Origin of the sequence: Solimonas aquatica (assembly GCF_900111015.1) — a bacterium.
Classification (GTDB): Bacteria; Pseudomonadota; Gammaproteobacteria; order Nevskiales; family Nevskiaceae; genus Solimonas; species Solimonas aquatica.
Window position 1 is genome coordinate 40,475 of the sequence record NZ_FOFS01000008.1, and the last position, 112,989, is coordinate 153,463.

Annotated in this window: 106 protein-coding genes, 3 tRNA genes and 2 pseudogenes (1 of these 111 running past the window's edge); 75 read left to right on the forward strand and 36 right to left on the reverse strand. The window is 66.5% G+C overall.

The genetic code is table 11. The features are described 5' to 3' along the window. Both BMY12_RS10755 and BMY12_RS10760 read right to left on the reverse strand, forming a co-directional pair. Positions 1-560, reverse strand: a 560-nt coding sequence (locus BMY12_RS10755; RefSeq protein WP_245732451.1) for a WD40/YVTN/BNR-like repeat-containing protein, incomplete at its 3' end; no start/stop codon positions are given. Positions 561-813: 253 nt separating this feature from the next. Then, a tRNA-Leu gene (locus BMY12_RS10760) sits at positions 814-901 on the reverse strand. Positions 902-973: 72 nt separating this feature from the next. Between BMY12_RS10760 and queA the strand changes: the two genes are divergently transcribed. Together queA and tgt are read left to right on the forward strand one after the other, a co-directional pair. Next, positions 974-2,002, forward strand: a complete 1,029-nt coding sequence (queA, locus tag BMY12_RS10765) for a tRNA preQ1(34) S-adenosylmethionine ribosyltransferase-isomerase QueA (RefSeq protein WP_093285779.1) — start codon at positions 974-976, stop codon at positions 2,000-2,002. A 17-nt stretch (positions 2,003-2,019) separates the two neighbouring features. Next, the gene (gene tgt, locus BMY12_RS10770; protein ID WP_093286228.1) at positions 2,020-3,150 is read left to right on the forward strand and encodes a tRNA guanosine(34) transglycosylase Tgt; all 1,131 of its coding nucleotides are present in this window, start codon (positions 2,020-2,022) and stop codon (positions 3,148-3,150) included. Positions 3,151-3,211: 61 nt separating this feature from the next. Here tgt and BMY12_RS10775 read toward each other — a convergent pair whose 3' ends face one another. Beyond that, positions 3,212-3,691 (reverse strand): glutathione peroxidase, encoded by a 480-nt coding sequence (locus BMY12_RS10775; RefSeq protein ID WP_093285781.1) that lies wholly within the window; start codon positions 3,689-3,691, stop codon positions 3,212-3,214. Positions 3,692-3,852: 161 nt separating this feature from the next. Continuing rightward, positions 3,853-5,592, reverse strand: coding sequence for an acyl-CoA dehydrogenase family protein (locus tag BMY12_RS10780; protein ID WP_093285784.1), 1,740 nt, complete (start codon positions 5,590-5,592; stop codon positions 3,853-3,855). A 186-nt stretch (positions 5,593-5,778) separates the two neighbouring features. Here BMY12_RS10780 and BMY12_RS10785 point away from each other — a divergent pair, with 186 nt between their 5' ends. From BMY12_RS10785 to BMY12_RS10805, 5 genes are all read left to right on the forward strand, one after another. After that, a complete protein-coding gene (locus BMY12_RS10785) occupies positions 5,779-7,107 on the forward strand; it encodes a UDP-glucose dehydrogenase family protein (RefSeq protein ID WP_093285787.1) in 1,329 nt (442 codons plus the stop codon). Positions 7,108-7,364: 257 nt separating this feature from the next. Next, positions 7,365-7,706 carry a preprotein translocase subunit YajC gene (yajC, locus tag BMY12_RS10790; protein ID WP_245732455.1) on the forward strand — a complete coding sequence of 114 codons (342 nt, stop codon included), beginning with the start codon at positions 7,365-7,367 and terminating at the stop codon, positions 7,704-7,706. A 68-nt stretch (positions 7,707-7,774) separates the two neighbouring features. After that, positions 7,775-9,628, forward strand: a complete 1,854-nt coding sequence (secD, locus tag BMY12_RS10795; protein WP_093285789.1) for a protein translocase subunit SecD — start codon at positions 7,775-7,777, stop codon at positions 9,626-9,628. 12 nt (positions 9,629-9,640) lie between these two features. Continuing rightward, positions 9,641-10,570, forward strand: coding sequence for a protein translocase subunit SecF (secF, locus tag BMY12_RS10800; RefSeq protein WP_093285792.1), 930 nt, complete (start codon positions 9,641-9,643; stop codon positions 10,568-10,570). A gap of 361 nt (positions 10,571-10,931) precedes the next feature. After that, a complete protein-coding gene (locus BMY12_RS10805) occupies positions 10,932-11,567 on the forward strand; it encodes a sugar transferase (RefSeq protein ID WP_177188948.1) in 636 nt (211 codons plus the stop codon). 49 nt (positions 11,568-11,616) lie between these two features. Here BMY12_RS10805 and BMY12_RS10810 read toward each other — a convergent pair whose 3' ends face one another. After that, the gene (locus BMY12_RS10810) at positions 11,617-12,384 is read right to left on the reverse strand and encodes an inositol monophosphatase family protein (RefSeq protein ID WP_093285797.1); all 768 of its coding nucleotides are present in this window, start codon (positions 12,382-12,384) and stop codon (positions 11,617-11,619) included. A gap of 82 nt (positions 12,385-12,466) precedes the next feature. On the opposite strand from BMY12_RS10810, the gene BMY12_RS10815 reads away from it, so the two are divergent. The 14 genes and pseudogenes from BMY12_RS10815 (at position 12,467) to der (ending at position 26,003) form a co-directional block, all read left to right on the forward strand. Then, the gene (locus tag BMY12_RS10815) at positions 12,467-13,246 is read left to right on the forward strand and encodes an RNA methyltransferase (RefSeq protein ID WP_093285800.1); all 780 of its coding nucleotides are present in this window, start codon (positions 12,467-12,469) and stop codon (positions 13,244-13,246) included. A gap of 97 nt (positions 13,247-13,343) precedes the next feature. Continuing rightward, on the forward strand, positions 13,344-14,138 hold the full coding sequence (gene cysE / locus BMY12_RS10820; protein ID WP_093285803.1) for a serine O-acetyltransferase: 795 nt from the start codon (positions 13,344-13,346) through the stop codon (positions 14,136-14,138). After that, positions 14,139-15,275, forward strand: a complete 1,137-nt coding sequence (locus BMY12_RS10825; protein WP_093285805.1) for a cysteine desulfurase family protein — start codon at positions 14,139-14,141, stop codon at positions 15,273-15,275. Then, positions 15,272-16,423, forward strand: a pseudogene (locus BMY12_RS10830) (cysteine desulfurase family protein); the annotation flags it as partial. The gene BMY12_RS10825 and the pseudogene BMY12_RS10830, both read left to right, overlap by 4 nt. A 123-nt stretch (positions 16,424-16,546) precedes the next feature. Then, complete coding sequence (locus BMY12_RS20845) at positions 16,547-16,843, forward strand: iron-sulfur cluster assembly scaffold protein (RefSeq protein WP_436278862.1); 297 nt, start codon at positions 16,547-16,549, stop codon at positions 16,841-16,843. Next, positions 16,840-17,163: a HesB/IscA family protein gene (locus BMY12_RS10835; protein ID WP_093285808.1), complete on the forward strand. Its 324-nt coding sequence runs from the start codon at positions 16,840-16,842 to the stop codon at positions 17,161-17,163. Before BMY12_RS20845 ends, BMY12_RS10835 begins: the two co-directional genes overlap by 4 nt. A 209-nt stretch (positions 17,164-17,372) precedes the next feature. Further along, a complete protein-coding gene (gene ndk / locus BMY12_RS10840) occupies positions 17,373-17,804 on the forward strand; it encodes a nucleoside-diphosphate kinase (protein WP_093285811.1) in 432 nt (143 codons plus the stop codon). Between the two features lie 48 nt (positions 17,805-17,852). Continuing rightward, entirely contained in the window at positions 17,853-18,983 is a 1,131-nt protein-coding gene (gene rlmN / locus BMY12_RS10845; RefSeq protein WP_218140168.1) for a dual-specificity RNA methyltransferase RlmN, read from the forward strand. Between the two features lie 37 nt (positions 18,984-19,020). Beyond that, positions 19,021-19,998 carry a RodZ domain-containing protein gene (locus BMY12_RS10850; protein ID WP_093285813.1) on the forward strand — a complete coding sequence of 326 codons (978 nt, stop codon included), beginning with the start codon at positions 19,021-19,023 and terminating at the stop codon, positions 19,996-19,998. Between the two features lie 28 nt (positions 19,999-20,026). After that, positions 20,027-21,157: a flavodoxin-dependent (E)-4-hydroxy-3-methylbut-2-enyl-diphosphate synthase gene (ispG, locus tag BMY12_RS10855; RefSeq protein ID WP_093286237.1), complete on the forward strand. Its 1,131-nt coding sequence runs from the start codon at positions 20,027-20,029 to the stop codon at positions 21,155-21,157. 3 nt (positions 21,158-21,160) lie between these two features. Beyond that, positions 21,161-22,429 carry a histidine--tRNA ligase gene (gene hisS / locus BMY12_RS10860; RefSeq protein ID WP_093285816.1) on the forward strand — a complete coding sequence of 423 codons (1,269 nt, stop codon included), beginning with the start codon at positions 21,161-21,163 and terminating at the stop codon, positions 22,427-22,429. 38 nt (positions 22,430-22,467) lie between these two features. Next, a complete protein-coding gene (locus tag BMY12_RS10865; protein WP_093285819.1) occupies positions 22,468-23,106 on the forward strand; it encodes a YfgM family protein in 639 nt (212 codons plus the stop codon). Continuing rightward, on the forward strand, positions 23,103-24,254 hold the full coding sequence (gene bamB, locus BMY12_RS10870) for an outer membrane protein assembly factor BamB (RefSeq protein ID WP_093285821.1): 1,152 nt from the start codon (positions 23,103-23,105) through the stop codon (positions 24,252-24,254). Before BMY12_RS10865 ends, bamB begins: the two co-directional genes overlap by 4 nt. 351 nt (positions 24,255-24,605) lie before the next feature. Further along, on the forward strand, positions 24,606-26,003 hold the full coding sequence (der, locus tag BMY12_RS10875) for a ribosome biogenesis GTPase Der (protein WP_093285824.1): 1,398 nt from the start codon (positions 24,606-24,608) through the stop codon (positions 26,001-26,003). Here der and BMY12_RS10880 read toward each other — a convergent pair. Genes BMY12_RS10880 through BMY12_RS10905 form a run of 6 tightly spaced genes read right to left on the reverse strand, consistent with a single transcriptional unit; the run spans position 26,000 to position 30,511 of the window. Then, positions 26,000-26,854, reverse strand: coding sequence for a hypothetical protein (locus tag BMY12_RS10880; protein ID WP_143068925.1), 855 nt, complete (start codon positions 26,852-26,854; stop codon positions 26,000-26,002). The two genes, der and BMY12_RS10880, sit on opposite strands and share 4 nt — an antisense overlap. 42 nt (positions 26,855-26,896) lie before the next feature. Further along, on the reverse strand, positions 26,897-28,111 hold the full coding sequence (locus BMY12_RS10885) for an MFS transporter (protein ID WP_245732459.1): 1,215 nt from the start codon (positions 28,109-28,111) through the stop codon (positions 26,897-26,899). A gap of 14 nt (positions 28,112-28,125) precedes the next feature. Then, positions 28,126-28,785, reverse strand: a complete 660-nt coding sequence (locus BMY12_RS10890; protein ID WP_245732461.1) for a DUF502 domain-containing protein — start codon at positions 28,783-28,785, stop codon at positions 28,126-28,128. Continuing rightward, entirely contained in the window at positions 28,782-29,459 is a 678-nt protein-coding gene (locus BMY12_RS10895) for a fumarylacetoacetate hydrolase family protein (protein WP_245732463.1), read from the reverse strand. Before BMY12_RS10895 ends, BMY12_RS10890 begins: the two co-directional genes overlap by 4 nt. A 34-nt stretch (positions 29,460-29,493) precedes the next feature. Next, positions 29,494-29,961: a peroxiredoxin gene (locus BMY12_RS10900; protein ID WP_093285831.1), complete on the reverse strand. Its 468-nt coding sequence runs from the start codon at positions 29,959-29,961 to the stop codon at positions 29,494-29,496. A 10-nt stretch (positions 29,962-29,971) separates the two neighbouring features. Beyond that, positions 29,972-30,511 (reverse strand): glycine cleavage system transcriptional repressor, encoded by a 540-nt coding sequence (locus BMY12_RS10905; RefSeq protein ID WP_093285834.1) that lies wholly within the window; start codon positions 30,509-30,511, stop codon positions 29,972-29,974. A gap of 144 nt (positions 30,512-30,655) precedes the next feature. Between BMY12_RS10905 and dapA the strand changes: the two genes are divergently transcribed. The 3 genes from dapA (at position 30,656) to BMY12_RS10920 (ending at position 31,972) form a co-directional block, all read left to right on the forward strand. Next, the gene (dapA, locus tag BMY12_RS10910) at positions 30,656-31,534 is read left to right on the forward strand and encodes a 4-hydroxy-tetrahydrodipicolinate synthase (RefSeq protein WP_093285836.1); all 879 of its coding nucleotides are present in this window, start codon (positions 30,656-30,658) and stop codon (positions 31,532-31,534) included. Next, positions 31,534-31,845 carry a hypothetical protein gene (locus BMY12_RS10915; RefSeq protein ID WP_093285839.1) on the forward strand — a complete coding sequence of 104 codons (312 nt, stop codon included), beginning with the start codon at positions 31,534-31,536 and terminating at the stop codon, positions 31,843-31,845. Before dapA ends, BMY12_RS10915 begins: the two co-directional genes overlap by 1 nt. A 34-nt stretch (positions 31,846-31,879) precedes the next feature. Next, positions 31,880-31,972: transfer RNA gene (locus BMY12_RS10920), tRNA-Ser, on the forward strand. A gap of 314 nt (positions 31,973-32,286) precedes the next feature. Here the strand turns inward: BMY12_RS10920 and BMY12_RS10925 are convergent. The 3 genes from BMY12_RS10925 to BMY12_RS10935 all read right to left on the reverse strand — a co-directional run bounded on the left by BMY12_RS10925 (position 32,287) and on the right by BMY12_RS10935 (position 35,268). Next, a tRNA-Arg gene (locus tag BMY12_RS10925) sits at positions 32,287-32,363 on the reverse strand. A 137-nt stretch (positions 32,364-32,500) separates the two neighbouring features. Further along, the gene (locus BMY12_RS10930; protein WP_093285842.1) at positions 32,501-33,571 is read right to left on the reverse strand and encodes an AraC family transcriptional regulator; all 1,071 of its coding nucleotides are present in this window, start codon (positions 33,569-33,571) and stop codon (positions 32,501-32,503) included. A gap of 65 nt (positions 33,572-33,636) precedes the next feature. After that, positions 33,637-35,268, reverse strand: a complete 1,632-nt coding sequence (locus BMY12_RS10935; protein WP_177188950.1) for an AMP-binding protein — start codon at positions 35,266-35,268, stop codon at positions 33,637-33,639. 180 nt (positions 35,269-35,448) lie between these two features. Between BMY12_RS10935 and BMY12_RS10940 the strand changes: the two genes are divergently transcribed. After that, a complete protein-coding gene (locus BMY12_RS10940; RefSeq protein WP_093285844.1) occupies positions 35,449-36,225 on the forward strand; it encodes an SDR family NAD(P)-dependent oxidoreductase in 777 nt (258 codons plus the stop codon). Positions 36,226-36,243: 18 nt separating this feature from the next. Here the strand turns inward: BMY12_RS10940 and BMY12_RS10945 are convergent, their stop codons facing one another. Beyond that, a complete protein-coding gene (locus BMY12_RS10945) occupies positions 36,244-37,161 on the reverse strand; it encodes an oxidoreductase (protein WP_093285847.1) in 918 nt (305 codons plus the stop codon). Positions 37,162-37,341: 180 nt separating this feature from the next. Here BMY12_RS10945 and BMY12_RS10950 point away from each other — a divergent pair, with 180 nt between their 5' ends. After that, positions 37,342-37,914, forward strand: coding sequence for an outer membrane beta-barrel protein (locus BMY12_RS10950; protein WP_093285850.1), 573 nt, complete (start codon positions 37,342-37,344; stop codon positions 37,912-37,914). Positions 37,915-37,957: 43 nt separating this feature from the next. Here BMY12_RS10950 and BMY12_RS10955 read toward each other — a convergent pair whose 3' ends face one another. Further along, positions 37,958-38,335, reverse strand: coding sequence for a cupin domain-containing protein (locus BMY12_RS10955; protein ID WP_093285852.1), 378 nt, complete (start codon positions 38,333-38,335; stop codon positions 37,958-37,960). 240 nt (positions 38,336-38,575) lie between these two features. On the opposite strand from BMY12_RS10955, the gene BMY12_RS10960 reads away from it, so the two are divergent. Continuing rightward, positions 38,576-38,944: a VOC family protein gene (locus tag BMY12_RS10960; protein WP_093285855.1), complete on the forward strand. Its 369-nt coding sequence runs from the start codon at positions 38,576-38,578 to the stop codon at positions 38,942-38,944. 22 nt (positions 38,945-38,966) lie between these two features. On the opposite strand, the gene BMY12_RS10965 is transcribed toward BMY12_RS10960, so the two are convergent. Further along, the gene (locus tag BMY12_RS10965; RefSeq protein WP_093285857.1) at positions 38,967-39,635 is read right to left on the reverse strand and encodes a glutathione S-transferase family protein; all 669 of its coding nucleotides are present in this window, start codon (positions 39,633-39,635) and stop codon (positions 38,967-38,969) included. Between the two features lie 25 nt (positions 39,636-39,660). Further along, the gene (locus tag BMY12_RS10970) at positions 39,661-39,936 is read right to left on the reverse strand and encodes a YcgL domain-containing protein (RefSeq protein WP_093285860.1); all 276 of its coding nucleotides are present in this window, start codon (positions 39,934-39,936) and stop codon (positions 39,661-39,663) included. A gap of 108 nt (positions 39,937-40,044) precedes the next feature. Between BMY12_RS10970 and BMY12_RS10975 the strand changes: the two genes are divergently transcribed. From BMY12_RS10975 to BMY12_RS10985, 3 genes are all read left to right on the forward strand, one after another. Further along, positions 40,045-41,445: a high affinity choline transporter 1 gene (locus tag BMY12_RS10975; RefSeq protein WP_245732464.1), complete on the forward strand. Its 1,401-nt coding sequence runs from the start codon at positions 40,045-40,047 to the stop codon at positions 41,443-41,445. A 108-nt stretch (positions 41,446-41,553) separates the two neighbouring features. Next, entirely contained in the window at positions 41,554-43,107 is a 1,554-nt protein-coding gene (locus BMY12_RS10980) for a thioredoxin family protein (RefSeq protein WP_177188951.1), read from the forward strand. Between the two features lie 230 nt (positions 43,108-43,337). Further along, complete coding sequence (locus BMY12_RS10985) at positions 43,338-45,671, forward strand: TonB-dependent receptor (RefSeq protein ID WP_093285866.1); 2,334 nt, start codon at positions 43,338-43,340, stop codon at positions 45,669-45,671. A 181-nt stretch (positions 45,672-45,852) separates the two neighbouring features. On the opposite strand, the gene BMY12_RS10990 is transcribed toward BMY12_RS10985, so the two are convergent. The 5 genes from BMY12_RS10990 to BMY12_RS11010 all read right to left on the reverse strand — a co-directional run bounded on the left by BMY12_RS10990 (position 45,853) and on the right by BMY12_RS11010 (position 52,722). Continuing rightward, entirely contained in the window at positions 45,853-46,674 is an 822-nt protein-coding gene (locus BMY12_RS10990; RefSeq protein ID WP_143068927.1) for a TOBE domain-containing protein, read from the reverse strand. A 22-nt stretch (positions 46,675-46,696) separates the two neighbouring features. After that, positions 46,697-48,001, reverse strand: coding sequence for a di-heme oxidoreductase family protein (locus BMY12_RS10995; RefSeq protein WP_093285873.1), 1,305 nt, complete (start codon positions 47,999-48,001; stop codon positions 46,697-46,699). Positions 48,002-48,003: 2 nt separating this feature from the next. After that, the gene (locus BMY12_RS11000; protein WP_218140163.1) at positions 48,004-49,320 is read right to left on the reverse strand and encodes an ABC transporter substrate-binding protein; all 1,317 of its coding nucleotides are present in this window, start codon (positions 49,318-49,320) and stop codon (positions 48,004-48,006) included. Beyond that, a complete protein-coding gene (locus BMY12_RS11005) occupies positions 49,317-51,329 on the reverse strand; it encodes a TonB-dependent receptor plug domain-containing protein (RefSeq protein WP_093285875.1) in 2,013 nt (670 codons plus the stop codon). The genes BMY12_RS11000 and BMY12_RS11005 overlap by 4 nt, the downstream gene beginning before the upstream one ends. A gap of 82 nt (positions 51,330-51,411) precedes the next feature. After that, complete coding sequence (locus BMY12_RS11010; protein WP_093285878.1) at positions 51,412-52,722, reverse strand: OprO/OprP family phosphate-selective porin; 1,311 nt, start codon at positions 52,720-52,722, stop codon at positions 51,412-51,414. A 343-nt stretch (positions 52,723-53,065) separates the two neighbouring features. Here BMY12_RS11010 and modA point away from each other — a divergent pair, with 343 nt between their 5' ends. From modA to htpG, 13 genes are all read left to right on the forward strand, one after another. After that, on the forward strand, positions 53,066-53,863 hold the full coding sequence (modA, locus tag BMY12_RS11015; protein WP_093285880.1) for a molybdate ABC transporter substrate-binding protein: 798 nt from the start codon (positions 53,066-53,068) through the stop codon (positions 53,861-53,863). A 34-nt stretch (positions 53,864-53,897) separates the two neighbouring features. After that, positions 53,898-54,593: a molybdate ABC transporter permease subunit gene (gene modB / locus BMY12_RS11020; RefSeq protein ID WP_093285883.1), complete on the forward strand. Its 696-nt coding sequence runs from the start codon at positions 53,898-53,900 to the stop codon at positions 54,591-54,593. Beyond that, positions 54,590-55,693: a molybdenum ABC transporter ATP-binding protein gene (gene modC, locus BMY12_RS11025; RefSeq protein WP_093285885.1), complete on the forward strand. Its 1,104-nt coding sequence runs from the start codon at positions 54,590-54,592 to the stop codon at positions 55,691-55,693. The genes modB and modC overlap by 4 nt, the downstream gene beginning before the upstream one ends. Positions 55,694-55,824: 131 nt before the next feature. Further along, on the forward strand, positions 55,825-56,073 hold the full coding sequence (gene rpsP, locus BMY12_RS11030; protein WP_093285888.1) for a 30S ribosomal protein S16: 249 nt from the start codon (positions 55,825-55,827) through the stop codon (positions 56,071-56,073). A gap of 4 nt (positions 56,074-56,077) precedes the next feature. Beyond that, entirely contained in the window at positions 56,078-56,593 is a 516-nt protein-coding gene (gene rimM, locus BMY12_RS11035; protein WP_093285891.1) for a ribosome maturation factor RimM, read from the forward strand. Further along, positions 56,593-57,333: a tRNA (guanosine(37)-N1)-methyltransferase TrmD gene (gene trmD / locus BMY12_RS11040; protein WP_093285894.1), complete on the forward strand. Its 741-nt coding sequence runs from the start codon at positions 56,593-56,595 to the stop codon at positions 57,331-57,333. Before rimM ends, trmD begins: the two co-directional genes overlap by 1 nt. 8 nt (positions 57,334-57,341) lie before the next feature. Beyond that, positions 57,342-57,695 carry a 50S ribosomal protein L19 gene (rplS, locus tag BMY12_RS11045; protein ID WP_093285897.1) on the forward strand — a complete coding sequence of 118 codons (354 nt, stop codon included), beginning with the start codon at positions 57,342-57,344 and terminating at the stop codon, positions 57,693-57,695. A 260-nt stretch (positions 57,696-57,955) separates the two neighbouring features. After that, positions 57,956-58,234 (forward strand): hypothetical protein, encoded by a 279-nt coding sequence (locus tag BMY12_RS11050; RefSeq protein WP_093285899.1) that lies wholly within the window; start codon positions 57,956-57,958, stop codon positions 58,232-58,234. A gap of 204 nt (positions 58,235-58,438) precedes the next feature. Further along, a complete protein-coding gene (locus BMY12_RS11055) occupies positions 58,439-59,092 on the forward strand; it encodes a CerR family C-terminal domain-containing protein (protein WP_177188952.1) in 654 nt (217 codons plus the stop codon). Then, the gene (locus BMY12_RS20510; RefSeq protein WP_245732466.1) at positions 59,085-60,038 is read left to right on the forward strand and encodes an HlyD family secretion protein; all 954 of its coding nucleotides are present in this window, start codon (positions 59,085-59,087) and stop codon (positions 60,036-60,038) included. Before BMY12_RS11055 ends, BMY12_RS20510 begins: the two co-directional genes overlap by 8 nt. Next, complete coding sequence (locus tag BMY12_RS11065; protein WP_218140164.1) at positions 60,035-60,964, forward strand: ABC transporter ATP-binding protein; 930 nt, start codon at positions 60,035-60,037, stop codon at positions 60,962-60,964. The genes BMY12_RS20510 and BMY12_RS11065 overlap by 4 nt, the downstream gene beginning before the upstream one ends. Beyond that, on the forward strand, positions 60,961-62,100 hold the full coding sequence (locus BMY12_RS11070; RefSeq protein ID WP_093285908.1) for an ABC transporter permease: 1,140 nt from the start codon (positions 60,961-60,963) through the stop codon (positions 62,098-62,100). Before BMY12_RS11065 ends, BMY12_RS11070 begins: the two co-directional genes overlap by 4 nt. Before the next feature lie 90 nt (positions 62,101-62,190). After that, complete coding sequence (gene htpG / locus BMY12_RS11075) at positions 62,191-64,053, forward strand: molecular chaperone HtpG (RefSeq protein WP_093285910.1); 1,863 nt, start codon at positions 62,191-62,193, stop codon at positions 64,051-64,053. Positions 64,054-64,098: 45 nt separating this feature from the next. On the opposite strand, the gene BMY12_RS11080 is transcribed toward htpG, so the two are convergent. Continuing rightward, complete coding sequence (locus tag BMY12_RS11080) at positions 64,099-65,799, reverse strand: M28 family peptidase (protein ID WP_093285913.1); 1,701 nt, start codon at positions 65,797-65,799, stop codon at positions 64,099-64,101. Between the two features lie 8 nt (positions 65,800-65,807). Continuing rightward, the gene (locus tag BMY12_RS11085) at positions 65,808-67,868 is read right to left on the reverse strand and encodes an alpha/beta hydrolase family protein (RefSeq protein ID WP_093285916.1); all 2,061 of its coding nucleotides are present in this window, start codon (positions 67,866-67,868) and stop codon (positions 65,808-65,810) included. A 202-nt stretch (positions 67,869-68,070) separates the two neighbouring features. Between BMY12_RS11085 and BMY12_RS11090 the strand changes: the two are divergent. Beyond that, a pseudogene (locus BMY12_RS11090) lies at positions 68,071-69,237 on the forward strand (cytochrome P450); the annotation flags it as partial. 406 nt (positions 69,238-69,643) lie between these two features. Next, positions 69,644-69,964, forward strand: coding sequence for a 2Fe-2S iron-sulfur cluster-binding protein (locus tag BMY12_RS11095; protein WP_093285922.1), 321 nt, complete (start codon positions 69,644-69,646; stop codon positions 69,962-69,964). A gap of 34 nt (positions 69,965-69,998) precedes the next feature. Here the strand turns inward: BMY12_RS11095 and BMY12_RS11100 are convergent, their stop codons facing one another. From BMY12_RS11100 to ygfZ, 4 genes are all read right to left on the reverse strand, one after another. Beyond that, positions 69,999-71,474, reverse strand: a complete 1,476-nt coding sequence (locus BMY12_RS11100; RefSeq protein ID WP_093285924.1) for a hypothetical protein — start codon at positions 71,472-71,474, stop codon at positions 69,999-70,001. Positions 71,475-71,576: 102 nt separating this feature from the next. Then, positions 71,577-73,088, reverse strand: coding sequence for a trypsin-like serine peptidase (locus tag BMY12_RS11105; protein WP_143068929.1), 1,512 nt, complete (start codon positions 73,086-73,088; stop codon positions 71,577-71,579). A gap of 95 nt (positions 73,089-73,183) precedes the next feature. Then, complete coding sequence (locus BMY12_RS11110) at positions 73,184-74,725, reverse strand: trypsin-like serine peptidase (RefSeq protein WP_093285930.1); 1,542 nt, start codon at positions 74,723-74,725, stop codon at positions 73,184-73,186. Between the two features lie 125 nt (positions 74,726-74,850). Continuing rightward, the gene (gene ygfZ / locus BMY12_RS11115; RefSeq protein WP_093285932.1) at positions 74,851-75,780 is read right to left on the reverse strand and encodes a CAF17-like 4Fe-4S cluster assembly/insertion protein YgfZ; all 930 of its coding nucleotides are present in this window, start codon (positions 75,778-75,780) and stop codon (positions 74,851-74,853) included. 62 nt (positions 75,781-75,842) lie between these two features. On the opposite strand from ygfZ, the gene BMY12_RS20900 reads away from it, so the two are divergent. The 8 genes from BMY12_RS20900 to BMY12_RS11155 all read left to right on the forward strand — a co-directional run bounded on the left by BMY12_RS20900 (position 75,843) and on the right by BMY12_RS11155 (position 82,739). Further along, entirely contained in the window at positions 75,843-76,043 is a 201-nt protein-coding gene (locus BMY12_RS20900; protein ID WP_093285935.1) for a DUF1674 domain-containing protein, read from the forward strand. A 33-nt stretch (positions 76,044-76,076) separates the two neighbouring features. Further along, on the forward strand, positions 76,077-76,478 hold the full coding sequence (gene sdhC, locus BMY12_RS11125; RefSeq protein ID WP_177188953.1) for a succinate dehydrogenase, cytochrome b556 subunit: 402 nt from the start codon (positions 76,077-76,079) through the stop codon (positions 76,476-76,478). A gap of 14 nt (positions 76,479-76,492) precedes the next feature. Further along, positions 76,493-76,885 carry a succinate dehydrogenase, hydrophobic membrane anchor protein gene (sdhD, locus tag BMY12_RS11130; RefSeq protein ID WP_093285937.1) on the forward strand — a complete coding sequence of 131 codons (393 nt, stop codon included), beginning with the start codon at positions 76,493-76,495 and terminating at the stop codon, positions 76,883-76,885. A gap of 15 nt (positions 76,886-76,900) precedes the next feature. Further along, on the forward strand, positions 76,901-78,694 hold the full coding sequence (gene sdhA / locus BMY12_RS11135; RefSeq protein ID WP_093285940.1) for a succinate dehydrogenase flavoprotein subunit: 1,794 nt from the start codon (positions 76,901-76,903) through the stop codon (positions 78,692-78,694). A gap of 18 nt (positions 78,695-78,712) precedes the next feature. Then, positions 78,713-79,498: a succinate dehydrogenase iron-sulfur subunit gene (locus tag BMY12_RS11140; protein WP_093285943.1), complete on the forward strand. Its 786-nt coding sequence runs from the start codon at positions 78,713-78,715 to the stop codon at positions 79,496-79,498. 63 nt (positions 79,499-79,561) lie between these two features. Continuing rightward, positions 79,562-79,810: an FAD assembly factor SdhE gene (locus BMY12_RS11145; RefSeq protein ID WP_093285945.1), complete on the forward strand. Its 249-nt coding sequence runs from the start codon at positions 79,562-79,564 to the stop codon at positions 79,808-79,810. A gap of 17 nt (positions 79,811-79,827) precedes the next feature. Then, positions 79,828-80,265 carry a protein YgfX gene (locus tag BMY12_RS11150; RefSeq protein WP_093285948.1) on the forward strand — a complete coding sequence of 146 codons (438 nt, stop codon included), beginning with the start codon at positions 79,828-79,830 and terminating at the stop codon, positions 80,263-80,265. Positions 80,266-80,354: 89 nt separating this feature from the next. Then, positions 80,355-82,739 carry an amidohydrolase family protein gene (locus BMY12_RS11155; protein WP_093285952.1) on the forward strand — a complete coding sequence of 795 codons (2,385 nt, stop codon included), beginning with the start codon at positions 80,355-80,357 and terminating at the stop codon, positions 82,737-82,739. Between the two features lie 6 nt (positions 82,740-82,745). On the opposite strand, the gene nadB is transcribed toward BMY12_RS11155, so the two are convergent. Then, positions 82,746-84,341 (reverse strand): L-aspartate oxidase, encoded by a 1,596-nt coding sequence (gene nadB / locus BMY12_RS11160; protein WP_093285955.1) that lies wholly within the window; start codon positions 84,339-84,341, stop codon positions 82,746-82,748. 207 nt (positions 84,342-84,548) lie between these two features. On the opposite strand from nadB, the gene rpoE reads away from it, so the two are divergent. The 12 genes from rpoE to acpS all read left to right on the forward strand — a co-directional run bounded on the left by rpoE (position 84,549) and on the right by acpS (position 95,173). Next, complete coding sequence (rpoE, locus tag BMY12_RS11165) at positions 84,549-85,121, forward strand: RNA polymerase sigma factor RpoE (RefSeq protein WP_093285958.1); 573 nt, start codon at positions 84,549-84,551, stop codon at positions 85,119-85,121. Between the two features lie 69 nt (positions 85,122-85,190). Further along, positions 85,191-85,781: a sigma-E factor negative regulatory protein gene (locus tag BMY12_RS11170; protein WP_177188954.1), complete on the forward strand. Its 591-nt coding sequence runs from the start codon at positions 85,191-85,193 to the stop codon at positions 85,779-85,781. Continuing rightward, positions 85,781-86,791 carry a MucB/RseB C-terminal domain-containing protein gene (locus BMY12_RS11175; RefSeq protein ID WP_093285964.1) on the forward strand — a complete coding sequence of 337 codons (1,011 nt, stop codon included), beginning with the start codon at positions 85,781-85,783 and terminating at the stop codon, positions 86,789-86,791. Before BMY12_RS11170 ends, BMY12_RS11175 begins: the two co-directional genes overlap by 1 nt. Positions 86,792-86,895: 104 nt before the next feature. Continuing rightward, positions 86,896-88,362, forward strand: coding sequence for a Do family serine endopeptidase (locus BMY12_RS11180; RefSeq protein ID WP_093285966.1), 1,467 nt, complete (start codon positions 86,896-86,898; stop codon positions 88,360-88,362). Then, entirely contained in the window at positions 88,359-88,610 is a 252-nt protein-coding gene (locus tag BMY12_RS11185; protein ID WP_093285969.1) for a glutaredoxin family protein, read from the forward strand. Before BMY12_RS11180 ends, BMY12_RS11185 begins: the two co-directional genes overlap by 4 nt. A 97-nt stretch (positions 88,611-88,707) precedes the next feature. Next, on the forward strand, positions 88,708-90,510 hold the full coding sequence (lepA, locus tag BMY12_RS11190) for a translation elongation factor 4 (protein WP_093285972.1): 1,803 nt from the start codon (positions 88,708-88,710) through the stop codon (positions 90,508-90,510). A gap of 42 nt (positions 90,511-90,552) precedes the next feature. Continuing rightward, positions 90,553-91,362 (forward strand): signal peptidase I, encoded by an 810-nt coding sequence (gene lepB / locus BMY12_RS11195; RefSeq protein ID WP_093285976.1) that lies wholly within the window; start codon positions 90,553-90,555, stop codon positions 91,360-91,362. Positions 91,363-91,368: 6 nt separating this feature from the next. Then, on the forward strand, positions 91,369-92,055 hold the full coding sequence (gene rnc / locus BMY12_RS11200) for a ribonuclease III (RefSeq protein ID WP_093285979.1): 687 nt from the start codon (positions 91,369-91,371) through the stop codon (positions 92,053-92,055). Further along, entirely contained in the window at positions 92,048-92,938 is an 891-nt protein-coding gene (gene era / locus BMY12_RS11205) for a GTPase Era (protein ID WP_093285982.1), read from the forward strand. The genes rnc and era overlap by 8 nt, the downstream gene beginning before the upstream one ends. 9 nt (positions 92,939-92,947) lie before the next feature. Then, on the forward strand, positions 92,948-93,646 hold the full coding sequence (recO, locus tag BMY12_RS11210; protein ID WP_093285984.1) for a DNA repair protein RecO: 699 nt from the start codon (positions 92,948-92,950) through the stop codon (positions 93,644-93,646). 115 nt (positions 93,647-93,761) lie between these two features. Further along, a complete protein-coding gene (gene pdxJ / locus BMY12_RS11215) occupies positions 93,762-94,493 on the forward strand; it encodes a pyridoxine 5'-phosphate synthase (protein ID WP_366516807.1) in 732 nt (243 codons plus the stop codon). Next, the gene (gene acpS / locus BMY12_RS20825) at positions 94,490-95,173 is read left to right on the forward strand and encodes a holo-ACP synthase (protein WP_093285991.1); all 684 of its coding nucleotides are present in this window, start codon (positions 94,490-94,492) and stop codon (positions 95,171-95,173) included. Before pdxJ ends, acpS begins: the two co-directional genes overlap by 4 nt. 13 nt (positions 95,174-95,186) lie before the next feature. Here the strand turns inward: acpS and BMY12_RS11225 are convergent, their stop codons facing one another. Then, on the reverse strand, positions 95,187-97,472 hold the full coding sequence (locus BMY12_RS11225; RefSeq protein ID WP_093285994.1) for an ATP-binding protein: 2,286 nt from the start codon (positions 97,470-97,472) through the stop codon (positions 95,187-95,189). A gap of 12 nt (positions 97,473-97,484) precedes the next feature. Here BMY12_RS11225 and cysM point away from each other — a divergent pair, with 12 nt between their 5' ends. From cysM to BMY12_RS11270, 9 genes are all read left to right on the forward strand, one after another. Beyond that, a complete protein-coding gene (cysM, locus tag BMY12_RS11230; RefSeq protein ID WP_093285997.1) occupies positions 97,485-98,375 on the forward strand; it encodes a cysteine synthase CysM in 891 nt (296 codons plus the stop codon). Next, positions 98,372-99,154 carry a 3'-5' exonuclease gene (locus tag BMY12_RS11235; RefSeq protein WP_093286001.1) on the forward strand — a complete coding sequence of 261 codons (783 nt, stop codon included), beginning with the start codon at positions 98,372-98,374 and terminating at the stop codon, positions 99,152-99,154. Before cysM ends, BMY12_RS11235 begins: the two co-directional genes overlap by 4 nt. 10 nt (positions 99,155-99,164) lie before the next feature. Continuing rightward, positions 99,165-100,481 (forward strand): 23S rRNA (uracil(1939)-C(5))-methyltransferase RlmD, encoded by a 1,317-nt coding sequence (rlmD, locus tag BMY12_RS11240; RefSeq protein ID WP_093286003.1) that lies wholly within the window; start codon positions 99,165-99,167, stop codon positions 100,479-100,481. A gap of 803 nt (positions 100,482-101,284) precedes the next feature. Continuing rightward, the gene (locus BMY12_RS11245) at positions 101,285-101,773 is read left to right on the forward strand and encodes a CYTH domain-containing protein (RefSeq protein WP_093286006.1); all 489 of its coding nucleotides are present in this window, start codon (positions 101,285-101,287) and stop codon (positions 101,771-101,773) included. Beyond that, on the forward strand, positions 101,770-102,246 hold the full coding sequence (locus BMY12_RS11250) for a L,D-transpeptidase (protein ID WP_093286009.1): 477 nt from the start codon (positions 101,770-101,772) through the stop codon (positions 102,244-102,246). The genes BMY12_RS11245 and BMY12_RS11250 overlap by 4 nt, the downstream gene beginning before the upstream one ends. Further along, on the forward strand, positions 102,230-103,228 hold the full coding sequence (nagZ, locus tag BMY12_RS11255) for a beta-N-acetylhexosaminidase (RefSeq protein ID WP_245732467.1): 999 nt from the start codon (positions 102,230-102,232) through the stop codon (positions 103,226-103,228). Before BMY12_RS11250 ends, nagZ begins: the two co-directional genes overlap by 17 nt. After that, positions 103,225-103,782: a hypoxanthine-guanine phosphoribosyltransferase gene (locus BMY12_RS11260; protein WP_093286014.1), complete on the forward strand. Its 558-nt coding sequence runs from the start codon at positions 103,225-103,227 to the stop codon at positions 103,780-103,782. Before nagZ ends, BMY12_RS11260 begins: the two co-directional genes overlap by 4 nt. Then, positions 103,779-104,525, forward strand: a complete 747-nt coding sequence (locus BMY12_RS11265; protein ID WP_093286016.1) for an S-methyl-5'-thioinosine phosphorylase — start codon at positions 103,779-103,781, stop codon at positions 104,523-104,525. The genes BMY12_RS11260 and BMY12_RS11265 overlap by 4 nt, the downstream gene beginning before the upstream one ends. 33 nt (positions 104,526-104,558) lie before the next feature. Further along, positions 104,559-104,975: a cupin domain-containing protein gene (locus BMY12_RS11270; protein ID WP_093286019.1), complete on the forward strand. Its 417-nt coding sequence runs from the start codon at positions 104,559-104,561 to the stop codon at positions 104,973-104,975. A gap of 15 nt (positions 104,976-104,990) precedes the next feature. On the opposite strand, the gene BMY12_RS11275 is transcribed toward BMY12_RS11270, so the two are convergent. The 5 genes from BMY12_RS11275 to mfd form a co-directional block, all read right to left on the reverse strand. Continuing rightward, on the reverse strand, positions 104,991-106,862 hold the full coding sequence (locus BMY12_RS11275) for an Lnb N-terminal periplasmic domain-containing protein (RefSeq protein ID WP_093286021.1): 1,872 nt from the start codon (positions 106,860-106,862) through the stop codon (positions 104,991-104,993). Positions 106,863-106,932: 70 nt separating this feature from the next. Beyond that, positions 106,933-107,436: a DUF3015 family protein gene (locus BMY12_RS11280; protein WP_143068931.1), complete on the reverse strand. Its 504-nt coding sequence runs from the start codon at positions 107,434-107,436 to the stop codon at positions 106,933-106,935. Between the two features lie 197 nt (positions 107,437-107,633). After that, positions 107,634-108,173, reverse strand: coding sequence for a hypothetical protein (locus tag BMY12_RS11285; RefSeq protein ID WP_093286027.1), 540 nt, complete (start codon positions 108,171-108,173; stop codon positions 107,634-107,636). Further along, positions 108,170-108,703: a CsiV family protein gene (locus BMY12_RS11290; RefSeq protein ID WP_177188956.1), complete on the reverse strand. Its 534-nt coding sequence runs from the start codon at positions 108,701-108,703 to the stop codon at positions 108,170-108,172. The genes BMY12_RS11285 and BMY12_RS11290 overlap by 4 nt, the downstream gene beginning before the upstream one ends. Before the next feature lie 47 nt (positions 108,704-108,750). Next, entirely contained in the window at positions 108,751-112,167 is a 3,417-nt protein-coding gene (mfd, locus tag BMY12_RS11295) for a transcription-repair coupling factor (protein WP_093286032.1), read from the reverse strand. A 149-nt stretch (positions 112,168-112,316) separates the two neighbouring features. Here mfd and BMY12_RS11300 point away from each other — a divergent pair, with 149 nt between their 5' ends. Then, on the forward strand, positions 112,317-112,989 hold the 5' portion of the coding sequence (locus tag BMY12_RS11300) for a M20/M25/M40 family metallo-hydrolase (protein ID WP_093286034.1). 698 nt of this gene lie beyond the right edge of the window; 673 of the gene's 1,371 nt are visible here — the first part of the coding sequence; its start codon is at positions 112,317-112,319; its stop codon lies beyond the right edge, outside the window.

Below are 112,989 nucleotides of genomic sequence, written 5' to 3' on the forward strand. Positions count from 1 at the left end.
GCGAGGATCGTGCCGTCAACTCCGACGACCCAGCCGTGCTGGGCATCGACGAAATGCACGCTGTTGAGTGCGGCACTGGTGCCGCTGGCCTGAGCTTGCCAGCGCGCACCGCCGTTGGCGGTGACGAGGAGGATGCCGCCGTCTCCGACTGCCCAGCCGTGCTGGGCATCGACGAAGTGCGCGCTGAAGAGCCAGGCGCTGCTACCGCTGGCCTGGGCTTGCCAGCGCGCGCCGCCGTCGGCGGTGGTGAAGATCGTGCCGCCGACCCCGACGACCCAGCCGTGCTGGGCATCGACGAAGTGCACGCTATTGAGATTTCCCCTGATAGTGGTTAGACGTTCAGCCGGATTGCTTTCCAAGGGATAAGCCCAGAAGTCGGCTGCCGGCATGCTGTTGCGCCAGAAATTCGAACGCAGGGGGTTGAGCTCATAGTTGCGCTGGCTGAGATCGGCGCGGGGCGCCTGATTCAGTGCCGCAAACAAGCTCAGCAGCCAGATAATGAGCAGGCCGCCCAAACACCACCGTTGACGCTGGCTGATCGCGTCGAGTTCCTCGCGCATCGGATGCCCCCTTTAGCCCGATGGCCTGGCGCCTAGCAGCGCGCGGAAGACCATGCTTTGTTTCCCCCTATGCCTGCAGTATGCAGGAGGCCAGCGTAGTCGAAGCGAGGTGGCGGTCGCGGACTGTGCGTTCCGACACCTTGTGAAAACCCGAGACAACGACCCGCAAGCCTGTGCAGATGCGGGCGCTTTTTGCCCGACAACTCTCAAGAGACCAAGGGGGATCGAAGTGGCGAAGCGTTGCTGTTTCAACTGGTGCCTAAGGAGAGACTCGAACTCTCACGAGGGGTTGCCTCGGCGGATTTTGAGTCCGCTGCGTCTACCGATTCCGCCACTCAGGCTTGAACAGCATGTGCCCGCGCATCTGCGGCGCGGGGCGGGCATTATATGCGGCCCTTTGCCGCCTGCCACCCATGCGTCGCGCCGATTTTCACTATGAGCTGCCGCCCGAGCTGATTGCGCAACACCCCAGCGCCGAGCGCTCGGCCAGCCGTCTGCTCCACGTCGGCGCCACGCTCGCCGACCGCCACATCCGCGAACTGCCGCAGTTGCTCAGCCCCGGCGATCTGCTGGTCTTCAACGACACCCGCGTGATTCCCGCGCGTCTGTACGGACGCAAGAGCACGGGCGGGCAGGTGGAGATTCTGGTGGAACGGGTGCTGGATGCGCGGCGCTTCCTGGCGCAGCTGGGCGTGTCCAAGAAACCCAAGGCCGGCGGTGTGATCGAGCTCGGCGAGGATCGGCTGACAGTGCTGGGCCGCGAGGACGATCTCTTCGAGCTGCAGCTGCAAGGTGAGGGGGAGGTGATGGCCTTTCTGGAGCGCGCCGGCCGTCTGCCGCTGCCGCCCTACATCACGCATGCACCGGATGCCGGGGATGCCGAGCGTTACCAGACCGTGTTCGCACGCGAGCCCGGCGCGGTGGCGGCGCCCACCGCCGGCCTGCACTTCGATGCGCCCCTGCTCGCTGCCTTGAAAGCGCGCGGCGTGCAGACCGCGACCCTGACGCTGCATGTGGGCGCCGGCACCTTCCAGCCACTGCGCGTGGAGGATCTGAGCCAGCACCGCATGCATGCCGAGCGCTATGTGATCGACGCGGCGCTGTGTGAGGCCCTGGCGCAGACGCGCGCACGCGGCGGGCGCATCGTGGCGGTGGGCACTACAGTGACGCGTGCCTTGGAATCGGCCGCCGCCGCGCAGGACAGCGCAGCGCTGCAGCCCATGCGTGGCGAGACGCGGCTGTTCATCACGCCCGGCTATCGCTTTGCCGTGGTGCAGCGTCTGCTCACCAATTTCCATCTGCCGGAGAGCACGCTGATGATGCTGGTCTGCGCCTTCGGCGGTCATGAACGCATGATGGCCGCGTATCGCCATGCGGTGGCGGCGCGCTACCGCTTCTTCAGCTACGGCGATGCGATGCTGATCGAACCCGAAACGCCATGAACAACAGCAACACGCGCATGAAGTTTGAACTGCTCAAGACCGACGGCGGCGCGCGACGCGGCCGGCTGAGCTTCGCCCGTGGCGTGGTGGAGACGCCGATCTTCATGCCGGTGGGCACCTACGGCACGGTCAAGGCGCTGTCGCCGGAAGAGCTGCTGGCGGTGGGCAGCCAGATCATTCTCGGCAACACCTTTCATCTGATGCTGCGACCGGGCGAGCAGCTGATCCAGCAGCGCTTCGGCAGCCTGCATGGCTTCATGCACTGGGACAAACCCATTCTCACCGACTCCGGCGGCTTTCAGGTCTGGAGCCTGTCGGGTCTGCGCAAGATCACCGAGGAGGGCGTGAAGTTCGCCTCGCCCATCAATGGGGATCGCATCTTCCTGTCGCCCGAGCGCTCCATCGAGGTCCAGCACGGCCTGGGCAGCGACATCATCATGCAGTTCGACGAATGCACGCCGTATCCGGCCACCGAGAAGCAGGCGCGCAAGTCCATGGAGCTGTCGGCGCGCTGGGCAGCGCGCTGCAAGACCGCGCATGGCGAGGCGCCCGGTGCGCTTTTTGGCATCGTGCAGGGCGGCATGCATGCGCCGCTGCGCCTGGAGTCCTTGCAGCGTCTGCGCGAGATCGGGTTCGACGGTTATGCGGTGGGCGGCCTGTCGGTGGGCGAGCCGGAGGCCGAACGCCTGCAGGTGCTCGACGCCGTGGGACCGCAGCTGCCGGCGGATCGTCCGCATTATCTGATGGGCGTGGGCACGCCGCGCGACATCGTGCAGGGCGTGGCGCGCGGCATCGACATGTTCGACTGCGTGATGCCCACGCGCAATGCGCGCAACGGTCATCTGTTCACCAGCCAGGGCGTGCTCAAGCTGCGCAATGCCCAGTACCGCGACGACCCCGCGCCCCTGGATCCGGCCTGCGACTGCTATACCTGCCAGAACTACTCGCGCGCCTATCTGCACCATCTCGACCGCTGCGACGAGATGCTGGGGCCGCGCCTCAACACCATCCACAATCTGCACTACTACCTGAAGCTCATGCAGCGCATCCGCAGCGCGATTGAAGCGGGTTGCTTCGAGGCCTTCGCCAGCGATTTCATCGCCTCAGCGGAAGGCAAGCCGGCCAAGTCCAAGGCAGCGCCGGTATAGCGGCGGGGGTCTCCGCGACACTAGCCTGGCGGGGCCTTCAAGAATCACGCGAAGGCCGCGCTTACAGCAGTTTTGCGATGTCCTCGCCGATCTTCTCCGGCGTGTCCATGGAGCCGTAGCGCTTGAGCACCTGGCCGTCCTTGCCGATCAGGAACTTGGTGAAGTTCCACTTGATGCCCTCGGTGCCCAGCACGCCGGGTGCGGCGCTCTTGAGGTACTGATACAGGGGATGTGCGCCGGCGCCGTTGACCTCGATCTTGGCGTACATCGGAAAGCTCACCTCGTAGTTCAGTGAGCAGAAGCTCTGGATCTCGGCTTCGTTGCCCGGCTCCTGATGGCCGAACTGGTCGCAGGGGAAACCCAGAATCACCAGGCCCTTGTCCTGGTATTGCCGCCACAGCGCTTCCAGGCCCTTGTACTGCGGGGTGAAGCCGCATTTGCTGGCGACGTTGACCACCAGCAGCAGCTTGCCCTGATAGTCGCTGAGCTTTTGCAGCTGGCCGTCGATGGTCTTGGCTTCGAAGTCGTACACGCTGCTCATGGCAATCCTCCAAATCCGGTTTGGTTTTCCGCGATACGAGCATGGTAACCAAAGCCTGCTTCTGCGGTCGGCAGGCGAGGGCTGCAGCAAAACAAAAAAGGCGGGTTACGGCGCTTGCGTGCCGAACCCGCCCTGTAGTTGCAGTGGGTGCCGCTTCAGACTTAGAAGTTCGCCACGTCCGCCTGCATCGCCTCGGTCGCGCTCTGGCGCACATTGAGCAGCAGGCTCGGCACCTGCGAGAGCATGCGGTTGACGAAGAACTGCGCGGTGACACGCTTGGTCGCGGCAAAGGCAGCGTCGCCGCCGGCGTCGGCCGCGCGCACGATGCGCAGCCAGTTCCAGCCCAGGTACACCAGCGAGAAGGCGCGCATGTAGTCCACGCAGCCGAAGGCGGCGTCGTCCGGCGAGGTCTTGTAGGACTCGCGCACCCACTGCGTGGTGGCTTCCAGTTCTTCCAGGGCCTGGGCCAGCGGGCCGCTGATGAAGCCGGCACCGGTTTCCAGGTCGGCGCGCACGGCCTTGAAGAAACGCTGCGGCAGGCGGCCGTTGTGCAGGGTCAGCTTGCGGCGCACCAGATCCATGGCCTGGATGCCGTTGGTGCCTTCATAGAGGCAGAGAATCTTGGCGTCGCGCATGATCTGCTCGATGCCGTGTTCGCGGATGAAGCCGTGGCCGCCATAGACCTGCACGGCGGTGGAAGCCAGGTCCACGGCGCTGTCGGTGCAGAAGCCCTTGACCAGCGGCGTGTTGAGGTCCACCCAGTCCTGCGCTTCCTCGCGGGCGCTTTCGTCGGCCGCGGCATGCGAGGCGTCGACGTGCATCGCGGTTTCATAGGCCAGCACGCGCGCGCCTTCGGTGACCGCCTTCATCTGCAGCAGCATGCGGCGCACGTCGGGGTGATGGGCGATGACATCGCCGCCGTTGAAGGCCTTGCCCTGCTTGCGTTCCAGGGCGTAGCGGATCGCGTTCTGGGTGGCCAGCTCGCAGAGGCCCAGGCCCTGGTAACCGACCATGATGCGCGCCAGGTTCATCATCACGAACATGTTCTGGATGCCGGTGTTGGGCGCGCCCACCATCCAGCCCTTGGCGTTCTCGAAGGACATCGAGCAGGTGCAGGAGCCGTGGATGCCCATCTTGTGCTCGATGGACACGCAGTACACCGGATTGCGCGCGCCCAGGCTGCCGTCGGCATTGATCAGATACTTGGGCACCACGAAGGTGGACAGGCCCTTGATGCCCGGCGGCGAGTCGGGCAGACGCGCCAGCGCGAAGTGCACGATGTTGTCGGCCATCGTGTGTTCGCCGGAGGTGATGAAGATCTTGCCGCCTTCCAGCAGGTAGCTGCCGTCGGCCTGCGGCGTGGCCTTGGTCTTCACCGCCGCCAGATCGGAGCCGGCCTGCGGCTCGGTGAGGCACATGGTGCCGGTCCACTCGCCGGTGGCGAGCTTGGGCAGATAGGTGTTCTTCTGCTCTTCGCTGCCGTTGGCGGCGATGGCCTCGAAGCAGCCCTGCGTCAGGCCGGTGTAGAGCGCAAAGGACACGCTGGCCGAGCAGAGCATCTCTTCGATGACCTTGCCCAGGGTGTAGGGCAGGCCGGCGCCGCCGTATTCCTGCTTCTGCATGATGCCGATCCAGCCGGCCTCGGCGTACTTCTTGAAGAACTCGGCGAAACCGTCCGGCAGCTTCACCTCGCGGTTGCTGTACACGCAGCCCTGCGCATCGGAGCTGGCATTGAGCGGGGCGAGTTCCTTCTCGATCAGCTTGGCGGCTTCGTCGATCAGGCCGTTGAGGGTTTCCGGCGTGGCTTCCTCGAAGCCCGGCAGCCTGGCGAGCTTGCCTGCGCCCAGCACTTGATTGAGGACGAAATCAATTTCCTTCAGCGGCGCCTTGTAACTGGCCATGTCCGTATTTCCTTGGGCAGAGGTCAAAAATTTGAAGCGGCGGAGTGTAACGAGCGGAGATTGGCTGCCGCCATGGCAAAAAATACATGCTTGCCTGAGAGAAAATGCCAGTCCCCGGCTCGTGTCTGTGGCGGCAATGGCGGAGGCGGCGGCAAGGCCTGCGGACGCTCGGCTACACTTTCGGTCATGAATATCACAGTCTTTGGTTCAGGATACGTGGGTCTGGTGACGGCGGCCTGTCTGGCCGACGTGGGCAATCGGGTCTTGTGCGTGGATGTGGACCCGGAAAAGATCGCCACGCTCAAGGCCGGGCATTGCCCGTTCTACGAGCCGGGTATCGACAGCCTGCTGGTGCGCAATGCCAAGGGCGGCCGGCTGGACTTCACCACCGATGCGGCGCGCGGTGTGGCCCATGGCGAGATCATCTTCATCGCGGTGGGCACGCCGCCGCAGGAAGATGGTTCGGCCGACCTGCAGTACGTGCTGGCGGTGGCGCGCACCATCGGCCAGCACATGGCCGACTACAAGGTGGTCTGCACCAAGTCCACGGTGCCGGTGGGCACCGCTGCCAAGGTGCGCGAGGCGCTGGCCGCCGAGCTGGCGGCGCGGCGTCTGGCTCTGCCCTATGACGTGGTGTCGAATCCGGAGTTTCTGAAGGAAGGCGCGGCGGTGGAGGACTTCATGCGTCCGGACCGCATCATCGTCGGCACCGACAATGCCCGCGCCCTGGACAAGATGCGTCAGCTCTACGCGCCCTTCAATCGCAACCATGACCGCGTGATGGCCATGGACGTGCCTTCGGCGGAGCTGACCAAGTATGCTGCCAACGCCATGCTCGCCACGCGCATCAGCTTCATGAACGAGCTGGCGCTGCTGGCCGAGCAGGTGGGCGCGGACATCGAAAGCGTGCGTCGCGGCATCGGCTCCGATCCGCGCATCGGCTTTCACTTCCTCTACGCCGGTGCCGGTTACGGCGGCTCCTGTTTTCCCAAGGACGTGAAGGCCCTGATCCGCACCGGCGGCGAGCACGGCCAGAGCCTGCAAGTGCTGCATGCGGTGGAAGCGGCCAATGAGCATCAGAAGCAGGAGCTGTTCCGGCGCATCAGCGCCTACCTGGGCAGCGTCAAGGGCAGGACCATCGCGCTCTGGGGCCTGGCCTTCAAGCCCAATACCGACGATATGCGCGAGGCGCCCAGCCGCGTGCTGATGGAGGCGATCTGGGCGGCGGGCGGCAAGGTGCGCGCCTTTGATCCAGTGGCCATGGAGACCACGGCGAAGATCTACGGCGAGCGCGCCGACTTCACCCTGGTGGACAGCCCCGAGGCGGCCTGCGAGGGCGCCGATGTGCTGGCCATCGTCACCGAATGGTCGGCGTTCAAGGCCCCGGACTTCGCGCGCATCAAGGCCCTGCTCAAGACCCCGGCGATCTTCGACGGGCGCAATCTCTACGATCCGGCGGCGGTGCAGGCGGCGGGCCTGCATTACCAGGGCATCGGGCGGGCGCGTCTGGGTTGAAGAAAGCCCCCTCTCCCCTGGCCCCTCTCCCGCGAGGGGAGAGGGGAAGGGTTCCGACGGTCGCCTTGAGGCGTCCGATTCCACGGCCGCCTGCTCATTTCTCCCCTCTCCCCTCGCGGGAGAGGGCTTGGCGGAGAGGGGACGGAACCGTCGCGCACTTTCCGCAGTCACAGCCACGCGCCGCAAGCCGCACCGCCAATCGGGCATAATCGCGCGCCTTCATTCTCCAACCATAAGCCAGAGTCGGGAGTTACCCAGTGCTGGATTTTCTGATCAGTTCCGCTTACGCCCAGTCCGCCGCCGTCGCGCCGACCTCACCGCAGGGTCTGCTGCAGGCCTTCTGGCCGCTGCTGGTGATGATTCCGCTGTTCTATTTCCTGCTGATCCGTCCGCAGACCAAGCGCGCCAAGGAGCATCGCGACATGCTCGCCAAGATCGCCAAGGGCGACGAGGTGGTGACCAGCGGCGGTCTCGCCGGCAAGGTCGTGGGTCTGGGCGAGGCTTATCTGAGCATCGAAGTCGCCGACAACGTGCAGGTGAAAGTGCAGAAGTCCGCGGTCACCGGCGTGCTGCCCAAGGGCACGCTCAAGGCGCAGTAAAGCTGTCTCGCGAGCGGCGCCGTGTCCCGGCGCCGCCTCTAAGTTTTTGTCGAACCTGATTGCCGCGTATGAAGCCCTATTCCACCTGGAAATATTTCCTGCTGATCGCCGCCCTGGCGTTCGGTCTGCTCTACGCGGCGCCCAATCTCTATGGCGACGACCCTTCCGTGCAGATCTCGCTGGAAAGCGGTGATCCGCTGCCGGCGGAGGTCAGCGGCAAGATCGCAGCGGCGCTCAAGGATGCCGGTCTCACGCCCAGCGCCAGCGGCATCGAGAACGGGCAGTGGGTGGTGCGCTTCTCGCACGCCGAGGATCAGCTCAAGGCGGCAGATCAGCTCAAGCAGGAGCTGGGCCGTGATTACGTGGTGGCGCTGAATCTGGCCTCGAAGACGCCGGAGTGGCTCAAGGCCATCGGCGCCAAGCCCATGAACCTGGGCCTGGACCTGCGCGGCGGCGTGCACTTCCTGCTGGAAGTGGACATCGAGGAAGTGCGCAAGAAGGCGGTGGAGCGCATCCTCACCGAAGTGCCGGCGCTGCTGCGCAAGGAAGACATCCGCTACACCGGGCGTCGTGAAAACGGCGATTCGGCGGTGATGGAATTTGCCGACGCCGAACACGTGGATCAGGCCAGCCGCGCCATCGCCAAGGCCTTTGCCGAATACCAGGTCACGCCGCTGCCGGAAGCGCCGCTGAGCCTGTCCATCAAGCTGACGGAGAAAGAGGCCAAGCGCATCGTCGATTTCGCCGTGCAGCAGAACCTCACCACCTTGCGCAATCGCGTCAACCAGCTCGGCGTGGCCGAGCCGCTGGTGCAGCGCCAGGGTGAGAACCGCATCGTCGTGCAGCTGCCCGGCGTGCAGGACACCACGCGCGTGAAGGATCTGCTGGGCGCCACGGCCACCCTGGAATACCGCGCCGTGGCCGATCAGGACGCCTATGCCGCCGCCTCCAGCGGCGTGGTGCCGGCCGGCACCGAGCTGTTCTACACCCGTGCCGACCGTCGTCCGGTGCTGCTCAAGCGCGAGGTGATCGCCGGCGGCGACAATCTGGTCGATGCCGCTTCCACCGTGGATGAAAACGGTGGCCCGGCGGTATCGGTGACCCTGGATGCCAGCGGCGCCAAGCGCATGTTCACCTTCACCGAGCAGAACGTCGGCAAGCCGATGGCGGTGCTGTTCAAGGAACGTCAGGTGGTGACCAGCTACAACGCCAAGGGCGAGGCGATCCGCGAGCATCGCGAGGTGGAAGAAGTGATTTCCATCGCCAGCATCCGCGGCGTGTTCGGCAAGCGCTTCCAGACCACGGGTCTGGCCAGCAAGGAAGCCTACGATCTGGCGCTGCTGCTCAAGGCCGGCGCCCTGGCCGCGCCGGTGGACATCGTCGAAGAGCGCACCGTGGGCCCGAGCCTGGGTGCGGACAACATCCGCAAGGGTTTCTCCGCGGCAGTGCTGGGCCTGGGGCTGGTGGTGCTGTTCATGGTCTTCTACTACCGCGTTTTCGGTCTGTTCGCGGTCAGCGCGCTGCTGCTCAATCTGCTGCTGGTGGTGGCGGTGCTGTCGCTGCTGCAGGCCACGCTGACCATGCCCGGCATCGCCGGCATCGTGCTGCACATGGGTATCGCCGTGGACGCCAATGTGCTGATCTACGAGCGCATCCGTGAAGAATTGCGTGGCGGGGCCAAACCACATACCGCCATCGAGGCCGGTTACGAGCGTGCCTTCCTCACCATCGCCGACGCCAACGTCACCGTGCTGATCGGCACCGTGGTGCTGTTCGCGCTGGGCGCAGGTCCGGTGAAGGGCTTCGCCATCACCCTGGCCATCGGCATCCTGTCTTCGCAGTTCACTGCCATCGTCGGCTCCCGCGCCCTGGCCCAGCTGGCCTTTGCGCGCCGTCAGCTCAAAGAAGTGCCGATCTGGTAAGGCCCTCTCGCCATGAAATTCTTCGCCCGCGTTCCCAACATCAACTTCATGGCCCAGCGCAAGCTGGGTCTGACGGTTTCCGCCGTGCTCACCATCGCCGCGATCCTGCTGGTGGTGATCCGCGGCCTGAACTTCGGCATCGACTTCACCGGCGGTGTGCTGGTGGAAGTGAAATATCCGGCGCCGGTGCAGCTGGAAAAGGTCCGCGCCGATCTCGCCAGCGCCGAATACGAGCGCGCCGTGGTGCAGTACTTCGGTGATTCGTCCTCGGTGCTGATCCGCCTGCCGCCCGCCGGCAAGGAAAGCTCGGCCCAGGTCAGCACCCATATTCTCGAAGCCCTGCATGCCAGCGAGGCCGGCATCACCCTGCGCCGCATCGAGTTCGTGGGCCCGCAGGTGGGCGAGGAGTTGTTCAGCGCCGGCGGTCTGGCGCTGCTGTTCGCCTTCATGGGCATTGCCGCCTACATCATGTTCCGCTTCGAGTGGAAGTTTTCGGTGGGCGCCATCGCGGCGCTGATTCACGACGCGCTGATGGTGCTGGGCATGCTGGCCATCTTCCAGGTGGAGTTCGATATCACCACGCTGGCGGCGATCCTGGCCCTGATCGGTTATTCGAACAACGAAACCATCGTGATCTTCGACCGTATCCGCGAGAACCTGATCTCCGAACGGCGCCTGGACATCCTGGACGTGGTCAATCTGTCCGTGAACCAGACCCTGCTGCGCTCGGTGATCACGCACTTGACCACGCTGCTGGTGCTCAGCGCGCTGTTCTTCCTCGGCGGTGCCACGGTGCACGGCTTTTCGGTGGCGCTGATCGTCGGCGTGATCGTCGCGACCTACTCCTCGATCTACGTGTCCACCAATCTCGCGGTCGCCCTGGGCATCTCCCGCGAAGACCTGCTGCCGGCCAAGGACAAGGAAATCGACGAGCTGCCTTGAACGGGCCAGCGCGGGAAATGTCGGCTGCGGAAGTGGGGACTTCCGTAACGCCGAAGGTGACGTAAGACAAAACTTACAAAAGCCGGCGTCAGCCGGTGATAGGCGCCTGTCGCAAAAGAATTGAATATCTCTACAGCGCCGCCGGGCTGTTTTCGCGCGGTAAGTCGTCATCGTACGCGGGGCGACAGGCGCAAGGCGGCGATAGGGCAAGGGCGTTCCGGTAGGGATCAGGGCACTGTGGCGGTGCTCGTTTGTGGGGCTTGGGGGATCAACCTTGGCAATCGGCTCTGTGGTAGAGGAGAGTGTGTTTGCGCGCGCGGATAGCGCCGCGACACTGCAGGGGGTACAGGATCGGGCGGCAGTGCGCCTTGAGCCTGCGGCTTCGCCGTCGCTTCCTGTCAACGCTTACTGCCGTCTCGGCAAGCGTGGTTTCGATGTGCTGTTCTCGGTGCTCGCCATTGCCGGCCTGAGCTGGCTTTATGCCTTGCTCGCGCTGCTGGTGAAGCTCGATTCTCCGGGGCCGGTGCTGTTCCGTCAGCGACGCGTCGGCCTGGACGGCAACAGCTTCGACTGTCTGAAATTCCGCACCATGCGCCATGAGCCGCAGGCGCAGTTCTGCCAGGCGCAGAAGAACGATCCGCGTGTGACCCGGATCGGGCGCTTCCTGCGCAAGACCAATCTCGATGAGTTGCCGCAGTTCTTCAATGTGCTGCGCGGCGAGATGTCGGTGGTCGGCCCGCGCCCGCATGTGCCCGAGCTCGATGGCGCCTATATCGGCCTGGTCCAGGGCTATGCGGATCGCACCCGCGTGCGTCCCGGCATCACGGGGCTGGCGCAGGTCAGCGGCTGCCGTGGCGAGACGCGCCGTCTGCGCGATATGCGCCAGCGCGTGCGTCTGGACCTGTTCTATGCGCGCAATGCCGGGCTGCTGTTCGACCTGAAGATCATCGTCGAAACCGTGCGCTGCACCCTGCTGGGCGATCAGCGCGCCTACTGACAAGGCGCCGCCGGCGGCGCGGCGCCTGCAGCTTCCGGCGCCGACCTTCCTACTGCAGCAGTTTCACCAGCTCGTCCTGCAGCTTGATGCTGCTGGCCAGCACGTGGCCGGTTTTCAGCACGTCGGCGCTGCCGTCGAGTGAATTCACCACGCCGCCGGCTTCACGCACCAGCACCACGCCGGCCGCGATGTCCCAGGGCTTGAGGTTGAACTCCCAGAAACCGTCCAGGCGTCCGGCGGCCACATAGGCCAGATCCAGGGCCGCCGAGCCGGCGCGGCGCAGGCCGGCAGTATGGGCGGCGACATTGCGCAGCATCGGCAAGTAGCGGTCCAGGTATTCCTCGCGCAGCGGCACGCCGGTGCCGATCAGGGCCTGGCTCAGGTCCTTGCAGGTGGAGATGCGGATCTTGCGGTTGTTGAGCAGGGCGCCATCACCCTTGGAGGCGATGTAGAGGTCCTGCGTGCAGGGCGCGTAGATCACGCCGTGCTCCAGCTTGCCGCGCACCTGGATGCCGATGGACACCGCGAAATGCGGGATGCCGTGCAGGAAGTTGGTGGTGCCATCCAGCGGGTCGATGATCCAGGTGACCTCGCTGCCGGCGATCTCGCCGCTTTCCTCGCCGAGAATGGCGTGATGCGGGTAGGCCTTGTGAATCTGGCGGATGATTTCCGCTTCGGCGCCACGATCCACCTGCGTCACGAAATCGTTGTGCGCCTTGCGCTCGATCTGCAGCTGATCCACGCGGCCGTGATGGCGCATGATGAAATTGCCGGCCGCACGGGCAGCCGAGACAGCGATATTGACCAGCGGGTGCATGACGGGCCGGGCGTGATTAAGGAGCGGGGAGGACCGCTAGGATAACACGCGGCCTGTGCGCGGCGTCCTTACAATAAGCAGGATGAATGACGTCGAAGCCTTGAGCCGCATCCGCATCGTCCTGGTCAACACCCAGCATCCGGGCAATATCGGTTCCACCGCGCGGGCCATGCTGACCATGGGGCTCAGCGAGCTGGTGCTGGTTTCGCCTCAGCGTTTTCCCCATCCGCAGGCGCGCATGACGGCAGCGCACGCCATCGAGGTGGTGGAGAAGGCGCGCGTGGTGGATTCCTTGAGCGAAGCGCTGGCCGGTTGCGCCTGGGTGCTGGCCAGCTCGGCGCGGCCCCGGCATCTGGGCGATGCGCCGCTCACACCCTGGGACGCCGCGACGCGTGCGGTGCAGACCGCCGCTTCGGCGCCGGTGGCACTGGTGTTCGGCTGCGAGCGCACCGGGCTGACCAACGAGGAGCTGGATCTCTGCCATGCGGTCACGCAGGTGCCCACCAATCCCGGCTACAGCTCGCTGAACCTGTCGCAGGCCGTGCAGGTGCTCAGCTACGAGCTGCGCAAGGCCGCGCTGCCGGAGTTCAGGCCGGTGGCCGCCAAGCAGGATCATCCCTGGTATGCGCCGCCCGGCGTCGAGGACATGGAGCGCTTCTACGGGCATCTGGAGCGCATCCTGATGTCCACCGGCTTTCTCGATCCGGCCAACCCGCGCCTGCTGATGCGCCGCCTGCGGCAGTTCTTCAACCGCGCGAGCCCGGATCGCAATGAGCTCAACATCCTGCGCGGCGTGCTGAAGTCCATCGAGCAGCCCAAGGGCCGGCGCGTCCCCCTGCCCGGAGACGGCGGCGAGGCTTGAGCAAAAGCCCTGCCTGTCGAATCAGGACCGAATCGGTCTAAAATTAGAACCCCTTGCCTCGGAACGCTTGCGCAGCCGCAAAGCCCTTTAGGAAAACATGTTCGCCCGCATCCGCGAAGACATCGCCAGCGTTTTTGACCGTGACCCCGCCGCTCGCAATACCTGGGAAGTGCTGACCTGCTATCCCGGCCTGCATGCGCTGTGGGGACACCGGGTCAGTCACTGGCTGTGGACGCATGGTTGCAAATGGCTGGCGCGCTTCAATTCCAATCTCGCGCGCTGGCTCACCGGCGTGGAGATTCATCCCGGTGCGAGCATCGGCCGGCGCTTCTTCATCGACCACGGCATGGGTGTGGTGATCGGCGAGACGGCTGAAATCGGCGACGACGTCACGCTCTATCACGGCGTGACCCTGGGCGGCGTCAGCTGGAACAAGGGCAAGCGCCATCCCACCCTGGGCAATCGCGTGGTGGTGGGCGCGGGCGCCAAGATTCTCGGACCGTTCACGGTGGGCGAGGGCGCGCGCGTCGGCTCCAATTCCGTGGTGGTGCGCGAGGTGCCGCCGGGCGCGACCGTGGTGGGCATTCCCGCGCGCGTGGTGCAGGAGCGCGCCGAGCCTTCGCCGGCAGTGGCCGCGGTGGCCAAGCGCATGGGCTTTGATGCCTACGGCCTGTCGCGCGACATGCCCGATCCGGTGGCCAATGCCGTGTCGGTGATGTTCGATCACGTGCAGCGCCTGGACGAGCAGCTGGTGAAGATCTGCCGCCTGCTGCACGAGGTGGACTCGCGCATGCCGGAGCTGGAACTGTCCAAGCTGGAGCTGCCGGACTTCTGCGCCGATGCGCCGCCGGCCCTGGACTCGCTGGCCGGCAACGAACGGCCCAAGGTCTGAATGCCGGTCTATCTCGACCACAATGCCAGCACGCCCCTGGACGCGCGCGTGCTGGAGGCGATGCTGCCGTATCTCTCCGGCCCCTACGCCAACGCCTCCTCGCTGCATCGCTACGGTCGCGCCGCGCGCGATGGCGTGGAGCAGGCGCGTGCGCAGCTGGCGGCGCTGATCGGCTGCCAGCCGCAGGAAATCATCTGGACCTCCGGCGGCACCGAGGCCAACAACCTCGCGCTCAAGGGCGTGACCGAGCTGGCCACGCCCAGCCGCGTGCTCTACGGCGCCACCGAGCACCCTTCGGTGATGGAAGCCGCCGAGTCCCTGCACGCGCGTGGCTGGGGCGTGGAGGCCATCGCCGTGGATGCGCAGGGCCTGCTCGACTGGCCGCGCTTCGAAGCGCAGCTGCAGCGCGCGCCGCTGCGTCTGGTTTCGCTGATGCGCGCCAACAATGAAACCGGCGTGATTCAGGACATCGAGCGCGCTGCGGCGCTGGTGCACGCGCAGCAGGCCTGGCTGCATGTCGATGCGGTGCAGACCGCCGGCAAGCTGCCGCTGGACTTCGCCAACCTGGGCGCGGATCTGCTCAGCGTCTCCAGCCACAAGATTTACGGCCCCAAGGGCGTCGGCGCGCTGGTGGTGAATGCGCAGGTGGAGCTGAGCCCGCTGCTGCATGGCGGCGCGCAGGAGCGCGGCCTGCGCGGCGGCACCGAGAACGTGGCGGCCATCGTCGGCTTCGGCGCGGCGGCGCAGCTGGCAGGCGAGGCGCTTGCCGGGCGCAGCGCCAGGCTGCTGGCCTTGCGCGGGCAGCTGGAGGCCGGCTTGCGTGAGCTGCCCGGCGTGACGATCTTTGCCGAGCACAGCGCGCGACTGCCCAACACCTTGCAGTTCGCGCTGGACGGTTACGACGGCGAGGCGCTGCTGATGCAGCTGGATCGCAAGGGCTTTGCGGTGTCCAGCGGCTCGGCCTGCGCCAGCGGCAAGGGCGAGCCCAGCCATGTGCTGCTGGCCATGGGCTTCGCGCGCGAGCTGGCCAAGGGCGCGATCCGCGTCAGCCTGGGCAAGGACAACCAGCCCGAAGAGGTCTCGCGTTTCATCGAGGCGCTGCGCAGCTTCAAGCCCCGGGCCGGAGCGCCGCCTTGATTTACCTGGACTACGCCGCGACCACGCCGCTGGACCCGCAGGTGCGGGCGGCGATGCTGCCCTGGCTGGAAACCGACGCCGGCTTCGGCAATCCGGCCTCGGATCACGCCCTGGGCCGGCGCGCGCGCAAGGCGGTGGAAGCCGCGCGCGCGCAGGTGGCGGCGCTGCTCGGCGCCAGCGCCGAGGAAATCATCTGGACCTCGGGCGCCACGGAATCCAACAACCTCGCCATCAAGGGCGCGCTGGAGTTTCGCGGTCGCGCCAATGCGCATGTGATCAGCTCGCGCATCGAACACAAATCCGTGCTCGACACCCTGCGCTATCTGGAAACCCAGGGTTTGCGCGTGACGTATCTGACGCCCGCCGCCAGCGGCGTGATCGAGCCCGAGCAGGTGCGCGCGGCGCTGCGTCCCGACACCGCGCTGGTCTCGCTGATGTGGGTCAACAACGAAACCGGCGCCATCAATCCGGTGCTGGAACTGGCGAGCGAGCTGCGCGCGCGCGGCGTGCTGGTGCATATCGACGCGGTGCAGGCGGCCGGCAAGATCGCCGTGGACCTCGCGCAGCTGCCGGCTGATCTGCTGAGCGTCTCCGCGCACAAGCTCTACGGCCCCAAGGGCATCGGCGCGCTGTTCGTGCGCAAGCGGCCGCGCGCGCGCCTGAGCCCGCAGATTCACGGCGGCGGTCACGAACAGGGCATGCGCTCCGGCACCCTGGCCACGCACCAGATCGTCGGCTTCGGCGCGGCCTGTGCGCTGGCCGCCGCGCAGCTGGGCGAGGAGGGCGACCGCATCCGCGCGCTGCGTGAGCGTCTGCAGCGGCAGCTGCAGAGCGCGCTGCCCGAGGTGCTGCTCAATGCGCCCGCAGCTGCGGATGCACGCGCGCCGGGCATACTCAATCTGAGCTTCACCGGCGTGGAAGGCGAGTCGCTGCGCGCGATGCTGCCGGAACTGATGGTGTCCAGCGGCTCGGCCTGTTCCTCGGCCACGCGCGAGCCTTCCTACGTGCTGCGCGCACTGGGGCGCAGCGACGAGCTGGCCGGCGCTTCCCTGCGTCTGTCGCTGGGGCGTTACACCACGGCGGGGCAGGTCGACGCGGCCGCGACGCAGATCATCGCCGCCGTGCAGTTCCTGCGCGAACTTTCGCCGCAGGGCAGCGGCGCAGGCACGGCGGAACCGCTGCTCAAGGACAATGTGTACGAGTATCCCGCGCCGGCCTGGCAGCGCTTCGCACATCTGAAGCACGACGGGCGCCTGCCCGAGGACGCCGAGGTGCTGACGGCGGAAGCCGACAGCGCCGCCGCGCGCTCGCTGCTGCGCCTGCAGCTGCGCGTGCACGGGCGGCAGGTGCGCGAGACCCGATTCCAGGCCTACGGCTGTCCGATTGCGATTGCGGTAGGTGAGTATCTGGCCGAGCGCCTGGAGGCCGATGGCCTGGATGCGCTGGGCGCCATCAGCGCCGCCGTGCTGCGCGACGCGCTTGAAATCAGCGAAGACAAGGCCCATTGTGCCCTCATGGGTGAAGATGTCCTTCGCGCCCTGTTGCAGAAAACCGGTGGCAAGACATGAGCATCCAATTGACGGCCAACGCGGCCCAGCGTATCCAGCAGCAGATCCAGAAGCGTGGCAGCGGTTTCGGCCTGCGCGTCGGCGTGCGCAAATCGGGTTGTTCGGGCTATGCCTACACCATGGACTATGCCGATGCCGTGGAGGCCGACGAACAGGTCTTCGAGCAGCACGGGGCCAAGGTGGTGGTGCGCAGCGAGCACCTGCCGATGCTCGACGGCCTGACCCTGGATTTCCAGAAGCAGGGGCTCAACGAGGCCTTCAAGTTCCTGAACCCGAATGTGAAGGGGCAGTGCGGCTGCGGCGAGAGTTTCACGGTTTAGCCTCGCGGCGTTGCCGGTCGCACATCCGCCGCGGACGCCCGCCAGGCGTCACGGCGCAGTGGCAGGCTGTTCACGGACGGCGGCAAGCGCCATTTTTGCATTGCCCCCGCTGCCCGGCGGCGTCTATAATTCTTTGATTTTGCGAAGAACCTGAAGGGGCCGCAGCGGCCCTTTTGTCATTTCCCTTTGAGTTTTAAGGAGTTTGTACCGTGGCGGTTGAACGTACCCTGTCGATTCTCAAGCCGGATGCTGTGGGTAAGAACACGATTGGCAAGATTCTGGATCGTTTCGAGAGCGCTGGCCTGAAGATCGTGGCTTCGCGCATGACCCATCTGACCCAGGCCGAGGCCGAGGGTTTTTACGCGGTTCACAAGGAACGCCCCTTCTTCGGTGAGCTGGTGCGCTTCATGATCTCCGGCCCGGTGCTGATCTCGGTGCTGGAAGGCGAGAACGCCGTGGCCCTGCATCGCGACATCATGGGCGCCACCGATCCCAAGAAGGCTGCGCCGGGCACCGTGCGCGCCGACTTCGCGCAGTCCATCGACGAAAACGCCGTGCACGGCTCGGACAGCCTGGAGAATGCGAAGAACGAAATCGCGTACTTCTTCCGCGCCACCGAAGTCTTCGCCCGCACGCGCTGAGCGTACCTGAGGAGTTGAGGCGTGAGGCAGGAGGCACAGCAAGAGACTCTGCAGCGCGAGGGGCAGCCGCCCCTCACGCCTCAGGCCTCACGCCTCACGAACCTGTTCGGCCTCGATCGCGAGCAGCTGCGCGAGCGCTTCGCGGAGATGGGCGAGAAGCCCTACCGCGCCGATCAGGTGATGCAGTGGATTTACCGGCGCACGCGCAATTCCTTCGACGAGATGAGCAATATTTCGAAGGATCTGCGCACGCGCATGGCGCAGCACTTCGAGATTCGCACGCCGGAGCTGGTCACCGAGCAGGTTTCCCAGGACGGCACGCGCAAGTGGGTGCTGCGGCTGGACGGCGGCAATGCCATCGAAACCGTCTACATTCCCGAAGAGGGGCGCGCCACGCTGTGCATCTCCTCGCAGGTGGGCTGCGCGATGGACTGCGCGTTCTGCTCCACCGCGCAGCAGGGCCTGAACCGCAATATGACGACGGCGGAGATCATCGCCCAGGTCTGGTTTGCGGCGCGCACCCTGGGCGGTGATTTCCAGAACGAACGCGTGATCTCCAACATCGTGTTCATGGGAATGGGGGAGCCGCTGGCCAATTACAACGCGGTGCTGCCGGCGATCCGCATCCTGCTCGATGACTTCGGCTTCGGGCTGTCCAAGCGTCGCGTCACCGTGTCCACCTCGGGCCTGGTGCCGTTCATGGATCGCCTGCGCGAGGACGTGGATACGGCGCTGGCGGTGTCGCTGCACGCGCCCAACGATGCGCTGCGCAATGAGCTGGTGCCGATCAACCGCAAGTATCCGCTGGCCGAGCTGATGGCGGCCTGCCGGCGTTACACGGTGGAGAAGGACCGCAAGGCCCACATCGTCTACGAGTACGTGATGCTCGACGGCATCAACGACCAGCCCGAACACGCCCGCGAGCTGGTCAAGCTGCTGGGCGGCCTGCCGGCCAAGGTCAATCTGATTCCCTTCAATCCCTTTCCGCAGACGCAGTACCGGCGCTCGAAGCCGGAGGCGATTGCGGCTTTCGCCAAGATTCTGCGCGACCGCAAGATCATCGCCACCACGCGCAAGACGCGCGGCGACGATATCGACGCCGCCTGCGGCCAGCTGGTCGGCAAGGTGCAGTCCAGGCAGAAGAACCGCCTGCGCGGCATCGCCATCGTCGGCGACTAGCCCACGCTGCGGCATCCACTTTTTCCGATCCGTTCTCATGACCATGGAAGCGCCCCGCGTCTCTACTCCGGAACCGAACCCGCCGCCCGCGCCGGTGACCACGGCCAGTCCCGGCAGCCTGATCCGTGCGGCGCGCGAATCCTCGGGCCTGTCGCTGGACGATCTGGCCTCGATGATCAAGCTGGCCCGCAGCACGCTGGAGGCGCTGGAGCGCGATGATTTCCAGGCGCTGCTGGAGCCCGTCTATGTGCGCGGCTATTACCGCAAGTGCGCCAAGGTGCTGGGGCTTGATGAAAAAGCGTTGCTCGATGGCTATGCGCAGCGCGTGACGCACAAGTCGCCGCTGCCGCCGAGCAAGCTGCGCCTGGCTTCCGGTGGCGATCTGGGCTCCACCAACCGTCTGCCGGTGCCCACGGCGGTGCTGGTGGCGGTGCTGGCCATTCTCGCCTGTGCGCTGCTCTGGTTCCTGCGCGGCGCAGGCAGTCCGGCGGCGCACAACAGCGCGACCAGCAGTGTGCCGAGCAATGTGGTGACCACGCCGATGGCTGGCGAGAGCGGCGCAACCAATGCGGAGCCGCAGCAGCAGGCGCCTGCCGTCGAGACGCCGACGGCGCCTGGCGCCGACGCGGCTGCCGTCACGGCGCCGGAAGCCAGCGCGCCCGCCACGGCGCCGGAAATCAGCCCCAGCGTTGCGCCGACACCGGCACCGGCGGCCCAGGCCGCGAGCACGCCGCCGGCCGATGAGCAGGCGGTGGTCGGCGAGGGCGCGGCGCTGTTCAAGTTCAAGAAGAGCAGCTGGCTGCGGATCAAGGATGCCGACGGCCGGCTGGTGGTGCGGGCGGAGTTTCCCGCCGGTTCGCAGCGCCGCTACGGCGGCAAGCAGCCGCTGGACGTGTTCATCGGTGCAGCGGCGGACGTCACGCTGGAGTACGAAGGCAAGGCCATCGATCTGGCGCCGTACACGCGCGAGAACAAGACCGCCTGGCTGGTACTGCCGCTGAAGCCGCAGCAATAGGCGCGCGCAGGACGTTCCGGTCATGGCCATGAGCAGTCACCATCAGATCCAGCGACGCATCTCGCGGCAGATCCGTGTCGGCCGCGTCGCGGTCGGCGGTGGCGCGCCGATCTCGGTGCAGACCATGACCAATACCAACACCGAGGACGTGGCCGCGACGGTCGCGCAGGTGCAGGCGGCGGTCAAGGCCGGTGCCGATATCGTGCGCATCTCGGTGCCCACGCTGGCCGCCGCCAAGGCTTTTCGCGAGATCAAGCAGCAGGTCGGCGCAGTGCCGCTGGTGGCCGACATCCACTTCAACTACCGCTGCGGACTGGCCGCCGCCGAAGCCGGTGCCGATTGCCTGCGCATCAATCCGGGCAATATCGGCAATGACCAGAAAGTCTCCGAAGTGGTGGCCTGCGCGCGCCACCACGGCATTCCGATCCGCATCGGCGTCAACGCCGGTTCCCTGGAAGCCGATCTGCAGGAGAAATACGGCGAACCCAATGCCGATGCCCTGGTGGAATCGGCGCTGCGCCATGTCGAGATTCTCAAGCGCCACAACTTCGAGGACTTCAAGGTTTCGCTCAAGGCCAGCGAAATCTTCCTCACCGTGTTCGCCTACCAGAAGCTGGCCAGGCTCATTGACCAGCCCCTGCATCTGGGCATCACCGAGGCCGGCGGCCTGCGCTCCGGCGCGGTGAAGAGTTCCATCGGTCTGGGCATGCTGCTCGCCGAAGGCATCGGCGACACCATCCGTGTTTCGCTGGCCGCCGATCCGGTGGAAGAAGTGAAAGTGGGCTGGGATATCCTGAAGTCCCTGCACCTGCGCTCGCGCGGCATCAATATGGTGGCCTGCCCGTCCTGCTCGCGGCAGAACTTCGACGTGATCAAGGCCGTGGCCGAACTCGAAGCGCGCCTGGAAGATCTGGACGAGCCTCTGGATCTGGCGGTGATCGGCTGCGTGGTCAACGGCCCCGGCGAAGCGCGCGAAGCCGCCATCGGCGTGGCCGGCGGCTATCCCAATTCCATCTACATCGACGGCAAGATCCAGCACAAGGCCCACAACCACGAACTGGTGGACGTGCTGGAAAAGCTGGTGCGCGAAAAGATCGCCCTGCGTCTGGCGCAGCGCGCTTCCGACGACTCACCCCTCACGCCTCACGCCTCACGCTAAAGCATGGCCAACCTGTTCCAGTCCGTCCGTGGCTTCAACGATGTGCTGCCCGCAAACAGCTCTGCCTGGCAGCAGTTGCAGCGCACGGCCGAACAAGTGTTCGCAGCCTACGGCTACGGTGAAATCCGTCTGCCGATGCTCGAACACACCGCGCTGTTCAAGCGCTCCATCGGCGAGGTCACCGACATCGTCGAGAAGGAGATGTTCACCTTCACCGACCGCGAAGGCGACTCCCTGAGCCTGCGTCCGGAAGGCACCGCCTCCTGCGTGCGAGCCGGCCTGGAGCACGGCCTGCTGCACAACCAGCAGCAGCGGCTCTGGTACGCCGGCCCCATGTTCCGCCACGAGCGGCCGCAGGCCGGACGCTATCGCCAGTTTCATCAGCTGGGTGTCGAGGCCTACGGCATGGCCGGGCCCGATATCGATGTGGAAGTCATCGCCCTGTCCGCGCGCCTGCTCAAGCGTCTGGGCCTGCGCGAGCTCAGGCTGGAGCTGAACTCCCTGGGCAGCGCCGCCGTGCGCGCGCAGTACCGCGCGGCGCTGATCGAATTCCTGCAGCGGCACGAGTCTTCGCTGGACGCCGACTCGCAGCGCCGCCTGCACAGCAATCCGCTGCGCGTGCTGGACAGCAAGTCGCCGCAGACCCAGGCGCTGCTGGCCGAGGCCCCCTTGCTGAGAGACTGCTTCGGCGATGCCGAGCGCGCGCACTTCGAAGGCTTGCAGCAAGGTCTGGCCGATCTGGGCATCGAAGCCTGCGTCAACCCGCGCCTGGTGCGCGGCCTGGACTACTACACCAGCACGGTCTTCGAATGGACCACCACGGCGCTGGGCGCGCAGGGCACGGTGCTGGCGGGCGGCCGCTACGACGGCCTGGTCGAGCAGCTGGGTGGCAGCGCCACGCCGGCTGTGGGCTGGGCCTGCGGCGTTGAACGCCTGCTGCTGCTGCAACAGGCGCAGAACGTGCCGGTGCCCGGCGGCGAGGCGCAGGTTTATTGCTGCTGGCTGGGCGAGGCGGCGCAGCGCTCGGCCAGCCAGCTGGTGGAGCGTCTGCGCGACGCGCTGCCGCAGCTGCGCATCGTGCTGCACGCCGGCGGCGGCAAGCTGGCCGCGCAGCTCAAGCGCGCCGACCGCAGCGGCGCGCAGCTGGCGCTGATCCTCGGCGACGCCGAGGTGGCGGCGCAGAGCGTTCAAGTAAAATCGCTGCGCGCCAGCGAAGCCACACAAGAAATCCTGCCCTGGTCGGAACTGGACCAGCGCTTGGCCGGTCTCTAAAACCTGCCTCTTCAAGACACCATAAAACGGGACTGTTCGTGACCACGCATTACGACGACGAAGCACAAGCCGACCAGCTCAAGAAGTGGCTCAAGGAAAACTACCTGGCCCTGGCTGCCGGTCTGGCCGTGGGCCTGAGCGCCGTGTTTGGCTACCAGGGCTGGCAGAACCACAAGAGCCAGCGCGGCGCCGCCGCCTCCCAGGTCTACGAGGACCTGAAGAAGGAGCTGGCCGCCGAGCACGCCGACCTGGCCAAGCCGCTGCTGGACAAGCTCAGCGGCGAATACGCCGACACGCCCTATGCCGCCGCCGCGCAGCTGCAGGCGGCTGCCGCCTCGGTGCGCGCCAGTCAGTTCGACGAGGCGCTGACGCATCTGAAGTGGGTCAGCGAGCACAGCAAGGACGAAGGGCTCAAGCAGGTGGCGCAGCTGCGCCAGGCCCGCGTGCTCTGGCAGCAGAACAAGATCGACGAGGCCCTGGTGCTGCTCAAGGACGACAAGGGCGCGTTCGCGGCCCTGGTGCAGGAACTGCGCGGCGACATCCTGGTGGCCAAGGGTGACCGCGCAGCGGCGCGCAGCGATTATGAAAAGGCGCTGGCCGCCACGCCTGAGGGGCAGCCCAATCGCATGCTGCTGCAGCGCAAGCTGGATGATCTGAGCGGCGCGGTGCAGTCATGAGCCCGCGTCTGATGCGCACGGCGACGCTGCTCGCCGTAGTGGCGCTGGCGCTGGGCGCCTGCTCGAAGAAGAACGTCCGCAAGCCGGCGGCGCTCAAGGACATCGATCATCCCGAAATTCAGCTGCAGGACGTCTGGTCGTCCTCGGCCGGCAGTGGCGGCGGCGGTTATTACGGCGAGCTGCGCCTGGCGCTGGCGCCGGATGCGCTGTTCACGGCCGATGGCAAGGGCCGCATCTACGCCTTCGATCCCAAGACCGGCAGCCGCATCTGGCGCGCCGACACCAGGGAAGAGCTGGTGGCGGGTCCCGGCGTTGCCGGCGATGCGGTGTTCGCCGGCAGCCGCAAGGGCGATGTGGTGGCGGTCAAGCGTGCCGATGGCGGCAAGCTCTGGCAGGCGCATCTGAGCAGCGAAGTGCTGGCCGCGCCGGAAGGCGATGGCAGCCGCGTCTTTGCGCGCGGCGGCGACGGCAAGGTTTACGCGCTGTCGGCCGACACCGGCGCGCCGCTGTGGTCGGTGGATCGCTCGGTGCCCAATCTCACTCTGCGCGGCCTGTCGCCGCCCAGCGTCGATGGCAATGAGCTGTACGTGGGCCTGGACAACGGCCGCGCAATGGCGCTGCGCAGCAGCGATGGCCAGGTGCTCTGGGAGCAGACGGTGTCGGCGCCGGTGGGCCGCAACGAGCTGGAGCGCCTCACCGACATCGATGCGCCGCTGCTGCAGGAAGGCGGCGATGTGTTCGTGGCCAGCTTCGGTGGCGATCTGGTGTGTCTGGACAAGGACACCGGCCAGGTGCTGTGGCGCCGCTCGGTGCGCAGCTATACCGGCCTGACGCTGGCCGGCTCGACGCTGGTGGTGACGGACGACAACGGCACGGTCTGGGGTCTGGATTCCAGCACGGGCAGTGCGCTCTGGCACAACGAGGATCTGAAGTACCGGCAGCTGTCGGCGCCGGCGGTGTTCGAGGGCAAGGTGGTGGTGGGTGATTACAAGGGCTATCTGCACTGGCTCGACGCCAAGGACGGCCATCTGATCGCCCGCAACCGCGTGGACCACGATCCGATCCGGCGCGCGCCGGTGGCGGGTGATGGTCTGCTCTATGTGCTGTCTACCGATGGCGACATCACTGCGGTGAAGATCCGCAAGTAAGCATAGTAGGGCGGGTTAGGCGCGAAGCGCCGTAACCCGCCTGGGCTTTGCTGTTATTTGTTTTGTTTGGCTCCTTGATCTATTGCCTTCTTCCGCCACCCTCCGGCGGCGGACTTACTTCTCTTTGCTTGTGCAAAGAGAAGTACCTCGGGCGCCGAAGGGCGCACGAAACCAAGGCTAGATCAGGCGAAGAAGCTAGCGGCTTACGGCGTTGTCGCGACTTGCCAGGGCCCAACGCCAGATGTTCCTGGACTGCAATCAAAGCCGGGCTGTCGCAGCTAGAGACATGTGGTCCCAGGTCGGGTGCGGCTTTACTCGCGACGATCCGCGTTCTGCCTCACAATGTGCGCTATGAGCGACAAGCTGCCCGTTATCGTGCTGGTCGGCCGACCCAATGTCGGCAAGTCCACGCTGTTCAACCGCCTCACCGGCACCCGCGACGCCCTGGTCGCTGATCTGCCCGGCCTCACCCGCGACCGCCAGTACGGCAGTGGCGTGCATGAGAACCGCGCCTTCGTGGTCGTCGATACCGGCGGCTTGATGCCGGAATCGGCAGATCCCCTGGCGGCACTGGCCGAGGAACAGGCGCGCATGGCTCTGGAAGAGGCCGATCATGTGCTGTTCCTGGTCGATGTGCGACAAGGCCGCGTGCCGGCCGACGAGGCCATCGCCAAGCACCTGCGCAAGCTCGGCAAGCCGCTGACGCTGGTGGTCAACAAATCGGAAGGCCGGCCGCGTGCCGAGGCTTCGGCGGATTTCTTTGCGCTCGGTCTGGGCGAGCCGCTGACGATCTCCGCCGAGCAGGGGCAGGGCGTGCATCAGCTGCTCACGGCCGTGCTCGAGGTGCTGCCGGCCATCGCGCCGGAGCCGGAGAACGATGATGGCGGCGTGCGCGTGGCCATCGTCGGCCGGCCGAACGTGGGCAAGTCCACGCTGGTGAACCGCTTGCTGGGCGAGGATCGTGTGCTGGCCGCCGATCATCCCGGCACCACGCGCGACGCCATCGCCGTGCCTTTCGAATACGACGGCCATCCTTACACCCTGATCGACACCGCCGGCATCCGCCGCCGCGCGCGCGTCTGGGAAGCGGTGGAGAAGTTCTCCATCGTCAAGACGCTGTCGGCCATCGAGCGCGCGCATGTGGTGATTGCGGTGGTCGATGCGCAGAACGATATCGGTGAGCAGGACGCCAAGCTGCTGGGCCTGATCGCGCAACGAGGCCGCGCCATGGTGCTGGCCGTGAACAAATGGGACGGCCTCAAGCCCGATGAGCGCGAGCAGGTGCGCTATCAGGTCTCGCTGAAGATGCCGTTCCTCGACTTCGCGCCGCTGCACTTCATCTCTGCGCGCCACGGCTCGGGCCTGGGCGAGCTGATGCAGGACGTGCAGACCGCCTACGAGTCCACCACGCGTGAATTCTCCACGCCCGAACTCAACCGCATTCTCGAAGCGGCGGTGGAAGCGCATCAGCCGCCGGCGGTGCTGGGCCGGCGCATCAAGCTGCGCTATGCGCATCAGGGCGGCCGCAATCCGCCGCGCATCGTGGTGCACGGCAACCAGACCGAGAAACTGCCGGAGAGCTACAAGCGCTATCTGGCCAATCAGTTCCGCGCGGCGCTGGCGCTCAAGGGCGTGCCGCTGCTGCTGAGCTTCAAGACCGGTGACAATCCGTACAAGGACAAGAAGAACGAGCTCACCGGCCGGCAGATCAAGAAGAAGCGGCGCCTGATGGCGCGCGTGAAGCGCTAGTTTTTTCTATCGAGTTGTTCGTACCAGCGCAGGCTGCCGTCCTCCAGGCGGAACAGCCGCGCCTGTCCCTGTTCGACGAGCAGCGGCGCGTACTCGCCCTCCACCAGTTCCTTGCGCACGCCGCGGCTCGGCAGCTCGCCGCGCAGGTCCTGCGCCAGCGTTTGCGCCAGCTGCGCGGCCGGTGCGCTGAGCAGTTCGCGCAGCGCGCCCTGCTGCTGCCAGAGTGCGAGATTGTCCTCGCGTTTGCGGCTGGCCTGCGGCAGACGCAGGGTGTAGGCCAGATCGGCGCGATAGGCGGCATCGGCATACTGCTGCGCCAGCGAGAAGGCTTGCGCCACCTCGTGATTGTCGGCGCGGCGCGGCGGCGTGAGCGCGCAGCGCAGGCGTAGCTGCAGGCTGGCGGCGTCTGCGGAGAACTCGATCTGCGCCTGCGTCCAGAACGTGCTGCGCCCGGCCTCCGGTGCCGGCGGCGCATCGCTGGCGAAGACCGCGCTGCTTTCCAGATGCAGCCAGGCGATGGCTTGCAGCTGTTCGCGCAGGGCATCCACCAGCAGCGGCGCGACATCGACCCCGGCGGCCGGCGGCGGTGCGGTGGTGACCGCAGGCGCGGCCGCTTCACCGTAGTCATGCAGCGGGCCGTACAGCAGGCGCTTGAACCAGTCCGCGCTGCCGGGTGCGGCGCTCGCGCGTGCCTCGGTTTGCGGCGTCTGCAGGCTCAGCAGCAGATCACTGTGCTGCACATAGGGCTGGGCCTGCGGGCGCAGGCGCAGGGGTTCGTGCAGATTCGCATCGCAGGCGCCGAGCAGCAGCGCCGCCAGTAGCAAAAAGCCGCGTCCAGTGAGCTGAGGCATGAGGCTTGGGTCCTTCCAAGTTTGGCCCCGGAAAGAGGGCAATTACTGTGCCGCCCGCCGCGCGGGCGTCTGCCAGCTGTGCTGCAGCGTGGCCGGGCCACGGCCCCGATCCAGCGCGCGCAGCAGGACCCAACAGCCGATCAGAGACAGCAGCACGCTCAGCGTCAGCATCGGCGCAAAACCGGCGAGGTCCGCGATCAGGCCGGCCGCCAGTGCGGCAAGACCCTGACAGATCACCACGGCGCTGGCCAGCAGGGTGTAGTCGGCGCCGGCATGCTCGGGCTCGCAGGCGTCCATCATCAGCGCAAACAGCGCCACCGTGGCGATGCCGCCGAACAGATGCTCGGCGATGGTGGCGCTGGCGATCAAGGCAAAGCCGCCGCCGGCGCCCGTCGCGGCGAGCGCATAGGGCGCAAGACTCAGGCTCTGCATCACACCGCCCAGCAGCAGCACGCGGCGGCGCGGCAGGCGGAAGGCCAGCAGTCCGCCCAGGGCCGCACCGGCCAGGCCGCTGAGCGAGCCCAGCGTGCCCTTGAGCAGGGCGATCTGCGCCAGGCTCAGCTGCTGGTCGCGCATGAAGGGGCCGATCAGCGACGCGCCCATGGAATCGCCGAACTTGTAGGCGAGCAGCAGGCCGATCAGCGTGGGAATGCCGGGCCGGCGCAGACGCGACCACCAGCTGCCGGGATGCACGCGATGCGGCGATGCCGCCACGGTCTTGGGCGGCAGACGCAGGCCCAGCAGCGGCAGCGTACAGATCGCCAGCAGCAGTGCCATGGCCAGGAACATCGTGGCAAAGCCCCGCTGCGCGTACACCCAGAGCAGCAGGCCGCCGCCCAGCACCATGCCGATGCGATAAGCCCCGACCTGGATGCCGTTGGCCAGACCGCGTTCGCGGCTGCCGAGCAGAATCACCGCCAGGCCGTCGGTGGCGATGTCCTGGGTCGCGGCCAGGAAGTTGAAGGCCAGCAGCGCGAAGAACAGCGGCCAGAGCGTCTGCGACAGATCCAGGCCCGCGAGCAGCACGGCGCCGATCAGGGTCGCCAGCTGCAGCCACAGCAGCCAGTGCTTGCGGTTGCCGACCCGGTCCACATACGGCGCCCAGATGAACTTCAGCGCCCAGGGGATGAACAGCCAGCTGCTGAGGCTGATGACGGTGAGCGAGTGGCCGGCGTCGCGCATCAGCACCGGCAGTGCCTGCGTGAAGAAGCCGTAAGGCAGGCCCTGCGCCAGATACAGGGCGCTGAGCAGAATCAATATGCCGCTGCGACTCAAACGGGCGGCTTGCCGGGCTCGGCGCGCGAGACACCGGCGGTGACCACGAAGCGCATCGCGTCTTCCAGGCTCATGTCCAGCGGCGTGAGGTGGCGGCGCGGGATGAGAATGGTGTGACCGCCGATCTGGTAGCTCATCGGCAGATACACCGCCACGCAGTCATCGTCCTGGGCGAGATTGAAGCGCGCCAGATTCTCCACGGTGAGGATGCCGACCATGCGCACCGGCATGTTCGGCCATTGCAGCAGCACCACGCGGCCCAGCTTCTGGCCGCCCTTTTTGCTGGAGACCATGTCGGTGAGATCGCGCACCGCGCCGTAGATGGTCTTGATCAGCGGAATGCGGTTGAGGCCGCGGTCGATGAAGCCCAGCACCTGACGCGTGACCAGGCCCTGCATGGCCAGGCCCACCGCGAAAATCAGGCCGCAGGCCACCAGCAGGCCCATGCCGCGCCTGTAGCTTTCGCCGGGCAGGATCACCGAGAGCACGCTGCCGAATACCGATTCGGCCGCGCCGATCAGCCACATCACCAGGCTGAAGGTGACCAGGATCGGCAGCACCGCGAGCAGGCCGGTGAGAAAGATCGAGATCGCCTTGCGCAGCGTCGCGCGCGCGGCGTCGGACAGCAGCGGTGGCAGCTCGGAGGGCGAGTTCACGCGCAGCTCCAGCGGAATTCGCCGATCGCGTCACTGGCCAGCTGCACGGCATCGCCGGGCAGCAGCGGACCGACGCCGGCCGGTGTGCCGGTGTAGATGGCGTCGCCGGGCTGCAGTGCCCAGGTCTGCGAGAGGATGTGGATCTGCCGCGCCACGCTGTAGAGCATCTCGCGGGTGCGGCCGTGCTGGCGCAGCTGGCCGTTGACGTGCAGGGTGAATTCCAGAGCCTGCAGGTCCTGCTCCAGATACGGCTTGAAGTCGCCGAGCACCGCCGAGCCATCGAAGGCCTTGGCCAGCTCCCAGGGCTTGCCCTGGTTTTTCAGCTTGGTCTGCAGATCGCGCAGGGTGAGGTCCAGCCCCAGCGTGAGACCGGCGACGCAGGACATCGCCTCTGCTTCGGGAATGTCGCGGCCACCACCGGTGAGCAGCACCACCAGCTCGGCCTCGTGATGCACGCTGCCCTGCGTACGCGGCAGCACGATCGGCTGGCCTTCCCCGACGATGGCCGAGGGCGGCTTCATGAACACCACACAATCGCCATCGGCCTGATGGCCGAGATGGGCGAGTTCAGCGACGTGATCGGCGTAGTTCTTGCCGATACAGAAAATGCGTTCGACGTTCATGGCGGCGGCTGCGAGGCGGATCGGCACCGGATATTCGGTGCTCGCCGCCATTGTAGCGGTCGCGCGCCGCCGCGCCCGCCTGCGATCAGCCGAGCGCCTTCACCGCCGCCAGCACCTCAGCGACGTGGCCCTTGACCTTCACCCCGCGCCAGACCTGACGCAGCACGCCCTTGGCATCGAACAGGAAGGTGCTGCGGTCCACGCCCATGTACTTGCGGCCGTACAGGCTCTTTTCCTTGATCACATCGAAGGCCTGGCAGGCGGCTTCGTCGGCGTCGGAAAGCAGGCGGAAAGGGAATTCCTGCTTGGCGATGAAGTTGTCGTGCGACTTCACGCTGTCGCGCGAGATGCCCAGCACCTCGGCGCCGGCCTTGCGCAAGGCCTTGTACTGATCGCGGAAGTCCTGGCCTTCCTGCGTGCAGCCCGGCGTGCTGTCCTTGGGGTAGAAATACAGCACCAGTGCCTCGCCCTTGAGCGCGCGCAGTTTCACGGTGCCGCCGCCGCTGACCGGCAGCGTGAGGTCGGGAATCTTGTCGCCGAGGTCCAGGCTCATGAGGGGCTTCTCAGGTCTTGATCGGGTCGAGCATGCCGTCGGCATTGAGGTCGTCGCAGAGATCCATGAAGGACTCGCGCAGCGCCTGCGGATGCTGGTTCACCGGCACGTGCAGCACCATCTGCACACTGGCCATTTCCGCGCCGGTATAGGTGGACTGGTATTTCTGCGTGGAGATTTCCACCACTTCCACATCCTGCTGCTGCATGAACTCCAGGATGTTGACCAGCAGGTTCGGGTCCTGCGGTGCGATCACCTCGGCGGCGTAGGGACGGAAGTCCGGGCTCACCGGCCGCGCGTCGCAACGTTCGAAGCGCACCTGCAGGTCCAGCTTCTCGGCGATGCCGGGCAGGGCGGTTTCCAGGCGGCCCAGGGTGCTCCAGTTGCCCGAGACCAGCAGATTGGCGGTGAGACGGTCGCCAATCTGGGCGATGCGGCAGTCCTCCACCTCGCCACCGCGCTCGCGGATGGCTTTGAACAGCTCCAGCGGCACATTGCCCTTGGGCTTGCCGATGACGGAGACGGTGAGCAGGTTGTCGTTGGCGGACATGGACGGGAGTTTGGGCGAAAGGCGGCCATTTTAGCGCGCCTGCCGATCTTGTATTCATAAAACCGTGCCGATGCCGCTACGCCCCGGCGAGGCGCAGCCGCTATACTTGCCGCCCTTTTTCCCTTCCGACCGTCTTTTTTGCGCATGATCAAGGGCAGCATCGTTGCCATCGTCACCCCCATGTTTCCCGATGGCGCGGTGGATTGGGACAGCCTCTCGGCACTGGTGGAATGGCACATCAGCGAGGGCACCGACGCGATCGTCGCGGTCGGCACCACCGGTGAATCGGCGACGCTCACCGTCGACGAACACATCGAAGTGATCCGCCGCGTGGTCAAGCTGGCCAAGAAGCGCGTGCCGGTCATTGCCGGCACCGGCGCCAATGCCACGGCCGAGGCCATCGAGCTCACGCAGGCCGGCAAGGATGCGGGCGCCGACGCCGCGCTGCTGGTCACGCCCTACTACAACAAGCCGCCGCAGGAAGGCTTGTACCGCCACTTCAAGGCGGTGGCCGAGGCGGTGGACATTCCCATCATTCTGTACAACGTGCCCGGCCGCACCGGCTGCGATCTGCTGCCCGCCACCGTGGCGCGCCTGGCGCAGATCCGCAACATCGTCGGCCTGAAGGAAGCCAAGGGCGAGATTGCGCGCATCAAGGAATTGCTGGCGCTGAATCTGCCGCGTGACTTCGGCATCTACTCGGGTGACGACGCCACCGCCTGCGAATCCATGCTGCTGGGCGGCCACGGCGATATTTCCGTGACCGCCAATGTCGCGCCGCGCAAGATGCATGAGATGTGCATGGCGGCGCTGGCCGGCGATCGCGCCAAGGCCGAACGCCTGGACGGGGAACTTCAGCCCCTGCACAAGCATCTGTTCGTGGAACCCAATCCCATCCCCGTGAAGTGGGCCCTGAACGAGATGAACAAGATTCCCGCCGGTTTGCGTCTGCCTCTGGTCCCCATGGACCCCGTGCATCAGGATCTGGTGCGTACCGCGCTGCGTACGGCAGGCTGCCTGTGATGCGCGCTCCCGTGCTGATCGCGCTCTGCGGCGCGCTGCTGCTGAGCGCCTGCTCCGCCAACCGTCGCTGCGCCGGTACTCCGTCCTACCAGAAGGAAGACACGCTGCCGGCACCGGGTGCAGTGGAAGGCCTCACCGTGCCGACCTCGCCTTCGGCGCTGAGCATTCCCGCGCAGCCGGCCCAGAGCGAACCGTTCGGCAAGAAGGTCAAGGATGCCGATGGCCGTTCCCGCTATGAGTGCCTGGACGTGCCGCCGCCGTTCAACCCGCCGCCCGCGCCGGCAGCCAGCGAAAAAGCCCCAAAGTCCTGACGCGCGCCGCTATAATCGCGCCCCTGAAGTTTCCGGAGAGATGTCCGAGCGGTTGAAGGAGCACGCCTGGAAAGCGTGTATACGGTCCAAAGCCGTATCGAGGGTTCGAATCCCTCTCTCTCCGCCACACAAACGGAAAAGCCCCTTGAATGGGGCTTTTTTGTTTGTGCAAGGTGGAAATGCGAGAGAGGGATTCGAAGCCGCGGCAGCGGCCGGCCCGAAAGGGGAACCCCTCTTCGTCGCCCTATTTGGCGTTCGGGCCTGGTCCTGAAGCAGGAAGGCCCCTCGTTTCGAGGGGCTTTTTATTTCGAGGCGGGACGGTACGAACCCGCAGCGCTCGGTTTGCCGTGGCAGGACTGCGTGATAGGCGGCTGGCGATGCCGCCAGAGAGCAGGCCATCGATTCCGGCCTGCTGGCCTGTCCCTGATCGAGCAGGGGAAGTGGCGCGCCCGGAGGGAGTCGAACCCCCGACCCACGGCTTAGAAGGCCGTTGCTCTATCCAACTGAGCTACGGGCGCGTGCCCACATTTTATGCGATGCCTCGCGGCTTCTGTTGCGTGCCCGACGATTCCCCTGCCGCTGCGGACGCCGGCCCGATGGTGCGGTGAGGGGCTGGTCCGGATCTGCTTGGGAGCTTTCAGCGGCGGATGCCGCTTCAGTCCTGACGTCCCTCGCGCAGCTGTCTGGGCGTGGCGCCGAACCAGCGCAGGCAGCTGCGCGAGAGGGCCGAGGTGTCGGAGTAGCCGAGCATCTGCGCGATCTGGATCAGCGGCAGTGCGGATTCCTTGAGCGAACGCAGCGCCACTTCACGACGCACGCTGTCACGGATGGCTTCGAAGGACTGGTTCTCGGTCTTGAGCCGGCGCTGCAGGGTGCGCGGGTGCATGCCCAGTGCCGCCGCCACGCTGTTGTGCGTGCAGTCGCCGCTCAGCAGCAGGCGTTCCACCACCGCGCGCAGATGCGTGCTCAGCGCCGCGTCGCTGACCGGAAAGCGCTGCTCGATGTAGTGCGTGGCCAGTTCATAGACCTGTGGATCGATGTCCGGCACCGGCACGTCGAAATCTGCGTCGGCGAACAACAGGCCGTTCATGCTCTGTGCGAAGCGCGGTTCGGCACTGAAGTAGTGGCGATAGACCTCCGGCGGCGACAGCGCTGCATGCGTGAACCAGACCTCGCGCGCCCGCACCCGGCCGCTGCTGATGGCGATGGCGTTCTGCTGGGTGACCAGCAGCGAGCGTTCCGCGGTCTGTGGCTGATGCGGCATGCGCGGCAGCTGCACCTCGATGTGCAGAAAAGTGCCGTCGTCCACGCGCAGTTCCTCGTAGCGCAGCTGCGAGACCGTGGTGCTGTACACGCGCAGATGCTCCACGCAGTAGCGAAAGGCCTCGCGCACGCTGCGCGAGTTACGCATCACGTATTCCAGCGGACCCAGAATCTTGGCGCCGGCCTGTGCGGCGGACAGGCGCATGCCGAAGTCCGGGCAGCGCAGGGTTTCGGCGGCCAGTTCCAGCAGGCGCGCCAGGGTGCGGTGCGCGATCACGGCATGGTGTTTGCCCAGGCTTGCCGGTTCCACCTGCACCGCCCGCAGCAGCGCCTCGGGATCGCCGCCCAGGGCGCGCACCACCTCGGGAAACTTGTGCAGGGCTTCGATGCGCAGCATCGCGGCGCCCGCCTCGGGCGACTGCGTGGCGGCGGCATCGGGCGGGGGGCGTGGCGCTTGACTCATGGGATCAGCCGCGATCCTAGCCGAAAAGCCCTGGCCTGGGCGGCGTGCCCGCCGCCGCCCGTTCTCTACATGAGTTCGCTGCGCAGCTGCTGTTTGAGCACCTTGCCGGCGTCGTTCTTGGGCAGCGCGGCGCGCAGCTGCAGCTGTTCGGGCAGCTTGAATCTGGCGACCTGCAGACGCAGCAGAAACTCACGCAGCGCGTCCAGGCTGGGCGGCTCGGCACCACGCGGCACCACCACCGCACAGGCGCGCTCGCCGGTGCGCGGATCGGGCAGGCCGACGATGGCCACCTCGGCGATCTGCGGATGCGTCAGCAGCAGGTCTTCGACTTCCTTGGGCGAGATGTTTTCGCCGTTGCGGATGATGAGATCCTTGGCGCGGCCGGTGACCACCAAATAGCGGTCATCCTGCCAGCGGCCCAGATCGCCGGTGCGGAAATAGCCTTCGCCGTCGAAGGCGCTGGCATCGTCTTCCTCATGCAGATAGCCGCGCAGCATCTGCGGTCCGCGCGCCAGGATTTCACCGTCGCCCTCGCTGGCGCCGGGCACGGCGGCGAGGCGGATCTGCGCAATGCCGGGCAGCCCGTCGCTGCTGGCGGCGTGCGCGGCATCGGCGCGGTCGGTGACGCCTACCGTGGTCACCGGCACTTCCGTGGAACCGTAGACGCGCGTCACGGCGGCGCTGGAGAAGTATTCGCCGGCCTCGCGGATCAGCGCCGGCGGCACCGAGGCGCCGCCGCAGATGAAGACCTTGAGCTGCGGCAGGCGCGTGCCGGCGCGCTGCGCGGCGGCCAGCAACTGCTGCAGGAAGGGTGTGGCGCCGGCCATGTGCGTGCAGCCCTCGGCCTGCATCAGCGCCACCGCCGCATCCGGTTCCCAGCGCGCCATCAGCACTGCCGTGGTGCCCAGCAGCAGGGGGCCTTCGAAGGCGTAGATCGAACCGCCGATGTGGCTGATCGGCGAGGGCACCAGAAACTTGTCACCTGGCGTGATGCGCCAGTGCGCACGCAGCTGGCAGTTCAGCGCGTGGATGCTGTTGTGGCTGTGCATCACACCCTTGGCGCGGCCGGTGGTGCCGGAGGTGTACATCACCATGCGCAGGGCATCGGCCTCCTGGGCCGGCAGCGGCAGCGCGCGCGCGGGCTCGCGCAGCAGGGATTCGTAGTGCAGGTGCTTGCCGGCTTCGCCGCGCAGCACCACCACCGCCGGCGGCTGCGGCAGCGTCGCGCAGACCTGGCTCAGCATCGCGGCGTAATCGTGTTCGCGAAAGCGTGCGGGGATGAACAGGAAGCGGCTGTCGCAGTCCTGCAGGATGAAGCGCAGCTCACGCTCGCGCAGCGAGGGCAGGATGGGATTGGCGACCATTCCGGCCAGGGTCGCGCCCAGATAGATCACCGCCGCCTCGTGCCAGTTGGGCAGCATGAAAGACACCACCGCGCCCGGCGCGGCGCGCGCCAGCAGCGCCTGCGCCAGACGCTCGGCCTGCTGCAGCAGGCTCTGCGCATCCAGGCGCGTCGCGCCGTCCACCAGCAGCACGCGCTGCGGGCTCTGCTGCGCGGTCCGGCGCAGGGCATCGGCCAGGGTGCTGCGCACCCACAGCCCCTGCGCATAAGCCTGCGCCGCGCGCGCCTCGTCCCAGCGCAGCCTGCGGCCTGCGATCAGCTTGCGTTCCGGCACCGTCGTCGAAGTCCCTTGCATGGCCATCGGCCAGGAAGCGGCAAGTTACGGCAGGCGGGGGCGGTGCGGTCTTGATGTCCGGCGACACGCGGCGCCGCACGACTGTCGCATGCGGACATGGCCACGTCCTGCGCGATCAAGACCACGCGCCTGGTGGCCCTTACAGTGCCGGACCAACATCGATGGAAGAGGAGAAGGGCCATGCAGCTCGCAATCGTCACCGGCGCCGGCAGCGGCATCGGTCTGGCCTGCTGTCAGAAGCTGGCCGCCATGGGCATGGCGGTGCTGGGCGTGGGCCGCGATGCCGCCAAGCTCGCCGCGCTGGAGCGGGCCATGCCCGATGCCGCGCGGGTGGCGACGCTGGCCGTGGATATCACCCGGGACGACGCGCCCCCGCGCATCGTCGAGCAGGCGCTGGCGCGCTTCGGCCGCATCGACTTTCTGATCAACAACGCCGGCGTCGGCAGTCCCAAGCCGGTACACGAGACCGACGACGAGAGCCTGGATTATTTCCTGGGCCTGATGCTGCGCGCGCCGTTTCGTCTGGCGCGCGAGGTGATTCCGCATCTGCAGCAGGGCGCAGCGATCATCAACATCACTTCCACCTTCGCCGTGATCGGCGGCATGCGCGGCGGCGCCTACTCGGCGGCCAAGGGCGGCATGACTGCGCTCACCACGCACATCGCCTGTCAGTACGGCGCGCAGGGCATCCGCTGCAACGCTGTGGCCCCGGGTGTGATTCCCACGCCCATGACCGAGCATCGTCTCCACGACGAGCGCTTCCGTCGCATCAACACCGAGATGACGCCGCACTACCGCATGGGGCAGCCGGACGACATCGCCAGCACCGTGGCCTTTCTCTGCTCTGCGGGCGGCAGCTACATCAACGGCCAGACCATCGTCGTCGACGGCGGCTGGAGTTCCACCAAGTATCTGTCGGACTACGCCTTGAGCAGCGAGTGGACGCCGCGGCCCTGAGCCCGACTGCGTTCTGGCTCAGGCGCCGGGCAGGGCATAGGCCAGCCCGGTGCTGTGCTGTGCCCAGTCCCAGAGCCGCAGGGCCAGCGCCGGATCGCGCGCCTCGGGACGGCAGTCCACGCGGCGTGGTGGTCCGCGCAGCTCCTTGAAGCCGGCGGGGCCGAAGTATTCGCCGCCCTGCACATCCTCGGCGGTGGCGGCGTACAGCGCCGGCAGCATGCCCATGGCCGGCGGCTGCGCAAGCAGCCGCGTGCTCAGTCGGATAAAGACATTGCCCACGTCCAGATTGGTGGCGCTGTAGCCCGGGTGCGCCGCTACGGCGCGGATCGGCAGCCGCGCGGCGCGCAGACGGCGATCGAGTTCGAAGCACCAGCTCAGTACCGCGAGCTTGCTGGCGCCATAGGCGTCCATCTCCTTGTACGCGCGCCGGGTGAAATGCGGATCGGACAGATCCAGTCCCGGCGTGAGCCGGTGCGCCAGGCTGCCGGTGGCGACGATGCGCGCCGCCGGTGCGGCCTTGAGCGCGTCGAGCAACAGGCCGGTGAGCGCATAGGCGCCCAGCAGATTGGTGCCGATGTGCTGCTCGAAGCCGTCCGCGGTTTCGCTACGCGGCACCATGATGGCGGCGGCGTTGTGGCAGAGCAGGTCCAGGCTCGCATATTCGCCGGCAAAGCGGCTTGCGAACGTACGGATCGAATCCAGCCGCGCCAGATCCAGCGGCAGGGCGCGCAGGCGCGCCTGCGGCTGTTGCGAGCGGATCTGCGCGATGGCGTTCTCGGCGCGCTGCGGATCGCGACAGGCCATCAGGACCTCGGCGCCCAGGCCCGCGAGTGCGGTGGCGAGCTGCAGGCCCAGGCCGCGATTGGCGCCGGTGATCAGTACCCGCTTGCCTTCCAGGCGGGGTGCATCGCTGAGTGACCAGGCGGCTTTGGACATCGCAAGAACTCCGGAACGATGGAGCGCCATGCTGCGCCCCCTGCCTTGCGCCGGCTTCACCTGAACGGACGGTGAAGCCTCGCGGGCGAGTCTTGCGTCACGCCGCTCCGGGCACGGCGTTTGAGTCCCTGCGCCGTGCACACACTGTGCTTTGTCCCTGGAACTCATCGGAGAATCGGCATGAAACACTGGAAAAAAACGCGGTTACCGCTTGCTGGCCTCACGCTGCTGGCGGTTCTGCCGGCGGCGATTTCGGCACAGGAGATGCCGCATCAGCAGAGTGCGTTCTACATCGGTGGCGGCGTCGGCTACAGCCGTATCGGCAGCGAGGACTTCCCCACCAACGACGAAGACTTCAACGACAACCGCGTGTCCTGGAAGGCGCTGGCGGGTTTTCGTTTCAATCCCATCCTGTCGCTGGAGGGCCAGTACATCGATTTCGGCAAGGCGGAAGGCTCGCTGGCAGAAGTGAAGGCGCATGGCTGGACGGCGGGTCTGGTGGCGGATCTGCCGCTGCCTTATCTGCAGCCTTACGCCAAGGCCGGCGCGCTGTTCTGGAATGCCGACTTCGATTCCAGTGTGGGCGTCGGCGGCTTCCACCGCAGCGAGGACGGCACCAGCTTCACCTGGGGCGGCGGTGTGCGCTTCAATCTCGCGCAGAATCTCGATCTGCGTGTGGAATACGAGCGCTTCACCTTCGAGGACACCCACGTGGACAACGCTTCGGCGGCCTTGCAGTTCTCGTTCTACTAAAACGGCCAGCCATCCTGATCGGGGCCGCCGCTGGCGGGCTCGATCAGGGCTGCGGCGTGTCGATATCTTCGTATGCCTGCCAGACGAAGCGCGGCGTACAGATCGCCAGAAACACCAGCTCGGTATCGCCCAGCGCCTGGATGCGCTGCCCGCAGCCGGGCGGAATCAGCACCACATCGCCGGCGGATACTTCCTGCGGTGCCTGCCCTTGCAGTTGCATCAGGCCGCGGCCGGCGACAATCACATAACGTTCCTGGGTGTTGCGCAGGCGATGCCAGCGCGTGCTGTGTCCGCAGGCCACACGCACTTGCGCGATGGACAGGGTTTCATCCTGCGCGCCGTTGGACAGCTCGCGGACGTGGCAGCCTTCCACCGTGAACGTTTCCGGCTGTGCGCAGGCCGGCAAAATTGCGGGCTTCATATCGGGATGGGGTGGGTGTCTTGGCAACGACGATGAGGCCAAGCTTGGCACATGGCGGAGGCAGCGAACATCGGGCGCCTTCATGCGCCGGATGCTGGCGGCGCAAAAAAGGCCGCGCCTTTTCGTCAGTGGCCTGCAAAAGGGCATGGAGACCCTTTTGCATCAACCTGCCTTTTGCATCGCCCTGATAAACTCCTGCGCTTTGCGTCTGCCATTCACAACAGCAAGAGGGAGAAATACATGATCGGATACGTCACGCTGGGCACCAATGACCTGGGCCGCGCCTCGCAGTTCTATGACGAGCTGCTGAAACTCGTCGGCGCCGGGCAGGCTTTCGCCACGGATCGCCTGGTGGCCTGGGCCAATGATCCCGCCAAGCCGATGCTGTGCGTGATCAAGCCTTTCAATGGCGAACAGGCCACCGTGGGCAACGGCATGATGGTGTCGCTGCAGGTGGACAAGCCGGAAATCGCGCAGGCCCTGCACGCCAAGGCCCTGAGCCTGGGCGGCAGCGACGAAGGCGCGCCGGGTGAACGCATGCCGGGCTTCTACGCCGCCTATTTCCGCGATCTGGACGGCAACAAGCTCTGCGCGTTTTCGCGCGGCTGAGTATGCACCGCGCCGGCCGGCCTCAGCGTAAGGGCTGGGCCGGCCCGGCCTTGGCGGCTGCGCGCTGATACGCGGCGCGCGCCTGGATGCGCGCCACGAAGCTGGCGATGTTCGGGTACTGGCCCGGCTTTGCGGCGCGCGCCAGTGCCGCTTCCAGGGGAAAGCTCATCTGCATGTCGGCGATACTCAAGTCCTCGCCGGCGAACCAGGGGTGTTTGCCCAGCTCCTGATCCACATAAGCCAGCTGCAGCTTGATGTTCGGTTCCTGATAGGCGTTCTGCAGGGCTTCGGCGATCTTGCGCGCGATGGGCCGGATCAGGGTCGGCGAGCCCGGCACGATGCGGCTGTTGATCAGCTTCATCACCAGCAGTGGCATCAGCGAGCCTTCGGCATAGTGCAGCCAGTAGCGGCAGCGTAGCGCGGCCTCGCTGCCGGCAGGCGGCAGCAGGCGTCCGCCGCCGTGACGCTCGGCCAAGTATTCGAGTATCGCGCCGGACTCGGCCAGCACCCGGCCTTCGTCTTCGATCACCGGCGACTTGCCCAGCGGATGCACGGCGCGCAGCGCGGGCGGCGCCAGCATGGTTTTCGGATCGCGCGCATAGCGGCGCAGTTCGTAAGGCAGGCCCAGCTCTTCGAGCAGCCAGAGCACGCGCTGCGAGCGGGAATTTTCCAGGTGGTGGACGGTGATCATGGATGCGTGCTCCGGTGAAGGCGGGTCAGTCGCCGAAATGCAGATGCGCCTGCATCTGCCCGCGCGGCGGCATCTGCAGATACCAGCCTTGCTCGCGCAGCTGCTGCATCACGCTGCCGACATCGACGCGCGCCAGCTTGCGCTGCGGATTGAGGCTCAGCTGCAGCACCTGAACCAGACGCCCGGCGCGCTGGCGCAGGGCCTCGGGCAGATGCTCGGGTGACAGGTCCGCACGCAGGTACAGATACATTTCCTGCTGGCGCGAACAACGGTAGACGTGGCAGTCGATGATTTCGCTCATGGCGCGGAATTGTCGGCGATCCGCAGTCGCGGAATCCAGGCATGGTGCTTGCGCGGGCAAGGCGGATCGCCAAAGCTATGCCGCGTTCCAAGGGGGGAATGGCACACCATGAATCTGATCCTGGCCTCGTTGCTGGTCTACATCGTCGCGCAGCTGGCCATTGCCTTCGCCGTGGCGCGACGGCCCAAGAGCGAGTCGGACTATCTGCTGGCCGGCCGCCGGCTCGGGCCCTGGCTGGCCACCTTCAGCGTGTTCGCCACCTGGTTCGGCGCCGAGACCTGCGTGGGCGCCACCAGCGAGAGCTACGCCAATGGCTTGTCGGGCGCCACCACCGATCCCTTCGGCTACGCGACCGGCATCCTGATCATGGGCCTGCTGTTCGCCGCCACCTTGTGGAAGCGCGGCATCATGACCTTTGCCGATCTGTTCCGGCAGCGCTACGGCGGGCGCATCGAAACCCTGGCGACGCTGGTGATGATTCCCAGCTCGGTGCTGTGGGCGGCGGCGCAGATCCGGGCGATGGGTCAGGTGGTGGCCTCGGCCAGTGAGCTGGGCATCTTCGCGGCGATCACCGCCGCCGCCGTGGTGGTGATCGTCTACACCGCCATCGGGGGCATGTGGGCCGACGCGGTGACCGATCTGGTGCAGGGCATCGTGCTGATTCTCGGCGTTCTGGGCCTGGCCGTCGTGTTCTTCTACAGCGGTGGCGCCGAACGTCTGGCGGCGCTGCCGCCGGAGCGCCTGACCATGATGGGCGAGCAGAGTCCCCTGCAATGGCTGGAGACATTCCTGGTGCCGGTGCTCAGCACCGTGGCCGCCGGCGAACTGGTGGCGCGCGTGCTGGCGGTGCGCAGTCCGGAACTGGCGCGCAGCAGCACCATCGCCGCGTCCTTCCTGTATCTGGTCATCGGCATGGTGCCGGTGCTGCTGGGCCTGGGGCTGATGGGGCAGATGGGCGACACCGATCCCGAGCAGGTGCTGGCCACTTACGCGCAGCACTCGCTGTCCACGCCGCTGTACATCCTGTTCCTCGGCGCCCTGGTTTCGGCGATTCTCTCCACGCTGTCCGGCGCGCTGCTGGTGGCCGGTTCGCTGGCCGCGCACAACCTGCTGCTGCGGCATCGGCCGGGGCTGAGCGAGAAGGCCAAGGTCCGCGCCAATCGCCTGGGCGTGGTGATCTTCGGCCTGGCCGCCTACTGGCTGGCGCTGTCCTCGGACAGCATCTATGAGCTGGTGCAGGCGTCCTCGGGCTTCGGCTCCTCGGGCGTCCTGGTCATCATGCTGTTCTCGCTGTGGGCGCCACGCCTGGGTGGCGCGGCCAGCGCGGCGGCGGCGCTGATCGCCAGCGTCTCGGTCTATGTGCTCGGCACCTGGCAGGAACTGCCTTATCCCTTCTTCAGCTCACTGGCCGCCTCGCTGGCGGCGTACCTGCTGTTTGCGCCGCTGCGCTCGGGGGCGGTGCAGGGGGATTCTGCTCTTGCCGGCGGGACCGCGCGCGAATCATCCTGAGCGCCTGTGTCCTGCGCCGTGATCGCGGCGCAGGGCAAAAAACATTTCCATATGCCGCCGGCAATCGCGACGATGCGCGATTGCCACGCGCCATTTCATGGACAGGCCATGCTCAAGCTCGCGAAATCCCTGACGCTGCTGCTGCTGCTGTCGGCTCTGCTGCTGGGCGCCTGCCAGCGCCAGGCGCCGCCTGCGGCGGCCAGCGCGCCACAGGCCATCGCCTGGCAGGAAGGCAAGGTGGAAGAGGCCTTTGCCGAGGCCGCCGAGAGCAAGCAGGACGTGCTGCTGTACTGGGGCGCCAAGTGGTGCCCGCCCTGCAACCAGCTCAAGGCCACGGTGTTCCAGCGTCCGGAGTTCATTGCGCAGACGCGCCGCTTCGTGGCGGTGCATCTGGATGGCGATGAGCCCGGCGCGCAGCGCTGGGGCGAGTACTTCGGCATCGTCGGTTATCCCACGCTGATCATCCTGCGTCCCGACCGCAGCGAACTCACGCGCCTGTCCGGCAGCAGCGATGTCGAGGCTTATCCGCGACTGCTGGCGCTGGCGCTGCAGCAGTCGCAGCCGATCCGGCAGCTGCTGCAGCAGGCGCTCGCGCAGCCGGACAAACTCAGCGCCGGCGACTGGCAGTCGCTGGCCGCCTACGGCTGGGAGCTGGACGAGCAGCGCCTGCTGCCCGCGCAGGAGCCGGCGACGACGCTGGAGACCCTGGCGCAGCGCTGTCCCGATCCGGCCCTGCGCCAGACCCTGGCGCTGCAGGCCCTGACGCTGCGCGCCGGCGCGGATGAGCGTCTCTCCGAGCCGCAGCGCCTCGCCGGTACGCAGCTGCTGCATGCGCTGCTCGCCGATCCCGAGGCGGTGCGGCGCAATGTGGTCTTGATCGAAGCGGCCGGTGCCGACCAGATCGCCGCGCTGGCCGAGCCCGATTCGGCCGACTACGGCGCACTGTCTGCGTTGCTGGTGCTGGCCATGGATCGTGTCTACAGCGATGCGCGCTATTCGCTGGGCGAGCGCATCGATGCCAGCTTCGCCGAGCTGGACCTGTGGCAACAGGCACATGGCAAGGATGCCGTGCCCAAGGCCCTGGCGGAAAAAATCCGCCAGCGCGCGCAATGGGCCGATGCCCAGGCGCAGACCCCGTATGAGCGGCAGAACGCCGTGCACTCGGCGGCCGAGCTGCTGCACAAGGCGGGTCTGGATGCCGAAGCCAAGGCCTTGCTCAATGCCGAACTCAAGCGTTCGCTGGCGCCGTACTACCACATGGTCACGCTGTCCAGGATCGCCGAGGATGGCCACGACAATGCCGCAGCCGTGGACTGGTTGCGCCAGGCCTACGCGGCCGCGCAGGGTCCGGCGACGCGCGCGCAGTGGGGCGTGCTGTATGTGGAAGGTCTGATCCGCCTGCAGCCCGAGGATGCCAAGAGCATCCAGGCCGTCAGCACGCAGCTGATCCGCGAGCTGCGCGAGAGTCAGGCCGGCTACTACCAGCGCACCCGCAAACGCTTCGAGCGCCTGAGCGGCAAGCTGCTGGCCTGGGCCGCCGCCCACCAGGGCCAGGCGCAGCTGAAGGCGCTGCGCGCGCAGATGCAGCCCTTGTGCGCGACGCTGCCGGCGCAGAGCGAGGCACAGCGCAGCTGCAGCGGCTTTCTGCAGCCGGCGGCCTGATTCCGCAGCGAGCCGGGCTGCGGGTACGAGCAGGGGTATCAGGGCGGTGGGGGAATATCAAAAGCCCCAGTTATTCTTAGGCCGCGCGACGGTGAATCCCTATACTCGCGGCCCACGCGCGCGCAGACGCGCTTGAGCCCTTGGGGGACTTAATGATGTTGTATGCCGGATTGCCGCGCCGTCTTGCATGGGCGCGTACGCTTGCCTGCTTGTTGTCGCCGCTTGCCGCGATGCCGGCGCTCGCCCAGAGTCCGGACGCTCCGGCCGAGGCCCTGCCCACCATCCCGGTGGCGGGCGAGCCGGCCGCCGCGCCGAGCACCGCCGCGCCGCGCGAGGAGTCCGGGGCGCTGGCCGAAGTGATCGTCACCGCACGCAAGCGCGAGGAGCGCCTGCAGGATGTGCCGGTGTCGGTGCAGGCCTTCTCCAGCGAGCAGCTCGACGCGCGCGGCGTGCAGAGCATCCGCGATCTGGCCGAGGCCGTGCCCGGCATGCAGGTCACCGACCTGGGCGGCTACAACCTGATTTACCTGCGCGGCGTCGGCACCGATGTGTTCATTCCCTCCGCCGAGCCCAGCATCGCGACTTATGTGGACGGCGTGTACTTTCCGTCGGGCCACAGTCTGGCGCAGGCCTTCGGTGCGGTGGAGCGCGTGGAAGTGCTCAAGGGCCCGCAGGGCACGCTGTTCGGACGCAACTCCACCGGCGGTGCGGTTTCGGTGTGGTCGAAGAATCCGGGCCAGACGCCGGAGACCTCCGTGCAGCTCAGCTACGGCAATTACAAGGACGCGCAGGCGCGCGTCTACACCAATCTGCCGCTGAGCAACGCTCTGGCGGTGAGCCTGTCGGGTTTCTACAACCGCCGCGACAGCTATTACCGCGTGGACAACGGCAGCAATGAACAGCTGCCGCCGGAGATCGGTCGCGGTGGCCGTCTCAAGATCGGTGTGGAATTCAGCGAAGACCTGAATCTGGTGGTCACCGGCATCTATGCGCGGCAGAGCGGCACCAGCACCACGGTCTCGGCCAACGTCAATCCCACGCCGCTGCTGGGCATCACGCTGCCCGCCGAAATCCGCGACTACGTCACCACCGCCAACAGCGAGCCCAGCCTCAGCACCATCACGCGTGCGCTCTACGGCCAGCTCAACTGGCATCTGAGCGGCGTGGATACCAAGCTGCTGGGCAGCTATTACTTCGTCAAGGCTTTCGACTACGTCTACGACTTCGACGGCACCAGCCAGCCGATCGCCACCTATGGCGCCGACGACGAGTACCAGCGCTTCGTGACCAGCGAGCTGCAGTTCACCTCCAATGCCGACAGCTGGGGCAGCAGCTGGCTCAAGTGGGTGGGCGGTCTCTATTACCTGCGCAGCGACGGCGGCTACAAGCCCGGCTATCTGCGTCTGCTCGATGCAGTGCAGCTGCCCACCACGGAGCAGATCGGTGCGCTGCCGCTGGGCCTGGGTGATCTGGTGCTGTCGCTGCTGGGCAATTCACCGATTCCGCAGGACCTCACCTTCTATTTCACCGGCCTGCTCAAGACCGAGGCCTATTCCGGCTATGCCCAGGCCACCGCGAGCCTCACCAGCTGGCTGGACCTGACGCTGGGCGGACGCTGGCAGCGCGAGTCGCGCAAGCTGGTGACCTCGGACGTCAGCGACGGCAATTTGAACGGCGGACTCACGCGCCTGTATTCCTTCCCGCAGGAGGAAAGCACCGCGCGCAATTTCTCGCCGAAGGTCTCGCTGGACTGGCGGCCCGCGCAGGACCTGCTGATCTACGCCTCCTTCCAGCAGGGCTTCAAGAGCGGCACCTACAACATCATCAATATCTTCAAGGCGCCCACCTATGTGGAGCCGGAGAAGGTCACCGCTTATGAGGTGGGTCTGAAATCAGAGTGGTTCAATCACAGCCTGCGCTTCAACACCGCGCTGTTTGAAAACGACATCCACAATCTGCAGACCGGCTTCATGTCCTTCACCTCGGGCGGCGCGATCAATCTGGAAAACGCCGGCAAGGCGCGCATCCGCGGTCTGGAAGTGGAGGCCTTGTGGCAGCCCCTGCCTGAGCTGGATCCGGGCCTGCTGCTCGGCGGCAATCTGAGCTGGCTGCACGCGGTGTATCTGGACTACGACGACGGCCGTGGCTTCGGTGAACTCACCGGGCTGGCCTACAAGAGCGACTGCAGCAATCCCGGCTCGCCGGCCTGCCATCCCTTCAGCGGCAATCAGATCGTGCGTACGCCCAAGCTCAGCAGCACGCTGACGCTGAGCCAGAGCTTCGAGCTGGGGCAGGGCACGCTGGAGCTGGCGGGTGACTGGTACACCAACTCGGGCTATTACTATCTGGCGCAGAACACGCCGGACACCTTCGAGCCGGCCTATCAGATTTTCAATGCACACCTGAGCTATCTGTATCAGCCGTATGGTCTGAAGCTGACGGTGTACGGCGACAATCTGGGCGATGAGCGCTACAACCTCGCGCAGTTCCACACCGACTTCGGTCGCGAGGATTCGCTGGCGCCGCCGCGCACCTGGGGCCTGCGCCTGAACTGGGATTTCTGATGGTTTGCTGAAAAACGCCATCCCTGGCGTTTTTCAGGTCGCTACGGAAAAACGTGGTTTTCCTGCGCTCCCGGTCATCCAGCGCTGGCGCGCTGGATGACCGTCGGCACCTCCATGTGCCAAGCACAGCGTGCCGAACACTTCGTTTTTCAGCACGCTGCTGAAAGGCAGTCCCGCGCGCTCAGGCGCCGGGCAGGCGCGCCAGCAGCACGGCACGCGGATCGAAGCAGGCGACCACTTTGCGCCCCACGCGCAGAGTGGCCGCCTCGCCGTCGCGCAGCACCGCGGTCACCGTGCGTCCGCCCGGCAGATCGACAATCAGCTCGCTCTGCTCGCCTTCCTGGCTCAGGCGCGAAATGCTGCCGACGAGACGGTTGGGCTGCGTCACCGGCACCTGCTCGGGCAGGGCGATCTGGACCGCCACGGCCTTGACCAGGGCCGCGATGTCGCTGCCCGGCGTGATGCCCAGGCGCTTGGCGCTGTCGGTGGAGATGTGCGCGATGATGCTGAGCTTGTCGTCGAGTGCGATCTCGATCGCGGCATGCACGCGGTCGGCGCGCACCGCGCACACGCTGCCCACCCAGTGATTGCGCGCGCTGGTCTGCAGCGAGAAGCGCTGCAGCAGGCGCCGGTATTCGGCGAAGGCCTGCGGACCGCCGGCGCGCGCACCGACGCGCTCATTGAGCAGGGCCAGTGCCTGCTGATGTTCTTCTTCAATGGCGCGCACCAGGGCCACCACGCGGCGGCCGTATTCGGTGAGCTGCGTGCCGCCGCCGCGCTGACCGCCGGTGGCGCGCTGCACCAGGGCCTCGTCGGCCTGGTTGTTCATCGCATCGATGGCGTCCCAGGCACCCTTGTAACTCATGCCCACGGCCTTGGCCGCCTGACTGATCGAGCCTTTCAGGTCCACGGCTTCGAGCAGATCGATGCGGCCGGCCACCAGGAAGGGCACGCCGTCCTTTTCCAGATGCAGGCGGCCGCTGTAATGAGAGCGCTTGGTCATGCGCGCATTGTCGCGCAATCGTTCAGAGGCTGCGCAGAAAGTCCAGCAGTGCCTCGCGATCCTGCGCGCTCAGGGCGCGGTAGCGGCGCTGTGCGGTCTGCGCTTCACCGCCGTGCCAGAGGATGGCTTCCTGCAGATCGCGTGCGCGGCCGTCGTGCAGGAACTGGCTGTGCTCGTTGATGGCTTTGATGCGGCCGATGCCCCACAGCGGCGCGGTACGCCAGTCACGCCCGCCGGCCTCGTAGTCGGGACGATGATCGGCCAGGCTTTCGCCCATGTCGTGCAGCAGCAGATCGCTGTAGGGCGCAAAGTCCTGCCCGGCCAGCTGCGGCGCCAGGGCCTGCGCGCCGCTGCGCAGCTGCGGACGATGACAGAGCGCGCAGCCCAGGCGCATGAACAGCTGCGCGCCATGCCGCGTGGCGGGCGTCGCTGCGCGAGCGGGTGGCACTTGCAGCAGCGCCAGATACCGCGTCAGCGCATCGAGCTGTGCCTCGCTCAGCTCCGGTTCTCCGCCCGTGGGCGCGGCGCGACAGGCGCGCTGCGCGGGCCGGCAGTTCTGCTGCGGATGCAGGCTGCTGCTGATGCCCAGATCCCCGAGCATGGCATTGGCGATCTGCTGGCGCAGGTTCGGGGCATTGGCCTTGAGACCGAAGCGGCCCAGGCGCAGCTGGCCGTCTTCGCCGCGCAGCTGATTGACCCGGCCACGCACGCCGTCGGGCTTGGGCTCGGCGGCCATCGCGTGCAGGGTTTCATCGCTCACCGCATCCAGCAGACCCATGCCGATCAGCGTCGGCCCGACGCGCAGGGAAGTGAGCGCGCCCTGCAGCGGACCATAGGCCAGGGCCACGATGCGCAGCCGTGGCCGGCGCAGGGTGAGACGCTGGCCATCGTCCAGGCTCAGGCTCTGCATCTGCCAGTCGATGAACACGCTGCCTTCGCCCGGCACGCCGGGGATGCCTTGCTCATTGAGCTGTTCGCCGTAAGCCGGATGCGGCCTTGGTGCAGCGCCGGCGGGGCCGGGCAGGGACAGGCGCAGCAGTGCCGACTGCAGGCGTTCGTCGCGGCGATCGGGCGTGCGGCCGCGACCGTTCTTGGGGTGGCAGGAACTGCAGGCGAGCTGGTTGTAGAGCGGCCCCAGGCCATCGTGCTGCGTGTCCTGCGAAGGCGCCACGATCCAGCTCTGATGCATCAGCGTGCGGCCTTCGAAGAATTGCACCTGTTGTCCGGCCGACAGGTCCGGCAGTGGGTGATTGAAGGCTTCGCGATCTTCGGCGGCCAGCACGCGCTGTGCGCAGAGCAGCAGGAGCAGCAGACAGAAGCGGGGCATGCTCAGGCTCCGGCGGCGGACAGCAGGCGCGCGACCTGCTCGCGTTGCGCGGCGGCGAAGGCCGACCACTGTGCCTCGATCGCTCGTGGCGCCGACTCGCTCTGCGCTTCCAGGCGGCGCGCGTATTCACGCGGCGCGAGTTCGGCGGCCTGCGCCTCATCGATAGGCATGCGGCAGAGTTCGCGGCGCGCCGCCGCGAGTTTCAGCCCGCGCGCCTCGCCGGCGTGTATGCGGCGCCAGAGCGCTTGCAGCGGTGCATGCGGCTGCGACAGACATGGCTCGCACAGCGCCGCGAGCAGGCCCAGGCGTGCCTGTGTGCGCGTGCTGTCGTAGTCCAGGCCGCCGGCCTGGGCGGCGAGATAGGGATTGAAGCTGCCGCGCGGCGCCTGGCGATACACCGAGGGCCGCACCGGCAGCTTGCGCAGATCCGGATGCAGCAGCAACGCCTGTCCGGTTTCGGAAAGCAGGAAGCCGACGAAGGCCAGCGCCGCTTCGCGATGCGGCGTGCTGGCGGTGACCGCCACCTGGCCGGGATTGACGCCGCTGTGACGCGGATAGATGAAGTCGAGATCGGCGCCATTGGCCATCGCCGAGGCGACGAAGAAGTCGATGCTCAGGCCTACCGCAGCCTCGCCCTGCGTGCCGACGCTGTCGCTGACGAAGCTGCCGCCGCGTCCGATCAGCTGTGCATTGCCGGCGATTTCCTGCCACAGCGCCCAGCCACGCTGCCAGCCATAAGCCTGCAACACGATGTCGAGCATCACCGGCGCAAAGCCCACGCGCGCCGGATCGGGCATCGCGATCAATCCGGCGTAACGCGCATCACAGAGTTCCGGCCAGTCGGATGGCGCCTGCAGTTGCCGCTGGCGCAGGCGCGCGCGATTGAGCGCAAAGCCGTAGGCCGCCATTTCGGTGGCGACGAAGTAGCCCTGCGGATCACTGAGCTGGCAGCCGCCGATGCGCGGCGGCAGGCTGCGCAGCGTCTCCGGCAAAACCTGCCAGCCCTGCGCGGCCTTGATCTGCGCGAAGGTGCGCGGCGAGGCGCTCCAGTACACATCGATGCCGTTCTGATCCGGCGCCTGCAGATAGGGCAGGGCCTCGTGCGGCATGCGCCAGACCATGTTGAGGCGGTACTGGGGATACGCGGCGCCGAAGGCGGCGACGAAGCGGGTGACCACTTCATCGGGATAGGCGGTGAGCACATTGAGCGTGTTGTCCGGCGTCTGCGCCTGCGCGCGCGGCGGCGCGACAGCGGCGAGTGCCGCACCACCGAAAGCCTGCAGCAGACGGCGGCGGTCGTGGCACAGGGGGGCGCTCACAGCCGGTACTCGGCGCGCAGATAGTAGCTGCGCCCGGCCTCCGGATAGCCTTCACTGAATTCATAGAGCCGGTCGAAGAGATTGTGGACACCGGCGCTGGCCGAGCAGCGCGGCGTGAACGCATAGCGCGTGCTCAGGCCCATCACCCCGAAGCCGGCGGCGACCTGTGTGGCGTCCGTCGAGGAATAGCGCTTGCTCATGGCCTGTACCTCGCTGGCCAGCGACCACTGTGGCAGAGGCAGCCAGCGCAGCTCACCGTTGAACTGATTGCGCGGGGCATCCGTGAGCCGCAGCCTGGCGTTGCTGCGATTGCTGCGATCCAGATAGCTGTAGCTCAGGTCTAGGCGCCACTGCGTGCAGTGTCCGTGCAGCGCCAGGTCCACGCCGCCGCTGTGCACCTTGCCCACGTTCTGGTTTTGCGTGCAGGGCGCACTGGCGCAAGCGCTGTCGGCGATGCGCACGGCCTGAATCAGTTCGCGGATATTGCTGTAGAACAGCGCCAGATCCACATCCAGTCCCGCCAGCAGCGGCCGCGCATAGCCGGCTTCGAAGTGATCGGCATGCTCGGGCTTGAGCGCTTCATTGGGAATCGCGGTGCCCAGGCGATAGGAGTAGCGATCCTTGATGGTCGGGAAGCGGTTGCGATGCGCGTAGGTGGCGCGCCAGCTCTGCTGGTCCTGCGTCTTGCGGAACAGGCCCAGCTCGCCGCTGAGGGCGTCGTTGTCCTCGCGTGCGAATGGCGACAGGGCATGCGTGGTGGAGTTGTAGTCCTGTGCCTCCAGACTCTGCCGCGCCTCATAAGCCAGGCCGCCGACCAGCGACCAGTCGCCGCCCAGCTGCTGCGTGTCCTCGCCGCCGATGGTCCAGTTGCGATCCTTGAAATGCCGGATCGGCTCGCCGGCGTTGTGCTCGCGATGCACGTCCTCCTTCCAGGTCGCGGCCAGGTGCAGCTGATTGTCCTCGCGCAGCTGGCTGCGCGTCTCCAGACCGGCGCCGTTGGAAAAATCGTCGTACCAGCTGCGGAAGGCGTAGGGCTTGCTGATGCTGGTGTAGCTGGCGTCGTCGTAGGAGAACAGCGAGTTCTTGAACGTGTCGTGATAGACGCGCAGCTTGAGCTCGTGCTCGTCCAGCTGCGTGCGGCTCATGGCATAGACGCTGTCCTTGTCCCAGCTCGGCCAGCGCCAGTAGCGCGGCTTGATGCTGCTCAGGCTGCCGGCGTAGGGCGGAGTGCCTTTCTCGCCCTGCTGCCAGTTGTAGCCCAGCACGTATTCGTCGCCGCCGGGCGTGTAGGCGAGCTTGGCGGAGAGGCGGCGATCCTCGCTGTCGCTGTTGTTGCGCGCACCGCCGTCCTCGGCCGTGGTGGCGGTGAAATCGGCCGGCAGCTCGAAGCGGTCCTGCTGGCGGTAGGCCACGCCCAGCTGCGCGTAGCCGTAGTCGCGGTGCAGGCCCAGATTGGCGTAGGCCTCACGGTTCACATCATCGCCCGCGCGGTTCAGGCCCAGCTGGGCACCGCTGTCCAGCTCCAGTGGCTGACTCGGCCGCCGGCTGATCAGATTGATGGCGCCGCCCAGGGTGTTGGCGCCGTAGAGCAGCGAACCGAAACCACGCGAGATGTCGATGCGTGCGATGTCGCTGCTGAGAAAGCGGCCCAGATCGACATAACCGTCATACGGCACGTACACCGGCAGGCCGTCGACGAACAAGGGCACCTGGCGCAGATCGAAGCCGCGCACGAAAGCCACTTCCTCGCCACGCGCGCCGACGCGGCCGAGATACACGCCCGGCGCCAGCGCCACGGCGGCGCCGACGGTCTGGCGATCACGTTCCCGGATCTGCTCCTGGGCGATCTGGATCTGTGCGTCGATCTTGTTCTCGCTGCGGCTGCCCAGCACCTCCACGGTGCCCAGGTCAAAAGGCGTGGCGTCGGTGGCGTGGCTGGGCTGGCTGAGCAGGACACTCATCAGCAGGCCGGCCGCCGTCCCCGCGCGTGGCGCGATCTCGTGCATCATCGTGACTCCCTAAGCTGGTGGCGAAGAAATCAGGTGCAGACGCCGGGCGCGGACCACCGCCGCGCGCGGCGCTGCATGGCATTCAGAACGCCAGCTGCAGGCGCATCTGGTAGAGGGTCGGCTTGTCGCCATCCATGCTGCCGCCGTCGAGCTTGAGCACCTTCACGGCATTGAGGCTGCCGCGCAGATAGCTGTTCAGATACCAGTTCAGCGCCAGCGCGGCGTTTTGTTCGTAGCCGCCATACAACCCGCGATCCGACAGATCGATGCCGCTGTAGCGCGCCGCCAGCTCGAAGGCGCCCCTGCCCTTGGCGCCGAAGTTGCGCGCGGGCTTGATGCCGTCGAACAGACCGCGGTCGGCCTTGTAGGGGCGCATCTCGCCGCTCAGCGTGTAAGCGAGCTGGCCGTACCAGCCCTTGAAGGACAGGTTCTTGCCGGTATCTCGCGCCACCTCGGTCTGCAGGTACTCGCCCTGCAGTGAAGCGGCGCCGTACTGCGCGGCGAATTCGGCATCGGCGACGCGATAGTGCTGGACGTTGCCGGCGATGCTGCCGGTGCTGACGAAGCTCTGTGCGGGCTGATTGCTTTCCGGTTTGCTGCTGAAGCTGATGCTGCTGCCCTTGCCGTTGCTGCCGGTGTTCTGCGTGGTGGCCCGCCACACGCCGCTCAGGCCCAGATGCACGCTGCTGCGCTCGCTCAGCAGCGGCGCATACGTGACACGACCGGCCAGGCTGTAGCCCTCATCGCCAGCAGCGGTCTGCGCGGTGTTCAGCGGCTCGCCGAAGGCGCCGGCGCTTGCGCTCCAGTTGCGCCCGGCGTGGCTCAGCAGCAGGCCCGGCGCGCGGGTGTTGCCGGTATTGATGAAGGCGAAGGGCAGGCCGCGCTCCATGAAGGTGAGGGTCTTGTCGGAAGCCAGTGCTTCCAGGCCGATGGGCGGCTTGACGTTGCCGATGGTTATGGTCAGCGGTTTATAGCCGGCATAGGCGACATAGGCGTCGGTGACGCCGGAGGAACTGGCGGTGAGGTTGCTGAATTCGTACTCGACGCGGTACTGCCAGTCCTTGAGAAAGTTGCCGCCGATGCTCAGGCGCGAACGCCGCAGCTGCGAGCCGTCGGCGAGATCGGCCTGGTCCTGCTTGAACGCCGCATAGTCCAGCTGTTGCAGCGTGCCCAGCTGCAGGGAACTGGCGCCATCGCCAGAGACAAGCTTGAAACCGCTGTCGGTGCTGGCGCCGGACCTGGCTTGCTGCTGGGCCTTGAGCGCGCCCGCCTCTTCGGCACTGAGCACGCCCTTGGCCTGCAGGATATCGAGCAGATCGTCGGCGGCCTGGGCCTGCGCGCAGGCGCACAGGCCCAGCAGGCCGGCGGCGATAGGGTGTTGACGGTGACGCATGTGGACTTCCCCTGTTTGCTTGTCACGGTTATTTATATAAACAACTACATATAAAAATGGAACAAGCAAGGCGGATGCCAGGCGCGGGCGCTCCTTGTCGCAAGCGAGCTTTTTATGCCGGTTTACCCGTAGGAGAGCGCAGTGTTTGTCGCAAATATCACAATGCCAATGTCGGGAATGTTGCGCGGAAGGGTTGTATGTGCTGGTTTATCGGAGTGATGGCTGCGTTTGACGGTGGCACCGCACTTGCATTGGACAAGATCAGGTGCCGCTATAAAATGCGGTTGATAATGAAAGTGCCTGCTGCCTTCCGGCGGCGGCACTGGCACAGGGAGTAGCGAAGATGGGGAATTCAGTTTTCTTGCGCCGTCTGGCCACGGCGCTGTCTCTGGCGCTGGTCTTGGCGCTGCCGAGCCTGACGGCGCGCGCCGAGGACAAGCCGGTGGTGGTGTTCGCCGCCGCCAGTCTCAAGGAGGCACTCGATGAAGTCGGTGCGCAGTGGCAGAAGGAACAGCACGGCCAGGTCGCCATCAGCTACGCGGCGTCCAACACCCTGGCCAGGCAGATCGAGCAGGGGGCGCCGGCCGATCTGTTTCTCTCCGCCAATCTCGAATGGCTGCAGTACCTGTCGGTGCGCAATCTCACGCGCAAGGACAGCGAACGCAATCTGCTGCGCAACCGTCTGGTGCTGATCGCGCAAAAGGCGTCCAGGCTCAAGCTGCTGATCGCGCCGGACTTCCCGCTGGCCAAGGCGCTGGGTGATGGTCGTCTGGCGCTGTGCAATCCGGCGGTGCCCGCCGGCATCTACGGCAAGCAGGCGCTGAGTGCGCTGAATGTCTGGGACAGCGTCAGCGCCAGGACTGCGCAGGCTGATAATGTGCGCGCGGCGCTGCTGCTGGTCTCGCGCGGCGAGGCGCCGCTGGGCATCGTCTACTCGACCGATGCTGCCGCCGATCCGGCGGTGCGCGTGCTCGATACCTTCCCGGAAGATACGCATGAGCCCATCGTCTATCCGCTGGCGCTCACGGCCGCATCCACCCATCCGCAGGCCAGGTCGCTGTACGACTACATCGTCTCGGCCAAGGCGCGGGCGATTTTTGTGAAGCACGGTTTCACGGTGATCACGGACGCGGCACACTAAGGCTCCAAGTTCGCATCTGCGATCCCGTCTCCACATGTTCCATCTCAGCGTCGAGGAATGGACGGCGCTGGCCTTGTCGCTGCGCGTCGCCGGCGTCGCGGTGCTGGCCAGCCTGCCGTTCGCGGTGGCGGCGGCCTGGGTCTTGTCGCGCACGCGCTTCGTCGGTCAGGCGATTTTTGACGGCGCGATTCATCTGCCGCTGACCCTGCCGCCGGTGGTCACCGGTTATCTGCTGCTGCTGACGTTCGGCCGGCAGGGCGTGGCGGGGCATTTTCTCGCCGAGCATCTGGGCATCGTGTTTTCCTTTCGCTGGACCGGTGCCGCGCTGGCGGCGGCCGTGATGGGCTTTCCGCTGATGGTGCGTTCCATCCGTCTGTCCCTGGATGGCGTGGACACGCGCCTGGAAGAGGCGGCGGCGACCCTGGGCGCGCGGCCGCTGGCGGTGTTTGTGACGGTGACCCTGCCGCTGATCGGGCCCGGCATTCTCTCCGGCATGGTGCTGGGTTTTGCCCGCGCCATGGGCGAGTTCGGCGCCACCATCACCTTCGTGTCCAATATTCCCGGCGAAACCCAGACCCTGGCCAGTGCCATCTACACCTACACGCAGGTGCCGGGCGCCGATGCCCAGGCCCTGCGCCTGACCCTGGTGGCGATTGCGGTGTCGATGACGGCACTGATCGCTTCCGAGTGGCTGGCGCGACTGGGCCGCAAGCGCGCGGTGGGCACATGAGTCTGGAAGTCGGCCTGCGGCATCGTCAGGGCGCCTTCGCCCTGGACCTGGCTTTCGACAGTCCCGGCGGACTGGTGGCGCTGTTCGGGCCTTCGGGCTCGGGCAAGACCACGGTGGTGCGCGCCATCGCCGGCCTGCTGCGTGCCGAGCAGGCGCGCATCGTGGTCGATGGCCAGGTGCTGGTGGACAGTGCGGCACGGGTGTTCCTGCCGCCGCACCGGCGCCGCATCGGCTACGTGTTCCAGGAGCCGCGCCTGCTGCCGCATCTCTCCGTGCGCCAGAACCTGGACTATGGCGGCTGGTTTGCGCCGCGCGGCGCGCGGGTCTCGGCGGCCGAGTTCGCACGCCTGGTGGAACTGCTGGACATCGGGCCGCTGCTGTCCCGCCATCCGGGACGCCTGTCCGGTGGCGAACGCCAGCGCGTGGCCATCGGCCGGGCGCTGCTGTCGAGTCCGCAGCTCTTGCTGATGGACGAGCCGCTCAGCCAGATCGACGAGAACCGCAAGAACGAGATCCTGCCGTATATCGAGCGCATGCGCGACGAGGTGCGGGTGCCCATCGTCTACGTCAGCCATGCCCTGGATGAGGTGGTGCGCCTGGCCGGGCGGCTGGTCTGCATCCAGGACGGCCGGCTGCTGGCCTGCGGCCCGACCGGCGAGGTGCTGACCCGCACCGACCTGCCGATGTTCGCGCAGCGCGCCGATGCGGGCGCGGTGCTAGAGGCGCGCGTGCTGGCGCATGACGAGGCTTACGCCCTGAGCCGCCTGGCCTGCGCCGGCGGCGAGCTCTGGGTGCCACGCCTGCCGGCACCGCCGGGCGGGACCGTGCGGCTCTGGGTGCGCGCCCAGGATGTGATGCTGGCGCTGGAGCTGCCGCAGGGCATCAGCGCGCTCAACCATCTGCAGGGCGAGGTGCTGGCCCTGGGCGACTCGGGCCTGGGCACGGTGATGGTGCGCCTGGATTGTGGCGGCACGCCGCTGCTGGCCCGCGTCACGCGGCTGTCGGCCGAGCGCCTCCGGCTGCGCGTGGGTTTGCGTCTGCAGGCTCTAATAAAGAGCGTCAGTTTTCCCCTGGCCGGGGCCGCTGCCGGCGCGCTTTGAGCCGTGCCGGCCGGATGCGTGCGAAAAGCGCGGACAAGCGCTGGATTTCTGTGGACAAATCGCTACAATACGCGGCCTTTCGGCAGCCCCGTCCCGCGGCAGCCGCATCAGTATCTTAGGAATTTGTCAGCATGGTCACGATTCGTCTGGCTCGCGCCGGTGCCAAGAAGCGCCCCTTCTACCACGTCGTTGCGACCGAGAAGAGCAGCGCCCGCGACGGCCGCTTCATCGAGCGCCTGGGCTTCTACAACCCGAACGCCAAGGGCCAGGAGCAGAAGCTCGTGGTCGATCTGCCGCGCGTCGAGCATTGGCAGAAGAACGGCGCGCAGGTTTCCGAGCGCGTCGCTTACCTGCTGAAGTCGGCGCCGAAGGCGAACTGATTTTATGCAGGCGCGCCGGGTGACGCTGGGCCGCGTCGCCGGGGTGTACGGCGTGCAGGGCTGGATCCGGGTGTACTCGTACACCGATCCGCCGCACAACATCCTGAAGTACAAGCGCTGGTGGCTCAGTCACGGCGAGGGGTATGAAACCGAGGTGCTGGACGGTCGCCAGCACGGCCTCCCGGTGGTGGCACAGCTCAGCAATGCGAAGGGTGAGGCGATCACGGATCGCGATCAGGCCGCGCTGCTGATCGGTGCCGAGATCCAGGTGGAACGCGAGGCGCTGCCCAAGCTGCGCAAGGACCAGTTCTACTGGATCGATCTGATCGGCCTGAGTGTGGAGAACACGGAAGGCCAGGCGCTGGGGCAGGTGCGGGACGTGACCAGCAACGGCGCGCAGGATGTGCTGGTGGTGGCGGGTGAGGGCGAGCGGCTGATTCCGTTCGTGCGGCCGCAGATCATCAAGAGCGTGGACCTTGCGGAAAAGCGCATCGTCTGCGACTGGCAGCTGGACTGGTGATGCAGATCGAGGTCATCACGCTGTTCCCCGAACTGGTGGAACAGGTGACGCGGCACGGCATGCCGCGCATCGCCGTCGAGCATCAGCAGCTGGTGCTGAGCACGCGCAACCCGCGCGACTACAGCACCAACAAGTGGCGGCGGGTCGATGACCGGCCCTACGGTGGCGGTCCGGGCATGGTGATGGAAGCCGAGCCGCTGGCCGCGAGCATTGCAGCGTCGAAGCAGACGCTGTCCGGCGCGAAGGTCGTGTACCTCTCGCCGCAGGGTGAGCGCTTCAGCCAGAGCTGGGCGCAGCGCCTGAGCGCAGAGCAGCAGTTGATTCTGCTCTGCGGACGCTACGAGGGGCTCGATGAGCGCCTGCTGCAGAGTGAAGTGGATTTGGAGTTGTCGCTGGGCGATTTCGTGATGTCCGGCGGTGAACTGGCGGCGATGGTGGTGGTGGATGCCATCGCGCGGCTGTTGCCTGGGGTGCTGGGCGATGCGCAGTCGGCGGAAAACGATTCGTTCTCCGCAGGGCTGCTGGATCATCCGCACTACACGCGGCCGGAAGACTGGCGCGGGATGCAGGTGCCGGAGGTGCTGATGTCCGGTGATCATGCGAAAATCGCGCGCTGGCGTTGGCAGCAGGCCCTGGGCGCCACATGGTTGAAGCGGCCCGAGCTCCTGGCGGAGCTTGAGCTGGATGAAGAGGCAAAGAAGCTCTTGCGCGAGTTCATCGCGCAGCAGCAAGACAACTGAGGTGTGAGATGCGTACGAACAAGATCATTGCCGCGATCGAAGCGGAGCAGATGAACAAGAAGGTCCCGGATTTCCGTCCCGGTGACACCGTCGAGGTCAAGGTGAAGGTGAAGGAAGGCGACCGCGAGCGTCTGCAGGCCTTCGAGGGCGTGGTCATCGCCCGCCGCAACCGCGGCCTGAACTCCGCGTTCACGCTGCGCAAGACCTCGCACGGCGAAGGTGTGGAGCGCGTGTTCCAGACCTACAGCCCGCAGGTCGCCGAGATCCTGGTGAAGCGCCGCGGTGCGGTGCGTCGCGCCAAGCTCTATTACCTGCGCGATCTGTCCGGCAAGGCCGCGCGCATCGCCGAAAAACTCGACTAAGCAGCGGCGGCGCGATCGCGCCGCGCTGGTGTCGGCAGTCGTATCAGCCACGACGGACTGTGAAGTCCGTCGTGGTTTTTTGTGTTTCTTGCATTGACGCCTTTCCTTGGCCGGCATATGTTGAAAAAAACATATCCCTTGCAAGAAACAGCGGCGAGGGATGGGGACAGGTTGGGATTTCCCTTGCATGAAATCGGCTCGGTGCCACACATGGCATCACAGCCGGCACATCGTGCAATCCTCTGAAATCGAGGTGCCTCATGTCGCAAGTCCCAGGTGGCTGGACGCCGTTCAGCTTTGAAGTGACGCCCGAAGCTTCCGCCGTGTTTGCCCAGGCCTTGAAAGGCTTCACTGGTGTTTCCTACACGCCTCTGGCGGTGGCGACGCAGGTCGTCGCCGGCCTCAACTACAGCTTTCTGGCCAAGGGCACGGTGGTGATTCCGGCGCAGACGCAGCTGGCGGCGGTGATTCACATCTACAAGCCGCTGCAGGGCGATCCCGTGCTCCGCCAGATCGACGAGGTGCCGCCGACCTACTAATGGCGTCCGGCCTGGAGACGGCCGTCTCCAGAAGGCTTCAGACCAGGGGCGCTCGAGGAGGAGCGCCCTTTTTTTGGGGCCACGATCCGCTTGAACAAGGCGCTGATAAGGCAGTGTGGCACGCGAAAATTTTTTGCTGGTCTCTTGCCTTGCGCTTGCTTTCCTAGTATTTAAATGATTGTTTCAAACAAATGTTTAAATCCTATGGAAGCCAGCGCCGCCAGCACCGCCGAAGACACCCGCGAGAGCCTGCTCGCGGCGGCCGCTTCGGTATTTGCCGAGCAAGGCTTTGACGGTGCGCGCGTGCGCGAAATCGCGCAGCGCGCCGGTGCCAATGCCGCTGCCATCAGCTACCACTTCGGCGGCAAGCAGGAACTCTATCGCGAGGTGCTGCGCCGTCAGGCCGGCGTGCGTATCCAGCGCTTTCCCTTGCCGGCCGTGCCGCCGGTGCAGGACGAACCGGAACAGGCGCTGCGCCTGGCGATCGGCGCGCTGCTCAGCCGTTTCCTGAGTCAGGACGACTCTCTGCTGCCGCGACTGATGATGCGCGAGATCGCCGCGCCGACCGCCGAGCTGGAAGCGATGGCGCGGGAGATGATCGCGCCGCAGTTTGCGCAGCTCGGCGCGCTGATTGCGCGCTGTCTGGGCGAGGCGGCCAGTTCACCGCGCGTGCAGCGCTGCACCTTCAGTCTGCTCAGCCAGTGCATGTTCTACCTGTTTGCGCGGCCCCTGGTGGGCGTGCTGGCGCCGCAGACTTACGAAGGTGATGCCATTGCGCGGCTGTCGGCGCACATCGCCGATTTTTCCCTCGCCGCCCTGCGCGGTCTGCGTAGCCAGGGAGTTGCCTTTGATGAATAAGTTCGGGGTGTTCGTCCTGCTGATGCTGAGCGCCTGCACCGGCGAGCAGCACAACAGCTGGCAGGCTTATGCCGAAGGCGAGTTCGTCTACATCGCCAGTTCGCAATCCGGCCGGCTCGATGAGCTGACGGTGAAACGCGGCGATCAGCTGGCCGCCGGCGCGCCGCTGTTTCGTCTGGAATCGCAGCGCGAGACCGCCGCAAGGCAGCAGGCGCGCGGGCAGCTGGCGGTGGCGCAGGCGCAGCTGCGCGATCTGCAAAGCGGGCGCCGACCGGCGGAACTGGCGGTGATTCAGGCGCAGCTGGCGCAGGCGCAGGCGGCGGCGCGCTTGTCCGCCGAGCAGCTGCGCCGCGACGAGGCGCAGCTGGCCGTCGCCGCCATCTCGCAGGCGCGGCTGGACGCCAGCCGGGCCGGTGCCACTGCCGACGAGGCGCGCGTGCAGGAGTTGCAGCGTCAGCTGCAGGTGGCCCGCCTGCCCGGCCGCGAGCAGCAGCTTGCCGCGCAGGCGGCGCAGGTGGAGGCCGCCGCCGCCGCGCTGCGCCAGGCCGACTGGGCGCTGGAGCAGAAGACGGTCAAGGCCACGCAGGCCGGACTGGTCTACGACACCTTGTATCGCCTCGGCGAATGGGTGCCGGCCGGCAGTCCGGTGCTGCGCATGCTGCCGCCGCAGAATCTCAAGCTGCGCTTCTTCGTCTCCGAAACCGAGCTGGGGCGCCTGCGTACCGGCATGGCGCTGCGCGCACGCTGCGACGGCTGCGCGCGCGAAATCACCGCGCACATCAGCTTCATCTCGCCGCAGGCCGAGTACACGCCGCCGGTGATCTACAGCAATCAGACCCGCGACAAGCTGGTGTTCATGATCGAGGCGCGGCCGCAGGCGCAGGACGCCGGGCTGCTGCATCCGGGCCAGCCGCTGCAGCTGAGTCTGGCGGAGCGCCCGGCGTGAAGGCGGCGGCGGCCATCGATGTTCGCGAGCTGTCCAAGCGCTTCGGCGACAAGCTGGTGGTGGATCGTGTCTCCCTGCAGGTGCAGCGCGGCGAGATCTTCGGCTTTCTCGGCCCCAATGGCAGCGGCAAGACCACCTCGATCCGCATGATGTGCGGCCTGCTCACGCCCGATGGCGGCGAGGGCCATTGCCTGGGTTACGACATCCGCCGCGAGGCGGCGCAGATCAAGCGTCAGGTCGGCTACATGACGCAGCGTTTCTCGTACTGGGAAGACTTGAGCATCCGCGAGAATCTCGACTTCGTGGCGCGGCTCTACCAGCTGCCGCGCCGTCGCGAGGCCGTGGACCGTGCACTCGAAGACCTGGGCCTGGCCTCCCGCGCCAGGCAGCTCACCGGCACGCTCTCCGGCGGCTGGAAACAGCGTCTGGCGCTGGCCGCCTGCATGCTCCATGAGCCGCAGCTGCTGCTGCTCGACGAGCCCACCGCCGGCGTGGACCCCTCTGCGCGGCGCGATTTCTGGGAAGAGCTGCACCGGCTCGCCGCGCGCGGCATCTCGGTGCTGGTTTCCACGCACTACATGGACGAGGCCGAGCGCTGCCACAAGCTCGCCTACATCGCCTACGGCCGCCTGCTGGTGCAGGGACGTGGCGAGGAGGTGATCGCCAGTCAAAAGCTCAGCACCTGGCGCCTCGAAGGCGAGGACCTGGTGAATCTCGCGCAGCGCCTGGAGCGCACGCCCGGCGTGGCGCAGGTGATTGCCTTCGGCGCCGCCTTGCACGTCTCCAGTCACGATGCCGGCCTCATGGACACACTGCGCGTGCTGCCGGGCGTGCGGCGCGTCGAGACCATCGCCACCGGCCTGGAGGACGTGTTCGTGTATCTGATGAGCCATGCCGACGACAATTTCCGGCAGGGCGCGCCATGAGCCGCGAATGGTTCAGCCTGGCGCGCTGGTGGAGCATCGTGCTCAAGGAAGTGCTGCAGCTGCGCCGTGACCGCATCACGCTGGCGATGATCGTCGGCATTCCGCTGGTGCAGATCAGCCTGTTCGGTTTTGCCATCAACAATGATCCGCGCCATCTGCCCACCGCCGTGATTGCCGCCGATCACAGCGAGATCACCCGCAGCCTGATTGCCGGCCTGCAGAATTCCAGCTATTTCGAGGTGACCGAGACCCTGCCCGACGAGGCAGCCGGCGCCAGGGCGTTGGCGCAGGGCCGGGTGCAGTTCGTGCTCAACATCCCTGCCGATTTCACCGTGCGCCTGATCCGTGGCGAGCGTCCGGCGGTGCTGCTGGAAGCCGACGCCACCGACCCCTCCGCCACCGGCAATGCGCTGTCCGCCGCCAGCGGCATCCTGCAGGGCGTGATCGACAAGGATTTCAAAGGGCCGCTGGCGGCGCTGGCCGGCGGTGCTGCGCCTTTCGAGATGCGCCTGCACCGGCTCTACAACCCCGAAGGCATCACCCAGTACAACATCGTGCCGGGCCTGATGGGCGTGATCCTGACCCTGACCCTGGTGCTGATGACCGGCCTGGCCATCACCCGCGAGCGCGAGCGCGGCACCATGGAAAACCTGCTGGCGACGCCGGTGCTGCCCCTGGAGGTGATGACCGGCAAGATCCTGCCCTACATCGTGATCGGCCTGATCCAGACCACCATCATCATGCTCGCCGCCCACTTCATGTTCCGCGTGCCCTTCGTGGGCAGTGTGCTGGCGCTGTATCTGGCCGCGCTGCTGTTCATCGCCGCCAGCCTGACGGTGGGCATCACCCTGTCCTCGCTGGCCGGCAACCAGCTGCAGGCGATGCAGATGACCATGTTCTACTTCCTGCCCAACATCCTGCTGTCCGGCTTCATGTTCCCGTTTCGCGGCATGCCGCAATGGGCGCAGGTTCTCGGCAGCGTCCTGCCGCTCACCCATTTCAACCGGCTGGTGCGCGGCATCATGCTCAAGGGCAACGGCTGGGTGGAGCTGTGGCCCGACGTCTGGCCGATTCTGCTGTTCACGGTGCTGGTGATGGGCGTGGCCCTGCGTTTCTACCGGCGCACCCTGGACTGATTTCACTGGCCCGGGCCTCGCAGCCCTTGAAAACCACCGTGGCCGGCCCCAGAACCGCGCCAATCCAAGCACAACCAGGGACACCGGCACATGAGCGTCGAGACACGCGAATTCCAGACCGAGGTGCGCGACCTGCTGCACCTGATGATCCACTCGCTGTACTCCAACCAGGAAATCTTCCTGCGCGAGCTGATCTCCAATGCCTCGGATGCCTGCGACAAGCTGCGTTTCGAGGCCATCGCCAGGCCCGAGCTGCTGGGCAGTGACGAGCTGGCCGTGGAGCTGTCGGTGGACGAGGCGGCCGGCACGCTGACGATCAAGGACAACGGCATCGGCATGAGCCGTCAGGACGTGATCGACAATCTGGGCACCATCGCCCGTTCCGGCACGCGCAAGTTCATGGAATCGCTGTCCGGCGATCAGAAGAAGGATTCGCAGCTGATCGGCCAGTTCGGCGTGGGTTTCTATTCGGCCTTCATCGTCGCCGACAAGGTCACGGTGCTCACCAAGCGCGGTGACGAGGAAGCGGTGCGCTGGGAGTCCGACGGGCAGGGCCAGTTCAGCGTGGAGCCGAGCTTCAAGCTGGATCGCGGCACCGAGGTGATTCTGCATCTGCGCGAGGACGCCAAGGACTTCACGCATCTGCCGCGCATCGAGGGCATCGTGCGTCGGTACTCGGATCACATCGGCCTGCCGATCCGCCTGCGCAAGAAGGAAGGCGAGGTGGAAACGCTGAATCAGGCCAGCGCTTTCTGGACACGGCCCAAGAACGAGCTGAAGGACGAGGACTATCAGCACTTCTACCAGCACCTCACCCATGACTTCGCGCCGGCCCTGGCCTGGGCGCATCACAAGGTGGAAGGCACGCTGGAATACACCTCGCTGCTCTACATCCCCACGCGCGCGCCCTTCGATCTCTGGGATCGCGAACAGTCGCGCGGCGTGCAGCTGTATGTGAAGCGCGTGTTCATCATGGACAAGGCGGCGGAACTGCTGCCGGCCTATCTGCGCTTCGTGCGCGGTCTGGTGGACAGCGCCGATCTGCCGCTGAATGTCTCGCGCGAGCTGCTGCAGGGCAATCGCACCGTGGAGAAAATCCGCTCGGCCCTGGTCAAGCGCGTGCTCGACATGCTGGAAGACATCGCCGAGAAGCGCCCCGAGGATTACGCCAGGTTCTGGCAGACCTTCGGTGCCGTGCTCAAGGAAGGCATCGTCGAGGATCAGGCCAACCGCGAGCGCGTGGCCAGGCTCTGCCGCTTCCATTCCAGCGCGCAGAGCGGCGAGCAGCCCGAGGTGACGCTGCCGAAGTACGTCGAGCGCATGGGCGCCGAGCAGAACGCCATCTACTACCTCACGGCCGACAACCTGAGCACGGCGCGCAGCAGCCCGCATCTGGAAGGCTTCCGCGCGCGCAATCTGGAAGTGCTGCTGCTCACCGACCGCATCGACGAGTGGGTGGTCAGCCATCTGAGCGAATTCGAAGGCAAGAAGCTGGAATCGGTGGCGCGCGCGTCCAAGGATCTGGAAGCCAAGATCGAGACCCCGGAAAAGGCCAAGCACGAGGGCGAATACAAGGAAACCCTGGAGCGCGCGCAGACCCTGCTGGGTGCGCGCGTGGAGGCGGTGCGTCTGTCCTCGCGTCTGACCGAATCGCCGTCCTGTCTGGTGGCCGGCGAGTATGCGATGTCGCGGCGCTTCGAGGAGATGCTGCGCCGCGCCGGCGAGCAGGCGCCGGCCTCACGTCCGATTCTGGAGCTCAATCCCACGCATCCGCTGGTGGAACGTCTCAAGGACCTGAGTGCTGATGAGGATTTCGGCGATCTGGTGGAGCTGCTGCTGGCACAGGCGCAGCTCGCTGAAGGTGCGCAGCTGGATGATCCGGCGGCCTTCGTGAAGCGCCTCAACCGTCTGCTGCTGGCGCAGGCGGCGCCGGGCAGTCGCATCATCGTCTGAAGGATGGAAAAAAGGCCCCGCATGCGGGGCCTTTTTGATGAAGCTTCAAGGCGCCGCGAGCTGCGCCTCGCGCGCCGCCTTGAACTCCGAGCCACTCTTCCACTGCGGCCAGCTGCTGCCCTGGCTGATCGTGTAGCCGGTGCGTAGCAGCAGTTGCAGATCCTGTGCGGCGCCGGACAGATCCCAATCCGGCTTCACCTCGTCGGAAGGCTTGTGATAGTCGCGGGCCACGTATTCGACGCGCCGGGCCTCGCCGTAGCCGGCCGGCTTGCCGATGATATCCACACCACCCTTGATGTACAGGCCGGGCACGCCGAGCTTGGCGAATTCGAACTGGTCGGAGCGGAAGTACGAGCCCTTCTCCGGATTGCTGTCGGGATTGACCACGCGCCCCTGTTTCTGCGCGAGCGTGGTGAGCACGTCCTCGCTGTCATTCTGGCCGCTGCCGACGATCTGGATGTCGCGCGAAGGGCCCCAGGTGTTGAGCACATCCATGTTGATGTCCACCAGGGTCTTGTTCAGCGGATACAGGGGATGGCGTGCGTAATAGGCCGAGCCCAGCAGACCCTGCTCCTCGCCGGTGACGGCGAGAAACAGAATCGAGCGTTTCGGCGGCGGCAGCTTCGTGTACGCCCCGGCGATGGCAAGCAGGCCGGCAGTGCCGGAGGCATTGTCGGCGGCGCCGTTGAAGATCTGATCGTTGGCCAGATTCGGATCGCGACCGAAGTGATCCCAGTGCGCGCTGTAGATCACGGTCTCTTGCGCAAGCTTCGGATCGCTGCCGGGCAGACGCGCCAGCACATTGCGCGAGGACACTTCGCGCATCTGGTTGTCGATGGTGAAGCTGACGCGCGCCTTCAGCGGCACCGGCTTGAAATCACGCGACAGCGCTGCCTGTTTCATCTGCGCAAAGTCCAGGCCGGAAGCCTTGAACAGGGTCTTGGCCTTGTCGAGCGTGATCCAGGACTGCACGGCGACATGGCTCATGTTGCCGTCGGCGGACTTGAGGCTGAACTGCTCGCCGCCCCAGCTGTTGCGCACCACTTCCCAGGGATACGCCGCAGGTTCGGTCTCGTGCACGATGATGGCAGCAGCGGCGCCGAGCTTGGCGGCGATTTCATATTTGTAAGTCCAGCGACCGTAATAGGTCATGGCCTTGCCCTTGAACATCGCCGGATCGAGTTCGCCGGGATGCGCGGGATCGGGAATCGCCGGATCGTTGATCAGCATGACGATGGTCTTGCCGCGCAGGTCCAGGCCCTTGTAATCGTCCCAGCCGTATTCCGGTGCCTGCACGCCGTAGCCCACGAACACCAGCGGCGAGTCCTGCACCGTGACCTGCGGCTGGAAGCGATGCGAGGCGGCCACGAAATCGTCCTTGGCCTGCATGGCGATGCGCTTGCCGCCGGCGCTGAGCTGCATGCTCGCATGGCCGGTGATGCCGACCATGGGCACGTTCTGCACATAGCTGCCATCGGGATTGCCCGGCGCCAGCCCCAGGGCGCGGAACTGTTCGCTCAGGTAGGCGACGGTCTTGTCCTCGCCTGCGGTGCCGGGCAGACGGCCTTCATACTCGTCGCTGGCCAGCACCTGGATGTGTCGCAGGAGCAGCTCCGGTGTGATCGCCTGAGCGGCACTGTCCAGTGTTTCGATGGGCGGCAGGCGGGTGGGCGTGTCCTGCGTGCGCGGCGTGGCGCAGGCGGTCAGCAGCGCAAGGGCGAGCAGTAGCGAAGATTTGTTCATCATGGCGTGTCTCAGTTGCCGATCCAGCGCTTGAGCCAGGCCTGCACCGTCTCATGCCACTGCAGGCTGTTCTGGGGCTTGAGCACCCAGTGGTTTTCATCCGGAAACACCAGCATCTGCGAGGCAATGCCGCGCCGCTGCAGAGCGGTGAAAGCAGCAATGCCCTGCTCGACGTTGACGCGGTAATCCTTCTCGCTGTGAATCACCAGCATCGGCGTCTTCCACTGCGCGACGTGGTTGGCGGGATTGAATTTCTCGTAGACGGAAGGATCCACGTAATGCGGCACGCCGTGTTCCCACTCGTCGAACCAGAGTTCATCGGTGGCGTAATACATCATGCGGCTGTCGAACACGCCGTCGTGATTGACGATGCAGCGGAAGGCATCCGGCCAGTTGCCGGCGATCCAGTTCATCATGAAGCCGCCATAGCTGGCGCCCAGCGCCGCGGCGCGCGTGCCGTCGATGAAGTCGTAGCTCTTGAGCACATGCGCCCAGCCTTTCTGCAGATCCTCCAGCGGCTTGCCGCCCCAGTCGCGCGAGATGGAATCGGTGAAGGCCTGGCCGTAGCCGGTGGAGCCGTGGAAGTCGATGAACACCACGGCATAGCCCATGCCGGCAAACACCGCCGGATTCCAGCGGTAATGCCAGTCATTGCCCATGCTGCCCTGCGGGCCGCCGTGCACGATCAGCGCCACCGGATACTTCTTGCCGGGCTCGAAGTTCCAGGGCTTCATGACATGGCCGTACACAGTCTCGCCGTTCCAGCCGGCGAAGCGGAACTGCTCGAACTCGCCGAAGCGGATGCGCTTCAGGCGCTCGGCATTGGCCTGGCTGAGCCGGCGCGGCGCCTCGCCGGCAGCGAGATTCAGCGCATAGAGATCGGCCGGCGCGTTCAGGGTGTCGTAGGCGTAGACCAGCGTGTTGGCCACCACATCGAAGCCGCCGACATGGCCATCACCCGTGAGCGCCTTCACCGCGCCGCTGGCCACATCCACCGCGAACACGCGATGCTGGCCCAGGTCATCGGCGTGGGTGTAGAGCGTCTTGCCGTCGGCGGAAAACTGCAGGCCTTCGGCGCTGCGATCCCAGTCCGGCGCCACTTCGCGCAGCGCGCCGCTGTGCAGATCGCGCAGCATGATGGCGTAGCGGTCGGACTCGAAGCCGGCGCGCTTCATGGCGCGATAGGCGAGGTAACGGCCATCTGGCGAGAACACCGGACCGGTGTCGGTGGCCAGATTCGCGGGCGTGAGATTGACCGGCTTCTTGCTGGCATCGGCCGGCACCCAGTACAGATCGAGATTGGTGCTCCAGGCTTCCGTGCGGCCGGCGATGCGCGCCGCGAACACCAGGTTCTTGGCGTCGGGCGAGTAGGCGTATTCGCCATCATCGCCGAAGGGCTTGGAGGGCACGTCGCCGTCGATGTCCTGGCTGACCCACAACGGCGTGCCGATGCGGCCGTCGGCGTTGAAGCGCGCCGTGAACAGCTGCGAGCGCGCGCCATTGGCCCAGCTGTCCCAGTGGCGGATGAACAGGCGCTCGTAAAGCCGGCCGCTGGCCTTGCTCGCGGCCTGTGTGTCGAAGCGCGTCTTGCTGCAGGCCAGGTCGTTCTTGCAGTCGATGAAGACATCGACGGCGAAGGTCAGGCCCTTGCCGTCCGGCGCCAGCACGAAGCTGTTCACGTCCAGCGGCAGCTGTGTCACCGGCTGTGCTTCGCCACCCGACAGATCCAGGCGCCAGACCTGGCTGCTGCCCGAGCGCGTGGAGAGGAAGTACAGGCTCTTGCCGTCCGCCGACCAGCGCGGGCTGCTGTTGCTGCCGCTGCTGCTGAGTGCGCGCGGCTTGCCGCCGGCCAGTTCCAGAAGCCAGATCTGGTTGACGCCCTTGTTGGCCTCGAAGTCGGTGCTGCGCTGGGTATAAGCGACGCGCTGCGCGTCGGGTGACAGGCGCGGATCGGAAACGCGATCCAGCATCACCAGATCGCGGGGGGTAAACGCTTTGGCATTCATGTCGGGGGCGCTGTGAGCGGAGAGGGGGATCGTGGCGAGCAGCGCGGTGGCGAGCAAGCGGCGCATGGCTTTGTCCTTATTTTGATTCGGCTGCGGCTGATCCGCGAATGGTAAGCGCCGCAGCGCGTCGGGCGGGAGGGGAATCTTCCTCACGCTGGGATGGGTGCACTTGCGCGCCGCTGAAATTGTTGTCAGTATCACGACACTAAATATTCCGGCGGCCGGAGCCGCCCTTGCCGACTCGAGGAGGCAGATCGTGAGCGCCGCATTGCAGTGGGATCCTTACAACGTCGAACAACGCCAGAATCCGTATCCGACCTATCGCCGTCTGCGCGAAGAAGCGCCGCTCTACTACAACGAGGAGCACGACTTCTACGCCCTGAGCCGCTACGCCGATGTGAAGGCGGGCCTGGAGGATCGCGAGACCTTCAGCTCCGCGCGCGGCGGCATCCTGGAGCTGATCAAGGCCAATGTGCAGCTGCCGCCGGCGGTGTTCATCTTTCAGGACGCGCCGGTGCACACCGCGTATCGCGGCATCATGCAGCGCATCATCACGCCCAAGCGCATGAACGCCCTGGAACAGCAGATCCGCGATCTGTGCGCGCGCAGTCTGGATCCGGTGGTCGGCAAGGAAGGGTTTGACTTCATCGCCAATCTCGGCGCCGAGATGCCGATGCGCGTCATCGGCATGCTGCTGGGTATTCCCGAGGAAGATCAGAAGCACGTGCGCGAATTCGCCGATGGCGCGCTGCGCACCGAGGCCGGCAAGCCCATGGAATACAACCCGGGCAATTTCACCGGCGAGGTTGCGGGCGTATTCGATGAATACATCGACTGGCGCATGAAGCATCCCTCCGACGATGTGATGACGGAGATGCTCAACGCCGAGTTCCGCGACGCCTCGGGCACCCTGCGCAAGCTCGATCGCGACGAGCTGCTGGCGATGATCAATATGGTCGCCGGTGCCGGCAACGAAACCACCAACCGCCTGATCGGCTGGACCGGCAAGGTGCTGGCCGAACATCCCGATCAGCGCCGCGAACTGGCGAAGAACCCGGCGTTGATTCCGCAGGCCATCGAAGAGCTGCTGCGCTTCGAATCACCGGGGCCGTTCACCGGCCGCTATACCACGCGCGAGATGGAGTTCTACGGGCGCAAGGTCCCGGCCGGCAGCGTGGTGTTGCTGATGAACAGCGCCGGCAATCGCGATGATCGCTTCTTTGTCGACGGTGATCGTTTCGACATTCATCGCGAACGCCGTCCGCACCTGGGCTTTGGTCACGGCGCGCACGTCTGCATCGGCTCGGCGCTGGCGCGTCTGGAAGGCCGCGTGGCGCTGGAGGAGGTGCTCAAGCGCTTTACCGACTGGGAAGTGGATTACGAGCGCGCGCAGCTGGCCACCACCTCAACGGTGCGCGGCTGGGAAACGCTGCCGGTGTTCACCGATCCCGCGGCCAAGCAGCGCACGCTGGCGGCGCGCAGCAAGCCCGCGGCGCCGGCTGCGGCAGCGGCACCCGTCGTCAATGTGCCGGTGGAAGGGACCTGGAATCTCGTGATCAAGAGCCCCACCGGGCCGATGCCCACGGTCCTGGTCATTGAACGCGATGGCGACAAGCTCAGCGGCACGCAGTCCGGCCAGGGCATGACCACGGCGATCGCCGACGTGAAGTTCGACGGCAGGCAGCTGTCCTGGGTCAATCACGTCACCAAGCCGATGAAGCTCAAGCTGGAATGCAGCGGCGTGATCGAAGGCGCCAGCATCAGCGGTAAGGCCAAGGCCGGGTTCCTGGGTTCCTATGCCTTCACCGGCAGCAAGGCTTGAGTGAGAGGTTGACGAAGTCATGCCGAAGATTCTGTTCATCGAGCACAACGGCGCCGAACATCTCGTGGAAGGCGAGTGCGGCAAATCGGTGATGCAGACCGCCGTGGAGAACGTGGTGCCGGGCATACTCGGCGACTGCGGCGGTTCCTGCAGCTGCGCCACCTGCCATGCCTATGTCGATCCGCAGTGGCTGGCGCGTCTGCCGCCTCCTGCCGAGGATGAGCGCCTGATTCTGGATGGCGCGCTGGAAGTGCGCGACAACAGCCGCCTGAGCTGTCAGATCAAGCTTGCGGAGGCGCTGGACGGACTGGTCCTGCGCCTGCCGGAGCGGCAGTTCTAGCCGCGGGATGCCAAACGCGGTCTACCTCACGCCGCTAGTTCATCCGGCGGCGGCGAAGCAGCAGCAGACCTAGCAGCGGCAACAGCCCGCCGGCGCTGCCGCCGCCACCACTGGTGGCTGCGGCGCTGGCGCCACTGCTGCTGGCAGTGCTGGCGCTGCTCGCGCAGGCGCTGCTGTTGCTGGCGGCATCGCGGCCGGCGAGGTTGGTGCAGCCGCTGCCATTGGCATCCAGCACCTGCTTGAGCGTGCTGCCGGTGCTGCTCAGCGCCGTCCAGGCGCGATCCAGTCGGGCGTAATAGTCCGTGCCGCCATTGTTGTTGACGCTGCCCATGCAGGCGCTGTTGCCGGTGGTGAGCGTGCCGACGATGCGATGGTTCTGGCTCCAGAGTCCGGAACCGGAAGAACCGCCTTCGGTGTCGCCCAGTGTCCAGCGCACGGCCCAGGCATCGATGCTGAAACCGGTGCAGGTGGCGCCGACCAGCGAGCCCACGCACAAGTCCGAAACCGCCTGCGCGCCGCTGTCGAAGACCGCGATCTTCTTGTCGTCGCCGGCGGGATGCGAAATGCCGACGCCGGAACTGGGCGCTACGCCGCTGACATCCCAGCCGGCGTAGAAGACCTGATAGCTGCCCGGCGGCACGCTGCGCAATTCGAACAGGCTGTAATCGCTGCGCGTGCCGCTGGCCGAGGAGGCCAGCAGCCGGCGGCCGGCGATGTTCTGCTTGACCGAGCCTTCGCTGCCCGAGGCGCAGGCCGACTTCTGTACGTTGAAATAGGCGCGGCTGCTGGCGACGTTGAGTGCGTTGAGACCGCAGTGGTTGGCAGTGAGGACCAGGGCGCGGTTGTCCTGCGCCGTGTTGTTGATCAGATTGCCCGAACACAGCGTGGTGCCGCCGATGGTGAGCAGCACCGTCGAGCGGATTTCATCGCGCCAGCCGTCCCCGGCAGGGCAGGCCACATCCACCGTGCAGGCGCCGGAGGTGCCGAAAGCGCTCTTGGCTGGATAGGCTTCGCTGAACGAGCGGTAGCCGTGGAAAACCTGGGCCAGGTGCACGGCAAAGGCGGCGCGCGCGCTGTCCGGCATGCGCGCATCCAGCACCGCTTCTTCGCTGCGCACCAGTGCGGTCCACAGCTCGCCGTTGTCACTGCTGCTGTAGGGGCCCTGCAGATCCTCGCCCTTGCTGGTGTAGAACCAGAGCTCCGCGCCCTCGGGCAGCTGCAGCGCGTCGATCCGCGCCGCCAGCGACACCGCATCGCTGGAGACGACACGCAGTCGCCAATGCCAGAGACCGTCGCTGCCTTGCGTCCAGTTGCCGCTCTCGGTACCGGCGTCCACCGACTGCGCCACCGCGTAATGGCGGGCGTCGTCATTCAGGCTGTTCAGCGCGGTCTGTACCTGCGCCGCGTCGAGCTGCAGCCTGGGCACGCCGCTGAGCGTGCTCAAATCCGGTGTGTAGGCCAGCCCGTTCAATGGCAGCCCGATCGCCAACAGCCACAGCAGTGTGCGCATCCCTGTCCCCTTGCACGCCACGCCGCCGACTATAGCAGCGCGCTGGCACCGGACTTTAGATGCTGCGGGTCCAATCGTCTGCCGGCTATTGCGTCGCGGCTGTCAGGGTGCCCCCGAGCCTGTGGCACGTCTGGCGTGACGCAGCGTGCCCAGGGCCAGCAGCGGCAGCAGGCCCAGCAGGCCCATGCCGCCGCCACCGCCACCCCCACCGCTGCTGCTACCGCCACCCCCGGAATCCTGGCCACTGCTGCCGGGAACACTGCCACAGCCGGAGGTGCTGGCATTGCCGTAATTCTTGCCGCTCAGACCGGTGCAGCCGGTATTGAGCGGGTCCAGCAGTGCCTGCAATTTGGTGCCGGTGCTGCTGGCTGCCGACCAGGCCAGATCCAGGCGCTGATACACGGCTGTGCCGCCATTGCTGCGGCTGGGATCGCTGCTGGAGCAACCGTCATTGCCGCCGGACAGGGTGGCTACCACGCGATGCTGCGGATTCCACAGTCCCGAGCCCGAAGAGCCGGGCTGTGTGGCGCCGCGCGACCAGCTGACCGACCAGGCGCGGATGGTGATGCCCACGCAGACATTGCCCACGCCGAGCAGGCCGATGCAGATGCTGTTCTGCGAGGAGGGCGGGCTGGAAAAAGTGCTGATCTTCTTGTCGTCCCCGGACGGGTGCGAGATGCCGACGCCCGAGGCGGGCACCGCGCCCGTGACATCCCAGCCCGCGTAATAGACGTTGTAGGTCAGCGGCGGCTTGCCGCTGAGTTCGAACAGCGTGTAGTCGGTATTGCTCAATGTGGTGCTGGCGGCCAGCACGCGCGCGCCGGTCATGTTCTGCGTGATGCCGCTCGAGCTGCCGCCTGCGCAGCGCGATTTCTGCACGTTGAAGTAAGCGCGGGTCTGCGACACCGTGCTGGCGTCGACGCCGCAGTGCTCGGCGGTCAGAATCAGGGCACGGTCGTCCTGCGCGGTGTTGTTCATCAGCGTGCCGGTGCACAAGGTGGTGCCTTCGATGGTGATCAGCACCACGGAGCGGATGTCGTCGCGCCAGGCGTCACCGTCGCTGCAGGCCACGTCGATCGTGCAGGCACCGGCGGTGCCGAAGGCGCTCTTGGCGTAGTCGTCGAGCAACAGCGGCCGGATGCCCAGAAAGATCTGCGTGAGCCGCAGCGCAAAGGAATCACGTGCCTTGGCCGGCATGCTCGCATCGAGCACCGCCTCATCGCTGCGCACCAGCGGTGTCAGCAGGCTATCGCCGTCGGCGTTCGTGAAAGGGCCTTGCACATCGCGGCCTGCCGTATCGTAGAACCACAGCTCGGCCTGCTCCGGTAATTGCAGCGACTGCAGCCGCAGCGCCAGCGACAGCGCGCCCGGAGCGCTCAGGCGCAGGCGCCAGTGCCAGAGGCCGTTGCTGTCCTGCGACCAGCTGCCGGAGGAGACATCGGCATCAAGATTCTGGGCCTGCGCGTATTGATAGGGTTGAAGCGCCGGCAGTACGGCATCAGGGGCGGGCTGTGTCGCGGCCAGTGTCAGTGCAGGAATCGCGCCCGTCTCTGCCGGCGGCGTATAGGCCTGACATAACAACGGCACCATCCACAAGACGATGACAATGCGCATCGCAGCCCTGCAGTGGGAGTCGAGGTTCCGACTCTAGGCAGGCGCGCAATATTTCTCTTTGCCGTTCGTCACGATCCATGCTGAGTTTTTCTTGATCACCGCAGATGCCGTCGCGGAATCGTGCAAAGTGCCAGAAGCGCCAGCGGCAGCAGTCCGAAGCCCCAGCTGCCACCGCCACCCGAAGCGTCGCTGCTGCCCGCGCCGCTCGAGCTGCCGGAGCTGCCGCTGCTGCTGCTGCTGCCACCCGAGCTGCTGCCACTGCCACTTGCGCAAGTGGCGACATCGGAACTGCCGGGGGTCTTGCCGTCGATGCCCGAGCAGCTGCTGCTCAAGGGGTCGAGCACCGACTTGAGGGTATTGCCGGTGACGCTGGTGGCCGCCCAGGCCATGTCCAGGCGTGCGTACATATCGGTGCCGCCATTGGTCTGGCTGGAATTGCTGCTGGCGCAGCCGCTGGTGCCGCCGGACAGGGTGCCGACGATGCGGTGATTTTCATTCCACAGGCCCGAGCCCGAGGAGCCGCCCTGCGTGGCGCCGCGCGACCAGTTGATGGCCAGCGCCTTGATGGTGAAACCCACGCAGACATTGCCCACGCCCAGCGTGCCGATGCAGATGCTGCCGTAGAGGCTGGCGGGACTGGAGAAGGTGCTGATCTTCTTGTCGTCGCCGGCCGGATGCGAGATGCCGACGCCGGAGGTGGGCACCGCACCGCTGATGTCCCAGCCCGAGTAGTAGGCGTTGTAGCTGCTGGGCGGCTTGCTGGCCAGTTCGAACAGCGAGTAGTCGGTGTTGTTGCCGCTGGCGGTCGCGGCCAGCAGGGTCTTGCCGGCAATGTTCTGTGACACGCTGCCGGAGCTGCTGCCGCCGCAGCTGGCTTTCTGCACGTTGAAGTAGGCCTTGGTCTGCGTGACGTTGCTGCTGGTGATGCCGCAGTGATTGGCGGTCAGGATCAGCGCGCGATCATCCTGCGCGGTGTTGTTCACCAGCGTGCCCGAGCACAGTGTGGTGTTGGCGATGGTCACCAGCACCGTGGAGCGGATTTCCTGGCGCCAGTTGTCGCCATCGCTGCAGGCGGTGTCGATGGTGCAGGCGCCGGCGCTGCCGAAGTAGCCCTTGGGTTGATACAGGCCGTTGTCGAGCGCGCGATAGCCGTGGAAGGCCTGCGCCACGGTCAGCTGGAACTGCTCGCGTGCCGCTGCCGGCATGCTGGCCTCCAGCACCACTTCCTCGCCGCGTGCGATGGCTGTCCAGATCGAGTCGCCATCGGCGGCGGTGTAGGGGCCCTGCATGTCATTGCCGTCGGCGGTGTACAGCCACAGCTCGGCGTCGGCGGGCAGGTGCACGCCGCTCAGGTGCAGGCTCAGCGAGGCGGCGCCGGTAGACGCTACACGCAGACGCCACAGCGCCGAACCGTCGGCGCGTTCTTCCCAGCTGCCGGCCTGGTCCGTAATTTGCAGGTCTTGAGCGACCGCATAGCGGTTGCTCTGCAGGCTGACCTTTTCGATCTCGCGCTGCACCTGGTCATTGTCGAGCTGCAGGCGGGAGACATTGTCGAGATGATCCAGCGCTGCAGGATGCGCTTGCGCGCCGAGAGGTAGCACGACGGCGAACAGCAAGGCGGAAGCGAAGCGCGACACAGGAAACTCCGGCTGGTGACGGAGTTTTTATCGGCACATCGCGAAGGCGCGATAAGCGTTTTCGCTGACGCTTGTCCCTGCTTTTGATACCGCTGATCCGTGCTGCCCGAAAGCCCGCGCGCTGGTCAGCCGCCACTCACCGCTGGTCCAGAAAGCACTGTGGCCGCAGCCCCGGCGATGCGCAGCGGCGACTCGTGCTGCGAGAGCTGCAGCACGATGCTGGCGAGCGAGCCCTGCGCATCGCAAGCCACTGCGTCGACCACCTCGCCAACCGCCTGCGGTTCATCCGCGACATGGACATCGCTGCCCGGCGGCGGCGGCGGACCTTCGACGCGCGCGACGAAAAGCCGGCGCTTGAGCTGTCCCAGGTAGTGCAGACGCGCGACGATTTCCTGTCCCGTGTAACAACCCTTGTCCAGGCTGATGCCGCCGAGCAGATCGAGATTGGCCATCTGCGGCACGAAATGCTCGCGGGTTTCCGGCAGCACCAGCGGCACGCCGGCCTCGATGTCGGCCAGACGCCAGGCGCGCATTTCCGGATCGGCAGGCACCTCGCCGAGCTGTTCGCGCAGCGCGCTGATGCGCTCGCGCGGCCCGAGGATGCTGTAACGCGGCTGGGTGCCGAGACGCCGCAGCACGATCAGGCCGTCCGCCGTGCGCGCGCAGGCCAGGGCGGTCTGCGGCTCCGGCAGGCCCAGCCGGGCCAGCAGCGGCGCGGCCCCGGCGCCGATCAGGCCCAGGGCGGCGAGCTGCTCGTCGGCGGCGAGCCGCAGCTTGGATCGCAGCACGAACATCTTCAGGCGCGCCAGCGTCGGCGCCAGCAGGCTGCGCGGCAGTTCCAGCAGGATGTCGTCGCCGTCGCGGATCAGCTGCAGCACCGCCAGCATGCGGCCCTTGGCGCTGTTGTAGCTGGACAGCTGCGCCTGGCCGGCGCTGAGCTTGTGCACATCGTTGCTCAGCTGACCCTGCAGAAAGCCGGCGGCGTCGGGGCCGTCCAGACGCAGCCAGGCCAGCTGCGGCAGTTCGCAAATCGTGACAGTCGGGGCGTGCTGCATTGCGGGATAACCTGGAAATTTGTCACACTATTATGGATGCATAGCCCGCTTTCCCACGAGTGATGTCCGCACCAGACGCCAAAACGCCCGCTGATCCACCGCAAGGTCCGGATCCGGTTCTGCCTTTGGCGGAGCTGCTCAAGCAGCAGCCCGTGCCGTCGCCGGCCCCGCCGCCGGTTGCCGAAATCGGGGGGCGCCGCGACGGGCCCGAACCCACTCGCTATGGGGATTGGGAAAAGAACGGGCGCTGCATCGATTTTTAGAAAAACGATCGTCACGTCCCACAGGGAGTCGGAATGACCAGTAAAACACCCGCACCAACACGCCCGCTGTCGCCCTTCATGCTGGGGCAGTACTACCGATTCCAGTGGACCTCGCTGCTCAGCTTCGTGCACCGCGTGACCGGCATGGGCCTGAGCTTCGGTACCGTACTGCTGGCGGCCTGGCTGATCGCCCTGGCCGGCGGCCCTGAAACCTACGCCGCCTTCGCCAAGCACCTCACGGCCTGGTACGGCCAGGTGCTGCTGTTCGGCTGGAGCTGGTCGCTCATGTACCACCTGGGCAACGGCATCCGCCATCTGTTCTGGGACATCGGCGCCAACTTCGAGCTGAAGGCCGCCGAGCGCTCCGGCTATCTGGTGGTGGTCGCCTCGCTGATTCTCACCGGCGCCGCCTGGGCGCTGGCCTACGCCGCCTGATCGGAGCCCGACTCATGGCCAAGACTTCGCAGAATCTCCGTTCGCCGCTGTCGCGCGCCCGTGGTCTGGGCAGCGCCAAGGAAGGCGTGCATCACTTCTGGGTGCAGCGCGTCTCCGCGCTGGCGCTCATCCCTTTGAGCCTGTGGTTCGTGTTCTCCGTGGCGCAGCTGGCCGGCGGCGATTACGCCGACGTGCATCACTGGGTGTCGGCGCCGTCCGTGGCGGTGGTGCTGGTGCTGTTCCTGGCCAGCGCGCTGTACCACTCGGTGCTGGGCGTGCAGGTGGTGATCGAGGACTACGCCGGCGGTGACGCCGCGCGCCTGACCCTGCTGCTGATCTCCAAATTTCTCCACGCGATCATCGCCGCCGCCGCCATCTTCGCGGTGCTCAAAGTGGCGCTGGGCTAAGGAACCGCTAGAAAAATGTCTGCTTACGAGATTGTTCACCACGAATACGACGCGATCGTGGTCGGTGCCGGTGGCGCCGGTCTGCGCGCCACGCTGGGTCTGGCCGAGGCCGGCCTGAAGACCGCCAACATCACCAAGCTGTTTCCGACGCGCTCGCACACCGTCGCCGCGCAGGGCGGCATCTCCGCCGCGCTGGCCAACATGGGCCGCGACGACTGGCGCTGGCACTTCTACGACACCGTCAAGGGCTCCGACTGGCTCGGTGATCAGGATGCCATCCAGTACATGACCCGCGAGGCCATCCCCGCGATCATCGAGCTGGAACACTACGGCGTGCCGTTCTCGCGCACCCCGGAAGGCAAGATCTATCAGCGTCCCTTCGGCGGCATGACCACCGAGTTCGGCAAGGGCCCGCCGGCGCAGCGCACCTGCGCCGCCGCCGACCGCACCGGCCACGCCATGCTGCACACGCTCTATCAGCAGAGCCTCAAGTGCAAGGCGCAGTTCTTCATCGAATACTTCGCGCTGGATCTGCTCACCGACGAAGACGGTTCGATCAAGGGCGTGCTGGCCTGGGACATGGCCACCGGCCAGCTGCACCGCTTCCGCGCGCATCTGGTGATTCTGGCCACCGGCGGTTACGGCCGTGCCTACTTCTCCGCCACTTCCGCGCACACCTGCACGGGCGACGGCGGCGGCATGGTGCTGCGTGCCGGCCTGCCGCTGCAGGATCTGGAATTCGTGCAGTTCCATCCCACTGGCATCTACGGCTCGGGCTGCCTGATCACCGAAGGTGCGCGTGGTGAGGGCGGCTATCTCACCAACAAGAGCGGCGAGCGCTTCATGGAGCGATATGCGCCGAGCGTGAAGGACCTGGCGCCGCGCGACATGGTGAGCCGCGCCATGGCCACCGAAATCCGCGAAGGCCGCGGCGTGGGCGAGGAAGCCGATCACATCCATCTGCACCTCGAACACCTCGGCCCCGAAGTGCTGCATCAGCGCCTGCCGGGCATCTCCGAGTCGGCGAAGATCTTCGCCGGCGTGGACGTGACCAAGGAACCGATCCCGGTGGTGCCAACCGTGCACTACAACATGGGCGGCATCCCGACGCTCTACACCGGCGAAGTGGTGACGCTGAAGAACGGCAACCCGGACAGCGTGGTGCCGGGCCTGATGGCGGTGGGCGAAGCGGCCTGCGTCTCGGTGCACGGCGCCAACCGTCTGGGTTCCAACTCGCTGCTGGACCTGGTGGTGTTCGGTCGCGCCGCCGCGATCCGCGCCGCCGAGCTGGTCAAGCGCGACACCCCGCACAAGAAGATTTCCGGCGCCTCCGAAGAGAAGGCCCTGGCGCGTCTGGACAAGTTCCGCAATGCCAAGGGCGGCACGCCGACGGCGAAGATCCGCCTCGACATGCAGAAGACCATGCAGAAGCACTGCGCGGTGTTCCGCGACGGTCCGACCATGCAGGAAGGCGTGGTCAAGCTCAAGGGCGTGATCGACAACTTCGCCAGCGATCTGTCGGTGACCGATCGCGGCATGATCTGGAACTCCGACCTGGTCGAGACCCTGGAACTGGACAATCTGCTGGGCCAGGCGCTGCTGACCATCGTCGGCGCCGAGAACCGCAAGGAGTCCCGTGGCGCGCACGCGCGCGACGACATCAAGGACCGCAACGACAACGAGTGGATGAAGCACACGCTCGCCTGGCGCACCAGCGACAAGGACGTGCAGATCGACTTCCGCCCGGTGCACATGCAACCGCTGGACAACGAGGTGGAACACATTCCGCCCGTTGCCCGCAAGTACTAATCGACGGAGCGCCACGACATGGCTCAGTTCACGCTTCCCCAGAACTCCAAGATCGACAAGAGCGCCGGCAAGACCTTCAAGGCGCCGGCCGGTGCCAAGAAGGTCAAGGCCTTCAAGATCTACCGTTATGATCCGGAAACCGGCGCCAATCCGCGTGTCGATACCTATGAGATCGACATGGCGGCCTGCGGGCCGATGGTGCTCGACGCGCTGATCAAGATCAAAAACGAGGTCGACGCCACGCTGACCTTCCGCCGCTCCTGCCGTGAAGGCATCTGCGGTTCCTGCGCGATGAACATCGACGGCACCAACACCCTGGCCTGCATCAAGCCCTGCGACGAGATCAAGGGCGATGCCAAGGTCTATCCGCTGCCGCATATGCCGGTGGTCAAGGATCTGGTGCCGGATCTCACGCACTTTTATGCGCAGCTGGCCTCCATCGAGCCCTGGCTGAAGACCGACACCCCGGCGCCGACGCGCGAGCGTCTGCAGTCGGAGGAAGATCGCGCCAAGCTCGACGGCCTCTACGAGTGCATCCTCTGCGCCTGCTGCTCGACCAGCTGCCCCAGCTACTGGTGGAACAGCGACCGCTACCTGGGTCCGGCGATTCTGCTGCAGGCCTACCGCTGGCTGGTGGACAGCCGCGACGAGGCCACCGGCGAACGTCTCGACGCCCTGGAAGATCCGTTCAAGCTGTACCGCTGCCACACCATCATGAACTGCTCGAAGACCTGCCCGAAGGGTTTGAATCCTGCCAAGGCGATCGCCGAGACCAAGAAGATGCTGGTGGAGCGCGTGGTTTGAGACGTTGCAGCAACACAGACAAGGGCGGCGCTGCCGCCCTTGTCGTTTCCGCGAGGGGCCAACATGAGTAACACGCCTGCCAACGATGGTCGCCTGCGCTGGCTGCTGCGCCGGGGCATGAAGGAGCTGGATGTGCTCATGGAGCGCTATTACGCCAGTCGCTTCGCGCAGGCGCCGGTGGAAGAGAAGGCGGCGTTCCTGCGCCTGGTCACGCTGGCCGAAGACCCCGACATCTGGGCCTGGGTGATGGGCCATGAGGCGGTGCCGGCCGAGTACGAGGCCCTGATCGAGCAGCTGCGCATCCATCGCTAAAAAGCGCAGCACCGCGAATGAACAAGGCCTCCGGCATGACCCTGGATCTGCGGCTCAAGCCTTCGCTGGCCGCGCTGCAGCTGGTGTTTCTGCTGCACATCGGGGTGATCGCGGCGCTGCCTTTCGCGCTGCGTCCGGGTCTGCCGCTGATGGTTCTGCTCGCCGCCGCTGCCGCTTCCTGGTTCTGGCTGCGCCGGCATCCGATGCTGGGCTTCGGGCCGCGCGCCATCGAGCGCATCGTCTGGCACGAGAACGGCGACTGGCAGGTGTATCGCGGCGGCCGTGAGCAGAGCGTGCAGCTGCAGGCCGGCAGCCTGGTGCATTCTCATCTGCTGGTGCTGAATTTCCGTGGCGAGGACGGCAGACGCTGCTCGCGCCTGATTCTGGGTGGCGAGGCCGAGGCCGAGCCCTTGCGCCGCCTGCGTGCCCGCCTGCGGCTCGCGAAAGCAGACTAGGCTGAATTTACATTCGTCCCCGGCTCTGGCTTTGGCTAGGCTGCTGCGAAAAATCAGCTCAGCAGCGCGACGCCAGGGGAGAGCGGAACATGGCCAGCAGACGATCTGCCGTGGGAGCAATGGCCTGGTGCCTGCTGCTGTCGGCCTGCGGCAGCAGCACCACACCGCAGGATCCCGGGAGCACGCCGGCCCGCGCGCAGCAGACCGTCTACAGCTTCGCCAATGGCTGCTACACCCTGGGCTCTGCGGCGGGCTATGTGCAGGCCGATACTGCGGCCTCGGATTACGCGCTCACGGCGGATCGCGCGCAGGCCGCGCGCTTCTACTTCAAGCCCACCGCGCTGGGTTCGTATCTGCTGCTCTCGGCCTATCGGCGCGCGCCGGGCGAGCGCGGTGACAAGTCCCTGCTCGGCATCCGCGATCCGGGTGGCGAGTTTCTCGATGGTCTGGGCAATTTCATCGGCGAGGTTTCGTACCTGATCAGCGGTGTCGGCGACATCACCGCCATCGTGCTCGATCCCCTGTCCACCGACGGCAATGTGATTCGCGACATCGGCGAGGGTGTGGGTGGTGTGGGCGGCGGGCTTGGCGGCATCGATGTGCGACCGAGTCTGGCCATGGTGCATCGCGCCAGCGATCTGGCGGTGTGGCAGCTCGAAGCGCTGGACTCCGGACGCTTCCAACTGCGCTCGGCGGTGACCGGGCAATGGCTGGCCGCCTCGCACGGCGTGCTGGCGCTCACCACGAAGCAGACGCCGGGCATCGCCACGGACTTTCGGCTCGAAGCCGCCAGCGGCTGCGATGCCTATCCGGAAGCCAGTACCAACGCGCAGCTACTCGATGCGCGCGGGCCGGCCCGTTATCTGCGCGAGGTGCCGCTGTTCACGCAGGGGCCGAATGCCTCGGGGATCAGGCGCGAGGATGTCTTCGGTTTTGTCGACGGTCACGCGCACGTCACGGCGTATGAGTTCATCGGCGGGCGCGTGAACTATGGCGATCCGTTCCACAAGTTCGGCGTCGATGCCGCGCTGGACGATTGCGCGGTCAATCACGGGCCCATGGGCGCGCTGGGTCTGGTGGAAACCGTCACCTCCGGACTCGGACCCGTGCACGAGACGCGCGGCTGGCCCAGCTACAACTTCTGGCCGCGCAACGATTCCCTGCAGCACCACCAGAGCTACTACAAATGGCTGGAGCGCGCCTGGCTGGGCGGCCTGCGCCTGATGGTCAATGATTTCACCGGCAACGAGCTGCTCTGCCAGATCAATCCGCAGAAGCAGAACGACTGCAACATGGAGGTGAACTGGCGGCTGCAGGCGCAGCGCATCCACCAGATGCAGGACTACATCGATGCGCAGAACGGCGGGCCGGGCGAAGGCTGGCTGCGTCTGGTGGACTCGCCGGCGCAGGCGCGCAGCGTGATCGCGCAGGGCAAGCTGGCGATGGTGCTGGGACTGGAAGTCTCCAAGCTGTTCAACTGCGGCGAGTTCCTGGGACAGGCCGAGTGCAGCCAGGATCAGATGCTGGAACGCCTGGATGCGGCCTATGCCGCCGGCGTGCGCCACATCTTTCCGGTGCACAAGTTCGACAACGGCTACGGCGGCGTGGTGCCGGACGAAGGCCTGGGCATCGGCACCATTCTCTACGTGGGCAATGTGGTGGAGACCGGCCATCCCATCGAGTTCGAGGCTTGCCCCGAGAGTTACAGCGGCGCCGCCCGCTCGCCGGACCAGGTCAATCCCCTGGGCATCGTCGATCAGCTGCTGCGCCAGCTGGAGTACGTGAACGGACAGCTGAGTCAGGCGCTGCCGGTGCCGCCGCTGCTGCCGGCCGCCGAGCACGGCCTGTGCAATCTGCGCGGGCTCACGCCGCTGGGCGAGGCGCTGATCGAGGCCTTGATCCAGAAACGCATGTTCATCGAGGTGGACCACAGCAGCCTCAAGACCGTGGACCGCATTCTGGAAATGGTGGAGGCGCGCGGCTATCCGGGCGTGATCAGCAGCCACGACTGGCTGTATTCGGAAGAACTGCTGGACCGCGTGGTGGCGGACGGCGGCACCATCAGCCGCTTTGCCGATTCACGCGGCGCCTGGGTGGATCGCCTGCTGCGTGCCGAGCAGCGGCCGGCAAAGAATCGCGTCGCGGGAATGGTCAGCACGGGCCTGGCTTCGGATGTGAACGGCATCGCCTCGCTGCCCGGCAACAGCGCGCCGGCCGACACGCCGCTGTATCCCTTCACCTCGGTGGATGGCCGCGTGCGCTTCGACAGACAGGTCACCGGTGACCGGGTGTTCGGGCTCTACGACGGCCGCGGTGTGGCGCACTACGGCCTGTATCCGGATCAGATCGCCGACCTGCAGCGCTACACCGATGATCGCAGCCCGGAACAGGTGCAGCAGGCGCTGCGCGCGCTGTTCTCCTCCGCCGAGGCCTATCTGCGCCACTGGGAAGCGGTCGAGGCCTGGGGGCGCTGAAGAAGCTCAGGCGCGGCCGGGCAGGATGGTGGGCGTGGCGGTGTCCAGGGTCTCGGGGTAATCGAGCGTGTAGTGCAGGCCGCGCGATTCCTTGCGCTCCAGGGCCGAACGCACGATGAGATCCGCACAGCGCACCAGATTGCGCAGCTCCAGGAGATTGGCGCTGATGCGGTAGTTGCCGTAGAACTCGTCGATCTCGGCCTTGAGCAGCTGCACGCGGTGCAGGGCGCGCTGCAGGCGCTTGGTGGTGCGCACGATGCCCACGTAGTCCCACATGAAGGTGCGCAGCTCCAGCCAGTTGTGGCTGACCACCACGTCCTCGTCGGAATTGGTCACGCGCGATTCGTCCCAGGGGCGCGGGTCCGCCGGCATCACGCGGCCGTCCAGCGTGGCATGCAGGTCCTCGGCGGCGGCGCGTGCGAACACCAGGCATTCCAGCAGGGAGTTGCTGGCCAGGCGGTTGGCACCGTGCAGGCCGGTGCAGGCCACCTCGCCGATGGCGTACAGACCGTCGAGGTCGGTGCGCGCGGACAGATCCGTGACCACGCCGCCGCAGGTGAAGTGCGCGGAGGGCACCACCGGAATCGGCTGCCGGCAGATGTCCAGGCCCAGGGACTTGCAGTGTGCGTAGATGCTGGGGAAGTGCTGCTGGATGAACTCGGCCGGCTTGTGCGTGATGTCCAGATACACGTAGCGCAGACCCAGGCGCTTCATCTCATGGTCGATGGCGCGGGCGACGATGTCGCGCGGCGCCAGCTCGCCACGCGGATCGAAGCGCGGCATGAAGCGCTCGCCCGGCGAGCCGTCGGCATTGACCAGGCGCAGCAGCGCGCCTTCGCCGCGCAGGGCCTCGGAGATCAGGAAGTTGCGGGTGTCGCGATGGAACAGCGTGGTGGGATGGAACTGCATGAATTCCATGTTGGCCACGCGGCAGCCCGCGCGCCAGGCCATGGCGATGCCATCGCCCGAGGCGCCGTGCGGATTGCTGGAATACAGGTACACCTGATTGGCGCCGCCGCTGGCCAGCACCACGGCCTTGGCCGGCACCGCGGTGATGCGGCTGCTGGGCACGTCGAACAGGTAGGCGCCGAGCACGCGCTTGGCCTCGCGGTCGACGATCAGGTCGATGGCCAGGCTGTACTCGCGCACGCGGATATTGGGATGCGCGGCGGCCAGGGCGGCGAGGGTGGTTTCCACGGCATGGCCGGTGGCATCGGCGGCATGCACCACACGGCGGTGGCTGTGGCCGCCCTCGCGGGTCAGGTGCAGGCGCTTGCCGCGGTTCTCGCCGTCTTCCTCGGTGAACATCACGCCCTGCTGCAGCAGCCACTCGATGCAGGCCGGACCGCCTTCGACGGTGAAGCGCACCGCATCCTCGTCGCAGAGGCCCGCGCCCGCCACCAGGGTGTCGCGCACGTGGTTGTCGGTGGAGTCTTCCACGTCCAGCACGGCGGAAATGCCGCCCTGCGCCCAGAGCGTGCTGCCCGACTGCAGGCTGGTTTTGGAAACCACGGTGACGCGGCGCCCGGCCTTGGCCAGACGCAGGGCACAGGACAGACCGGCGGCGCCGCTGCCGATCACCAGAACCTCGACTTCATTCATGGGGCGTACGCGAAAAAACGGCTTGGCTACAATATCGGACTTTTCCGCGGGGCTGTGCCCGGCCGCCACTTCACAAGAAAGCGGCCTCACCGATTCCCGCCTCTTGAAAGCCGCAAGCGGGCATCACGGAACTTTTTTCACATCAGGATGAACAGTGTAGCCGGTTTGGTCGCGCCCTTCGGGCGCGAGCCCACGGCGGGATAGCGCATGAGCGAGGCAGTCACGGACGAACAGCTGGTGGAGCGGGCGCAGGCAGGCGATGCCCGTGCCTTCGAGCTGCTCGTGCGCAAGTATCAGCACAAGATCGTGCAGCTGGTCAGCCGCCTGGTGGGCGAGGCCGATGCGCCGGACGTGGCGCAGGAGAGTTTCATCCGCGCCTGGCGTGCGCTGGCCGGCTTTCGCGGCCAGTCGGCGTTCTACACCTGGCTGTACCGCATCGGCATCAACACCGCCAAGAACCATCTGGTTTCACGCGGCCGGCGGCCTTCCGATCAGGACATCGATATCGCCGACGCGGAACTGTATGGCCATACCGAACATCTAAGTGATGTCGATACCCCGGAAGCGACGCTGCTTTCCGACGAGATCCGCGACGCGGTGACGGCGACGATCGCCAAGCTGCCGCCGGATCTGCGCAGGGCCATCACCCTGCGCGAGCTGGAAGGCTTGTCTTACGAGGAAATCGCCGAGATCATGGACTGTCCGATCGGCACCGTGCGCTCGCGCATCTTCCGCGCCCGCGAAGCGATCGACACCGTCCTGAAACCCTTGCTGGATTGAATGCCATGCCGGGAACTTTTTTGCAGATTTGTGGTTAAGCTTATAGTCAGGCCTATGCCGGTGGTGCGAATGTCTCAGGAATCCCTGTCAGCGCTGTTCGATGGTGAATGCAGCGATGCCGAGCTGGAGGCGTTGCTCAAGGCGCTGGACGCCGAGCCGGCGCTGAAAGCCAGCTGGAGCCGTCAGAGCCTGATGCGCGATGTGCTGCGCGGGCAAAGCCTCAAGACCCCGCCCGTGGACATCTGCGCCGGCGTGATGGCTGCAATCCAGGCCGGGTCGCCCGAGCGCAGCGACAAGGTGGTTTCCCTGTCCGGCCGCCGTGCCGTTCGCAACCGTCGTACAGCCTGGCAGCCCATGGCCGGCCTGGCCGCCGCCGCGGCGGTCGGCGCCATCGCCATCACCCTGGGTGTCAACTATGGCCGCGTGCAGAACGCGGCGCCGGCCGGCCAGCTCAGCGCCAGTGCCGCTGATGTGCAGGCCGTGAAGTACCAGCCGGTGGCGGAAACCGACGAAGACCTGCGCAACTATCTCATCGAACACAGCAACACCCTGGCCGATCGCGGCGTGGGCGGTGCGCTGTCCTATGCCCGCTTCGCCGCGCACAGCGGCGAGGCCTACGCGCAGCCGGCAAGTCTGAGCTACAGCGGTTCCCAGCCGTGATGCTGCGCGCGCCGCTGACTCTGGCTGTCGCGGGCTGGAGCCTGATCGCCGCTGCCGCCGATCCTTCGGCCGCCGACTGGCTGGCGAAGATGAGCGAGGCCGCGCGCAGCAGCAATTACCAGGGCGTGATCGTCTATCAGACGCAGGACCGCCTCGAAACCATGCGCGTGGTGCACCGGAACAAGAACGGTGACGAGGTGGAGCGGGTGCAGACCCTCACCGGCGCGCCGCGCGAGATTCTCAAGCAGGGCAATCAGGTGATCTGCCTGCTGCCCAAGGACCGCAAGGTCACGCTGGAACTGCCCACGCCCAAGGGCCTGTTTCCGGGTCTGACCCCGGAGCGCGTGGCGCAGATCAGCCAGTACTACAGCTTCAACGATGTGGGCAGCGCCCGCATCGCCGGCCGCCAGTGCCGGGGCATCACCATCAGTCCGCGTGACCAGTTCCGTTATGGCTACGAAATCTGGGCCGATGCCGCCACCGCGGTGCCGGTCAAGGTGAACCTGATCGGTCGTGGCAACAATGTTATGGAGCAGCTGATGTTCACCGAGATCGAGTTTCCCAGCTCGATTCCGGACAGCGCGCTGCAGACCGAACTCGATCCCAAGCAGTACCAGCGCGTGACGCGCATGGTGCAGGAGCCGCAGGCGGCGGGTGTTGACGTTCCCGATCTGCAGTTCGCCAATCTGCCGCCCGGCTACCGCGTGACCATGCGCGATGTGCGGCCCACCAGCGACGGTCAGGGCACGGTGGAGCATCTGCTGCTGTCCGACGGCCTGTCGGCGATTTCCGTGTTCAGCGCCCGCCGTCATGTGCCGGCGCGCATGTTCCAGGGCGCTTCGCAGATCGGCGCGCTCAATGCCTACGGTCGCGTGGTGGGCAGCGTGCATGTCACGGTGGTGGGCGAGGCGCCTTCGGAAACCGTGCGCCTGATCGGCGACAACATGCAGCCCGGCAACGGTCTGCCGCAGCTGCAGGCCAGTCCCCAGCCACAGCCGCCTTCGCGCTGAAAAACCCGGCCGGCGCCCTGCTGCGGCATCGCGGCGTTTAGAATTCCCGCAGTTCCAACTTTCAGCGGTGGCACCCGGCCGCCCCTCAGCGGAGTTCCGTGACGATGACGCCTGTTCGCCTTTCGTGGCTGCTGCTGGCCAGCCTGATGCTGCTGGCCGGCTGCCATCGTCAGAGCGCCGGCGGCGTGGCGCAGTATCCCGACTTCGCCGATCTGGTCGAAGGCGTTTCGCCCTCGGTGGTGAACGTCAGCACCGTGCCCACCGAGACGCAGCAGCTGGCCTCGGGCGATCAGGCCCATGACGACGCCGACAGCCTGAAGGAGGCGCCGGAGTGGTTCAAGCGTTTCCTGCAGCGGCATGGCGAAGAGGAGCAGGACACGCAGCCGGAGACGCCGGGCGATACGCCGGACGGCCCGCAATCCCTGGGCTCCGGCTTCATTCTCTGGGAAGACGGCTACATCCTCACCAATTTCCACGTGGTGCGCGACGCCAAGGAAGTGGTGGTGCGTCTGCTCGACCGCCGCCAGTTCACCGCGCAGGTGGTAGGCAGCGACGAGGCCAGCGATATCGCGCTGCTCAAGATCGACGCCAGGAACCTGCCGGTGGTGAAGATCGGCGACGCCGGCAAGCTGCGTCCCGGGCAGTGGGCGCTGGCCATCGGCTCGCCCTTCGGCTTCGATTATTCGGTGACCGTGGGCATCGTCTCCGCCAAGGGCCGCGCCCTGCCCAGCGAGCAGTACGTGCCCTTCATCCAGACCGATGTCGCGATCAACCCCGGCAATTCCGGCGGCCCGCTGTTCAACACCGCCGGCGAGGTGATCGGCGTCAACTCGCAGATCTACTCGCAGTCCGGCGGCTATCAGGGCCTGTCGTTCTCCATTCCCATCGATATCGCGGTCAAGGTGGCGCGCCAGCTGAAGGAGCAGGGCCATGTGATGCGCGGCTGGCTGGGCGTGGTGGTGCAGGAAGTGGATCGCGACATGGCGCAGCAGGCGCACATGGACAAGCCGGAAGGCGCGCTGGTGGCCAAGCTGATGGCCGACAGCCCGGCCCTGAAGTCGGGCTTGCGCGAGGGCGACATCATCCTGCGCTTCAACGGCCAGGACCTGCCCAGCTCCAGCGCCCTGCCGCCGCTGGTGGGCGTCACCGATCCGGGCAAGATCGCGACCCTGGACGTGCTGCGCGAGGGCAAGGCCATCACCGTGAAGGTGGAGGTCGGTTCGCTGAGCCCTGACGCCAGCCAGGCCGAGCCGGCCGGTCCCAGCGGCGGTCCGCTGGGGCTGATGGTGCGGCCGCTGAGCGCCGATGAGCGCAGCAGCGCCAAGGTGGTGGGTCAGGGCGTGCTGGTGGTGGGGGTGCAGGAAGGTCCGGCGGCGCGTGCCGGCGTGCGCGAGAACGATGTGCTGCTGCAGATCGCCGGACAGGAGATCGGCAGCTTCAAGCGCCTGCAGGAAGTGGTGGCGCGGCTGACGCCCGGTTCCAGCGTGCAGCTGCTGGTGCAGCGTCGCGGGGCGCCGCTGTTTCTCACCCTGGACGTGCCCACGCCCGACGCCTTCGCCAACCCGCCATGAGCACCGCGCCCGGGCCCTGGCTGCTGCTGACGCGGCCGGACTGCCATCTCTGCGAGGCATTCGAGGCAGCGCTGCGCGCGCATCTGGCGCCGGCGGTGCCGCAGCTGCGCCATGCCGACGTCGACAGCCGCGGCGAATGGCGCATGCGCTACGGCGCACGCATTCCCGTGCTGCTTGACGAAAACCAGCGGGTATTGGCCGAGGGCATCTTCGACGCCGAGACTTTTGCGCAAAATTTCAGCGCCTAAACCGAACTCCCTTATACTTCACCGCTTGCCTGCACCGGCCTGGCCGCTGCTGGCGGCAATCCAGCTGGCTTTCTCACTCTTCCTCAAGTAGTCATCCGTGCGTCAGGATCATATCCGCAACTTCTGCATCATCGCCCATATCGACCACGGCAAGTCGACGCTGGCCGACCGCTTCATCCAGCTCACCGGCGGCCTGGAACTGCGCGAGATGCAGTCGCAGGTGCTGGACAACAATCCCATCGAGCGCGAGCGTGGCATCACCATCAAGGCGCAGGCGGTGCAGCTGCATTACCGCGCGAAAAACGGTGAGCTGTACCAGTTCAACCTGATCGACACCCCGGGGCATGTGGACTTCTCCTACGAAGTCAGCCGCTCGCTCGCCGCCTGCGAGGGCGCGCTGCTGGTGGTGGACGCCTCGCAGGGCGTGGAAGCGCAGTCGGTGGCCAATTGCTACACGGCGCTGGAGCAGAATCTGGAAGTGCTGCCGGTCCTGAACAAGGTGGACCTCAACAATGCCGAGCCGGATCGCGTCTGCGACGAGATCGAGCAGGTGATCGGCATTCCCGCCAGCGATGCCCTGCGCATCTCGGCCAAGACCGGCCTCAACGTGCCGGACGTGCTGGAGGCCGTGGTCGAGCGGCTGCCACCGCCCAAGGGCAATCCCGAAGGCAAGCTGCAGGCCCTGATCGTCGATTCCTGGTTCGACAACTACCTGGGCGTGGTCTCGCTGGTGCGCGTGGTCAATGGCTCGGTAAAGAAGGGCCAGAAGATCCGCGTGATGTCCACCGGCAAGGACTACGAAATCACCATGATGGGCGTGAACACGCCCAAGCGCCTGTTCAAGGAAGAACTGGAGTGCGGCGAGGTGGGTTTCATCGTCGCCGGCATCAAGGACATCTTCGGCGCGCCGGTGGGCGATACCCTGACCCTGGCCGGCCAGGCCTCCACCGAGCAGCTGCCCGGCTTTCGTCAGGTGCAGCCGCGCGTGTTCGCCGGCATGTTCCCGGTGGACGCCGACGACTTCGAGGACTTCCGCGAATCGCTGCAGAAGCTGCGCCTGAATGATTCGGCCCTGCAGTTCGAGCCCGAGAATTCCACGGCCCTGGGCTTTGGCTTCCGCATCGGCTTTCTGGGCATGCTGCACATGGAGATCGTGCAGGAGCGCCTGGAGCGCGAATACAACCTGAACCTCATCACCACCGCACCCTCGGTGGTCTACGAGGTGCTGCGCAACGACGGCGACGTGATCAAGGTGGACAATCCCGCCGAGCTGCCGGAAGTGGGTTCCATCACCGAAATCCGCGAGCCGATCATCAATGCCCGCATCCTGATGCCGCCCGATTACGTCGGCACCGTGATGCAGCTGTGCATGGAAAAGCGCGGCGTGCAGAAGAACCTGCGCTACCTGGGCAGCCAGGTGCAGATGGAAGTGGAGATGCCGATGGCGGAAGTCGTGCTCGACTTCTTCGACCGCCTGAAGAGCGTGTCGCGCGGCTATGCCTCCTTCGAATACGAGTTCGTGCGCTTCCAGGCCGCCGATCTGGTGCGTCTGGACGTGCTGGTCAATGGCGACAAGGTGGATGCGCTGGCCAGCATCGTGCATCGCGACAATGCCTATCCGCGCGGGCGCGATCTGTGCGAGCGCATGCAGGAAGTCATCCACCGGCAGATGTTCGACATCGCCATCCAGGCTGCCATCGGTGCCAAGATCATCGCCCGCACCACGGTCAAGGCGCTGCGCAAGGACGTGCTGGCCAAGTGTTACGGCGGCGACGTGTCGCGCAAGCGCAAGCTGCTGGAGAAGCAGAAAGAAGGCAAGAAGCGCATGAAGCAGGTCGGCTCGGTGGAGATTCCACAGGAAGCCTTCCTGGCGGTGCTGGGTGTGGATCGAAAAAAATAAGGGGGCGTGAGAGCGTCCGTCTCTTCCGAGGAACACAGCAATATGCAGGGCATACACTTCGATTTCGCGGTCATCCTCAGCGTGCTCACGCTCCTCACCGGCGTGGTCTGGCTGCTGGACAAGCTGCTGCTGGGGCCGGCGCGGCGGCGCAAGCTGACCGTCGATGCCGTGGATCAGCCGGGCGCTTTCGTCGATTTCTGCCGCTCGTTCTTTCCGGTGATTTTCGCGGTGCTGATGCTGCGCTCGTTTCTCGCCGAGCCGTTCCGCATTCCCTCCGGGTCCATGCTGCCGACGCTGCTGGTGGGCGATTTCATCCTGGTCAACAAGTTCACCTACGGCCTGCGCGATCCGGTGTTCCATCACAAGTTCGTGGCGATGGGCGAGCCGCAGCGCGGCGATGTGGTGGTGTTCCGCTGGCCGGTGGATCCGTCCAAGGATTTCATCAAGCGCATCGTCGGCCTGCCGGGCGACCGCATCGTCTATCGCAACAAGCAGCTGTTCGTGAACGATGTGCCGGCGACGCTGGACGCCGACGGCGTGTTCTCCGGCGCCAATCTGCCGCCGCCGGGCGTGGCCTACCGGATGCGTGAGCATCTGCCGCGCGCCGAGAACCAGACCATCGATCACGCGATTCTGGTCAACCCGGACCGCCCGGGTGACGACTTCGAGTTCATCGTGCCGCCCGGCGAATACTTCGCCATGGGCGACAACCGCGACGGCTCCGACGACAGCCGCCACTGGGGCACGCTGCCGGAGGCCAATCTGGTCGGCCGCGCCTTCTTCATCTGGATGTCCTGGGACGCCGAGCGCATGCGCGTGAACTTCTCGCGTATCGGCAGCAGCGTTCGTTAACACAACTTGGCAGCCAATCTCATCCAGCGTCTGCAAAACCGGCTCGCGTACCAGTTCCGCGAGCCGGCCCTGCTCAGCCAGGCGCTCACCCATCGCAGCGCCAGCGCACGCAACAACGAACGCCTGGAGTTTCTCGGCGACGCCCTGGTCAACTTCGTGATTGCCGAGGCGCTGTATCGCCAGCGCGGCGACGCCGAGGAGGGCGCGCTGTCGCGCCTGCGCGCGAGTCTGGTGCGCGAGGAAACCCTGGCCCTGCTCGCCACCAAGCTGGAACTCAGCGAGGTGCTGACCCTGGGCGAGAGCGAGCTCAAGTCCGGCGGCTTTCGTCGGCACTCGATTCTGGCCGATGCCTTCGAGGCGGTGCTGGGCGCGATTTATCTGGACGGCGGTTTCGCTGCCGCCGCGGACGTCTGCCGGCGCTTGTTTGAAGAGCTGCTGGGGCAGTTGCCCGATGCCGATTCATTGAAGGACGCCAAGACCCGCCTGCAGGAATGGCTGCAGGCCCGGCAGCGTCCGCTGCCGCGTTACGAGGTGCTCAGCGAAGAAGGACCGCCGCACGAGCGGCGCTTTGCGGTGCGCGCCAGTCTCGCCGATGGCTCGCACAGCGCCGAGGCCACGGGTCGTTCCCGGCGCGGTGCCGAACAGGATGCGGCGCGCGCGCTGCTGCAAGTTTTGGAGAACGCGGATGCGTAGCGGCATGGTGTCCATCGTCGGCCGGCCGAACGTCGGCAAATCGTCCCTGCTCAATGCCCTGGTCGGACGCAAGGTGAGCATCGTCTCGCACAAGCCGCAGACCACCCGCCATCAGATTCAGGGCGTGGTGAACCTGCCGGGTGCGCAGCTGGTGTTCGTCGATACGCCGGGCCTGCACAGACAGCAGACGCGCCAGCTCAACCGCCTGATGAATGAAACCGCCGCCGCCGCGCTGCACGACGTGGATGTGGTGGTGCTGGTGCTGGAATGCGGGCGTCTGACCGAAGAGGATCAGGCGGTGCTGCAGCGGATCAAGGGGCTGAACCCCGCCACGCCCGTGGGCCTGGTGCTGAACAAGATCGACCGGGTGAAGGATCGCGAGGCCCTGCTGCCGGAGCTGCAGAAGCTGGCCGCCCTGCACGATTTCGCTTTCGTGGTGCCGCTGTCGGCGCTCAAGCGCAGCAATGTGAACGCGCTGCTCGAGGAACTCGCCAAGCGCCTGCCGGAAGGCCCGCAGCTGTATCCGGATGACATGCAGGTGGGTTACGACGACGCCTTCCTGGTCAGCGAGATCGTGCGCGAGAAGCTGACCCGCACCCTGCATCAGGAACTGCCGTACTCGCTGACCGTGAGCGTCGAGCAGTACGAGCGCGAAGGTCGCATGGATCGCGTCGACGCGGTGATCTGGGTGGAGCGCGAAGGCCAGAAGAAGATCGTGATCGGCGAGGGCGGCGCGGCGCTGAAGCTGGTCGGCAGCAAGGCGCGCATGGAGCTGGAGCGTCTGCTCGGCCGCAAGGTGTTCTTGAAACTCTGGTGTCGCGTGCGCGAAAACTGGAGTGACGATCTCAAGTCGCTCAAGCAGTTCGGGCTCACACCCGAGTAAAGCGCGGCGATGCGCACGCGCGTCGAGCTGGAGCCGGTCTATCTGCTGAGCAGCCGCGCCTATCGCGACAGCAGCCTGCTGCTGGAAGTGTTCTCACGCGCGCGCGGCCGTGTCGGTCTGGTCGCGCGCAGCGCGCGCGGCGGCAATTCGCGCTGGCGCGGCGCGCTGCAGAGCTTCACGCCGCTGCTGCTGAGCTGGAGTGAGGCCGGCGAGCTGGGCACGCTCAGCGGTGCGGAAGCCGCCGGCCCGGCGCTGGCCCTGCAGGGCGAGCGCGTGTTTCATGGCTGGTATCTCAACGAGCTGCTGCTGCGGCTGCTGCCGCGCCATGACGCGCATGCCTCGCTGTTCGAACGCTATGCCCTGGCCCTGGCGCAGCTGGCCGGCGAGGCGGCGCTGGCCGAGGAGGCGCTGCGCATCTTCGAAAAGCATCTGCTCGCCGAACTGGGTTACGGCCTGCTGCTGCCGGATGAGCTGGAGCCCGCACAGCGCTATCGCTACGACGCCGAGTTGGGGCCGCTGCCCGCCGTCGCCGATGATGCGTCGGCTTATGCCGGCGCCAGCCTGATTGGCCTGCGCGATGAGCATCTGCCCGATGCGCCGGCGCGGCGCGACGCGCTGCGCCTGCTGCGTGCGGCCATCGCCCCGCATCTGGGCGGCAAGCCGCTGCAGACGCCGCGTCTGCTGCGCGAGCTCAAGGCGCGTTCCTGAGGGCGCCACGGCAAAGAATGGATGGCCTGGCTTGCGGCGTATCAAGGCACGGCGGCGGGCGCAGCTCTTACAATGCCGCACTTCACGAGTCTGCTCCATGGCCAAGAAACGCGCTTTGTCCCCCATCCGCCTCGGCGTCAATGTCGATCACGTCGCCACCCTGCGCCAGGCGCGCGGCACGCCGTATCCCGATCCGGTGGAAGCCGCGCTGAGCGCGGCCGCGGCCGGCGCCGCCAGCATCACCGTGCATCTGCGCGAGGATCGCCGCCACATCCAGGACCATGATGTGCAGCGCCTGCTGGCGGTCTCGCCGGTGCCGGTGAATCTGGAGATGGCGGTGACCAGCGAGATGGTCGCCATCGCCTGCAAGCTCAAGCCTGCTTACGCCTGTCTGGTGCCGGAGCGGCGCGAGGAAGTGACCACCGAAGGCGGGCTGGATGTGGCCGGCAATCGGGACGCCGTGCGCGCGGCCTGCGCGCGGCTGAGCCAGGCCGGCATCGCCGTGGCCTTGTTCATCGACGCCGATCCGCGCCAGCTCAAGGCTGCGCGGGACTGCGGTGCGCCGCATCTGGAAATCCACACCGGACGCTATGCCGATACGCGCGGCAAGACGCAGGCGGCGGAGCTGGCGCGCATCGCGCAGTTCGCGCGCCGCGCACAGCGCGCGGGCTTCGAGGTGCATGCCGGCCATGGCCTGAATCTGGACAACGTCGCGCCGATGGCGCGTATCGCCGAGATCGTGGAGCTGAACATCGGGCACAGCATCGTGGCGGATGCCTTGGCCGTGGGCATGCCGGCGGCGGTGGCGCGCATGCGGCGGGCGATGCAGGAGGCGCGCGGCGCATGACGAAGTCTGGCCGCGGCAAGACACGCTCTGCCCGCGCCAGTGGCGAGAGGGCCGGCGTGCTTCACCGACGACCCGGTGCGCAGCCTGATCGGGCGCCCCCTCACCCTGACCCTCTCCCCCACGTGCGTGGGGAAGAGGGGAAAAAGGCGGCTCCGAAGCCCGAAAAAAAACAGGCGTCCGCCAGCCGGCGCTTGCCACTGGCAAGCGTTGAAAGCCCGGGCATTGGCCCGGGGCCCCGACCCCGGGCGTTCGCCCGGCAGGGTTTGCCACTGGCAAACCCTGAAAGCCCGGGCTCACTTCATGGCATCGGGGTGGATGTTTTGCGCATCGAGCGCATGGAGCAGCTCCTGCAGCGGCGTGGCACGCGGGTGCTGACGCGCCTGCTGTGTGCGGCCGAGCGTCGCGAGGTGAAGGCGCGTACGAATACGGCGCGGGCACTGGCGATGTGCTGGGCGGCCAAGGAGGCTTTCGTCAAGGCACTCGGCTGCGGTTTCTCCGCCGGTATCGCCTGGCGCGATGTCGGTGTGGTGCGCGAAGCCAATGGCCGCCCGACACTGATCTTCAGCCGCAGCATGAAAGCGCGCTTGAAGCAGGAAGGCGTGGGCGCCACCCACATCTCGCTGTCCGACGACGGCGGACAGGTCTGCGCCTATGTGATTCTGGAGCGCCGGCGCGCCTGAGCCGCCACGCGGCTCAGGGCTTCGCGCGCTGCCGCTGTCCCTCACCGCGCATCGCGGTCAGCGTCTCGTCCACCGCACGCCGCACGCTGTCCAGCTTCTGTCGCACCACCGGACCGTTGGTGAGCACGTCCTGGTTCTTCAGCCAGCTTTCCATCGCCGCCGTGGTCTGCTTGAGCTGCGCCAGGTGATAGAAGGCGGCGGTGCCGCGCAGGGTGTGCGCCGCGTCGCGGGCCTGCTGCAGGCGCTCGCCGCTGATCTCGCGTTCCAGATCGGCCAGCTGCGCCGGCAGCTCCTCGGTGAGCAGGGACAGCAGCTCCGGGTCCTGCGCCAGCTTGGCGGCGGAGTGCGACTCGCGGCGCAGCGCGGGCTCCAGTGCCGCCAGCAGCTGCGCCTCATCGAAGGGTTTGATCAGCACTTCGTCGGCGCCGGCGGCGAGGAAGTCGCGGCGCTCGTCCGGCTCCAGGTGCGCGCTCACCGCCAGGATGCGGCAGCGGCTTTCGCCTTTTTCCGCGGCGCGGATCGCGCGGGCGCAGCCGGCGCCGTCCAGCTCCGGCATCTTGGCATCGAGCAGCACGATGTCCGGACGCACGGTCAGCCAGCGCTCGAAGGCTTCGCGGCCGTCCTTGGCCTCGCTGGTCTTCAGGCCCAGTTCGGCGCAGAGCCGCACCAGATAACGGCGGTTGACCAGGTTGTTGTCGGCAACCAGCGCCTGCTTGCCGCTCAGCGGCGGCAGCGCCTGGGTCTGCGGATTGAGCAGACCCGCCAGATCGTTGTAGAGCCGCTGCCGCGTCACGGACTTGGGATGGCAGATGGCGGCGCCAAGCTGGCGCAGCTGTTCCAGCAGCGGCGGCGACACCGAGTTGACCAGCATCAGCGCGGGCGGGCCATGTTCGCGGCAGTTGCGCAGCAGGCGCGCCAGCTCCGGCTTGTCGACGTCGGCGGCCGGCAGGCCCAGCACCACCACGGCCGGGCGGCGTTCCGCGGCGATATTGAGCAGGGCCTCGCTCAAGGGCTCCAGCGAGCCGAAGCTCTGCACCGACAGGCCCCAGAATTCCAGCCAGTGCAGCCAGGCCAGGCGTGCGGCGTGATGCGGCTCATACAGCCAGACGCGGTGTTCACCCAGCGGCCGGTCCTCGTGCACGGCGCTCTCGTCGGCGGCATTGAGCTTGAAGGGCAGCAGGGCGCTGAAGGTGGAGCCGGAGCCGGGCGTGCTTTCCAGATTGATCTCGCCGCCCATCAGCTCGGCGAGCTTGCGCGAGATGGACAGGCCCAGGCCGCTGCCGCCGTGGGCGCGTCCCACCTGACGGAAGGGCTGGAACAAGCGCGCCTGCTGATCCGGGGCGATGCCCACGCCGGTGTCGGCGACCGCGAAACGCAGCCAGTGCCGGCCCGGCTCTTCGCGTTCACCCATGACCCGCAGCACCACCTCGCCGTGCTCGGTGAACTTGATGGCATTGGACAGCAGGTTGGTGAGGATCTGCCGCAGGCGCTGCGCGTCGCCGCGCAGCTCGCGCGGCACGTCGTGGTAGATGATGCGCACCAGCTCCAGGTTCTTCTCGTAGGCCAGCGGCGCCAGCAGCGCGACCGTCGATTCCACGGTGTCGTAGAGATCGAAGCGCAGCTCATCCAGCTTCAGGCGTCCGGCCTCGATGCGCGACCAGTCGAGCAGGTCGTTGATCATGGTCAGCAGCGCGCGCGCCGACTTGTCCAGCGTATCCAGATGCTGCAGCTGCTCGGCGTCGAGCTTGGTCCGGCGCAGCAGATCGGCGTAGCCGAGAATGCCGGTCAGCGGTGTGCGCAGCTCATGCGACATGCTCGACAGGCGTTCGCTTTGCTGACGCGCCTCTTCCTGGGCCTCGCCGGCGCCCACCCGCAGCTGCTGGTTCTGCGCCAGCAGCTCGTCGCGTTCACGACGCAGACGCAGCGTGGTCTGCTGCACGGCGTCCTCGAAACGCGAATTCAGCTCGCCCAGCTGCTGGGCGATGCGGTTGATGTCGCTGGACATCATGCCGTAGAGGCCGGTGAGCTCGGCGGGTGCGCGCACCTCGGTGCGGCCCGAGGCCAGGCGGTGCAGGGTGCTGCCCAGTACCAGCAGGCTGCGGCGCAGACTGCGCCGGTAGATCAGCACCAGGGCCACCACCAGCAGATTGAGCAGGGCGACCAGGGCATAGCGCACCAGGGGCGCCAGGGACAGCATCTGGATGACGGCCACGAGCCATAGCGCCGTGCTGATCCCGAACAGGACCAGAATCGGCCAGATCTGTGGCAAAGAACGGCTGTAGCGCTGATCGGCTTCCATTAAAATCGGCAGATGAACTATCCGAGCCTCGCCGATTCTATCGGCAATACGCCCATTGCCCAGCTCAAGCGCTTGCCGGGGATTGGTAATAACACCCTACTGGTCAAGCTGGAGGGCAATAATCCGGCTGGCTCGGTCAAGGACCGCCCAGCCTACTCCATGATCCGTCGTGCCGAGGAGCGTGGCGAGATCAGGCCGGGCGACGTGCTGATTGAAGCGACCAGCGGCAACACCGGCATCGCCCTGGCCATGGCGGCGGCGGTGAAGGGTTACAGGATGGTGCTGATCATGCCTGAACATCTGTCGGTGGAGCGCCGCGCGGTGATGAAGGCCTTCGGCGCCGAGCTGATTCTGGTCAGCCAGAAGGAGGGCATGGAAGGCGCCCGCGACCTGGCCATGGCCATGCAGGCGCAGGGCAAGGGCCGGGTGCTGGACCAGTTCGCCAATCCCGACAATCCGCGCGCGCACTACGAGGGCACCGCCCCGGAAATCTGGCGCGCGACGGGCGGCCGCATCACGCACTTCGTGTCCTCGATGGGCACCACCGGCACGATCATGGGCTGCGCGCGTTTCTTCAAGGAGCAGAATCCCGCGCCGCAGATCATCGGCGTGCAGCCCGATGGCGAATCCTCGATCCCCGGCATCCGCAAGTGGCCGGAGGCTTACCTGCCGAAGATCTTCGACGCCAGGCGCGTGGACCGCGTGATCGAAGTCAGCGCCCAGGACGCCGAAGACACCATGCGCCTGGTGGGGCAGGTGGAAGGCCTGTTCTGCGGCCCGTCCTCGGGCGGCGCGCTGTGGACGGCGTTGCAGATCTGCAAGGAAGTGGAGAACGCCACCATCGTCAGCATCGTCTGCGACCGTGGCGACCGCTACATCTCCACCGGCGTGTTCCCGGCGTGAGCTTCAAGGAACCGGTGCTGGTTTTCGACATCGAGACGATTCCCGATCTCGAGGGCGGACGCCGCGTGCTGGGCCTGGACAGCCTGGGCGATGCCGAGGTCTGGCAGGCGATGAAGACCCAGCGCCTGGCGGAGAAGGGCAATGACTTCATGCCCGGGCATCTGCAGCGCGTGGTGGCGATTTCCGTGGTGCTGCGCCAGCAGGACACGCTGCGCTGCTGGTCGCTGGGTGATGAAGACGCCGAGGAAGGCGAGTTGATCCAGCGCTTCTACGACGGCATCGAGAAATACCGGCCGGTGATCGTGTCCTGGAACGGCGGCGGTTTCGATCTGCCGGTGCTGCATTACCGCGCCCTGATCCACGGCTGCGTGGCGCCGCGTTACTGGGACACCGGCTACTTCGACCGCGAAGCGAAGTGGGACAACTACCTGGGCCGCTACCAGTTCCGCCACACCGATCTCATGGACGTGCTGGCCCTGTACAGCGGCCGGCAGAACGCGCCGCTCAACGAGATTGCGATGCTGCTGGGTTTTCCCGGCAAGCTGGGCATGGACGGCTCCAAGGTCTTCGATGCCTACAAGGCCGGCGATCTGGCCGGTATCCGCGCCTACTGCGAAACCGATGTGCTCAACACCTGGCTCGTCTATCTGCGTTTCGAGCTGATGCGCGGCCGTCTCACCCACGAGCAGCACCAGCAGGAAGAGGCGCGCGTGCGCCAATTCCTCGACGCGAGCAGCGCCACGCACTGGCGCGAATTCAACGACGCCTGGCTGGTTTAGAACCTATCCCATGCGCAAACGCAAACCCCTGCCGGCCGGCGAACATACGGCCGAGATCATCGACTTTGACCACGAGGGCCGCGGCTTCGCGCGCATCGAGGGCAAGGCCACGTTCATTGCCGACGCCCTGCCGGGCGAGCGCGTGCGCTTCAAGTATCTGCGCACGGCGCGCGACTTCGACGAGGGCCAGTGTCTGGCCGTGGAGCAGGCCTCGCCGCATCGCGTGACGCCGGGCTGCGCGCACTTCGGCCTGTGCGGCGGCTGCAGCATGCAGCACCTGGACAGCGCGCAGCAGATCGTGTTCAAGCAGAAGCAGATGCTCGATCAGCTGCAGCGCAGTGCCAGGCTGCAGCCGCAGGAAATCGCGCCGCCGCTCACCGCCGAGGTCTGGGGCTACCGGCGTCGCGCGCGCCTGGGTGTGAAGGACGTGCCGAAGAAGGGCGCCGTGCTGGTGGGCTTTCGTGAACGCGAGTCGAGCTTTCTCGCCGCGCTGGACAGCTGCCAGGTGCTCGATCCGCGCGTGGGCCTGAAGCTGCGTGCGCTGGGCGAGCTGATCGCGTCCTTGAGCCTCCATCGCCAGATTCCGCAGATCGAAGTCGCCTGCTGCCCCGAGCGCGTGGCCCTGGTGTTCCGCGTGCTGAGTGCGCCCAGCGTGGAGGATCGCGAGAAGCTGCTGGCCTTTGCGCAGCGCGAGGGCTTTGATGTCTATCTGCAGACCGGCGGCATCGACAGCATCGCGCCGCTCAACGAAGCGCAGCCGCTGCAATACTCGCCCGATGGCTCGGAGCTGCGCCTGCAGTTCAAGCCGGCGGATTTCATACAGGTCAATGGTTCGGTCAGCCAGCAGACCGTGAATCAGGCCCTGGACTGGCTGGAGCCGAGTCCCGGCGAGCGCGTGCTGGAGCTGTTCTGCGGGCTGGGCAATTTCTCGCTGCCCTTGGCGCGGCGCGGGGCGCAGGTGCTGGCGGTGGAAGGCGAGGCCGGGCTGGTGCAGCGTGCGCGTGACAATGCGCAGCGCAATGGTCTGGAGATCCGTTTCGAGAAGGCCGACCTGTTTCTGTCACGTGGCGATGAGAGCTGGCTGCAACCGGCTTTCGACAAGGTGCTGCTCGATCCGCCACGTGCCGGTGCCAAGGAGATCCTGCCGATCGTGGCCAAGCGCAAGCCGAGGCGCATCGTGTACGTGTCCTGTCATCCCGGCACGCTGGCGCGCGATGCGGGCACGCTGGTGCATGAGTTTGGCTACACGCTGGCGCGGGCCGGGGTGATGGATATGTTTCCGCACACGAGTCATGTCGAGAGCATGGCTTTGTTCGTGTTGCCTTGAGGCATACGCGGCGATGAGCCAAGCGTTGCATGCGCGTGAAGCCTCCTCCTTATTCGTAGGGCGGGTTAGGCGCGATAGCGCCGTAAGCCGCCAGGGCTTGGTTGCTGGTTGGCCAGCTTTATCTCTCGATCTATTGCCTCATTCGTCCGCCCTTCGGCGGACGACTCACTTCTCTTTGCTTGTGCAAAGAGAAGTAAGCAAGAGAAAGCACACCCCGGCTCTGGCGCCGGCTTCGCCGGTGCCTTCGCTGTGCAACGTGCTCGGGGCCGTCGCGCACAGGCCATCCATGGCCTGTACGCAACTGAGCCGAACATCCTGTTCGGCTCTCCCCTGCGCTCGCCGCACAGCTCAGCGCCAGAGACGGGGACCCCAACATCAAAAGCAACAGCAGCTTCGAGCACGGAGCGTCGCTGCGCTGTGCTGTGCTGTTGCCTTTAACCCCCTTTGCCTCGCACCGAGCAGCGTAGCGAGCGCAGTGGGAGAGCCGAACAGGAAGTTCGGCTCAGTTGCAGCCGCGCCATGGATGGCGCGTCTGCAACGGCCCCGAGCACGCGGAGCAGCGCAGGCTGCCGGTGCCGCGTCAGCGGCACCGGATGCGAGGCGTAGGGTGTGCTTTCTCTTGGGTACTTCTCTTTGCACAAGCAAAGAGAAGTACCTCGGGCGCCGAAGGGCGCACGAAACGAAACTTAAATCAGACAACAATCGAAGCAGCAACAGCAAAGCCATGGCGGCTTGCGGCGCTTGCACGCCTGAGTTGCGCTACGTTGCTGGCTATCCATCTTCCATGCAATCGAGCCTGAACCATGGCGCTTGAAATCGAACGCAAGTTTCGCGTGATCCACGACGCCTGGCGCAGCCACGTCACGCACAGCGTCGAGATGCGCCAGGGCTATCTGACGCAGGAAGTCGGCAAGGCTTCGGTGCGTGTGCGCCTGGAAGGTGAGCAGGCCAATCTCAACATCAAGGCGGCGGTCACCGGCAGTGCCCGCGCCGAATACGAATACGCGATTCCGGCCGACGAGGCCCGCGAGCTGCTTGCCACCCTCTGCGTCGGCCGCATCGAAAAAATCCGTCACTACGTGCCCGCCGGCCCGGACCTCAGCTGGGAAATCGATGAATTCCTCAGCGACAACGCCGGTCTGATCGTCGCCGAGATCGAGCTGCCTCGCGTCGATCAGCCTTTCGACAAACCGCAGTGGCTGGGCCGCGAACTCACCGAAGAGCGGCGCTGGTACAACCACTACCTGGCCCTGCATCCTTACAACCGCTGGCCGGATGCGGACCGCGCTTGAAGATCATCGTTGACATCGCCGCGCAGCGCCTGCGTCTGTACGAGCAGCGCGAGCTGCTGCGCGAGTACACGGTGTCCACCGCCGCCAATGGCGCCGGCGAAATCCAGGGCTCCGGCTGCACGCCGCGCGGCCGGCACATCGTGCGCGCCAAGATCGGCGCCGGTCTGCCCCAGGGCGCGGTGCTGCGCGCCAGACGCTGGACGCGCGAGGTCTGGACGCCCGAGCTGCAGGCACGCCATCCGGGACGCGACTGGATACTCTCGCGTATCCTATGGCTCTCCGGTCTGGAGCGCGGTCGCAATCGCCTGGGCTGCGTCGATACCTTCCGTCGCTATATCTACCTCCACGGCACGCCCGACAGCGAGCCGCTGGGCCAGCCGCTTTCGCATGGCTGCGTGCGTCTGCGCAATGAAGATGTCATCGAACTGTTCGATCTTGTCAGCATAGGAACTGAAGTTGAGCTCCACGAATAAATCCAGCCAGACCCGTCTGCTCGGCCCGCTGATGGTGGACGTCGCGGGGCTGGAACTGACGGCCGAGGATCGCGAGCTGCTCTGCCATCCGCTGGTGGGCGGCCTGATTCTGTTCACGCGCAATTACCGCGACCCCGAGCAGCTCAAGGCGCTGTGCGCCGAGATCCTGGCGCTGCCCAGACCCTCGCGCCTGCTGCTGGCCGTGGATCACGAAGGCGGGCGCGTGCAGCGCTTTCGCGTCGGCTTCACGCGGATTCCGGCGATGCGCAGCCTGGGGCAACTCTATGCCGAAGACTTCAAGCGCGCGCTGGGCGAGGCGCGCCAGCACGGCGCCACCATCGGCCAGGAGCTGTCGGCCTACGGCATCGATCTGTGCTTTGCGCCGGTTCTGGATATCGACCATGGCGTGAGCAGCGTGATCGGTGATCGCGCCTTCGCCGACTCGGCGGAGACCATCATCCAGCTGGCGCGCGCTTTCCGTGCCGGACTCAATTCGGCGGGTCTGTGCGCCACCGGCAAACACTTCCCGGGACATGGCGCAGTGGTGGCGGACTCGCATCTGGAACTGCCCATCGACCGGCGCAAGGAAGAAGAGATTCGCGGCCGCGATCTGCAACCTTTCCGCGTGCTGATCAATGACGGCATCGAGTCGCTGATGATGGCGCATGTGCGCTACACGACCGTGGATCAGGAACCGGCCTCGCTGTCGCGGCGCTGGATTCAGGACATCCTGCGCAAGGAGCTGGATTTTGCCGGCGCGATCTTCTGCGACGATCTGTCCATGGGCGGCGCCGCCGTGGTCGGCAGCATGGAAGAGCGTGCGCGCCGCGCGCTGGAAGTCGGCAATGACATGCTGCCGGTTTGCAATGACCGCGCGGCGGTGACAGCGCTGATCGATGCACTGCACGATGTGAAACCCGATCGCGCCGCCTCGGCGCGTCTGAAAAAACTGTATGGCCGTCACGTGGAGAATGCCGCATGAGCGCGAGCCCCGAGCACGCACTGGAAGTTTTGCGAGAAGCGGATTGCCTGGTGCCCGAAGCGACCGTCACCGCTGCGTACGAGCACCTTGCGACAGCTATTGCAGCGGATTACGAAAAGCTGGATCCGCTCATCCTTTGCGTGATGAATGGCGGCCTCAACGCCACGGCGCAGATCACGGAACGCTTGCGGTTCCCGCTGCAGCTGGATTACCTGCATGCCTCGCGTTATCGCGGCGCGACCAGCGGCGGTGGTTTGGTGTGGAAGGTGCAGCCGCGTCCGGAACGCATCAGCGGCCGGCATGTGCTGGTGATCGACGACATCCTCGACGAGGGCAACACCCTGGTCGCAATCCGCGAAGCCATCTCCGAATTCAAGCCGGCCTCGCTGCGCGTGGCGGTGCTGGTCAAGAAGCTGCACGAGCGCCGCGTGCCCGATGCCTTTGCCGAGTACGTGGGCCTGGAAGTGGAAGACCGCTACATCTTCGGTTGTGGCATGGACTACAAGGAATACTGGCGGCAGTTGCCAGCGATCTATGCGGTGAAAGGACTATGAGCCGTATTGCGGTCATCGGCGGCACCGGCATGAACCAGTGGCCGGGTCTTGAGGTGGATCGCCGCATCGAGCTCGACACGCCTTACGGCCCGCCCAGTGCGCCGCTGCTGGAAGGCCGCGTGTACGGCAGGCGCGCGATCTTTCTCGCGCGTCACGGCGAGGGCCACAAGATTCCGCCGCACAAGATCAACTACCGCGCCAATCTCTGGGCGCTGCGCGAAGCCGGCGTGCAGTCGGTGATTGCGATTGCCGCCGTGGGCGGCATCGCGCCCTGGTTTGCACCGGGCGAGATCGCGGTGCCCAAGGATCTGATCGATTACACCTTCGACCGTGAGCACACGTATTCCGACGGCAGCACCGGCAGCGAGTTGCATCATGTCGAATTCAGCGAGCCCTATGCCGAGTCGCTGCGCGCCGGCCTGCTCGACGCCGCGCGTCTGTCGCAGACGCCGGTGGTGGGCGAGGGTGTGCTGGCGGTGACGCAGGGGCCGCGCCTGGAATCGGTGGCCGAGGTGCGGCGCATCCAGCGTGATGGCTGCGACATGGTCGGCATGACCGGCATGCCGGAAGCGGGACTGGCGCGCGAGCTGGGTCTGGACTACGCCTGTCTGGCGCTGTCGGTGAACTGGGCGGCCGGCGTGCAGGGCATCGGCGACATCCACGCCGAGATCGCGCGCTCCATCGAAGACGGCATGCGCAAGGTGCGCGCGGTGCTCGCGCAGCTCCTGCCGACGCTGGCTTGAAAGATACAGACCCATAAGAATCGGGAGACAGACATGCGCGGAAATGTGAAGCGCGCTGTGGCCATGCTGCTGCTGGGCCTCAGCCTGGGTTCACTGGCGCAGGCCGCCGAGGAACTGGTGCCGGGCAGCGGCGTGCAGATCAAGCCCCTGCTGCGCGAGCCCTTTGCCGGCGATGCGAAGCAGCAGGTCCTGATGATCCGCGCCGAGTTCGCGCCCGGCGCCGCCACCAGCCGGCACACGCATTTCGGCGATGAGTACGCCGCCGTGCTGCAAGGCAGCCTTGAACTGCGCAGCGGCGATCAGCCGCCGCGCCTGATTCACGCCGGCGAGAGCTACCACAATGCGCGCGGCGTGGTGCATGAGACGCGCAACACCAGCGGCGAACCGGCGGTGGTGATCAGCACCTTCATCGTCGATGCCGACAAGCCGTTGCTGCAGCCGGCGCCCTGAGGCGGGCAAGGCGCTTCACCAATAGCGGAACAGGTTCAGGCTGAGGTTGTTCTCGCCGGCAGCGTGCTGCCAGAGGCCGCGCAGTTCCAGCTGCGCTGCCAGGCTCAGACGCAGCGCCGCTTCGTATTGCGAACGCCAGCGTTCGCGCCGCAGGTCGTAACGACCGGTCCAGTCCAGCTGCAGGCGCCAGGGTTCGCGCCCGCCCAGCAGGCCCAGGCTGCTGCCGGTCTGCAGGGGCGTATAACCCGGCGCGCTTTGCACATCGAGCAGCGCGTAGCACAGGGCCAGGCTCGTGCAGCGCAGGCTGCGGCCGGCACCGGCCTCCAGCTGCGGCAGCAGTGGATTGTGTTCTGGCAGTTCCAGCAAGGGCAGGGGGCGGCGCAGACCGGCACGCGCCTGCCAGGACAGACGGCTTTCGCCGTGGATATCCGGAGCATCGCTCAGGCGCCGGATCGCCACCATATCGAGCTGGTCCAGGCGCAGATGCTCACCATCGCTGTGCGCGCTGCCGTCCAGGACTTTCAGTTCCAGGCCTTCCGTGGCGTGACGGCCGATCAGATCCTGGAAGTAGGGTGCGTAACGCAGCGTGGCCTGTGCACCCTGGGGCGTCTGCGTCCAGCCCAGTCCCGCCAGCATCGGCCGCGCATCGCGGCTGGGCGGTGCCGGCGTGACGGGCTTGGGCGGAGGGCGCGCAAGCGTCGGCATCGTGAGACGCAGACGCAGCAGGCGATCCTTGTCCTGCAGCAAGTGCGGATCGCTTTGCTCCTCGAACTGCGCGGCCAGGCGGTACTCGTGATAGGCCAGCAGGGTGTCGACGATTTCGCTCCGCTGCGCGGGCGCGAAGGCCTGCAGCTGCTGTGGCAGATCGGCCAGGTCATCGGCAATCAGGGCGTTGGTGACGCGCGCCTGCGCCGGCTGCAGCTGCGCAAACTGGGCGTAGAGGCGGCGCTGGTTGGATGGCAGGAAGCGCAGCTGTGCCACCAGGGGCTGATCACCCTGACGTGCATCGGCAAGGCGATGGAACAGTTCCACCGGTGTGAACCAGACATGCACCTTGGGAACCAGATCGCGCTCCAGGCCCACGTTGAGCAACTGCCCGAGCCGATAGGCGCAGTTCTCGCTGAGGAAGTAATAGCGGAAGCGTGCGCCGCGCAGCTCCCAGAGATGCTCGACCACACGCTGGCGTTGCGCGCTGTCCAGGCGCAGCTCGTACTCCCAGAGGTCACGGAACTCCGTGCGCACGTACACCTGATCGTGCTGGTAGAACGGTCCCGAGGAAAAATTCGCCTCATAGCCGCCGAACAGGCCGTAGAGCATGTAGAGCGGAACCGGCTCGTGAGCGGGTACGTCGGCCCCGAAGTTGAAACTCAGATCCAGCAGATCATTGCCAGCAACCGGCTCGCCGCGGTTGAGCTTGAGCAGGGCGTGTCCGAAGGACGAGGCCGGGTTGCCGAGGTAGCCGCTGACCATGATCAGACTGACGGAGCGCAGCGCTTCGCTGTGCGACCAGGCGGCAAAGGCGTGGCAGTTCGGGAAATCCGCTTCGGGTGTGTCCAGTTGCAGCTTTTCGCGCAGCCAGCGGAATCGCGCCGGGAAGCGGCAGCGCGGATCGCCCTCGGCCTCTGCAGCGGGCGTGGCAAACCAGGCGACGATGGCGGCCTGCAGCTCGGCGCGTGGCGAGCTGCCGGCACCGGCAAGAAAAAAGTCGGGCGAGATGATTTCGCTGCGGCGCTCGCCGGGCGCAAAGTGCAGCAGGCGTCGCCACTGCGCATCCTCATGCAGGCGCAGTTGCTCGGCGCGCGTCTGCGCGGCGGTCAGCGTGGCGTCATCCTGAGCCGGCGCGGCCAGGGTGGTGAGCAGCAGAAGCAGAAAACAGAAAAGGCGCATAAAAAACGCCCAACCGCGAAGGTTGGGCGCTCCTGGAACGGACGCCGCCGCTGGGGCGGCGAGCGAGGGCTTAGCTCAGATTGCAGGCATGGGCATCGGCCTGCCGCGCAAAGGCGGCATAGAAACCCTTGGCATGGTCCAGGCGGCTCTGCTGCGAGTAGTCAGCCTGGTTGGCCAGACCCGACAGCTCGGCGCGCAGGGCGCTGCTCATCTCGCCGCGCGACTCGCCGCCGCAGCTGGCGGTGCTGAGCAGCGCGTCGATGTGCTCGCCGCTGCCCTGCGCCAGCTCACGCTCGAGCGCCGGATAGGTTTCCAGAATCAGCGCCGCGGCCTGGGCGCTGGAGCCCTTGCAACTGTTCGGCGAGGTGATTTCCGAGCTGGTGGCCGTGAGGCCGAGGTCCCAGACGATGTTGGTGGTCACGGCCAGCCAGGGAATCTTCGGCGCGATCAGGCCGCCCAGGCCGCACTGCGTGTAGATGTCACCGAGATCACGGTGGTGCGTCTCCCCTTCCGCCTGCGCCGGCACGCTGATCACAGCCAGCGTCGCGATAGCTGCCCCTATCAGTTTTTTCATGTGTTGCGTTTCCTTGGTTGAACTTCTTTGGAGATATTGAACAGCAGCAGCCGTCCCTCAGCCCCATGAGAGACGCTCAGATGCGCCGCTTGCGCAGCGGCAGCTGAGGCTTTGAGATTACGGGACCCGCAGACGATTGCAATCTGCAATGCAGGCAGGCGTTTGCGCTACCGCACAAAAACCGCCGCTCGGCGCGCTCAGCGATAGCCGGCGTAGACGTCGCTGAGCTGTGCGCGCAGTTGCCCGCGCAGGGGGGCGGGCGCCCAGACTTCCAGACGGACCTGTTCGCCGGGAACCGGCGGCGTCCACAGCTCGCCCTGTGCGTCGGGACTCAGCGGCCCCAGGCGCACCGTGGCGCCGGCGGAGCACAGCCAGACCTGTGTCTGCGGCGGCAGGTGGACATCGTGCAGTCGCAGGGAAATGGCGCTTGCGTACTTCGAGCCGAGCTGCAGGCTCAGGCGTGACCAGCCGTCTGCGAAGCCCTGCCAGACCGCGATCTCCGGCAGCGGGCGGTTCACGGTATGCACCTGCGCCAGGGCCAGCGGCCCGGACTTCGGCGCGCGCTGTCGGGCGCCCTCGGTGGCCGGGAGCTGCAGATTGGCGGCAGCGGCGATGCTGCAGACCGGCGGTGCGGCGATGATCAGTGCTGGCAGCGGCGGTGGCGGGGGAAGCACCAGCAGGCAGGCCGTGAGCAGTGGCAGCGCGGCCACCACGACCACCAGCCGGCACGCGTTCACGGCACGCCCACCTTGGTGACCTGCGCCAGGATGCCCAGGCGCGCGCTGTCGAGATGATGCAGCTCGTCGCGGCGCATCTTGCGGCGCTCGTCCAGGCGCCAGGCGCCGTTGCTGCCGTTGTAGGCCAGATCGGCGTCGAGGGTCAGATACCGATTGACGATCAGCAGCATCACGCGACCGTCCACCAGCGGCAGGCCGGAACCGGGCTGGGTTTCGCCCCAGCGCAGGCGCAGCGCCGGGCCGCGGGCCTCGGGCGGATCGTTCTGCGTCCAGGACAGATGCAGCAGCGGCTGGAACTGCCTGGAGTTGCGCAGGCGCGCCCACTGGCTCTGCAGGGCGAAATCACTCTCCGGCAGCAGGCGGATGCCGGCGGCCTGCAGCGCGGCGAGATTGTCCAGCGCCATGGCGCCGGCGTAATCCGGCAGGGCGCCGGCACGCGGTGCTTCCGTGACCGCCGTGCGGTTGGCGAACAGGATCAGGTCCATGCGATAGGTCTCGGCGCGCGCCGTGCCGGTCGCGAGCAGGAGCATCAATGCCAGCCACAGTCCCCTCTGCCGCATGCGAAAAATCCCTGCCGTCATGATGATCCCGAGAGTGTAGCCAGAAGTTCGCGCAGTCGCGGCAGGCGCACCGCCGCGTCCTCGAAGTTGCCGTAGCAATGCAGGCGCTGCTGGCCTTCGAGCTTGTAGACCTTGGGCTGGGTCTGGATCAGCTTGATCAGGCGCATGGGGTCCAGATTGGGCTTGGCCGCGAAGTCCAGGGTGATGGAGCGGCCGCCCGCGCGAATCTTGCGGATGCCCAGAACCTGACCCGCGTTGCGCAGGGCCGAGACATCGAACAGGCGCTCGGCGGCTTCGGGCAGCAGGCCGAAGCGGTCGATCATCTCGACCTTCAGCTCATGCAGGCTGGTCTCGTCGGCGGCTTCCGAGATGCGCTTGTACAGCGTCAGGCGCGCGTGCACATCGGGGATGTAGTCGGCGGGAATCAGACAGGCCACGCCCAGATCCACCTCGCAGGCCTGCGCGCCGAAGGGCGCATCGTCGAGCTTGCCGGTCTGGATCGCCTTCACCGCGCGCGCCAGCAGCTCGGCGTAGAGGGTGAAGCCCACTTCCTCGATCTGCCCGGACTGATCCTCGCCCAGCAGCTCGCCGGCGCCACGGATTTCCAGATCGTGCGTGGCCAGCGCAAAGCCCGAGCCCAGATCGCCGAGCGTCTCGATGGCATCCAGGCGCTTCTCGGCTTCCACGCTCAGCGAGCGGCGCGCCGGAATCAGGAAGTAGGCATAGCCGCGATGATGGCTGCGGCCGACGCGGCCGCGCAGCTGGTGCAGCTGCGCCAGGCCCAGCTGGTCGGCGCGGTCGATGAGGATGGTGTTGGCCGAGGGCACGTCGATGCCGGACTCGATGATGGTGGTGCAGACCAGGATGTTGAAGCGCTGGTGATAGAAATCCAGCATCACCTGTTCCAGCTCGCGCTCGCGCATCTGGCCATGCGCAAAGCGCACGCGGCCCTCCGGCACCAGTTCCTGCATGCTGCGCGCGAAGTTCTCGATGTCCTTGACTTCGTTGTGCAGGAAGTACACCTGGCCGCCGCGCTTGATCTCGCGCAGGCAGGCTTCGTAGACCAGGGCGTTGTTCCATTCCGAGACGAAGGTCTTGATCGCCACGCGCGAAGGCGGCGGCGTAGCGATGATGGACAGCTCGCGCAGGCCCGCCAGGCTCATGTTGAGCGTGCGCGGGATGGGCGTGGCGGTGAGCGTGAGCAGGTCCACCTCGGCGCGCAGATTCTTCAGGCGCTCCTTGTGGCGCACGCCGAAGCGATGCTCCTCATCGACGATCACCAGGCCCAGGTTCTTGAAGCGCACGTCCTCCTGCAGAAGGCGGTGCGTGCCGATCACCACATCGAGCTTGCCTTCGGTCAGCTCGCGCAGCACCTGGTTCTGCTCCTTGCTGGAGCGCAGGCGCGAGAGGCTGGCGACGCGGATCGGAAAGCCGGAGAAGCGGTCGGCGAAATTCTTGGCGTGCTGTTCCACCAGCAGGGTGGTGGGCGCCAGCATGCAGACCTGGCGGCCGCCGCGCGCGGCGACGAAGGCGGCGCGCAGCGCCACCTCGGTCTTGCCGAAACCCACGTCGCCGCAGACCACGCGGTCCATGGTCTTGTCGGCGCGCAGATCGGCGAGCACCGCGTCGATGGCCTTCTGCTGATCGGGCGTCGGCGTGAAGGCAAAGCCCTCGCAGAAACGCGCGTAGTCGGCCTCGTCGAATTCCAGGGCCATACCGGGCTTGGCGGCGCGGCGCGCCTGCACCTGCAGCAGCTCGGCGGCCACGTCATGGGCTTTTTCACGGGCCCTGGCCTGGGCCTTGGCCCAGCGCTCCGAGCCCAGGTTGTGCAGCGGGGCCTGCTCCGGCTCGCTGCCGGTGTAGCGGTGAATCAGGTTCAGCGAGGTGACCGGCACATAGAGCTTGTCGCCGCCGGCGTATTCCAGCAGCAGGTACTCGCTCTGGATGCCGCCGGCGTCCAGGGTGGTGAGGCCGCAGTAGCGGCCCACGCCATGCTCGACGTGCACCACCGGGCTGCCGATGGACAGCGTGGAGAGATCGCGCAGCACCGTTTCCGGATCGCGGATGCGTGCGCGCTTGCGGCTCTGCTCGGCCGGCGCGCGCAGACCGAAGACCTGGGTCTCGGCAATCAGGCTGATGCCGGCATCGTCCAGGCGGAAACCTTCCTGCAGGGGGCCGAGCACGATGCCGTAGCGGCGCTTCTGATCGAGGAAGTCCTGCCAGCTGGCATGCTCGCGCGGCTGGATGCCCAGGGGTTTCAGGAAGCCCAGCAGCGCCTCGCGACGGCCGGCCGACTCGGCCACGAACAGCACCTTCTCCTCGGCCGGCAGCGCCGCGAGCTGCGTGCGCACCGCCTCGGCGCCCTTGGCGCTGGCGGCGCTGACCGCGAAACGCAGGCGCGGCTCCAGCGAGCCGCCCACGGTGGCGCGCGGATGGCGCGCCAGCGATTTGAGCGCGGCGGCCGGGGTGTGGAACAGATCCTCGGGCTTGAGCAGCGGGCGTTCGATGTCGCCGCTGTAACGCTCGTAGCGCTCGCTGATCTGCTGCCAGTCTTCGTCGAGCGCTTTTTCCAGATCATCCAGCGCCAGCAGCAGCGCCGAGTCCGGCAGATAGTCGGCCAGCGTCGCGCAGGGTTCGGCGTAGAACAGCGGCAGCCAGGACTCGATGCCGCCCGGCATCAGGTTCTTGCTCACCTCGCTGTAGATGCGCGAGCGCGAGGGATCGCCGGGAAAGTATTCGCGGTAGCGGCGGCGGAAGGTTTCGATGCCTTCGCGGTCGGTGGGAAACTCGCGCGCCGGCAGCAGGCGGATGGCCTGCACCTTCTCCTCGCTGCGCTGGGTTTCCGGATCGAAGGTGCGGATGGTTTCGATCTCCTCGTCGAAGAGATCGATGCGATACGCCGCTTCGGCGCCCATGGGGTAGAGGTCCAGCAGCGCGCCGCGCACCGCGAACTCGCCGTGCGCCTGCACTTCCGATACCGACTGATAACCCGCCGCCACCAGACGCTGGCGGAACGCGGCGAGATCGAGCCGGTCACCGACGCGGATGTCGAAGGCGCGTCCGGCCAGCCAGTCGCGTGGCGGCAGCCGGCGCAGCAGCTGATCGGCGGTGGTCAGCAGCACGCCGCTTTGCATCTGCGGCAGGCGGTGCAGGGCGGACAGGCGCTGCGAGAGGATTTCCTGATGCGGCGAGAACTGCTCGTAGGGCAGCACCTCGCTGTCGGGCAGATGCACCAGAGGGAGGGAGCCCAGGAAAAAGCGCAGCTCGTGTTCCAGGTGATAGGCGTGCTGCTCGTCGGCGGCCAGGGCCACCACCAGCTGTCCGCTCTGCGCCGCCAGGCGCGCGAGCGCCAGGGCGCCGCTGCCGGCGGCGGGAAGAAGCCAGGAGACACTGCCTTCGGGCAGCGGCGGCGTCAGTAGGGAATGCGGTTTCATCAGCCTCGACACAAGAAAATCCCTCAGGACGGTGCGCAGTCCTGAAGGCTATAGTTTGAAGGTGGCGGCAAGCCTGCGGCCATGGGGCATTATCTCATGCGCGCCGTGCGCAGCCGGGGCTGCCTCCCTCACCGACGGAAAACGGGACGATGCGAGCAAGACGCGCGCTGTTGGCGCTGGCCCTGTGCGGCCTGATGACGGTGGCACTGGCCGCCGACAAGACGCTGGATACCCTGCAGCAGCGCGCGCTGCAGGACGCCTATGCCGAGGGCCTGGTCACGCGCCTGATCAATGAAGTGGGGCCGCGCTTCTCCGGCAGCGAAGGCTATGAGCGCGCCCTGATCTGGGCCTTCCGCAGCATGGAGGACGCCGGCTTCAAGAACGTGCACGGCGAGCCGGTGATCCAGCCGCGCTGGGTGCGCGGCGCCACCCGTGTCGAACTGCTGACCGACAACGAGCCGCTGCCGCTTTCGGCCGTGGCCCTGGGCGGCAGCGTGGGCACCGATGCGCGCGGCATCGAGGCCGAGGTGGTGCGCGTCGGCTCGCTGGAGGAGCTGCGCGCGCTCAAGCCCGCGCAGCTGCGCGGCCGCATCGTCTTCATGGACCTGTCGATGCGCCGCAGCAGCGACGCCAGCGGCTACGGCGAGGCCTATCCGGTGCGCGCGCATGGGCCGGCCGAAGCGGGACGGCGCGGCGCTGCGGCCTATCTGATGCGCAATCTCAGCACCGCCGCCGACGATGCCCCGCATACCGGCAGCACCGATTACGAGGACGCGCCGCGCATTCCGGCGCTGGCGCTGTCCAATCTCGCGGCGGATCGTC

Coding starts and splice junctions, on each gene's coding strand:
- queA (WP_093285779.1), top strand. CDS start 974: ATGCGTCGCGCCGATTTTCACTATGAGCTGCCGCCCGAGCTGATTGCG.
- tgt (WP_093286228.1), top strand. CDS start 2,020: ATGAAGTTTGAACTGCTCAAGACCGACGGCGGCGCGCGACGCGGCCGG.
- BMY12_RS10775 (WP_093285781.1), bottom strand. CDS start 3,691: ATGAGCAGCGTGTACGACTTCGAAGCCAAGACCATCGACGGCCAGCTG.
- BMY12_RS10780 (WP_093285784.1), bottom strand. CDS start 5,592: ATGGCCAGTTACAAGGCGCCGCTGAAGGAAATTGATTTCGTCCTCAAT.
- BMY12_RS10785 (WP_093285787.1), top strand. CDS start 5,779: ATGAATATCACAGTCTTTGGTTCAGGATACGTGGGTCTGGTGACGGCG.
- secD (WP_093285789.1), top strand. CDS start 7,775: ATGAAGCCCTATTCCACCTGGAAATATTTCCTGCTGATCGCCGCCCTG.
- secF (WP_093285792.1), top strand. CDS start 9,641: ATGAAATTCTTCGCCCGCGTTCCCAACATCAACTTCATGGCCCAGCGC.
- BMY12_RS10810 (WP_093285797.1), bottom strand. CDS start 12,384: ATGCACCCGCTGGTCAATATCGCTGTCTCGGCTGCCCGTGCGGCCGGC.
- BMY12_RS10815 (WP_093285800.1), top strand. CDS start 12,467: ATGAATGACGTCGAAGCCTTGAGCCGCATCCGCATCGTCCTGGTCAAC.
- cysE (WP_093285803.1), top strand. CDS start 13,344: ATGTTCGCCCGCATCCGCGAAGACATCGCCAGCGTTTTTGACCGTGAC.
- BMY12_RS10825 (WP_093285805.1), top strand. CDS start 14,139: ATGCCGGTCTATCTCGACCACAATGCCAGCACGCCCCTGGACGCGCGC.
- BMY12_RS10835 (WP_093285808.1), top strand. CDS start 16,840: ATGAGCATCCAATTGACGGCCAACGCGGCCCAGCGTATCCAGCAGCAG.
- BMY12_RS10850 (WP_093285813.1), top strand. CDS start 19,021: ATGACCATGGAAGCGCCCCGCGTCTCTACTCCGGAACCGAACCCGCCG.
- ispG (WP_093286237.1), top strand. CDS start 20,027: ATGAGCAGTCACCATCAGATCCAGCGACGCATCTCGCGGCAGATCCGT.
- hisS (WP_093285816.1), top strand. CDS start 21,161: ATGGCCAACCTGTTCCAGTCCGTCCGTGGCTTCAACGATGTGCTGCCC.
- bamB (WP_093285821.1), top strand. CDS start 23,103: ATGAGCCCGCGTCTGATGCGCACGGCGACGCTGCTCGCCGTAGTGGCG.
- der (WP_093285824.1), top strand. CDS start 24,606: ATGAGCGACAAGCTGCCCGTTATCGTGCTGGTCGGCCGACCCAATGTC.
- BMY12_RS10880 (WP_143068925.1), bottom strand. CDS start 26,854: ATGCCTCAGCTCACTGGACGCGGCTTTTTGCTACTGGCGGCGCTGCTG.
- BMY12_RS10895 (WP_245732463.1), bottom strand. CDS start 29,459: ATGGCGGCGAGCACCGAATATCCGGTGCCGATCCGCCTCGCAGCCGCC.
- BMY12_RS10900 (WP_093285831.1), bottom strand. CDS start 29,961: ATGAGCCTGGACCTCGGCGACAAGATTCCCGACCTCACGCTGCCGGTC.
- BMY12_RS10905 (WP_093285834.1), bottom strand. CDS start 30,511: ATGTCCGCCAACGACAACCTGCTCACCGTCTCCGTCATCGGCAAGCCC.
- dapA (WP_093285836.1), top strand. CDS start 30,656: ATGATCAAGGGCAGCATCGTTGCCATCGTCACCCCCATGTTTCCCGAT.
- BMY12_RS10915 (WP_093285839.1), top strand. CDS start 31,534: ATGCGCGCTCCCGTGCTGATCGCGCTCTGCGGCGCGCTGCTGCTGAGC.
- BMY12_RS10930 (WP_093285842.1), bottom strand. CDS start 33,571: ATGAGTCAAGCGCCACGCCCCCCGCCCGATGCCGCCGCCACGCAGTCG.
- BMY12_RS10935 (WP_177188950.1), bottom strand. CDS start 35,268: ATGCAAGGGACTTCGACGACGGTGCCGGAACGCAAGCTGATCGCAGGC.
- BMY12_RS10940 (WP_093285844.1), top strand. CDS start 35,449: ATGCAGCTCGCAATCGTCACCGGCGCCGGCAGCGGCATCGGTCTGGCC.
- BMY12_RS10945 (WP_093285847.1), bottom strand. CDS start 37,161: ATGTCCAAAGCCGCCTGGTCACTCAGCGATGCACCCCGCCTGGAAGGC.
- BMY12_RS10950 (WP_093285850.1), top strand. CDS start 37,342: ATGAAACACTGGAAAAAAACGCGGTTACCGCTTGCTGGCCTCACGCTG.
- BMY12_RS10955 (WP_093285852.1), bottom strand. CDS start 38,335: ATGAAGCCCGCAATTTTGCCGGCCTGCGCACAGCCGGAAACGTTCACG.
- BMY12_RS10960 (WP_093285855.1), top strand. CDS start 38,576: ATGATCGGATACGTCACGCTGGGCACCAATGACCTGGGCCGCGCCTCG.
- BMY12_RS10965 (WP_093285857.1), bottom strand. CDS start 39,635: ATGATCACCGTCCACCACCTGGAAAATTCCCGCTCGCAGCGCGTGCTC.
- BMY12_RS10970 (WP_093285860.1), bottom strand. CDS start 39,936: ATGAGCGAAATCATCGACTGCCACGTCTACCGTTGTTCGCGCCAGCAG.
- BMY12_RS10975 (WP_245732464.1), top strand. CDS start 40,045: ATGAATCTGATCCTGGCCTCGTTGCTGGTCTACATCGTCGCGCAGCTG.
- BMY12_RS10980 (WP_177188951.1), top strand. CDS start 41,554: ATGCTCAAGCTCGCGAAATCCCTGACGCTGCTGCTGCTGCTGTCGGCT.
- BMY12_RS10985 (WP_093285866.1), top strand. CDS start 43,338: ATGCCGGCGCTCGCCCAGAGTCCGGACGCTCCGGCCGAGGCCCTGCCC.
- BMY12_RS10990 (WP_143068927.1), bottom strand. CDS start 46,674: ATGACCAAGCGCTCTCATTACAGCGGCCGCCTGCATCTGGAAAAGGAC.
- BMY12_RS10995 (WP_093285873.1), bottom strand. CDS start 48,001: ATGCCCCGCTTCTGTCTGCTGCTCCTGCTGCTCTGCGCACAGCGCGTG.
- BMY12_RS11005 (WP_093285875.1), bottom strand. CDS start 51,329: ATGATGCACGAGATCGCGCCACGCGCGGGGACGGCGGCCGGCCTGCTG.
- BMY12_RS11010 (WP_093285878.1), bottom strand. CDS start 52,722: ATGCGTCACCGTCAACACCCTATCGCCGCCGGCCTGCTGGGCCTGTGC.
- modA (WP_093285880.1), top strand. CDS start 53,066: ATGGGGAATTCAGTTTTCTTGCGCCGTCTGGCCACGGCGCTGTCTCTG.
- modB (WP_093285883.1), top strand. CDS start 53,898: ATGTTCCATCTCAGCGTCGAGGAATGGACGGCGCTGGCCTTGTCGCTG.
- modC (WP_093285885.1), top strand. CDS start 54,590: ATGAGTCTGGAAGTCGGCCTGCGGCATCGTCAGGGCGCCTTCGCCCTG.
- rpsP (WP_093285888.1), top strand. CDS start 55,825: ATGGTCACGATTCGTCTGGCTCGCGCCGGTGCCAAGAAGCGCCCCTTC.
- rimM (WP_093285891.1), top strand. CDS start 56,078: ATGCAGGCGCGCCGGGTGACGCTGGGCCGCGTCGCCGGGGTGTACGGC.
- trmD (WP_093285894.1), top strand. CDS start 56,593: ATGCAGATCGAGGTCATCACGCTGTTCCCCGAACTGGTGGAACAGGTG.
- rplS (WP_093285897.1), top strand. CDS start 57,342: ATGCGTACGAACAAGATCATTGCCGCGATCGAAGCGGAGCAGATGAAC.
- BMY12_RS11050 (WP_093285899.1), top strand. CDS start 57,956: ATGTCGCAAGTCCCAGGTGGCTGGACGCCGTTCAGCTTTGAAGTGACG.
- BMY12_RS11055 (WP_177188952.1), top strand. CDS start 58,439: ATGGAAGCCAGCGCCGCCAGCACCGCCGAAGACACCCGCGAGAGCCTG.
- BMY12_RS20510 (WP_245732466.1), top strand. CDS start 59,085: ATGAATAAGTTCGGGGTGTTCGTCCTGCTGATGCTGAGCGCCTGCACC.
- BMY12_RS11070 (WP_093285908.1), top strand. CDS start 60,961: ATGAGCCGCGAATGGTTCAGCCTGGCGCGCTGGTGGAGCATCGTGCTC.
- htpG (WP_093285910.1), top strand. CDS start 62,191: ATGAGCGTCGAGACACGCGAATTCCAGACCGAGGTGCGCGACCTGCTG.
- BMY12_RS11080 (WP_093285913.1), bottom strand. CDS start 65,799: ATGATGAACAAATCTTCGCTACTGCTCGCCCTTGCGCTGCTGACCGCC.
- BMY12_RS11085 (WP_093285916.1), bottom strand. CDS start 67,868: ATGCGCCGCTTGCTCGCCACCGCGCTGCTCGCCACGATCCCCCTCTCC.
- BMY12_RS11095 (WP_093285922.1), top strand. CDS start 69,644: ATGCCGAAGATTCTGTTCATCGAGCACAACGGCGCCGAACATCTCGTG.
- BMY12_RS11100 (WP_093285924.1), bottom strand. CDS start 71,474: ATGCGCACACTGCTGTGGCTGTTGGCGATCGGGCTGCCATTGAACGGG.
- BMY12_RS11105 (WP_143068929.1), bottom strand. CDS start 73,088: ATGCGCATTGTCATCGTCTTGTGGATGGTGCCGTTGTTATGTCAGGCC.
- ygfZ (WP_093285932.1), bottom strand. CDS start 75,780: ATGCAGCACGCCCCGACTGTCACGATTTGCGAACTGCCGCAGCTGGCC.
- BMY12_RS20900 (WP_093285935.1), top strand. CDS start 75,843: ATGTCCGCACCAGACGCCAAAACGCCCGCTGATCCACCGCAAGGTCCG.
- sdhC (WP_177188953.1), top strand. CDS start 76,077: ATGACCAGTAAAACACCCGCACCAACACGCCCGCTGTCGCCCTTCATG.
- sdhD (WP_093285937.1), top strand. CDS start 76,493: ATGGCCAAGACTTCGCAGAATCTCCGTTCGCCGCTGTCGCGCGCCCGT.
- sdhA (WP_093285940.1), top strand. CDS start 76,901: ATGTCTGCTTACGAGATTGTTCACCACGAATACGACGCGATCGTGGTC.
- BMY12_RS11140 (WP_093285943.1), top strand. CDS start 78,713: ATGGCTCAGTTCACGCTTCCCCAGAACTCCAAGATCGACAAGAGCGCC.
- BMY12_RS11145 (WP_093285945.1), top strand. CDS start 79,562: ATGAGTAACACGCCTGCCAACGATGGTCGCCTGCGCTGGCTGCTGCGC.
- BMY12_RS11150 (WP_093285948.1), top strand. CDS start 79,828: ATGAACAAGGCCTCCGGCATGACCCTGGATCTGCGGCTCAAGCCTTCG.
- BMY12_RS11155 (WP_093285952.1), top strand. CDS start 80,355: ATGGCCAGCAGACGATCTGCCGTGGGAGCAATGGCCTGGTGCCTGCTG.
- nadB (WP_093285955.1), bottom strand. CDS start 84,341: ATGAATGAAGTCGAGGTTCTGGTGATCGGCAGCGGCGCCGCCGGTCTG.
- rpoE (WP_093285958.1), top strand. CDS start 84,549: ATGAGCGAGGCAGTCACGGACGAACAGCTGGTGGAGCGGGCGCAGGCA.
- BMY12_RS11170 (WP_177188954.1), top strand. CDS start 85,191: ATGTCTCAGGAATCCCTGTCAGCGCTGTTCGATGGTGAATGCAGCGAT.
- BMY12_RS11175 (WP_093285964.1), top strand. CDS start 85,781: ATGCTGCGCGCGCCGCTGACTCTGGCTGTCGCGGGCTGGAGCCTGATC.
- BMY12_RS11180 (WP_093285966.1), top strand. CDS start 86,896: ATGACGCCTGTTCGCCTTTCGTGGCTGCTGCTGGCCAGCCTGATGCTG.
- BMY12_RS11185 (WP_093285969.1), top strand. CDS start 88,359: ATGAGCACCGCGCCCGGGCCCTGGCTGCTGCTGACGCGGCCGGACTGC.
- lepB (WP_093285976.1), top strand. CDS start 90,553: ATGCAGGGCATACACTTCGATTTCGCGGTCATCCTCAGCGTGCTCACG.
- era (WP_093285982.1), top strand. CDS start 92,048: ATGCGTAGCGGCATGGTGTCCATCGTCGGCCGGCCGAACGTCGGCAAA.
- recO (WP_093285984.1), top strand. CDS start 92,948: ATGCGCACGCGCGTCGAGCTGGAGCCGGTCTATCTGCTGAGCAGCCGC.
- acpS (WP_093285991.1), top strand. CDS start 94,490: ATGACGAAGTCTGGCCGCGGCAAGACACGCTCTGCCCGCGCCAGTGGC.
- BMY12_RS11225 (WP_093285994.1), bottom strand. CDS start 97,472: ATGGAAGCCGATCAGCGCTACAGCCGTTCTTTGCCACAGATCTGGCCG.
- cysM (WP_093285997.1), top strand. CDS start 97,485: ATGAACTATCCGAGCCTCGCCGATTCTATCGGCAATACGCCCATTGCC.
- rlmD (WP_093286003.1), top strand. CDS start 99,165: ATGCGCAAACGCAAACCCCTGCCGGCCGGCGAACATACGGCCGAGATC.
- BMY12_RS11245 (WP_093286006.1), top strand. CDS start 101,285: ATGGCGCTTGAAATCGAACGCAAGTTTCGCGTGATCCACGACGCCTGG.
- BMY12_RS11260 (WP_093286014.1), top strand. CDS start 103,225: ATGAGCGCGAGCCCCGAGCACGCACTGGAAGTTTTGCGAGAAGCGGAT.
- BMY12_RS11265 (WP_093286016.1), top strand. CDS start 103,779: ATGAGCCGTATTGCGGTCATCGGCGGCACCGGCATGAACCAGTGGCCG.
- BMY12_RS11270 (WP_093286019.1), top strand. CDS start 104,559: ATGCGCGGAAATGTGAAGCGCGCTGTGGCCATGCTGCTGCTGGGCCTC.
- BMY12_RS11275 (WP_093286021.1), bottom strand. CDS start 106,862: ATGCGCCTTTTCTGTTTTCTGCTTCTGCTGCTCACCACCCTGGCCGCG.
- BMY12_RS11280 (WP_143068931.1), bottom strand. CDS start 107,436: ATGAAAAAACTGATAGGGGCAGCTATCGCGACGCTGGCTGTGATCAGC.
- BMY12_RS11290 (WP_177188956.1), bottom strand. CDS start 108,703: ATGCTCCTGCTCGCGACCGGCACGGCGCGCGCCGAGACCTATCGCATG.
- mfd (WP_093286032.1), bottom strand. CDS start 112,167: ATGAAACCGCATTCCCTACTGACGCCGCCGCTGCCCGAAGGCAGTGTC.